The organism is Aquirufa ecclesiirivi, from assembly GCF_011250515.1.
In the GTDB taxonomy this organism is placed as follows: Bacteria; Bacteroidota; Bacteroidia; order Cytophagales; family Spirosomataceae; genus Aquirufa; species Aquirufa ecclesiirivi.
In genome coordinates this window covers 173,015-288,357 of the sequence record NZ_JAANOP010000003.1, presented here as the reverse complement: position 1 = coordinate 288,357, position 115,343 = coordinate 173,015, and the positions used below count along the sequence as shown (strand labels likewise).

Below are 115,343 nucleotides of genomic sequence, written 5' to 3'. Positions count from 1 at the left end.
ATTGGCATGATAGCAATCTAACACCCGTTTCTCTAATCGGCCCATAGGAGCACTCGCTGGAATTCCTTCCAATAAAAACGACTGATGATCAGAGTGTAAGCCAGCACTGTTGCTTATTTCATTTCCAAAAGCAGGATCAATCGATTTGATTTTATTGCCAATTTCTTTTAACAAAGCGACTAACTCGTCTCTTCCTCCTGCATTGAAACCAAAAACATTGTTTGTCATGTCTAAATTAATCATGTACACGATTTCATCAATTTCACCCGTTTTTTTGGCTCTTTCGATGTAGGCTTTAGAACCAAGCAATCCTTCTTCTTCACCCATGAAAGCGACAAATTCAATCGTTCTTTTGTTTTTTAGGCCCAATGCCTTGAATGTTCTGGCGATATCAATGACCGAAAACGAACCAATGCCATTGTCGATGGCACCCGTGGATAAATCCCAAGAATCTAAGTGACCACCAATGATGATTTTCTCCTTGCGGTATTTTTTATTGTCGCCTTTCAAGGTAGCCACTACATTGCGTGCTTTAATTGGTTTGCTCACATTGTGCATTTCGATTAAACTCAATAGTCCGGGTTGCTCTAGCATCCATTTGCGGATTTCAACACCACTTTCCCAACTGATACATACGGCAGGGATGGATATTAAATTTCCAGTAACCGAGGCGGTACCAGTTAATAAAATTTGTCCTTTGACTGTATTCACAAAAATCACCCCAATGGCTCCGTATTGAATGGCTAAAGCGGTCTTCTCCGATCGGTGAAGGTTCTTTTGTCCTGGTTTGGGATCTACCAAACCTATGTTCATCACTGCTACCTTACCCTTGATTTGTTCTTTTTTTGATTCAAAATCGACATCAAGGCCATTTCCCATATCCACCATGGCTCCTGTAATATTCGCTTCTACAGGTGTCATCGCTAAAGAAACTACCGGTACTTCTCTGAAATCATCGGATTTAGGAGGGGCTATGGAAAGTGTTACAGTATCTCTTGCCCAAGCTTCCACTTGGAAACCTTGAAATTTAGTATCCCGAAAACCGTATTTTTTGAAGAGATTAAACGCAAATTCTTCCGCTTTTTTCCCTTTCTCGCTGCCAGTCAAGCGATGACCTAAAGTTTGGCAGGCAGTACCTAATGAAGTATAAGCCAATGAATTTTGATCAACCTCCTCTTTAATGCGCTTAAACACCGACTCTAAACTTTCCTCACCTCCAATAGAAGGAGTGAAACCAAAAGAAGCGATGATGAAAACAAAGATAAAGATGGATAATATACTTTTCTTCATGGATTAGTTTAAATAGGATGAAGGCTTACGATTCAGAAATTTACTTTTTTTTGAGCAAAATACCAATTCGTTTCCAGAGGATTTTATATAAATGGATATTTAAGGAAGTAAGCACTCCATACTACCCGACTTTTTCAAAAGTTTACACCAAAACTCCTTTTCTTTTTCTGGAATCGCCTTTCCACCGTAGTAATTTTTGACCCTTGCCACTGCTTGATCGACTAACTTTTTATCTAAATCAATTAATACCTCCAGGTAGATAAATCGAGCAGCAATTTGTTGAGGTTTTAGTCCAATCGCTTGTAAACCATTTTTTAAACTTTGTAGTCGCTCTGGACTATAGCTTCTCGCACGGCCACTATACAAACTTGTCATGATGGTATTTTCGGCGGTTTGCTTAACTTCGACACTATCAAATTTACTTTGGTAGTTTTTGATATGAGTAATAAAATGATGGAACAGGGCATTGTCATCATCCATCATGACTTTCTGAATCAGTAAAAAGCTAGTTTCGCCCTCGAATTCCTCTGGTTTAATCAATTTTACTAAGTCATTGACGAGAGTTATATTTTTTGCTGTATCCAAACTTAAACGTGTAAAATAGGCTGCAGAAATCATGTTTTCTTTATTTCTTTCACCTATTGTATAACGTTCTACTAGTTGGGCATGGTTTTGCAATGGGTTTTTAGCGGCATCCAACAATTTGATAATGCCATTCACCGAATTTGTCGATTCACCCACGGGCTCAATATTCCAAACTTTACCTTGAGGAGAAAAGACGATAAAAGAAGGGGTTGATGGAATGAAAATTTTGCGGGAACGTAAAAAAGCATTGTTTTCAGGTTTACTCAAATCCAACTGATAAGCATGGAAATTTTTGTCCAAATACGCCTTGATAGCAGGTGAACTTAAGGTTTTGTCGTAAGCGATACAATGCGAACATGAGGGCAAAAAGGCTTCAAAAAATACCGGTTTATTTTCTTTTGCTGCTTTTTTAAATATTTCTTCAATGGGAATAAATGGTCTAAAAGATTTATTTTGGTCAATTTTTTGTGCCGTTAAGGGTTGAATCAGGCACATAAATAGAAATAGCATCAAAGAAGATAGGCGCATAAAAAGGTATTTTTTTCAAAAATACATCATCCTGCCCAATTTTCTCTATCTAAATTTCGATAGGTAATAGCTTCTGCTATGTGTTCGGAGAATATATTCTCCGACTTTGCCAAATCGGCAATCGTACGAGCTACTTTACGAATTTTGTCATAAGCTCGGGCAGATAGTTGAAGTTTGTCCATCGCTACGGATAATAATTGTTGGGATGGCTCATCCAGATGGCAAAATTCATTAACCTGCTGGCTGGCCATCATGGCATTGGAGTGGATTTTGGGAAATGGGATGAATCGATTTTGTTGGATAATTCTGGCATCAATCACCCTTTTTCGTACGTGTTCACTTGATTCGGCAGCTCTTTCCTGACTCATTTCTTCAAAATGCACAGGCACAATTTCTATGTGCATATCAATTCGATCCAGTAAAGGTCCTGAAATACGATTTAAATAACGTTGAACTTGACCTGGGCCACAAACGCAGTCCTTATTGGGGTGGTTATAGTACCCGCATGGACAAGGATTCATGCTTGCGACCAACATAAAATTAGCAGGAAACTCCAGGGACCATTTGGCTCTCGAAATAAACACTTTGCGATCCTCTAACGGTTGCCGCATGACTTCTAACGCATTTCTATTGAATTCCGGAAGTTCGTCAAGAAATAAGACACCATGATGAGCTAATGATATTTCTCCCGGCTGAGGAAATGACCCGCCTCCCACCAAAGCCGCATTCGAAATCGTATGGTGCGGACATCTGAAAGGACGATGTGTCAACAAGGAATGCTTACCCATTAATTTACCCGCTACCGAATGAATTTTAGTTACTTCCAAAGCTTCAGTTAAAGAAAATGGAGGAAGAATGGTCGGTAATCTTTTCGCCAACATCGTTTTTCCTGCTCCTGGAGGTCCAATCATAATCAAATTATGCCCTCCAGCAGCAGCAATTTCAAAGGCCCTTTTGACGCTTTCTTGCCCCTGAACTTGGGAAAAGTCTACATCAAATTGGTCGTGAGTTTGGTTGAATAAAGCATGAACATTGACTTGAGTAGGCTCTAGGGTTATTTTCCCCCGAATAAATTGTATCGTTTCCCTCAGGTGGCTGAGTCCAAATACCTCAATGCCCTCAACCATAGCAGCTTCAATGGCATTTTCTTCTGGTAAGATAAGCTTAGAAATACCTCGACTTTTTGCCTCTAATGCGATGGGTAAGGCGCCTTTTATTGGTCGAATGGTACCATCTAGGGCCAGTTCGCCCATAATCACATAGTCCTCCAATCCTTTTAACTCGACCTGCTCAGATGCTTCTAAAATAGATAAAGCTATGGGTAAATCATAAGCAGATCCTTCTTTTCGAATGTCTGCTGGTGCTAGATTTATGATGACTTTTCTTCTCGGGAAAAAGAAGCCATTATTTTTTAAAGCGGATTCTACTCGTTGGATGGATTCTTTGATAGTGGAATCTGGAAGTCCTACTAAATAACATTTACTTCCTTGTCCTACATGCGTTTCAATGGTGATGAGGTTGGCAGATACTCCGAACACGGCGCATCCATAGGTTTTGGCTAACATGGCTTTTTGTTAGGCAAATTAGGCAGAAAGCAGATATGACTTAATCAGTTAATTGGACATTGTCTGCATTTACCAAGAGCTTGATTTTTTTTCCGAAAACCAAAGGAAAATTTTGCGCAATATGCCCCGATGGAAATTCAAAGGCAATGGGATATTGGCTACCAGCAGTATGTTCTAATATTATTTGATTCACATTTTTACCCACACTCAAGCCTGCTTCTTTGCAGTCACTAAAACCACCAACAATCAGGCCCGCTAAATGATCCAATAATCCAGCTCTTTTTAGTTGTAAGACCATGCGGTCAATGTGGTATAAATTTTCACCCACATCTTCCAACAATAATATCTTTCCTTTGAAATCTGGAAGACTTTGACTGCCTATCAGGTGTACAATCAAGGATAAATTTCCTCCTACAATTTCCGCCTCGGCATGACCTATTCTATTCTCTGGTTCGGAAGGAATATCAATCTGTATTTTTCCTTCAAAAAGGAGATTTCGGAGACTTTCCAAAGCCTCATCTCCGCCTACTTGGCAGAAATTATGCGGCATAGGGCCATGTATGCTAGCTATTTCCAGTTGAGCTACGTGATTCAGAATGGCTGTTATATCGGAGAAACCGATGATCCACTTAGGATTTAGTAGGAACTTTTCAAAATTCAAACGGTCCAAAATTCGGCTGGAACCATATCCTCCTCGAATGGGGAAAATAGCTTTAATCTTAGGGTCATCCAGCGCTAATTGAAAATCACTTAATCGCTCTTCATCACTTCCTCCAAATCCAAAATAGTGTGATAAGGCATTGGGAGCGAGTCGAACTTTCAAACCCCAAGATTCCAATACTTCCACGCCTTGCTTCCATTGATCGCTCTTTGGATGGGAGGCTGGAGATACCAAAATCACTTCGTCGCCTGGATGTAATAGAGGAGGAGTTTTCATAATTGATAGAATGGTAGACAAATATGAATTATTTTTCCCTTTAACCCAAGGCTTAATTTTCGTATTATTGCAAAAAATATCCCTGTTTGACTACTCCAAAGACAAATAAAAGCCTAGACTTGGTTCATCCATGTTACAACCCACATCAGGGCTGGTCGGAGGATTTAATTCGTCATTATACCTTATTTATGTCGCGTATTCCCTCTGATGTGGAAGTACATGTCTATGTGGTAGATGATGGAAGTAAACAAGGGGTGCATTCGGTGGATATTGAAACATTAGAACAAGCAATCCCTCATTTCACCTTCATTCCTTTAAGTCAAAACTTAGGAAAAGGAGGGGCATTGAGGCATGCTATTCGTCAATGTCATGGGGATATGGTGATCTATACCGATGCGGATTATCCTTACAGGATGGAAAATGCCTGGGAAATGTACCGAAGGTTAGACCAAGGACAAGCCGATGTGGTAGTCGGGGTTCGTGATGAACAATATTATGACCAATTACCCTTTCGAAGGAAGATTTTTTCACTTTCTCTCAAAGTGATGAATTATTTGTTTTTCCCTAGCCTAAAAGTGAAAGATACGCAGTCAGGCTTGAAGGGATTTAATGCCAAAGGAAAAGAAATTTTTCTAAAAACGACCATTGCCGCATTTCTGTTTGACATGGAATTTTTGGTTTTAGTATCTAAGCAAAAGGATATTCAGATGGATTGGATTTATGTACAGGTACGTGAAGGAATACATTTTTCTACCATGAGGCCTAAAACCATTTTAACTGAATTGTTCAATTTTATTTCCATTTTAATTCGAGGTGTATTTTTTAAATGAAACAAGCTCCTGCCATTTTATTGACCATTGATGTAGAAGAATGTGATATTCCTTTGGAGTATGGTTATACAATGGATTTGGACGAACAATTAGAACAATCAAGAAAGGGTTTGGAGGAATTCATGTCCGTTATTTCTCAGACCCAAGTTCCTTGCACGGTATTTTGTACGGGAGTTTATGCGAAACACAATCCTGAATGGATCAAGGGATTAGATCCCCAGCATGAGTTGGCTTCTCACGGATTTTATCACAGTAAGTTTGATCCGAAAACGGACCTGCTGTCTTCCCGAGTACTTTTGGAGGAACTTAGTGGAAGAAAGGTTATAGGTTTTAGAATGGCTAGAATGCAGCATGTTGAAGAGTCAGATATACTTCAATCTGGTTACAAGTACCATTCTTCCTTGAATCCAACTTGGATTCCGGGTAGATATAATCACTTAAAGGCTTCCAAGTTACCTTTTTTTGAAAAGGGACTTTGGAACATCCCCGCATCAGTTACTCCGAATTTCAGGATTCCATTATTTTGGTTAGCATTTAAAAATTTTCCATTGTTTGCTTATCAGCAAATGTGCAAAGAAACCTTAAAAAAGCATGGTTTTTTGAATCTTTATTTTCATCCTTGGGAATTCGCAGATTTATCGAAATACCCATTGCCGGCACATGTGAGTCGTGGTTCAAAAGGAGCGTTGGTTTCCAAATTGAAATCCTTGATTTTGTATTTGCAAAAAGAAGGCTTAGGGGAGTTTATGACCATGGAAAATTTTGTAAAGCAATTAGAAAATGGAAAATAAACCTGCATTTTATGCTCGTTACGATGTCTTATTAGGCCTTTGGTTCATCGCTGGACTTTTTACAGGGATTAAACAATATAATTTAGGAGAGCTTAATTCGCATATCAACAATTTCATCATATTTAAGTCGAGCTACGGTCACTTCATCCAAAGAATGCCTTTGTACCTTGAATATCCGAAGGAATATTTCGATCTATACTTATACGGTCCCATTTTTGCTATTTTGATGGCGCCATTTGCTTTCTTGCCTACAGCCATTAGTGTGACGGTTTGGAATGTGATAAATGCTTTAGTCCTTTTTTTAGCGGTTTGGAATTTGCCATTGGATCAAAAAAAGCGGGTAGCCATATCTTGGATCATCTTGAATTCCACGGTAACGGCTTTATTGAATACCCAATTTCATCCATTGTGTATCGCGCTTATTTTGTGGTCTTATATCTGCATTCATAGGGGACAAGATGCTTGGGCGGCCCTTTGGATTGTATTAGGTATTTGTATCAAATTATATGGAATAGTTGGGCTGGCCTTTTTCTTTTTTTCTAAAAAACCACTTCGATTGGCGGGATATCTAATTTTTTGGATGTGGTTGATCTTATTACTTCCTATGTTTTTAGGAGGTTGGGACTATGGGATGTCTACCTACATGGGCTGGAAAGAGGTTTTGTCGCACAAAAATGAGTTAAATGTAGACATTCGAAACTTACGTACAGATGTTTGCGTGATGGGAATGTTTCGTCGATGGACTGGAGATGGTGCTCTGTCCAATTTATGGTTTTTGATTCCTTCGATGGTATTAAATTTGTATGTCTTTTTCCAAATTAAAAAATGGAAGGATGTATCATTTCATTTGAGAATTGTGGCTTTTGTGAGCATTTATTTGATGTTGGCCAGCACAGGAACGGAGTCACCTACTTTAATTATGGCTTTTCCAGGAGTTGGCATCTGGTTTGTTTTGGGAGAGAAAACAAAATCTCGATGGGCTTTGTTGCTGCTTACTTTATTGATTTCTAGTTTTTCGCCGACGGATTTATTTCCTCAATGGCTTCGAAATGAATGGGTCAATCCATTGGGGTTGATGATTTTGCCCTTGTTTTTGGTTTGGTTGGCAATAGCCTGGGATTTAGTCAAACTAGGGCCTAAAGAAACACCACGTCTTTAATTAAATCAGATTTAGCGTGTTTATTGATGAGTTCTATCATCTTCTGTTTAGCCATCATGAGTTCTTTTTTGAGTGGGGCCGAATTGATTTGTAAAAAGAGCTTTTGTTGGTGTACATAGACCTTCTGAGTACGTGCAGCGATGGGTTTCCCCATGATTTCTTCCCAGTGAGCACTGACAAAGGTTTCCTCGTATTTACCTTGTATCTGGTAGACTTTCAGCATGGACTCGATCACCTCCTTCAAAGAATGGCTAGATTCTTTGCGAGTTGAGGGTTTAAGTCGTTTTGGATAAAAGGGAGAATCCATGTGATAAAAGGTTGTTTTAGAGTTTAAAGTTAGAATTTTTAAAGAGGACTTTCGTCGATTTAACGGTTTAAATTAAATTTTTTTCATTTTTTTTTAATTTTTTAATTCTCGAAAAAGTACCTAATAAAGCGACGTATTTAGTTTAAAATATCAGGATAGTACAATAGGTACCCTAGTGATATGAAAAAAATGAGAACTTTTTAGATAAACCCGTGTAAAAATTATTTAAGAATTGCATTACTTTTGCCTTTACTGAAAAAAACAGCGGACGCTTAGAAATCTATGAAAACTGCTACGTTGTAATTTCGCGAGTTTTATTTTTAAATAATTCTTTAACCCCAAATTACCAAACTAATGAGTACACAACAACCAAAGCCAGCTGCTAAGCCAGCTGCACCCCAAAAAAAATCTGGAGGTATTCCTGCAGGAGTTATTCTTATTATTCTTTTTGTCATTGCCCTAGGTATTTACAATTTTGTAATGGGGGATGGTTCACACTTTGAAGGCGGAACCAACGAAGGACACCCACTACCTGGCGATTACTTTGGTATCGTGTATAAAGGAGGTGTGATTGTACCCGTGTTAATGACTTGTTTCTTGACCTCATTAACTTTCTCTATTGAGCGTTTAATGACAATCGGTAAAGCAAAGGGAACAGGTGATGTTAATGCATTCGTTCGTTCAATTCAATCTTCTTTAGACAAAGATGATGTTGAAGCTGCTTTGAAAGCTTGTGAGAAGCAAAAAGGTTCAGTAGGTAACGTGACTCTTTCTGCCGTTAAAAAGTATAAGCAATTAATCACTGATGGTTCTTTGGATAAAGAGCAAAAATTAGCAGCCTTGAGTAAGGAGGTTGAAGAAGCTACTTCATTGGAATTACCCATGTTGGAGAAAAACTTAACAATCATCGCAACATTAGCATCAGTTGCTACTTTGATCGGTTTGTTAGGAACTGTAATTGGTATGATTAAAGCGTTCTCAGCCTTAGGTAATTCAGGTGGATCAACTGACTCTACTGCATTAGCAAACGGTATTTCTGAGGCTCTTGTAAATACAGCATTAGGTATTGGTACATCAGCTATCTGTATCATTGCATATAACTTCTTCACATCTAAAATTGATGAGTTGACATATAGCATTGATGAGATTGGCTTGAGCGTAAACCAAAATTATGCAACGCATCACAATTAATATTTGAACCCATGCGAAATGAGTTAATCATTTCGATTTATTATTTTTTTCACTGTTCAAAATAAAAATTGTTATGCCAAAAGTTAAAGCCAAACGACAAAGTGTTTCACTCGATATGACAGCGATGTGTGACGTGGCTTTTCTTCTGCTGACGTTCTTCATGTTAACCGCGAAGTTTCGTCCAGAAGAGGCAGTTACGATTACACCACCATCTTCAATTTCAGAGAAGCCTTTGAATGCGAAGGATGGAATGTTAACCATTAGTGTTTCCAATGAGGGAGGAGTTTATTTGGCAACCGACGATCAAATGGCAAGGGAATTTATGTTAGAGCGCATGGCAAATCGCTATGGAGTTGCTTTAACAGGCGAAATGAAGAAGAACTACATGAGTTCTGAAATCGTCGGATATCCAGCTGGTGCGATGCGTCAGGTGTTGAGTATAAAAGCTTCTGAAGCAAAAGACAAGGGTTTTCTAAAGGGAATTCCAGTTGATTCTGCTAATAATGAGTTGTCCTATTGGGTTGGATATGCTAAGTTGTCAAATCCTGAGTTGAAGGTTGCGATCAAAGGAGATCAAAATTCGAGCTATAAAGTGTTTGCTGATATCATTGGTACCTTGCAAGCTCAGAATATTAATATCTTCCAGTTGGTAACTTCTCCTGAGAATAAACCAAAATAAATTTTCATTTTAATTAGAAAAAGAAATGGCAGAAATAGATAGCTCCGGTGGGGGTAAGAAAGGCGGAGGAAAGAAGCGAAGTAAAAAAATGTCAACCAAAATTGACATGACACCGATGGTGGACTTAGGCTTTCTTCTTATCACTTTCTTTATGTTGACGACTACGTTGGCAAAGCCCGTTACCATGCAATTAAACATGCCTGATAAAACGGATACTAAGGAAACATCCCCTGTTAAATTGTCGGAAACACTTACCGTGAGTCCAGATGAGAATAAGGTGTATTACTACCAAGGTATCCCAACTGAAGCAGGCACCAAGTTAGAGGTGACCGATTATTCTGACACGGGAATACGCAAAGTTATCGCGGATTTGAAGGCTAAAGTTGGTAGCAACTTTACTCTGGTAATTAAGCCAACTAAAAAAGCTAAATACCGTAATATGGTAGATATGTTGGATGAATGTGCAATTACTAATAACAAGCGTTATGCGCTATTAGAAATTGATCCAGATACTGAAGCCTTAATCAAACGTTCAGGAAAGTAATTTGGTCAAAAGCCTTTTAAATTAATTTTTAAATAACATAAACTATGTCACAAGTAATAAGCCAAGATGCTACATTAGATGACATTATCTTTAAAGATAAGAACCGTGAGTATGGTGCTTTTCTTTTAAGGACGACGTATCCTAAGGTCATCAAGCGGTCTGTATTACTAGGCTCAGCACTTTTTGTTGGTGCATTGTTATTGGCAGCATTCTGGAAACAGTTGACTGCTGCTAGCGCTGACAAAACAGAGGTGACAGCCGAAGTAATGAAATTGGACACTCCGCCACCTGCGAAGAAGGTAGAGTTGCCACCGCCACCACCGCCGCCACCACCGAAAGAAATTCCAAAGGTGACGACTACTAAATTCTTACCTCCAGAAATCAAGCATGATGAAGAGGTTACTAAGCCTGAGCCACCGCCAGAAGAGGTACGTGGTAACACAGCTAGTGAAACGGTAAAAGGAGAAACAGAGAATTACGAACCTCCTGTAGATCCAGATGCCAAAGGAAAAGAAGAGCCAGTTGAGCCACCAAAACCTGCAGAAGAGGAAATCTTTACAGCGGTAGAACAACAAGCAGAATTCCCTGGTGGACCTGCGGCTTTCGGACGTTTCTTACAGAAAAATTTAAAGTATCCATCTGCTGCTCAGCGTGCCAACGTAGGCGGTAAAGTATATGTTCAATTCGTCGTAAATACGGATGGAACTATCCAAGATGTTACTGTTTTGAAATCTGTAGGATTTGGTTGTGACGAAGAAGCGATGCGTGTAATTAAGTCTGTACCAAAATGGACCCCTGGTAAACAGTCAGGTCGTGCGGTACGTTCTCGATTTACTCAACCGATTACCTTCGTACTTTCCGAATAATCGAAATTTCATTTATTTTTCAGACCTGCTAAATTCATTATTTGGCAGGTCTGATTGTTTAACAATTTTTCTAATTTGACTATGGCACGCCCAGCAGCAGTTTGGATTAACGTATTTTTTCGTTTTTTTGCCGCTTTAGCTTATTTTTTTCTAGGATATTATATTGGATTTTGGTCCGATTTTCAACTAGGTACGTTGATGGAGATGCCTACTACTTTTTGGCTAGGAATTTTGTTTATGCTGTACGGATTATTTCGTATTTGGCGTGCTTTTTTATATGTTAGTGAAACAAAAGATCCAGACTATGGCAATTATGAAGATTAAATCAGTAGTGCTTAGCTTGTTAGTTGCGGCCAGTGTATTTTCTTGTGATAAATCCACAGAAAGTAAATTTTCTGATGGCCCTGCTAAAGGAGAGATTTCTATAGCTGTTGATGAATCATTTCAGCCTTTATTGATAGCAGAAAAAACCGCCTTCGAAAATAATTATCATTTTGCTAAAATTAATTTTGATTTTCATGCAGAAAACGAGGCTATTGCCGACTTGTTGAATGAAAAGGTTCGTGCAGTAGTAGTTACTCGCGATTTGACAGAAAAAGAGAAGGAAATTTTCACAAGAGAGAAGGTCGCCTATAGAAGTTTCAATTTTGCAGCCGATGGACTAGCTCTTTTAGTACATCCCCAAAATGTAGACACCTTAATGTCGCTTCCTACCTTAAAATCCTTGCTGTCGGGTGAAAAAAATACTTGGGAGTCAATAGGCGCTAAAAGTACCCAAGGGGAAGTGGCTTTAGTTGTAGACAAAGCAAATTCAAGTAATATTAAATTTTTGGTTGATAAATTTGGCCTCGACATCCATAAACCACTTCCGATTTTTGCTGCAGGCTCCAATAAAGCTGTCATTGAATATGTGAAGTCTCATAAAAATGCCTTGGGTTTAATTGGTTCCAATTGGATAAGTGATGGAGATAATCCAACATCTTTAGGTTTTATTCGTTCTGTACATGTAATGTCCGTTAGCGATAAGCTTAGTCAATCGCCATCGGATTTTTATCAACCATTTGGTTATAATTTGGCTCTAAAAAAATATCCACTTCGAAGAGATGTCAAGATTATTTTGAAAGAGTCACACCTAGGTTTAGGTACTGGCTTTGTGAATTATGTATGTGGAGACATGGGGCAATTGATCGTTTTGAAAGCTGGATTAATACCGCTGACCCGACCTATCACGATTAGACAGTATCAAATTAGCCAATAGACCATATTTAATTGACATTGTCTAATAAAATATTGAAGAATTATAATTAATTTTGTAGTTCGTAAAAAACTAAACTTTTACGATATTTAATTGAATTATTTCAATTTAAAGCCTGAGAATTATTAAGAATCGCAATTAATTTAAATGAACAATGAAGAAAATGAAATCGTGGATACTGGGTTTGGGATTATTGGTATCCAATGTGGCCTTCGGGCAAACAATCCAAGATGGTTTGCATTTTTTAGATCGTCATCAGCCAAGTAGAGCAAAACAAGTATTTGAATCTTTAGTAGCTTCGGCTCCTACGGGTGAAAATTATTATTTTCTTGGCTATTACCACTTGAATCTTCGTGATTGGGATAATGCAAAAGCGGCCTTTGAAAAAGGTAAAGCAGCGGATCCTAAAAACTATTTGAATCAAGTAGGTTTAGCATCAATTTTGGTAGGTCAAAATAATGTGTCTGCTGCTAAAGTAGAATTTGATCGCATTATTAAAGAAACAAAGGAGAAAAATCCTGATGTTTTGCACCGTATTGCTGAGGCTTATGAGATGTTTTATGTATTAGGAAAGGAAGATAGCTTCAATGCGAACAACAATGATCCAGGTGAAGCGATTCGTTTAATTGATTTGATTCAAGAAAAAACTAAGAAAGTTCCTAATGCAGCTCAGTACATTGTAAAAGGAGATGCGTTTTTGATTAAAAACGATGGTGGTAATGCCGTTACTGCTTACGAGCAAGCCTTGTTGCAAGATCCTAGAAATGTAAAAGCGAAAGTGAAAATTGGTATTGTATACTTACGTGGTAAAAACTATAAAGAAACACAAGCCCGTTATAAAGAAGCTATCGATTTAGATTCCAACTATGCTCCGGCACATCGTCGTTATGGTGAGTATCTAATTGTGGGTAATCAATATAAAAATGCGGCTCGTTATTTCAGAAAGTATTTAGAGAAAGCGGAAGCTACTCCCGAGGTGACATTAGAAACAGCTAAATTATTATTCTTGTCAAAGGATTATGAGGGAGCAATGAAGTTTACTGATGAAGCAGATAAGAAAGGGGTAAAAGATAATGACATCTATCGTATGCGTGGATATGCCAATGTGGAAATGGGTAATTTTCAACAAGGTATTGAAAACTTAGATGGTATGGTGAAAAAAGGAGTAAAGCCATATTTCATGGATGATTTATATTTCGGTAAAGGGTATCAAGGTCTAGGTAAAGATTCAATTGCATTACTTTATCTTGAAAGAGCTGCTCCATTGGATACCAATAACAACGTGTATTCTCTTATTCATGATGTGCGTTACAAGCAAAAGAGATATGCTGATGCGGCTAAGGCAGGTTTAGGAAGTATCGATTGGAAAAAGAAGAAAAATCAAACAGTAGGATCAGGTGACTTTTTCAAAGTAGCGATGGACTATTATTTAACTTCTGCTTACATGGATCGTGCAGATACCTTGGGTCGTCCAGCGATGGCCATGAAAGCGGATTCTATGTTTGCTAAAGCTATCGAGATCAATGACAAATGGCCTCCATTCTATATTAATCGTGCTCGTGCAAATAACTTCATTGATTACACAGGTACTAAATGGTTAGGAGCACCCTATTATGAGAAATTCTTAGCCGCTGTAGAGCAACAAAAAGCTGAAAAAAGTACACAGTACAAAGAAGATAAAAACCAGTTGTTTGAGGCACTTAAATTCTTAGGTGGTTATCATTTATCGGTTACTAAAGATGAAGCCAAAGTGAAAGAATTATTTACAAAGGCTCAGGAAATTAAGCCAGACGATCCAGATATCAAAGCTTACTTCAACCCTGCACCTGCAGTACCAGCTGCGGCTCCCAAAAAATAAATCGTATAAAAAGCTGCTTGATGCAGCTTTTTATTTTTAACTCGATTCATCATCAATTCAGATACATCATGTCATACGCTATCGTTACCGGTGCTAGTAAGGGAATAGGAAAAGAAATAGCTTTGGAATTAGCTGCCAGGGGATATAATTTGTTTCTAGTAGCCCGCAATGCCCAAGAATTACATCAAGTAAGCGATGAAATCAAGTCGCACTTTTCATTGGATGTGGATTATTTACCTTTAGATCTGTCCAAGCCCGGCTCCGTTGCCCAGCTTTATGAATGGGTAGTGGAGAAGCAGGTAGATGTGAGAATTTTGGTGAATAATGCTGGATATGGACTAGTGGGTGCCTTTGAATCATATTCTTGGGAGGAAAACCAACAAATGATGCACGTTAATATGAATGCATTAACAGAAGCCTGCTATCGATTCTTTCCTTTATTGCAAGGTAAGGGACAAGCTTATGTGTTAAATATCGCAAGTTCTACTGCCTATCAGGCCATTCCCTTGATGAGTTTATATGCAGCCAGCAAAGTGTTTGTTTTGAATTTTTCTCGTGGTTTGTATCATGAGTGGAAATCAAAGGGAATTCAAGTTACGGTAGTTAGCCCTGGTGCCACCTCTACAAATTTCAATGATCGGGCTAATTTACAAGATAAGGCTAGGAGAGCAGCTGAAAAAGTAGTCATGACCCCCAAAGAGGTAGCTCGTTTGGCTGTGGAAGGGCTGTTTGCTCATAAACCGGAAGTCATTACGGGATTCATTAATAAGTTAGGTGCTACGCTTGCCTGGTTAATGCCTAAATCTCTAAGTGAAAAAGTTGCTAAAGGGATATATGAGTAATATTTAAGCAGGATTAAGTTTTTTGATTGACATGTTCAAATTCAGTAGATCATTTCAAGCAAATCTTTAATAAGCCTTTGAATAAATGAAAGAGAGGTTGTCCTTTACAGGCAACCTCTTTTTATTAAAAATAGACGTGGGATTATTTACTATATTTTGTTAGAGTCAGTTTCATCCTTAGTTATCGACTAAGGATAATCATTTTCTCTTTGCTGTAATTTGGAGCAATGATTTTTAAAATATAGGTTCCAGCAGGGAGGTCGGGTAGCTGTAGGCTGATGGGCTTGGAACTTGGCGGTAAGTTGTAGCTTACGATTTCATTACCTAAGAAGTCAAATACCTTGGCTTCTGCCCCTTGAATATCTTCTAAAAGTTCTAGATGTAAAATTCCATTCTTAGAGGGATTCGGATAAATGGATATTCCTTGCAGATCTTCTGGGATCGTCATGCTTATTTTTTGAAATGGGGAATAACATGTAAGACTTTCCGATTGAAAAAGGTCATACTGTTTTTTTGCCCTGACCTCAAATACTCCAATTTCTTTAGCTTTGATCAAAGCCTGGTATTCACTTAACTTTTGATTATTTTTTTTCCATTCATATTCATCTGGTAGATCCAAACTGATAGCTTCAAGAAAATAATTTCCCGATTTTTTAACGGCGGGTATTAAGGGGTTTTCTCGCCGATAAATACTGATTTCTTCACTTCTTTTGGACCAACACCCAAATTTATTTTGAGTCTTAAGCCAATAATTTCCAGAATCAGTAATTTGAATGCTTGGATCCGTGGAATCATTTTTCCATAGGTAAGCATGAGAACGACTTGCTAGTAATTGAATGCTTTCGCCTGAGCAGAACTGCCTTGAAGGAATTGCCTCAACAATAGGAGTGGGCTCCTCGGGATTATGATAGACTTGAATGGAGTCACTCGGGTTAGACCAGCACCCATATTGGTTTTGTACTTTCAGCCAATACCATCCTATTTTTTTTATAGTGCTTGTTTGTGTTGTCACCCCGTTATTCCACTGATAACCTAGAAAATTCTTCGGGGCATTTAATTGGATGGAATCTCCTTGACAAAAACCAAGTGCAGGCCAAGCCGTTATATTGGGTTGAATGGGATTTTCATGTACTTGAATAATATGAGGTTCAGACCAATCTGACCAACATTGATTATCTTGGCTTACCTGAGCCTGGAATTCAAATTGGCCAGATTTTATTGCCTTAAATTGGATGAAACTATTCTTTTCACCCGTTTTCCATCGGATATAAGGGTATGGATTTTCCATTTTCAATATGGAACTATCTTGTAAGCAAAGTGACGATTTTGAGGCAATAACGGTTGATGCTGGTGGTGCAAATCGAACCTCAAGATTTAAAATGTCACTACGGTAAAAACATGTGTTTTGCTGAATGATCGCTTGGTATTGTCCTGATTCTAAAGTTTGATGTAAAATGAAAGCCTCTGAAAAAAAATGCCCGTCTTTTTCCCATCCGATGAATTGATTTTTATAAGTATGATCTATTTCAATTTGAGCAATTTGATCATGACAAACATAACGTTCAAAATTTTTGATGATGGGAATGTTGGGTTTTTTCAATACGGGTATAGTCATATTGATGGTATTGCTATTTGACTCGGAGCAACGTATTTGTATATATAGTTCATACCTAGCATCTACAATCCATTCGGAGCCTTGTGCTCTCATATACTCTGGTCCATATTGATTGAAGTACATGACATTTCCTGGACAACCTTGAACTTGTATTCTATAGGCATCTTGTTGGCATAATGGTTCCATCGTATAAGAAATTTCATACCAAGGTGGACTACTAGATTGCTCTGTTCCTTCATCATTATTATTTTCTACTTCTTCCTCTTCTGTGTCATCTTCATCATCTGGGATTTGAGCACCATCGTCTTCGCCAATATCTGGTGTTTCTACTTCTGTGGTATCTTGAGGTATTTCTGGAAGGCTGGTACTATCTTGTGGAATTTGTATTTCTTGATCTTCCCACTGAATATAAACGGAGTCTTTAGCGATACAATTTAATTGATCTTTGACTTGGACCTTGATGAAACCAGATGAACGAAATGGGCCTATGTTAGGATTGCTTTCTTGAGATGATGTGATTGGTGTATTGTTAGTTGTAGACCAATAATGCTGATAAGGGGGATTACCTCTAAGAGCGGTTATTAAAGAATTAGTCTGGTATAATTCATTTCCTTTTAGTTGTTTATTTTCGCCTGCATCTGCCAATAAGGAAGGAGAAACATTCACTTTTATGGCTGTTTTTGGACTTTCGCATTCATTGATTTTTTGTGATACCCATCGGGTGATTTCCAACATATCTTGCCCAACATTCATGGTTTGACTTACATTTATGGATGTAGCGGTGCTAATGGTATTTTTATCCGTTGAATTAAGGTACCATAAATTATTACTTCCTCCAGAAGCTTTAAAGCTAATGACTGATCCACTGCACACTTGAGACGGCGTTCCACTATTAATGGGCGCAGGAGGGATAGGAAAAGCTTGTGCATAGGTACCCAGGGAAGAAAGGCTTTCACATCCATTCTTATAACAAGTGGATTTAAATAGATGGGCAGATAAGTCCGTAAGATTGACAGAAATGCGAGCTCCTTCGCCTATTTTTTGTCCTTGAGCATCATACCAATAAGTACTGTAAGGAGAGCAGCCCGTGGAATTTATCGAAATGGGGCTATCCATACATCCTTTGTAGAGATTAGAGGCATGGCTAGGAATGGGAGCATTTTTCATTTGAATGCTAACTTCAGAAGATGTTCTTGGGCAAGTGCTCGATTGGTTTTCATTCGTCAAAGAACCTTCATTATCGTTATTAGGACTAATAGAAAAATGAATACGCACTTTGATTTTTTGACTGTTTATTGTTAAAGGCGCATTGGAGATGATAAGTTCTTTACTCTTGGTTCCGCTAAAAATAGCATCATCCACTAAATCCTCAAATGGGCCACCATTCACCGACCTCGTCCATTGATATTGTTGAACTTGTGCCAATGATGTATTGGGAATTTGAGGAATCAAAGTACCAGAGCCACGCTCACAAATGCTTGGATTTACAATGGATGTGATACTGTGTAAGGTGATACTGGCCTCTTGTGAATATACCTGACATGTATTTTTTTTAATCGTTACTCGATATAATGTACCAGAGGGATGGAGTGTACCTCCACTGGGATATATTTGGTATTGAGCATTGGTAGCCCCTGAGATTGAGCTAAATTGACTATCACTTGGTCGTTTCTTTTCCCATTGGAATTGATCTCCATCACTTTTGACAATCATTCGAATACTATTCCCATCACAATCAGTTTGTGAGGTTGGCTGAGATTGAATGATAGGACATTGCCCTTGTATTTCCCAGCTAATGAATAGGAGTAGTAAGTAGAAATAATATTTTTTCATCTTGAACTCTTGTTATGTGAGTTCAAATCAAAAAATTAATTCAGAAGCTAAAAAGCCTTAAAAAAGGAAGAAATCAAATAATGAGCTTGTTGATAAAAAAAATACGCAAGCTGCTGGATTTCAACAACTTGCGTAAATATCAATAGCTTGGCAATTAGATGTCGCAGATCTTAACGGCTTGCTCTAATGAGGCCATTTTATCGGCACGTGCTGGAATAAATTCTTGACCAATAAATCCTTTATAACCGGTATCATAAATAGCTTTGATGATCGCTGCATAATTTAATTCTTGGCTTTCATCAATTTCATTTCTGCCTGGTACACCACCAGTATGGTAATGAGAAATATATTGATGATGTTTTTTAATGGTAGCAATTACGTCTCCTTCCATGATTTGCATGTGGTAGATATCGTATAGTAATTTAAATTTATCGGAACCTACCATTTCGCATAAAACAGCACCCCATTCGGTGTGATCAGCTTGATAATCTTTATGATTTACTTTGGAGTTGAGTAATTCCATGGAAATCGTCACATCATGGCGCTCTGCCGTTTTCATGATACGTTGTAGGCCTTTTTTACAATTCAACAAGCCTTGTTCATCACTCATTCCATCACGGTTACCGGAAAAAGTAATTAAATTTTTAACGCCCACTTTAGCAGCCCTAGGGATTAAATCCTCATAAAAAGCGACCAATTGATCATGGTTTTTTAACTTGTTGAAGAAATTGGGAAGTCCCATTCCTTCGGGATATTTACCCCAACCAATGGCAGCAGTCATATCGTGCTTTTTCAAAATATCCCACTCATCGGGTCCAGTAAGTTCAATGGACTGTAAGCCAATCTTTTTGGCATTCATGACTAATTCTTCAAAAGGAATCGTTTGATAGCACCAGCGACAAGCCGAGTGGTTAACTTTTCCTTTTAAATCCATTCCAGCTTGTTTGTCCGCCTCAGTAAAACGTTGTTCCATGGAATTACCCAAGAAACCTAGACCTGCCAATCCCGCGGAATTTTTAATGACATCTCTTCTTGTGAATGTTGTTTTCATCGTAATGGTTTTCTTAATTAATTAGTTTTAACCCTGCCAGTTTCCAATCAAACTACTGGTTTCTTCCAATACTTTCATATTATATTTTAGGGCAATTTTTTTGTATTTGATTAAATCCACAATGGTACCAATCAGCAATAAACCTCCTGTAAAAAAATATAGAAGACCTAGGCCGATTCGGTTGGTAACAAAGCGGTGTATTCCTGCGAAACCCACAAAACCCATGAGGGTACATAAGAGTATCAATAAAGTATCTCTTCTTCTAGCCAAGTAAATGCCTAAAAACTGTTCTTGTTGACTGTCACTGAGGCCATTCAATTTTTGTTTGACGGCAATCATTTCTTCAATTTCTAATTGAGAAATTAAAGGCAAAAATCTAGGGTTCATAGGCTTGTTAGTAAGGTAGGGTTGTCAAGAAATTGGAAACAAAGTATTTGGACCAATCCAAGATTAATTGTGGTAATATACCGAAAAGGATGCTTAATATACCAAGACTAAACAAACTAAATATTTCTAAGCGATTTAAATCGGGTAATTTCCATGCAGTATTAAAGAGATTTGTTTTACCTAAATAGACTTTTTGGAAGGTCCATAAGAAATAACCTGCACTCAATAAAATACCAAATGCCCCTAATACAGCCCATGCAGGATGAATATAGGGGCTCGTAAATGCTCCTAGTAAACTGAAAAATTCACCTATAAATCCAGAAAATCCAGGGAGTCCCAAAGAGGCAAAAATGGCAATACCTGAAATCAACGTGAATCGAGGCATTAAACTTGCTATGCCAGCGTAATGATCTATTTGACGATCATGTGTTCTTTCATACAAGACCCCAACGACTAAAAATAGTAAAGAAGATAAAATACCATGAGATACTAATTGGTAAATAGCGCCTTGCCAACCTTCCGCCTGAAAGGAAGCAATTCCTAAGAGCACAAAACCCATATGTGAAACGGAAGAATAAGCGACTAATTTCTTTAAATCACTCATAGCTAGCGCATTATATGCTCCATAAATGATGGAAATGGCACCAAGTGCAGCCATGATATTGGCAGATTCCAAAGCCTCTTTAGGGAAAAAAGGAATAGCTGTTCTTAACCATCCATAAGCTCCAATTTTAAGCAATACACCCGCTAATATGACAGATATTGGAGTTGGAGCCTCCACGTGGGCGTCGGGAAGCCAAGTATGTAAAGGGACCATCGGTAGCTTGATAGCAAAACCAATGAATAATAGCCAAAATCCCCACATTCTGGCACTTAGGCCATTGAGTAACCAACCTGAATTTGGATGTAAAATACTAGTAGTTTGACAATTATTGACATCACTTAATGCTTGCATATCAAAGCTATGGACCAAATCAAAGTTGGCTATTTCTTTATTAGCTATGGCGGTTTGAATATTTTTCAGCGCTTCCAAATCAAAGTTTTGACCTTCTTGAATTAAGCCCAAATGTTTTGCTGTCTCATATGGATCAATGTAGGCTAAACTGATGCCTAACATGACAATTAGGATAAAAAGTGAGCCTATCAATGTATATAAGAAGAATTTAATAGATGCATAGTTTTTCCTTGGTCCTCCCCAAATACCAATGAGGAAATACATGGGCAAGAGCATAAATTCAAAGAATACATAAAAAAGGAATAAGTCGCGGGATAAAAAACAACCCATTAAGGCGGCATTTAGTAATAATAGCAATGAAAAATAGGCGCCTTTTTTCTCCTGAATGCTATGCGAGTTGATGATCGCCAAAAAGGAAATAAAACCCGTTAAAGCAATCAATAAGAAACTTAAACCGTCAAGGCCTAAGGAATATTTAATGACAAATTCTCCAAGGGACCCTAGAGGTAATTGAATCCAATTTAATTCTTCATTCCACTGAAATGAGGTAGCAGAATGATCAAATTTTGTACCTGCATAAATTAATGTTAGCAATTGAATGGCTGAAATTCCAGTTGCCCAATATTTAATCCCATTTTCCCATTTCACTACGGCAGCCACTAGGGATCCGATTAATGGCAAAAGAATAATACATGATAGTAGCGGTAAACCCATTATTTCATTTTAATAGGACTTTTACATCCAAACGTACAGTAAAAATAGACCAAATGTTAAAAATACCAATATCCAATATTGCTGAACTTTCCCCGATTGCCACTTACTTAAGAATTGTCCTGAAACTTGACTCATTTTTGTGCTGAAACCGACCAGTAAACCATCAACCAAAGATTGATCCATCCAAGCAATGATGTGTCCAGTTACTACTTGAAGCTGAGCTAGCCATACTAAAAATTTATCCAATATGAGGATATCGATGCGATGTGTCCATCTTGCTTTCCAAGGAATAAATTGAAAAATAGAAGGCCAAAATGCTGTCAAAAACTGGTAGTTTTTTGTTGGAATCCAATGTCGACTAAACCAGGTTAAACTTAGACCAAGTACCCAACTAATGGCTGTTATGATAAGCCAAAAGGATGGAACTTCGATTGTTTTTATTTGAAACCAATTCAGAATACTTGATTCCTGCGTATGAATTGGATTCCAGCTTGTCCAGAAAAACAAACTAAGCAAGGCTAAGATTTTCACGGGAATATGTTGAGATAAATCCCACTTTGAGGATTTTTCCAAAGCTAATTTTGCTCGATTTTCTCCCATGAATATGAGGTAGAATTGACGGCTGATATACCAATTACTTAACAGCATCCCGATAGCTAGGCAAGCTAATAAAGTCCAATAAATGGGGTAAAAAGGACTATTTTGCGCGTTTTCCCAAAGAAATCCAGCTAGGTTTTCTTTACTAAAAAATCCATTGGTGAAAGGCAATCCCATTAAGCTAGCAGCAAAAACACCATAGCCGAGTGCTGTCCAAGGGAGCTGTTTTCTAAGTCCACCCATTTGGTTCAAACTTTGGGCGTCCAAATGATGACTTGATTTTTGATGATGTAAATAATGTATAACTGATCCAGCAGCTAAGAATAAACCTGCTTTGAAAATACCGTGTACCACTAAATGCAATAGCGAAGCATCAGATCCCATACCCATCCACATCAGACCCAATTGTGAAATGGTAGAATACGCCAGCGCTTTTTTTATGTCATGTTGGAATAGGGCAAAAATGGCACCACTCACTAGAGAAATGGCTCCAACGACAGCCATGAAAAGATGAGTATCTTCACCCGTAAAAGGGTAGATTTTAATGCCTAAATAGACACCTGCTGCCACCATAGTAGCGGCATGAATTAAGGCAGAAGCAGGTGTTGGTCCTTCCATGGCATCGGGGAGCCAGGACATCAAAGGAAACTGAGCCGATTTTCCTATGGCACCTGCTAATAAAGCTAGGCCAATTGCAATAGGCGCAGGGCCTACTGAACCAATTTGCATGCTAGAAAATTCCATGGTGTCGAAATGGATCGACAATCCGATTAATCCAATAAGCAGTCCGATATCACCAAAACGGTTTAATAAAAAGGCTTTTTTAGCGGCTTTGATGGCCACTTCTTTTTGATACCAAAAACTGATTAATAAGTATGAACACGCACCCACCATTTCCCATGAAGCGTAAAATATCCAAATTTGATCCGCAAATAGTAAAGCATACATTGCCGCGGCAAATAAGTGTAAATACAAGTAATATCGGGCTAAATGAGGCTCATCCTTCAGGTAAGAACTAGAGAAAAGTTGTACAAAAAAGGCTACAGTAGCAACCAAAATAGCTACTATTTGAGAGGATGAACTAGCCTCAAAACTAGCTCTAAAAACCGAATCTCCTAAACTAAACCAGGGTAAGTGAATGGCATGAGGATTCCCTTGCAATTGGTAAATAAAATATATCAATCCAATGAATTGGATAAAAGATAATAGGATTGAAAAGGAAGAAAGTAAACGTGTAAGAATTTTGGAAAAAGCTGCGATGAGCATGGCCGAAATCCAAGGGAAAAGGAGGAGGCCAATAAATAAGGGGGTTAAGCCCATCGGGTTACACGAGTTTAATGTGCAAATATACAGTTCTTTGTTGTTTAACCGCCACTAACTGGTGGAATTAAGGCAATTTCCATGCCTTCATTCAAGATAAAATGGGCTTCTGGAAAATGATGTTCCGCAGCAATTCGTAAAGAAGGAAGCTTGGCTAAAGAAGGATAATTGGATTTTAATTTGTCTAAAAGCTGTGAGGCGGTTAATGTTTTCTCAGAACTCACCACAATTTCCTTATTTTGAAGTAAATCTCTTGTTAATCCAAAAAGTAGAATTCGATAGTTTGGCATTCGTTTGAGGTCGATTTTGTACCTTTGTATATAACACAAATATATTGGATATTTCTCAAAGCTTACCTTCTCCACGCACTATTCTCTATGATAATCATGGTAGAGAAATGACATATTTGCGATTGGCCGTCACAGACCGATGTAATTTGCGCTGTTTTTATTGTATGCCAGAAGAAGGAATCCATTATTTGCCCGAAAAACAATTATTGACCTGGGAAGAAATGTTGAGGATTGTACAGCAATTGTACCTATTAGGTTTAAGAAAAGTTAGAATTACTGGAGGGGAACCTTTGATACGTCAGGGAATCATGGAATTCCTAGAAGAGCTTAGTCGATTAGAAGGATTAGAAGTTTGTTTGACTAGTAATGGGGTTTTATTAGAAAAGCATATTCCTCAGCTGGTTAAATTAGGGGTTCGTTCGATCAATTTAAGTCTAGATTCAGTAGATAGGAAACGTTTTCATAAAATTACACGTAGGGATGATTTTGATGTGGTTTATTCGGCTATGTTGCGTTTGGTTGAGGCTGATTTTAAGGTGAAAATCAATGCGGTAGTGATGGATGGAAAGAATGAGCAGGATATACTTGCTTTGGCTCAATTAACGGAGCAATATCCTATTTCTGTTCGATTCATCGAAGAAATGCCTTTTAATGGATCGGGGAAAGGGCCTGCGATCATAAAATGGGATTTTATAAAAATTGTTGATCACTTGAAATCCCATTTTGGAAATATGCTGCCGATGGACCTAAGTTATGGGGAAACAGCTATGCGTTATCAAATACCTGGATTCAAAGGGGATGTTGGTGTAATTGCAGCTTTTAGTCGTACTTTTTGTGGAACCTGCAATCGTATTCGATTGACAGCTTTGGGGGAGGTGAAAACCTGTTTATATGACGATGGGGTTTTTGATTTAAAAGCATTTCTTCGTCAGGGAGTTAGTGATGAAGAAATTAGACAGACATTCATTACCTTATTTGGGAATAGACCCAAGGATGGTTTTGAAGCAGAAAAAAATAGAAAAGGAATTATAAACGAGTCTATGACTAGTATTGGCGGATAGTTATGAAAACAGTGAATGAAATTTTCCAGGGTTTTGATCGATTACAGGTTTTGGTCATTGGAGACTTAATGATTGACGCTTACACTTGGGGTAAGGTGAGTCGAATTTCTCCAGAAGCACCTGTTCCTGTGGTTCAAGTAATAAAAAAAGAAGCTAGACTGGGTGGAGCGGGAAATGTGGTTATGAATATCGCCAGCTTAGGTGCAAAACCTTGGGTAGTTTCTGTGGTTGGAGATGATGAAGCTGGAGCACAATTAAAATACTTATTGGAGAAAGAAGGAATTTCTTTAAGTGGAATTGTGGAGGAAAAAGGAAGAACTACATCCATCAAAGAAAGGATAATAGCTGGTTCTCAGCAATTGTTGCGGGTTGATTCAGAAACTGACAAATCCGTGCAACAGGCAAGCTCACAAGCACTTTTGGAGAAGGTAAAAGCTTGTATCAAGGAAATAGATGTAATTATTTTTGAGGATTACGACAAAGGTGTTTTGAACGAGCAATTCATTCAAGAAGTAATAACTTTGGCCAGAAAACAGGGTATTCCTACCGTGGTAGATCCTAAGAAACGCAACTTTTTTAATTACCGAGGAGCTACTTTATTTAAGCCTAATTTACATGAATTGCGTGATGGCTTGGGTCTTTTTCCTGAAGATTTGGAGGGGCAAAAATTATTGGAAACAGTTCATCAATTTAAAGAAAGTCAAGGTTTTGATGGGGTGTTTGTAACGCTATCAGAAAGAGGAGTATTGATGGACTTAGGGCAAGATCAAGTACGTATACCGGCGCATATTCGACAAATAGCCGATGTTTCAGGGGCTGGTGATACAGTGATTTCTATTGCCGCTTGTGCGCTAGCATTGGGATTACCAGCAAGGCATATTGCTTCCTTAGCTAATTTGGGCGGAGGGCTAGTTTGTGAATCTTTAGGTGTAGTTCCTATTGATAAAGAATTGTTGAAAAAAGAGGCCCAAAGCCACTTGATGTAATGGCATTTTTTACAACGCTGGCAAGGTTTCAAACCTTGACAGCGTTTGTCTAACGGACCATTTTTTGAATTATTGTATCAGGAAACTGATAAGCTATTCATTAACCCAAGCCGTGAATTCTATTTCTACCTTATACTGCGGCGCGATTAAAGCCGAAATTTCATATATACCTGTCGTTGGCTTAATTGCTCCAAAGAAATGAACGTGAGCCTTGGCAATATCTGCGTTTTTTGACATGTCTGTCGTGAAAATGCGTGTTCTAACCACATCATTGATGGATGAGCCGGCTTCTTCCAACACGACAGCGATTCGCTCAATGATGTTATATGTTTGAGCATACAAGTCATCTTCTTTTACTTTTTCGCCATCTACTAAGGCCACAGTGCCCGAGATCTCCACTAAATTTCCTGTTTTTACTGCACGGCAGTAACCAAATACGTCTTCAAATGGGGAACCACTTGAAATGGATATTCTATTGCTCATTTTTATTAATTAGGTGTGATACTTTTTCCCAGATATCTTTCTTAGCATAGCGAACTACTTCACCTATGATAATGACTGCTGGGTTGCGAAGGTCTTCATTTTTAGCCAAATTTTCAAGTTCTCCCGCAATTCCAAGACCTACTTTTTGTTGGGACATGGTACCATTTTGAACAATAGCAGCCGATATATTGGCTTTTCCAGCCTCTTGACAAATTTTTGAAATTTCGGCTAGTCGATGCATACCCATCAAAATAACGATGGTAGCCGTAGATTGTAAACCCAACTGTAAATCATTACTTAATGAGCCATCGGATTTTGTACCCGTCATAACCCAAAAGCTTTCATTTACACCTCTAATAGTCAAAGGGATATCCGCTGCTCCAGCTGCGGCATAAGATGAGCTAATGCCGGGGATATAAGCTGTTATTAAGCCAAATTGTTTGGCATATTCTATTTCTTCTTGACCTCTTCCAAAAACAAATGGGTCACCTCCTTTTAATCGAACAACATGGCCTAATTCATAAGCTTTTTTTATGATGAGGGTATTGATAGCATCTTGCGAATGACTTTCACCCGCTTTTTTTCCCACAAATATTTTTTCGCAGCCTTCTGAACAGTGATCCAATAGACAAGTATCTACTAAAGCATCAAATAAAACTACTTGAGCACTTTGTAAGGCTTTGATGGCTTTTAAGGTAATCAATTCAGGATCACCAGGTCCTGCCCCTACCACGCTCAGTTTGGGTTGAGGTTCCAATGATTTAAACCGACTTAATTGTTGGATCATCTTAATTACTGGCGATTGATTGGCGGAATAAACTAGCAGTTTCTAAAAAGCTCAATGCTTGCTGTGCATAAGCTTTCGCAAATACTTCGCTAGGTTCATGTTGGTTGATTTGAAGCACTATAGCCGAAAAACTATCTGCTTGTAATTCAAAATCTCCTGTTTGAACATACTGTTCATCAAATTTCGTAATAACGGCATGTTGTGTAGAAACTTGTACACTTTTATCTAACAACAAGGCCTTGGCAGCAGAAACAAATACACTGTAAGCGTGATAAATAGCATCTGCCCAGCGCTTATCTTCTAAGGCATTTTTGCACCAATCGTATTTTTCTTCGGATTCAAATAGTAATGTTGCTACTAAATCGATGATCACACTGGCGCATTCTCCCACCCCAATTTCCGTATGAAAGGCCTCAGCTGCTCCCCAGTCAATGAAATCATCATCTACTAGTGTTTGTAAATCGGCAATGGGTTTAAGCAAAGTATAGAAATATTTCTCACCTTGACGATCGTAGTATTGATGGAAATATTCACCTTCTAAGGCATTTTCTTCATAGTTGTTTAAGACAACGCGTAAAACTTCAGGGCCCCTTTTGGAAGGAACTTTGATCACTTTATCGGCTATTTTACCATCTCCATTTCCTAAAGTGGCTCCGCCCAAAAGAACTTGTAAAGCAGGAAGAACCCGTTTGTCTGGCGCTTTTAACGATGAGCCATGAAATCCAATGCTGGCCATGCTGTGTTGTCCACAAGCATTCATACAACCCGAAATTTTAATTTTCATCTGGCTATCATGTATTAACTCTGGAAAATCTTGAGAGATTACTTCCTCTAATTTTGACGTAATATTGGTAGAATCAGAAATAGCCAAATTACAAGTATCAGTACCAGGACAAGCCGTGATATTAGCTACCGAATTTGCTCCAGGAGATGCTAAAACATGGTCTTTAAGTACTTGGTAAACATAAGCCAAGTTTTGTTTTGGAACAAATTTGAATAACAAACCTTGATTGATGGTAATACGGACGTCATCACCAATATATCCTTCCAGAGCTTGCATGATGCTTCTAGAAGTATCACTGGAAATATTACCATTTAAAATACGAACATAAACACCAAAATAGCCCGCTTGCTTTTGCTCGAAGGTATTGGAACTTAACCACGTTTGATACTCAGCAGAACCATCTTCCGCCAGGTCGGCTAATTTTGTTGGAATAGAAACTTCCCAAATACCATCGCTAGGAATATCTACTACCTGATTTTTTAAAGCTTTAGTTTCGACATTGACCAAATCCATGAACGCCTCAAATCCAATTTTTTGAATTAGAAACTTCATGCGCGCTTTATGGCGAGAGTTTCTTTCTCCATGACGGTCAAACACACGTAATACCGCTTCCATGAATGGAATGATTTTGTTCTCAGCTAAAAACTCATAGGCCGTATAAGCTAACATCGGTTGAGCACCTAAGCCTCCACCAACTACCACTTTAAACCCTTTCACTCCTTGTTGAATTTTAGGAATAAATCCCATATCATGCAAATACGCCAGGGAAGTATCCTCGTCTGTATTGGAAAAAGAGATTTTTACTTTTCTTCCCATTTCTTGGCAAATCGGGTTTCTCAATAAATATCGAAAAGCCGTGTCAGCGTGGGCACTCACATCAAATAATTCTAAAGGATCTATACCCGAGGTAGGAGAGGCGGTAATATTTCTAACGGTATTTCCACAAGCTTCACGTAGGGTAATATCGTCTTGTTCTAATTTAGCCCATAATTCAGGTGTACGGTCCAAAGAAACAAAGTGAATTTGAATATCTTGACGCGTTGTTAAATGTAAATTTCCAGTCGAATATTCATCTGAAATAGCCGCAATGCGTCTCCACTGGTTGAACTTAATTTTTCCATATGGAAGTTTAATTCGAACCATTTGTACACCTTGTTGTCTCTGGCCATAAACACCTCGAGCCAATCGAAGGCTACGGAATTTCTCCTCATGTATCTCACCAGCTCGGAATTGAGCAATTTTATTAGCAAGATCAATGATGTCTTTTTCTACTATAGGATTTTCTATTTCTGAGCGGAAGCTTTGCATAATGGCGTATTTTAATCTTATATAAATCTTATATACTCTATATAATATATAGATTTTAAGCAAAATTACAAATTCAAGGCTATTCGACCAAGGATTTTTCATTAGAATGTGAAAAAATTCCATTGAAATCTTTAAAAGGAATCGTTAATTTTTGGCCAAATTTGTCGATAATGTCATTGTTAGCCATTACTCATATTCAATGAGGGCTTTTTTGAAGAAATCTAGGCAACGTGTTTCTTAAAAATTAGTTGAAATTCTACTAAAAAGGAAAGGATATGAATTGAGACTTCCATTCTTCAAAAGAATTGATTAGTTTTGCCCTCCCAAACAGAGGGGTGTCCGAGTGGTTGAAGGAGCACGCCTGGAAAGTGTGTATAGGTCTCAAGCTTATCGAGGGTTCGAATCCCTTCCCCTCTGCCAACAAGACAAATCTAGATCAGATTTGTCTTTTTTTATTTTAAGAAAGACTAAAACAGTTGAAATCAATACATTTGTTCACATTAATCCGTTGAACTATGTATATTCCTGCCATCAATCAAGTGACAGATTTAGGTGAAATCATCAACTTTATTCAAAAATTTAGTTTTGGAACGATTATCTCTATGATACACGGTCGACCGGTAGCAACTCAACTACCTTTTGTTTCACATCTGAGCGATAATAAGATTATTTTGCGCGCACATTTTGCCAAGGCGAATGAACAGTGGAAGCACTTAGTAGCACAAGAAAATTTACTAATATTTCAAGAACCTCATGCCTATATTTCTCCTAAACACTATGAGAAGGAGCAAAATGTACCCACTTGGAATTACATGACAGTACATCTGTATGCTAAAGCTAGAGTGGTGGATTCCTTGGAAGAAACGAAAGCTATTTTGGAAGAAAGCATCAATTTTTTCGAGAAGGATTATCAAGCACAATGGGCAAGTTTATCCGAATCCTATAAATCGAATATGATCCAGGGAATAGTCGCTTTCGAAATGGAAGTTTCTGAAATTCAAGCTAAAAAGAAAATAAGTCAGAATAGATCTGAAAAGGAGCAAGCACAAATCGCCCAAGCATTGTCGCAAAGTACCTTAAGCCACGAACGGCAAATTGCTGATTATATGAAAAAGAAATAGTTCGCTAGGCTGGAGACTTATTAATATAATTTTTTCATAAAAAAATTTGATTTTATTTACCTTGAAAGCAGACAGATAAGGTTTTTTATTTGGTGAAATTCGTTTACATTTATGCCAATTAATTAACCTATTTGAAAATGAAAAATAAAAATAACGATGGCTTAAATCGGAGGGATTTTCTTTCAAAAGCCAGTTTGGCCTTTGGTTCAATCATGATTGTTCCCAGGCATGTGCTAGGAGGTAAGCGTCCTGATGGAAGTTCATATCTCGCTCCTAGTGATGTACTTAATTTAGGATTTATCGGAACTGGAAAGCAAGGACGGGGATTGTCGAACTCTTTTTTGTCGACAGGCCAAGTAAGAATCAGCGCTATCAGCGAAGTTTACCAAGCCAAGGCTAATTTATTCTTGGACCGTGTCAAAGAAAATTATGCTAAAAATCCTTCTTGGGGAGCCTATGCTGCGATTCCCGTTTATCAAGATTATCGCGAATTATTAGCATCTAAAAATGTGGATGCCGTTGTTATTGCAACGCCTGACCATTGGCATGCAGCCATGGCCGTTCGAGCTGCGGAAGCGGGAAAGGATATTTACTGTGAAAAACCACTTTCATTGACAGTGAAAGAAGGCCGAGCCATGGTGAATGCTGCTCGTAAGCATAAGCGTGTATTTCAAACCGGAAGTATGCAGCGTTCCTGGCCGGAGTTTCGTCAAGCAGTAGAATTAATCCGTAATGGATATATTGGTGAAGTAAAATCCATCAAAGTTAATGTTGGACCTCCACCAGAGGCTTATCAATTACCAGCTCAATCCATTCCGGAGGGATTAGATTTTGAAAAATGGTTAGGACCTAATGAAGCTGTTGCTTTTAATACGGAATTAGCTCCACCTATTACGCAAGACGTTTTTCCCAATTGGAGAAAATACAAAGAGTTTGGCGGAGGCGGTATGACGGATTGGGGAGCGCATATGTTTGATATAGTGCAATGGGCATTGGATATGGATCAGTCTGGACCTGTGAAAGTAAGTGCTCCACAAGGCAAAGATCAGCCTTATTTAACCTATACATATGCCAATGGTATTACGATGACGCATCAACCATGGGAATGGAATAGTGGTGTGGAATTTGTTGGTACAGAAGGCACTTTACGAAGCGCCAGAAAAAAACTGGAGACTTCTAAGCCAGAGTTGAAAGATCGCGTTATAGGGCCAAATGAAAAGCATGTGTATAAAAGTGAAAACCATTATGTAGACTTTATTCAGGCGATACGCAATAGAACGATGCCTATTTGTGATGTAGAAGTAGGACACCGAACAGCTTCCGTTTGTAACATTGGAAACATTGCTTATGCTGTGAATAAATCTTTGGAATGGAATCCAAAATCGGAGAAATTTAACGATGCTGACGCGAATGCCTTATTAGGAAGAAAATTGAACAAAACTTGGGGAATTAAAATTTAAACAATGAATATGAAAAAGATTGTATTGACAATGATGTTAGGCCTTTTGGCTTGTAACGTAGGTTTCTCTCAAAAAGGGAAATGGGTTGAATTATTTGATGGTAAAACCTTAGATGGATGGAAGGCAAGTGAAAGACCAGAATCCTTTCGGGTAGAAGATGGTAATTTAGTGGTGGAAGGAATGCGCGCGCATTTGTACTATGATGGGGCATTTAATAACCATAATTTCAAAGATTTTGAAGTTCAAGCTCGTATTATGACTTTTCCAGGAGCAAACTCTGGATTATATGTACATACGGACTTTTTGCCTAGCGAATGGCCTAAACAAGGTTATGAGATTCAGGTAAACAATTCTCACACAGATTGGAGAAGATCGGCTAGTTTATATAATGTGGTGGATTGTGCCGAGGTGTACGTGAAGGATAATGAATGGTATGACATGGTAGTCACGGTCAAAGGAAATCGGATTGTGACTAAACTTAACGGAATCACTGTTGTGGATTATACCCAACCAGCTAGTCCATTAAGAAATAAAGGCCAGGAATTACGACTAATAAAAAATGGGACCATCGCTATTCAAGCACATGATCCCAAATCTAAAGTAATGTATAAGTCGATTAAAGTTCGACTTCTATAAATCTACGGCTTCACCATAGGCCGCTTCTGTTGCACCTTTAAATGCTTCAGAAATGGTCGGGTGAGGGTGTACTGACTTCATGATTTCATAAGCAGTACTTTCTAATTTACGAACGACAACCGCTTCTGCAATTAGTTCTGTTACGTTATAACCGATCATGTGAGCACCAAGTAGTTCGCCGTATTTAGCATCATAGATAACTTTCACAAAGCCATCGCGAGCACCAGCTGCGGTGGCTTTTCCTGATGCAACAAATGGGAATTTACCTACTTTAATATCGTAACCTGCTTCCTTAGCTTTCTTTTCCGTCATACCTACAGATGCAATCTCTGGAGTACAGTAAGTACATCCTGGGATATTAGTATAATCTAAAGCTTCAGTTTTATGTCCTGCAATTTTTTCTACACAAATAATCCCTTCTGCAGAAGCAACGTGCGCTAAAGCTGGACCAGGGGTAACATCACCAATGGCAAAATAGCCTGGCATGTTGGTTTCGTACCATGCGTTAACAGGGATTTTACCTTTGTCAACGATGATGCCAACTTCTTCTAAACCTATGTTTTCTAAGTTAGCTATTACACCAGCTGCCGATAATACGATATCACATTCGATTTCTTGATTACCAGTTGGAGTTTTAATAGAAACTTTGCATCCTTTTCCTTTGGTATCTACTTTCTCAACACTTGAATTCGTCAAGATATCGATACCCATTTTTTTGTATTGTTTAGCCAATTCTTTGGATACATCCTCATCTTCCACAGGAACCACGTTAGGAAGAAATTCCACAATGGTTATTTTGGTTCCCATGGCGGCATATACATAGGCAAACTCAACTCCAATAGCTCCAGAACCAATAATTACCATCGAATCTGGTCTTTTACTAAGGCTCATTGCTTTGCGGTATTCGATTACTTTTTCTCCATCAATTGGGATGTTTGGTAAAGCTCTAGCACGTGCACCGGTTGCAATCATCACGTTTTTTGCTTCGTAGATGGTTGATTTGCCGTCAGCATCCGTTACCTCTACTTTTTTCCCAGGCTTGATTTTTCCAAAACCCATGATCACATCGATTTTGTTTTTTTTCATCAAAAACTGAACGCCTTTACTCATGCTATCCGCAACTCCGCGTGAGCGTTGAATTACTGCGTTAAAATCGGCTTCTGCTCCTTTTACGGTTATACCATAATCAGCAGCATGTTTGATGTATTCAAAAACCTGAGCAGATTTTAAAAGTGCTTTTGTGGGGATACAACCCCAGTTTAGGCAGATTCCGCCTAGAGATTCTTTTTCCACGACTGCACATTTTAAGCCTAATTGAGAAGCTCGTATCGCGGCTACATACCCTCCCGGGCCTGATCCTACCACGATTAAATCGTATTGTTGCGCCATTGTATTGCTTGAATTAAATGAATTTGTCCGCAATTTAGCACAAAAGCGGGTATATTTGTAGCTTAATTACACATTTAGGTATGACAAAAGACAGGTTCAATGACCTGAAAGCCAGAATAGAGGCTTTAAGGAGGTATCTTTGACTACGATCACAAAAAATATTTGATTTCCGAATTGGAAACAGTGACCTTGGATCCCGAGTTTTGGAATAATCCAGACAAAGCGGAAAGTACCATGCGAGAAATGCGGGGCTTAAAATTTTGGACGGAGGGTTTCGACAAACTTAAATCTTCCATGGATGATTTAGAAACCATTTGGGAGTTCTATGAGTCAGGCGATGCGACTGAAATAGAGGTAGATCAAGAGGGAGCCAAATTAGAAGAAAAGCTAGAGGCTTTGGAGTTCCGTAAAATGATGTCAGAAGAAGGCGATCAAATGAGCGCCGTCATAGAGATCAATGCGGGAGCAGGTGGAACAGAGTCACAAGATTGGGCAAGCATGTTACTGCGCATGTATTCCATGTGGGCAGAAAAGAATGGTTTCAAAGTTCGTTTGGTGGATTCCAATGATGGAGATGTTGCGGGTTTAAAATCCGTGACCATCGAAATTGAAGGGGAATTTGCCTACGGAAATTTAAGGTCCGAAAATGGGGTTCATCGTTTAGTCCGAATTTCACCTTTTGATTCCAATGCTCGTCGACATACCTCTTTTGCCTCTGTGTATGTCTATCCACTTGCTGATGATTCCATTGAAATTGATGTGAATCCAGCAGATATTGATTGGGATACTTTTCGTTCCGGAGGTGCTGGAGGACAGAATGTCAATAAGGTGGAAACGGCAGTACGTTTAACTCACAGGCCTTCGGGTATTATTATTGCTTGTCAGCAAGAAAGATCACAATTACAAAATAAGGAAGTGGCTTTACGTTTATTGAAATCAAAATTATACCAAATTGAGATTGATAAGCGAAATGCGGCAAGAGCTGAAGTGGAAGCAGGTAAGAAAAAAATTGAGTGGGGTTCTCAGATCCGAAGTTATGTATTGGATGATAGACGAGTGAAAGATCACCGAACAAACCATCAAACTTCCAATACAGACGCTGTATTGGATGGCGAGATTAATGAGTTCATAAAGGCGTTTTTGATGGGTAATTAAATACCAGATTGTAATAGTTTGATCTTATATCAATCGGATTCGGGAAGATTCAAGAGGATTTGGGTAGATTCGGAGTGGTTCAGGTAGATACGTGGTGGTTCAGGTAGATACGTGGTGGTTCAGGTAGATTTGACAACTTTTCAAAAGTTGTCAAATCTAAATGTCAAGTCAAAATTACCGAACGCCCTTATTTTTTATTTGTAACTTCTTGATTATTTTCTTCCAACTGCTGAAGAAATTCAACAAGTTTATCTTTTGCTAAGGAAAGCGCTAAAGCGATGGCATATGATTTAATGGCCCCACCTAGGAATGAACTGCCTTCTTTGGTGTCTAATTTTGATTTTTTCTCAGAGCCTGATAGTAAAGAATATAGTAAGTAGGAACCCAACAACACTCCACCTATAAGTAGGGCCTGGCTTCCTTTTTCTTTGATTTGTTGTTTTATTTCACCCACTTCTTCTGAAAGTTCTTTTTCATAGATCTCTGCTTGGGCGATTAAATCTTCTTTCTTGCTTTTTGCTCGGCTCATGATTCGATCTCTTCTTCTGTTTCTTGGGGAATGATTTCCTCTATTTCTTCTTCTTTTTTACCTTGTTTTTTGAGATTACTCAGTAAAATTAAACTGACAATCGTGCTGAATCCAGCCACTATTAAATATCCCCAATAAGCACTTTTTAACCATTCATTTAAAAAGTTGGCTAAGCCCATTAAGGCAAAAAACAGGGTAATTAATACCGCAAAAGCAGTTAGTAAAAAGGTGAAAATTCGAGTCAATAGTTCTTCGATTCGTTCTTGGATGTCTAACTTCACCAATTCGAATTGAGTCTTGAGGTAATTACTCAAGAGATCGATTAACCTATTGTTATCGAAAAATCCCATTTATTTTTGTTTAAGTTTAGCCTCAATCGAATGTTGTGTGTGAGGAACCAAACGCAATCTCTCTTTGGAAATTAATTTGCCACTTTCCACGCAAATTCCGTAGGTGCCATTTTTAATTCGCATAAGTGCTTTTTCTAAGTTGCCAGCAAACTTCTGTTGGCGAACGGCCAATTGGTTCATGTTTTCTTTTTCGGCCGTATCTGCACCATCTTCCATTACTTTGGAATTTCCTGCAGTATCGTCTGTACCTGGATCATTTTTCTTACTTAACGTTTCTCTCAAATACGTTAACTCTGCTTTAGTTTCTTCTAGTTTTTTAAGAATAATATCTTCAAATTCCTTTAATTCTTCCGCTGAATACCTTTGCTTTTCTTCGTTTCCCATGTTCTAAATAATGCTTAATCTGAATGTTGAATAAATATTTTGCCTATGCAAGTATTTGTTAATCAGTGATTTAGTTTCGTTTCTTATAATGGTAGCACAAATATAAATTTATCTATTTGAAATAGATAATTATTATATAAAATTGAATTTAAATTTTTAGGATTTAAAATTCTTTTTCCATTGATTTAGTCCTCTGATAGCCAGCAAGATAAATAGCACATAAAGTAAGCTGGTTCCCCAAAGTGCTTTCTGTATATACATCAATACATAGATTGCATCAATGATGATCCAAAGTGTCCAATTTTCTATTTTTTTGTTAATTGCTAACCAGGTTCCGAAAATGCTAAGTCCTGTTAAAGTAGCATCTAGGTAGGCAAATGAAACCAAATTAGTTAGACGGCTATGAAGAAACCCGACTACCAAACCATAAATGATGGCTAATGTGATTCCTAGGATGAGTAGTTGGTTACTACTTTTTTCAGCCTTCCAATTTGGCTCTTCTTTCCTCCATTGATAAAAGCCATATATTCCCATGGCAATAAAAAAAACTTGTAATTCCATATCGGAGTACAAGCCATGCTGATAAAATAATATACCAAATAAAATAGATCCGAGGATATTCCAAATCCAGGCTGCTAACTGCTGTTTGATAGAAAAATAGACTCCCAATAGGGAGCAAATAATCCCACTAAACTCCCAGATATTCTCTTGAATCCATTGAATGATCATGCTTTGGGCTTATTTTTTTCAAAGTAGGCACAAAAATGACTGATCTGGCAAGTAGAGCACATGGGTTTTCTAGCCAAACAAATGTATCGGCCATGTAATATTAACCAATGATGCGCCCGGGCAATCACTTCATCAGGAAGGTTTTTAACCAAGATTTGCTCCACTTTTAATGGAGTAGTGGCAGTCTGTGGGACTAATCCTAATCTTCTTGATACTCGATAGACATGCGTATCCACCGCCATGGCAGGTTGGTTGTAGATCACCGATGCAATGACATTGGCTGTTTTTCGGCCAACGCCCGGAAGTGTTTGCAAATCTTCCAAGGATTCTGGAACTTCTCCTTGAAATGAATCTATTAGTTTTTGACCCAAACCCAATAAATGCTTGGCTTTATTGTTTGGATAAGAAACAGACCGAATGTAATTGAATATTTCATCGACACTGGATTCGGCTAATTCTTTAGGACTAGGGAATCGTTGGAAAAGAGCAGGAGTTACTTGATTAATACGTTTGTCCGTACATTGTGCAGACAGGACCACAGCCACTAATAATTCGTAAGGATTACTGTAGTGTAATTCGGTTTCTGCCTCTGGAAAAGAGCTGGAAAAATGATCTACAAATGCTTGAAATCGTTCTTTTCTTTGCATGAAAATGACTTTCTACAAAGGTAAGAAAAATTTCAAGGCTGGATGCCCATCCATTAGGATTGAATGGGCATCTGATGCTTTGAATAGGCTAAAATAGCTTCTATGGTTCTACTAGGAGGTTCTAGTAGGGCATTGTCTAGTGACAATTTGACCTTTTGGAGGGAAGCCAATTCCGATTGATCTTCCAAGCTTAAAACTATTGAAAACCCTGACTGGGGTTCATAAAGGGTTTTGACTAGGTCATTTGTGGTAAATTTTTGCGTCATAGGCATTCTCTTGTTTTTCTAGCATTTTTCTTAGGTTGATCAATGCATATCGCATTCTTCCTAAGGCCGTATTGATGCTAACTTGAGTTTGTGCCGCTATTTCTTGGAAACTTAATTCTTCGTAATGACGCATCACAAGGACCTCTCGTTGTTCATCAGGCAGTTTTTTAATTAATTCTCTGATATTAACGATTTGATCCTCTTTTAATTGTATCTCCTCTGCAGAATCTTCTGCAAATTCAAAACTGTTGAAAACTTTAGATCCATCTTCCAAGACGATGGTCGGATACCTTTTGTCTTTCCTGAAATAATCAATGGCTAAATTATGGGCTATTCGAACAACCCAAGGCAGAAATTTGCCTTCTTCATTGTAGCGGCCCGACTTTAATACATCGATTGCTTTGATATAAGTTTCCTGCAAAAGATCTTCTGCGATGTAGCGATCTTTAACGATTAAGTAGAGGGTCGTGTAAACTTTTGATTTACTTCTTTTAACCAACGTTTCAAACGCTTGGTCGTTGCCTTGGATGTACGCTGATACCAACGCTGCATCGTTAACTTGATTTTTGATCATAAAAATTCAAAATTGTTAACGTAGAGTTTTATCTCATGCAGGGTCTCCTATTGTTTGGTTGGCGAATTGATTTCGGTTCAAAAGTAAATAAAACTTTTATAAATCAAAATGCTTCACCGTAATTGATATAAAATTTTAAATATTTTTTTTTGTCATTTCAAGCTTACATGAGTTATGCAAGCATCATTTTTTATTAGATTTGTCAAACAAACCAAAATTAACACCCAATGAAAAAAATGAAAAATATTGCCATTGGACTATCGTTGGCATTTTTTGCTTTTACGGCTGATGCACAGACAGCTGTAACAGATTATGCTGGTAATTATAAATTACAAGATAATCCTTATGTTAAGTCAGTAAAATTGACTCCCAAAGATGGAAAATTAGTGATGTCTGCCGAAGGTTTCCCAGATTCAGAATTAGCTGTAGGTAAAAAAGCGGATGAATTTGTATTGGAAAGTATGGGTGCTACCATCACATTTGAGCGCGTAAATGGCCAAGTGAGTGTGATTAAAATTGATGCTCAAGGACAAGTTTTAGCAGGTCAAAAGGAAATGACAAAATCAGCAGGAGATGAATATGCTGGGTCATTTAAAATGGCAGAAAATGAATATGTGAAGAAAATTTTAATTGCCGCCAAAGAAGGGAAGCTTTTCTTATCCTCTGATGCAGGTGGTGCTGAGCCAGCAGAATTAAAACCTTCTAAAGATGCTGATGTGTATACAGCGACCATTCAAGGTTATGATGCGGATATTATTTTCTCCAGAACAGACGGAAAAGTAGCTGCCATCAAATTGTCAGTGGCAGGTGGCGCTGTAGTTTTGACAGGCCAAAGAGATTAATCGTCAGTTACTAGTTAGTGAAAAGGGGCAATCGATAGATTGCCCCTTTTTTATCATATACTCGATAAACTATAACAAATATTTTTTTAATTTAACTCGTTGATTTTGTGCGGTTTATAAAAAAATTACTTTAAAAAATTGATGGGGAGCAATATTATTTATTGATATAACGCAAGTTGATTTCTTTTAAATATCTTCAATTTTGCACTACAAGGAACAGGAAATCAGCAAAGGCTGATTAGCTGATGATTAGCTAGGTGTTCTTTCGAATGCCTAACCGCTTTTAATCTAGAATGATGAATTTTTTAGATTCAATCATTTTTAATGGATGTTTTTGTTGTTTAAAGGACGCTTTAAATAACAGAAATGTCCTAACTCAACTGTCTTTTATAAAGCTGTATCGTATTTTCTAAGCCATAATATAGCGCATCGCAAATCAAGGCATGCCCAATGGATACTTCATCCAATGGTTGAACATTCGCTTTAAAAAATGCCAAATTTTCCAAACTTAAATCATGGCCAGCATTTACTCCCAAGCCCAATTGATGAGCCCTAAAGGCTGCTTTTCTGTAAGCAGTAACAGCCTGCGTGGGGTGATTTGGAAAATCCTCAGCAAAAGGTTCTGTATATAGTTCAATGCGATCAGCTCCGGTGGTTTTGGCGGCCTCAACCATTTCTAAAATCGGATCCACAAAAATGGATGTACGAATACCCGCCGCCTTGAAAGGTGCGATGAGTCGAATCAGTAAATCTTGATGTTTTACCGTATCCCAGCCATGATTGGAAGTGATTTGACCAAGAGCATCGGGCACTAAGGTTACTTGTTCAGGTCTAACGGACAGCACCAACTCAACAAATTTTTCTTCTAAAGGATTTCCTTCAATATTGAATTCGGTTTGTATGACTTTTTTTAAAGCATGGACATCAGCATATCGAATATGTCTTTCATCAGGTCTAGGATGTACCGTGATCCCTTCTGCTCCAAATCGTTCACAATCTAAAGCCACCTGAATTAAATCTGGATTGTTCCCTCCACGCGAATTTCGGAGAGTAGCAATTTTATTAATGTTTACGCTGAGTCTAGTCATATCATAAAAAAGGCCGGATAAACCGGCCATTCTATTAAATTAATTGATGCTTGGCCAAATATTCCGCAATTTGCACGGCATTGGTTGCGGCTCCTTTTCTTAAATTATCTGCCACAATCCACAGATTTAAGGTGTTTGGCTGAGTTTCATCGCGACGAATTCTTCCCACGAATACCTCATCTTTTCCATGAGCTGTGATGGGCATTGGATACAAGAAATTCTTAGGATCATCTTGTACAATCACCCCTTCTTCTTGTGCCAGTAAACTTCTTACCTCATCTAAATCAAAATCATTTTCAAATTCAATATTGACAGATTCGGAATGACCACCTATGGTTGGAATACGTACCGTAGTAGCTGTTACCTGAATGGAATCATCCATCATGATTTTTTTGGTCTCATTGACCATTTTCATCTCCTCTTTGGTATAGCCATTATCTAAAAATACGTCGATATGCGGCAATACGTTCAAGTCTATCTTATGAGGGTAAACTTTGTCATATTCTGTTTTACCAGCACGCTCATTGAACAATTGATCTACAGCAGCTTTCCCTGTACCAGTAACAGATTGGTACGTAGAAACCACGACACGCTTGATTTTATATTTTTTATGCAAAGGGTTCATCACTACCACCATTTGAATGGTCGAGCAATTAGGGTTTGCAATGATTTTGTCTTCAGGAGTCAAAGTAGATGCATTGATTTCCGGAACCACCAATTTTTTGGTTGGGTCCATTCTCCATGCGGATGAATTATCGACTACAGTAATGCCAGCTTCTGCAAATTTAGGAGCAATAGCTAGGGATGTTCCTCCACCTGCCGAGAAAATAGCCACATTAGGTTTCATGGCAATCGCTGTGTCAAAACCAACAACCTCGTACTCTTTGCCTTTAAAACTAACTTTTTTGCCGATTGAGCGCTCCGATGCCACCGGAATTAATTCGCTAACCGGGAAATTTCTTTCCGCTAATACTTTTAAGATTTCACCGCCAACTAAGCCTGTGGCGCCCACTACTGCAACTTTCATTGTATAATCGTTAAAATTGATAATTCCATGCTAATCCCAAAGAAGCCCCAGAGCTTCCATGAGAATTGATTTGCAAACTGATTTTACTATCTGTTTGCGATAACTCATTATAGCGTTTCAATGCTTTCTTGAAATGCTTGATGCTCACTGTGCCTAGGTATAAATTAAGTACTGCAGCACTACCCACCACTGTCCAATATAAGCCTTCAGATACCTGTCCTTTACTCAAAAATGTATAGACAGAAAATCCTGTGGTGAAAGCAGAAATAATTTCTACACTTCTTTTTTGACGTTTGTAGGTCAAAAATTCATAACTCACTTCAGGGTCTCTTGCCTCCAATAAAGGTATTTGCAAGGCCAACGGGCTTTCTATAATTTGTCTTTTATAGGTATATTTTTTGTTCCAACCACCTTCAGTCTGTTCAATAGGATATAACTTCGGTTTTACTTCTTCTTGCCCCATTAAAGTAAGGGTCATGAAACAAACGTAAAACATCATTAATAGCCTGATTTTCACAGAAAAATGTTTATTGGAACGCAAAATTAGGGCTTAAATCTCGAACAAGAAAGGAATTTTTGGACTAATTCAATGAATGGTATAAAGTCTTTCAGAGCTGATGATTACATCTAAGGCAATATCAAATGCATGAAGATCATCAATTTGCTGAACTGGCCCCTCCAAGCTTAAGCCAATTTTTAAACAGTTTGGTTGACATTGTGACAAAAAGCGATCATAAAACCCTTTACCAAACCCTACTCGATGACCTTGTAAATCAAACCCAATAAGTGGGACTAAAACAACTTGTATTTCATTGGGTTCTATTTTTTTTGCCGATATGGGGTCTGGTTCTAATATCCCCCAAGCCGATCTAATCCAAGAAGTTTTTTCATGTACCAAATAGGCCGACATTTTTCCTTCACCTTCTACTCGGGGGAAAGCCAATTGAAATTCATAAGGAGAATGGGCAATGGTTTCATGAATAAGCTGTGTATCAACTTCCCTCTTTCCTTCTATGGATTGAAAGCTAAAAACTATTGTCCCTTTTGGAAGGGATTTGAGATAACTTAATACCTGTTGATGTAATTGTTCATGACGCATCTGCCATTCTTCCTGAGTCCAGGATTTTCTAAGGGCAAGGTGTTTATTTCTTATTTCAAGCTTTTTCATACATCGACTGAAAACAAATTAGGTTAATAATGGCATAAAATCAAAGGAAAAGGCCCATCTAAATAAAACAGATTAATTGGATAGGGAAGGCAATGACATTACGATTTCAGCCCAAATTTTACTATTTTTGCCTCAATTTTGCCTAGCATATACTATTAAATCCCCTTTACACGTGAAATTCAAGGAATACAAAAATTTAGATTACGCGCAAGTTGCCGATGAGATTTTAAATTTCTGGAATCAAGAGCAGATTTTTGAGAAATCGATTTCCACACGTGCTGGTCATCCAAGCTTTACTTTTTATGAAGGGCCACCTTCCGCTAATGGTACTCCTGGGATTCACCACGTCATGGCGCGCGCCATCAAAGATATTTTTTGTCGATACCAAACACTTAAAGGGAAACAAGTAAAACGCAAAGGAGGCTGGGATACGCATGGTTTGCCTGTGGAATTGCAAGTGGAAAAAGAATTGGGTATCACCAAAGAAGACATTGGTAAGAAAATAAGTGTTGAAGAATACAATCAAAAGTGCCGTGAAACGGTCATGAAATTTACAGGGCAATGGAATGATTTGACAGAAAAGATGGGTTATTGGGTAGATCTTGAAAATCCCTATGTGACATATCAAACCCCCTATATTGAAAGTGTTTGGAATTTGTTAAAGCGCCTGTACGACAAAGGATTGTTGTATAAAGGTTATACCATTCAACCTTATTCACCTGCTGCGGGTACGGGTCTTTCCTCTCATGAATTAAATCAACCGGGCTGTTACCGTGATGTGAAAGATACTTCCCTAACGGCTCAATTTAAAGCAATTCAAAGTCAAAAATCTCAATTTTTGTTTGAATTAAGTCAAGGAAATCCAGTCTATTTATTGGCTTGGACTACCACCCCTTGGACTTTACCATCCAACTCTGCCTTAACAGCTGGGAAAGGTATAACCTATGTATTAGTTAGGACATTTAACCCCTATACTTTTCTTCCTGTTCATGTGGTTTTAGCTAAGGATTTAGTCAAAAACTATTTCCATTCGGCGGCAGAAAATGGAGACTTTGCAGCTTATGAAGCAGCTGAGAAAAAACCTCAAGCCATTCCCTATCAAATCATGGGAGAATGTAAGGGTGCGGATTTAGAAGGAATTGAATACGAGCAATTGATGCCTTATGTGCAACCTGCTACACCGGCATTTCGGGTGATTTTAGGGGATTTTGTGACGACCGAAGATGGAACAGGTATGGTTCATACGGCTCCAACTTTTGGTGCAGATGACTTCCGTGTAGCTCAGCAAAATGGCATTCCAGCGATCATGGTCCTAGATATCAATGGTAAAGAAGTGCCCTTGGTGAATCGTCAAGGACAATTTGTAGAGGAAGTAAGTGATTATGCATTGGAGCCAGTTAAAGAAGCTTACCTGACCGAAGAAGAGAAAGAACAAGCAAGAATCAAGCAAGGTAGAGATAAGTATTTGTCGGTGGATGAGCGCATAGCCATTCAGTTAAAAACGGAAAATAAAGCCTTCAACGTACAGAAATTTGATCACCCTTATCCACATTGTTGGAGGACGGATAAACCTGTTTTATACTATCCTTTAGACTCCTGGTTTATCAAAACCACGGCAGTCAAAGATAAGTTGATCGCTTTGAACCAAACCATTCAATGGAAACCTGAATCTACGGGAACAGGTCGCTTTGGTAACTGGTTAGAAAATTTAGTGGATTGGAATCTTTCACGCTCCCGTTATTGGGGTACACCTTTGCCTATTTGGAGAACAGAAGATGGGTCAGAGGAAATCTGTATTGGTTCTTTGGAACAGTTGACTTCTGAATTGGAAAAGGCTTTAACTTCAGGTAAATTAAATGCTGAGCAAGTTAAAGGGAATCAAGATTTTATAGCTGCGATACAAGCAGGAACAGCTGATCTTCACCGTCCTTTTGTGGATCAAGTATATTTAGTGAGTGAATCAGGAGCTGTCTTGTCTCGTGAATTGGATTTGATTGATGTATGGTTTGATTCAGGAGCGATGCCTTTTGCCCAATGGCATTATCCATTTGAGAATCAAGAGGTATTTAAAGAATCATATCCAGCTGATTTTATTTCGGAAGGCGTCGATCAAACCCGTGGCTGGTTCTTTACATTACATGCTATTTCGAGCATGGTGGAAGATTCCGTAGCCTTTAAAAATGTAGTTTCAACTGGTTTAGTCTTGGATAAAAATGGAAATAAAATGTCCAAGCGATTGGGCAATGCCATAGATCCATTTGAAACCTTGAAAAAATATGGAGCTGATCCAACACGTTGGTATATGATTACCAATGCCCAACCTTGGGATAACCTAAAATTTGATTTGGCGGGTATTACAGAGGTGAGAAATAAGTTTTTTGGCACCTTAACCAATACCTATAATTTCTTTGCTTTATATGCTAATTTGGATGGTTTTGATCCTAAATCGAATCCATTGGAGGAAGCAAATTTAACGGAATTAGATCGATGGGTATTATCCAAATTGATGCATTTGATTCAAGAAGTAGACGAAGCTTATGCCTCATATGAGCCTACCAAAGCGGGTCGTGCCATTCAAGATTTTGTGTGTGATCATTTGTCGAACTGGTACGTAAGACTTTCAAGAAGAAGATTCTGGAATCCAGAGTCTACCGAAAAAGGAATCAACCCAGACAAGCAAGCAGCTTACCAAACTTTATATACTTGTTTAGAAACAGTAGCTCAATTGATGTCACCCATTGCACCTTTTTACGGGGATTGGTTATTCAAGAATTTAAGTAACAAAGAATCTGTTCACTTGACGGATTTTGTTCAGGTAAATCCTGCTTGGGAGAATCCAGCATTGGAGGCATCCATGGATTTGGCTCAGCGCATTTGTTCCTTGGTACATTCCATTCGTAAAGTACATAAATTAAAAGTACGTCAGCCATTGGCTCAAGTGTTGGTACCTGTTTTACAAGAACAGGTTCGTGACCAAATTCGTCGGGTGGAAGATTTGATTAAATCGGAAGTAAATGTCAAGCAAGTCAATTATTTGGACGATGCTGCTGGTGTATTGAGCAAAAAAGTAAAGCCTAATTTTAAAGCTTTAGGACCTAAGTTTGGTAAAGATATGAAGTCCGTAGCGGAGGCAATTAGCTCCATGACGGCAGAAAACTTACAAGTGCTGGAGGCTCAAGGCACTATTTTGTTGAGTAATTTTTCCATTGAATTATCGGATGTGGAAATTTTAACGGAGGATATGCCAGGCTACCTAACAGCCAGTGATTCTGGGTTAACGATTGCTTTGGACAGTCAATTGAGTCCATCTTTGGTCCGCGAGGGTATGGCACGTGAATTTGTTAACCGTATTCAAAATCTTAGAAAGGATTCAGGATTTGATGTGGTGGATAAAATCAACATCGACGTGTTGAAAGGGGACGTGGCTTGGGAAGAAAGTATTCAAGAATTTGCGGCCTATATCTGTCAGGAGGTTCAAGCATTGAGCATCAATTGGAAAGATAGTTTAGATCAAGCATCTGAAATTTCTATGGATGATACAACATTATCCGTTAAGGTGAAGGTTCATAAATAAGAAGCTATGGTATTCAATTCCTTGCAGTTTTTAGTCTTCTTTGGAATTATTACCAGTGCTTATTTTTTAATACAACCTAAGTTTCGTTGGTTCCTGCTTTTAGCGGCCTCTTGCTACTTTTACATGGCTTTTGTTCCCATGTATTTAGGGATATTGGGGTTCACTATAGTTATCGATTATTTTGCTGGAATCTATTTAGAACGCTTCCAAGGGCTACAAAAAAAGCTATTCTTGGCAGTAAGTTTGGCTGCCAATGTAGGTGTTTTAGCTATTTTCAAATACTATCATTTCATAGACCAAAATATCGTTTGGCTATCGGAGCAATTGGGGACACATGTGCAGCTTCCTGTGTTGGAAATGATTTTACCCATCGGCTTGTCTTTTCATACCTTTCAAGCCATGAGCTATACCATTGAAGTATATCGTGGACATCAAAAAGCAGAAAGAAATTTTGGGATTTATAGTTTGTACGTGATGTTTTACCCACAGTTGGTAGCAGGTCCTATTGAACGTCCTCAAAATTTATTGCATCAATTTTATGAGGTACACAGCTGGGATTGGAACCGAGTAAAATCCGGACTATTGCAAATGGCCAGTGGTATTTTTAAGAAGGTAGTCATCGCTGATCGCTTGGCTCTTTTGGTGGATTCAACTTATACCAATATACCCAATCAATCAAGTGCAGCTTTGGCGCTAGCCGCAGTCTTTTATTCCTTTCAGATTTATTGTGACTTTTCTGGATATTCCGACGTGGCCATCGGTGCAGCGCGAGTCATGGGATTTAAACTGATGGATAATTTTAATGCCCCCTATTTTGCTAAATCGTTGCCTGAGTTTTGGCGTCGCTGGCATATTTCTTTGTCTACTTGGTTCAAAGATTACGTGTATTTTTCCTTAGGAGGAAACCGTGTTTCAATTCCAAAATGGTATTTGAACATCATGGTGGTGTTTGTATTATCAGGAATCTGGCATGGCGCAAGTTGGAATTTTGTCATTTGGGGAGCATTGCATGGGCTATTTCAAGTTATTGGATTAAGTTTGAATCGAGTATTTCCTAGTTTAGCCGCGGAGGCACAAAAGCAGGTTTGGGTACAATGGGCATACCGTCTATTGACTTTTGTTTTGGTGACTTTGGCCTGGGTGTTTTTTAGATTAAAGCATTTTAGTGAAGTGAAGCAGTTCTTCCAAACACTATTTATGGGCAAAACAGTAGGTTTACCTCTTGCCTTAAACTTCAATGAAATTGTGTTGTCTATCTGCTTAATTATTTCCTTATGCTGGTGGGAGTATCGTCAAAGAATAGTAGGCAAAACTCAAACATGGCCATTTTTATTTCAGTTTAGTTTATTGGCCTTAGCTATTTATTTTTTAGGCGTATTTAGTTTAAAACAATTTATCTACTTCCAGTTCTAATATGCGTCGACTAATTGCCCTTTTTATATTGATTTTCTGTTCCGCTGTACTTATGATCAGTAGTTCGGAAATAGGTATGCATTGGATTACGCAAGGACGATATGCTCGAAATGATGCTTGGGGGGCAGATAAATACCGTTTCGGAGATTTATATGGGATTTCCTATTTGTCGGATTTTCGCATAGCAAAGGACACCCATTTATTGCCTTTACCCCAAAAAACCGATACTATTCTAAGGGATTATGACTTAACAATTCTAGGTGACAGTTATTTATACAGCTCCTTTCAAGTGCATCCTGCTTATTTCAATCGGGTGAATTCTGTACAGATGTATCGATGGTCAGATAGCCTGAGGCACCTGATTCCTGCGAAATCCACACGGAAAAAAGTATTGTTAATCGAATGTGTAGAACGAAACATGTGGGACCGAATGAATCTGGCTGATGCTAGGTTACGTCTCGATGTCCAACAAGAAAAATCGTTGCCTGTTGATAAATCAACCAAGCAAATCCTCATCAATCAATTGGATCGATTTGATGCAGGAGTTAAGCGTGCCCTATATCATCCAACATTGGAATCTAATTTGGATTTTGTCTTGTTCAATGTGGGTTTATTAGGATGGATCAAAGAGCTTAAAGCGGATTTCACGTGGAAGGCTTTAGGTAGAACAAATCCAGATGTGCAAGTTTCTCATGATGGTCAATTTCTTTATTTGGAAGAAACACTTAATCCTCAAAAAAGAGGATCGTCATTCAGGCTTATTAAGCAGGAAGAAATTAATAGGAAGGTAAGTCAGATTCAAGCAATAGAATCCTATTATCTCTTGCATGGATACGACCAAGTGATTTTTTCTCTGATCCCCAATCCAGTAGCCGTCCTAGAAACGGAAACTAAAGCCCCAAATTTTGCCATTCAAAGAATCATGCAGCATCCTCAAAGGCAGGTCAACATCATGGATCCCAGTTTTTCATTGAAACAACAAGCTTCTATGAATTTTTACCGATCTGATTCACATTGGAACTTGCGTGGTGCTCAAATTTGGTTGAACGAATTCAATCAAGTACTCAGCAAGCTGCCTTAATTATTTTGGAAACTGACTTTTGTCTAGTTTAGGAAGTAAGTGCAAAGCATTTTTATAATACACTTTTTTCAATACCTCATCGGGTAATCCTAGGCCATAAATACGCCAAAATGCATGTCTTTTGCGGTAATAAGGGAAATATTCGTCTTCCGTTTCCAATAATCTGAAATAGGTATAATATTCGGATGTATTCCAAATATCTTTTCCAAATAACACCCGATCTTGGTATTGAATCATGAATTTTCGGGCATTTTTCGGTTGTCTTCCTAATTCATGAATAACCGCTCCTATTTCTGTATACATGTTGGGATAAGTATCCAATAATTGTCCTAATTCTGCTAGATCATTACCTCTCCAAGCGAGGTGGGCCGCAATGAATTTCGTTTTTGGGTGCTTGCGGATGATGTCGGTCAGTTCATCCATCACAACCTGCCAGGAAGGGTATTTAGAGGAAGGTCTTGCTCTGCCTGGAAATTGTTTTAATTCTAACCAACGCTCATTGGTTTTATCATGAACATCAAAGAATGAAATAGGCTCACCGGTATGAATTAAAACGGGGATATTCAATTCCCCACATTTTGCCCAAACGGGATCCAATCTAGGATCATTGGTGGATAGTCTATTTCCTTTGGAATCTTTCACTTCTAAACCGAGATCCTTATAAATTTTCAAACCCATAGCACCTGCTTTCACTTCTGCCTCTAGGGCAGCTACGGTTTTGGCAGTCCATTCAGGGCTATCAATATTGGCAAAACTTAAATTGGTAAAAACCACGACACGGTTATTGGTTTTTTCTAAGCCTGCTCGAGCAGATTGAGCTAGATAGGCTGTTCCTGCAGCTATATCCGCACCTCGTTGTGAACCTTTTCCACTTAGATTTACCATGACCTTCATATTCAGGCTATCCATTTGTTTTAATAGATAAGCCAAATCTTGATTAGGCATGTTGAATTGGTGATTGTGAATATCAATGAAGGGATATTTAGCTTGTTTGATGTGATGCTCTGGAACTTTTAATGTAGAAACAGGGTCATATTCTTCAAAACTCATGGTTTTTTCTTGAGCCAACAAAGAGCTACTAAATAGGAATGTGCAGAACAATAGGTATTTCATTTGATTCATTATTTTAACGAATCTATTCAATTCTGCTCAATTACAGCGCATTTCATGCAAAATTTTGAAAAGGATTCGGGGTATTTCGGTATATTCGAACTTTTATGAAATACCTCTATTCAATACTTTTAGTTGGCTTACTATCCTTTTCACTGTTTGCACAGGAAAATGGGAAAAAAGCCAAGAAGGAAAGCACCGCTTTTTCTCCTGCTCGAGCAGAGGAGTGGATGGCGGAAGGTATGCGCCATTATTTAAAAGAGGATTATGATGAGGCCATTTTAGTATGGGAACAACTTTTGGCAGAAATGCCACAAGAAGCGTCTATTTCATTTTATTTGGCCAAATGTTATCTAGCACAAGGTAAATCCATCAATGCTTTAAAGTTTGCGCAAAAGGCCAATGAGCTTTCTCCCTACTCCTTGGATTATGGATTGATGTATGGCGATTTATTATTGCAAGAGAGAAAGTCCAAAGAAGCCATTGCCTGCTTTTTAAAATTGATACAGTATGACTCCATGCAACCTGATGTGAACCTTCGACTGGCTCAGGCTTACCTATGGAATAACCAAGGTGACGAGGCCTTGAAGGCATTGAAATCTGCCGAGCCATGGATTGGGGATTTTCCAGAAATCATACGAACTAAGCAATACATTTATTTGAAGAATGAGCAGTGGGAAGAAGCAATTCAGGAAGGGGTTAACTTTGTAGCCAATAACCCTGAAGAGCCCTTATTTGCTTGGGAGCAAATGGAATATTGGTGGCATTTAAGTACATGGAAAGGTGCCAAAATTGCATTGGAACAGTTGTCGGTGGATTTTCCCAATGATGGACAAGTAGCTTTATTGAATGCCAATGTACAGGTTCATGAAAAGAATTTTGCAGCATCGCTTTCCTATTTAGAGCGCTGTTTAGCTGATTCTGATATGCACATTGAACTGTTCAGTCAAGTAACCTTACAAACCTTTGAATTAATGTCTGGTCAAGGAGACTGGGACAAAGCTTATGCTTTTCTACAAAGGGCTGTAGCTGCTTTTCCCAAAGAGCCTCGATTTGTGGCCATGCAAGGAGATTTATGGATGAGTATTTCCAAGTTTCAAGAAGGTCAAAAAGCTTATATCAAAGCGGCAAGAAATGGGGGAGGAAAGTTTGAGGTTTGGACTAGAATTATTCAATTGGACTTTGAGATGAATGCTCTAGATAGTGTCTTAGTCCATTCAAAAGAAGCTTTAGAAGCTTATCCCAATCAAGGTTTTTTGTGGTTTCAAATGGGCTTTGCCCAATATATGCAGGGAAAGAGCAAAGAAGCACTAGCTTCTTTTGAGTCTGCTATTCCTTATGTACAGGAGAAAGATACTTGGTATATACAATTATTTGCCTTGATGGGAGATGCCTATCATGCCTTGGGAAATTATCGGGATTCTGATATGAGTTTCGAAAAGGTGTTGGCTAAAAATTCAGAGGAAGAACATGTACTAAATAATTACAGCTATTATTTATCATTAAGAAAGGAAAAGCTAGACAAAGCTGCAAAAATGGCTAAAGTATTAACAGATAAATTTCCCAAAAACGGAACTTATTTGGATACATATGCTTGGGTTTTGTATCAGCAAAAGGAGTATACGAAAGCTTTGCAATACCTGGAATTAGCACTGAAGGATGAGAAGCAAAATAGCTCAACGGTTTGGGAACATTATGGAGATATCTTGTTTCGCTTAGGTAAGTTGGAGGAAGCGATGAAGGCTTGGGAAAAGGCAAAAAGTTTAGATGGAGCTAGTCCAAATTTATTTAAAAAGATAGAGAAGAGGCAAATTATCGAAAATTGAGATAATTTTGTGTTGTAAAAAAAATCACATGCCGCATTTAAGCCACGGGAAAAATATTTTACTTGTTGTTTTATTCATTCTTTTTCAATCCTGTGGGAAAAAGATTGGGACTCCATCGGTGGAAACGGTAGCGGTAATTGATACCATCATAGCCAAGGATACAACCACATTAATCGAAATTAAGCCAGCAGTGGAAGAAGTTCAACCGATAGTGGAGGAACCCAAAGTTCATACTGAAGATTTGAACTTCAATTACATAAAGGCAAAGTCAAAGGTTCTCTGGAAGACAAATTCCAATTCAGATACCTATACGGTGGATATTCGGATGAAAAAAGACAGTCTAATTTGGATGAACATTTCGGTATCCATGATCACTGGAGCCACAGGAATTTTTTCTAAAGATCGAGTTCAGTTTTTTCATAAAATCAATAATGAGTATTTTAACTTGACTTACGATAGTTTAAGTACCAAAATGGGTTTTAAAATAAACTATGAAATCTTACAATCTTTAATTGTGGGAAATCAACCATTCAAGAAGAATAATTCCAGGGTAATTCGGGAAAATGAAAATTATATTTTGAAGCAAGATGAAGGTCGCATTCAAATTGATAATTATGTGGGACCCAATAGAAAGCTAAAAAAATTGCTGGTCAATGATGGCCCTACAGAAAATAAATTGACGTTGGATTATGAAGATTTTGCGACGATAAACCAGTTTTTATTTCCTTTTTCTAGTCAAATTACGCTAGATGTGAAGGACAAGGACAATAAAGTGGTGAAAACACTCATTAGTATCAAGTATTCTAAAGTTGAATTGTTAGATAGTCCTTTAGAATTTCCTTTTAAAGTTCCTGCTAAATACCTCAACAAATAAATTCTAAAACCTTGAAATACATCGCTTTTCTATTCTGTTTAATGCTGGCTTTTTCCATGGTTGCCCAAGTGGATAAAAGAGAGCAATTGGAGCGTCAAAAGAAGGAGAATTTAGCTAAAATTAAAGAACTAAACAGCATCATTTCACGTACTTCAAAGAAGAAAATAGCATCCCTAGGGAAGTTGAATGTCTTAAAAGAGCAGATTGGTGTTCAGAAAAAGCAAATTGGCATTTTGAGCGAAAATCAAAAGCTATTGGCACTAGAAGCTAACAAGCTCCGTCAAGAAAGTGACATCCTTGCTGCCAAATTGAAGAAGTTAAAGCGGATGTATGCCCAAATGTTATTTGAGGCGCAAAAGACATCTACGGTATATAATAAGCTTAGTTTTTTATTGCTGTCCTCAAACCTGGGTGAATTTACACGTCGCTTTGATTATTTGCGTCAATTTACAAGCAACCGAAAAGCCCAGGCGCACAAGATATTTCAAACTCGTCAGGATTTAATGTCCAAAGAGCAGCAAGTCATTTTTAAGAAAACAGAAGAGAAAAAGGTGTTGGTAGAGAAGGAAAAGGAGAAGAAGACCTTGGAAGTCCTGAAAACCAAAGAGGATAAAGTCGTTACTGTCCTAACGCAGCAAGAAAAGAAGTTGCGCATTGAATTGGAGCGAAAGAAGCTGGCTATTCGTAAATTGGATAATTTGATTGCGGGTATAGTCGCGAGAGAAATTCAAAAAAGTCAGGAAAGAGAGCGGCGCTTGCGTTTAGCTCAGCAAGCTAGAAAGTTGGAAGTTAATAAACCATCTTTACCTACGTTGAAGGGAGATGGTACTTTGCCGAAACTTAGTGAAAAGTCAGGTAAAGAGGATACTAAATCAGATACAAGAATTGAATCTGCGGAAGATAAAAAGGAAGTCGCTAAGGCAAAAGTACCTGAGAAAGTAGAAGTAGCTAAATCAGAGCCCTTAGAGAAGAATATTTATTATATGAATGCCGAGGAGGCCAAATTGGCGAGTTCATTTGGGGCTTTACGCGGTAAAATGCCATTTCCTGTTCCTTCAGGCTTTATTTCAGATCATTTTGGAGTACATAAGCATCCGATATTGAAGGGGGTAATGATCAATAATAATGGAATTGATATTCAAACAGCTCCTGGTTCTCCTGTACATTCTGTCTATGAGGGAATTGTCCAGTCAGTTGTCAATATACCTGGAATCAATATGGTGGTGGCCATTCAACATGGCGATTACTTCACCGTATACAGTAAGTTGGACAATGTTTCGGTTTCCACGGGGCAACGTGTTCGTACGGGCCAGCGAATAGGAAGTGTGGCATCTGATGATGACGGTACCGCAGAAATAAATTTTCAAGTTTGGAAAAATACCATTCGCCAGAATCCAGAGCAATGGTTAAGAAGGTAATTAACTGAATTTGTAAGCCACTCGTAATTGGATGTTCCTTCCTTGGTCATCTGTATAATAGCGAAATCTATTTAAATAATCTCGGTACGACTCATTGAGGGCATTCGTAATGCGTATTCCTACATCCAGTTTGTTAAATTGGTAGCCCCAATTAAGTTGTATTAATTGATAAGCAGCTGGAGGTACGGTATAGTCAGAACCAGGTTCTACGCGACTTTGCTTGGACACTTGAGTAAGCCCAGCGCTGATATATTGTTTGTTATTATTGAATTGATATCGGATCAAATATTCAAATCGGTCTGCTGGAATATTGACCATGTATTCTTGATTTTTAATATTGAAAGCTCTGACCAAGCTTGTTTTTTGTTGCAAGGAAAAATTGGGAGTTATATGATACGAAATTTGACCATCTAATCCGTTGAATCGAGCATTGATTTGTTCATAGGTAAACCCTGGGAATATGCCACGTAGTGTCACAATATAGACAGCTTGCCCATCATTCACCATGGGTCGTAAATAAATGAAATCTTGGATATGGTTACTGTACATACCTAATTCGATGTTCCACTTTTCTAATGTATATTCTGTGCTAAGGCTTAGGTTGGTGGCAGTTTCACCTTTTAAATTGGGTTGACCAATTTCATAAGCTGCTGCCCCATGGTGAACACCATTGGAGAATAATTCATTGGCTCCTGGAGCTCTAAAAGCTCTAGCTAAAATGAAGTGGCTTTCTAAATTGTCTGACCAGTGGTATTTGATACCTGCGCTTCCAGATAGGCCCGTAAAGTTTTGTGTATCACGGTCTACGATAAACGAATAATTTTTGATAGGTCGATGTGTGACAATTTGTTTTTGGTCCAATCGAAGTCCTAATTCCAATTCCCATTTTTCTTTGACCATTCTTTCAATAGCAAATATGCCTAGGTTATTTTGTTCGTAATTAGGTAGCAAACTAGTCGTTAAGGTAGGCGAGTTTACTCGATTTCCTGAGGTAATATTATCTTGAAGCGAGAAGGTTAAACCAAATTGGCCTTTCCATAATTGACTGGAATTTGTTCCGTCCAATAGAAGTTCTCCATTCCAAGTGCTTAACTGAAAACTTAAGGTATTGATGTTTTTTCCAGCCCGTAATACATCCAACTCCAAACGTTCATCTGTTTGATGAGCCAAGGTGAAACGCAAAGCATAATTGGAGGAAACTTGGTAAAAACTTTTAAACTTCAACAAATCATGGATAACATCTTGGTTTGGTCGATCGATGTTTCGAATAAATTCAGTTGGGGTAAATTGTTCCAGAGGTCTGGCCATTTCGATGGACCTTTCTAAATCTCTTACGTTGCCGATATGGGAACCTAGAAAGATGCCTAGTACGGTATGGAACCGACTATAGAATAAGTCTGCGCCCAATTTCCGCGTTTTATAGCCAATCTGACCAGAAAAATTTTGTTCTTGTACACCAGTATTGGCCAAATAATAGTTGGCTGAATGAATATTTCCTCCGTTTTTGAGAGTTCCTTGAACGCGCCAACCCCAACCTTTTGCTCCTGCAATGCCTCCTTCTAGGCTACCTGAGCCTACCCATTGACGGCCATTGGTGAAGTATATACTTTGTATTTCACCTTTTAGGCCACTGGTATCTGGGAGTGCATTAGGTTCTAGCATAACTATACCACCAATGGCATCTCCACCATAGCGCAAACCAGCGGGACCTTTAATGACTTGAATGTTTTTGCTGACAAATGGGTCTACCTCAGGAGCATGTTCACTTCCCCAGTTTTGACCTTCTTGTCGAACCCCTTGATTAAGTATAATTACTCGACTGGAGTGCATTCCATGTATGACGGGTTTGGAAATAGTACTTCCAGTTTGTAAGCTTTGAACGCCTGAAATGCCTTTTAGCATTTCACCCAAATTTAAACCATCTCTTTCTTTTCTTTCTTCTGAACTTAATGAGCCACGCATTTGGGCGCTAGTTTCATTTCTTTTGGCACTTACTACTACTTCTTGTAGGTGTTCGTCATGTATATGAAGTGCAATGTTTTCTTCGTGTTGATTACTGAGATTGACCTTGATTTCAACCGGGTCATAGCTACTCATTTCACAAACTAAAGTATAAGTACCAGGGCAGATTTTTTTGATGGAAAAATAACCTAGAGAATCTGTTTGAACAGCAAAATTAGTACCTTTTAAATGGACATAGGCCCCTTTGATTTTTTCGCGATTTTCAATGGAAGAGACTTTTCCTTGGAGGGTACAAAAACAGCTTTTCTGCGAATATGATTCGTGGAAAAGTAGAAACAGAAAGAAAAATAATACTCGAGATTTTAAATTCATGCGAAGGCCATCTTTTTCAGATGGGGGTTTAAATATACACTCATTTTATTTTTTAGCCCAATTTAGGGGGTAGATAACCGATGATTGAGCTTTTTGGGACGACAAGTTCGAGAGATACAGCGATAATTTTTTTAAATAAAAATTTGTTTTGTTTAATCTTTTTATAAATTTGTTAAACAAAACAAACACAACGTTTGTGACAGCTCTTGAATTTACGTATCAGGTTGGAAGCTTTTCTAAGTTTTTGAAACCCTTTGCACTACGTTTAACAAAAGACTTGGATGATGCTAACGACTTGGTGCAGGACACCTTGGTGAAGGCATATTCAAACCGTGAAAAGTATGCAGAAGGGACCAATCTAAAAGCTTGGTTGTTTACCATCATGAAAAACACGTTCATCACACAGTACCAACGAATGGTTCGAAGAAATACTTTTATCGACACCACTGAGAATTTACACTTCATCAACTCACAAGAATCTTTACAAACAAACGAAGCATTATCTGAGTTTGTCCGTGAAGATTTAGAAAAAGCTTTAAATCAAACAGACGAGATGTATCGATTACCGTTTTTAATGTATTTCAGAGGGTTTAAATACCATGAAATTTCCGAGGAATTGGATTTGCCCATTGGAACGGTTAAAAATCGAATTCATATTGCACGTAAGGAGTTAAAGAAAAAATTGCACATGTACGCATAGAATTTCACAATTGATTAGTTTTTTGGTTAACAGAAGAAATAAGTAAAAAGTCAGATTTTGTCTGGCTTTTTCTTTTACGCAGCATAGCTGTTTTCAAAAGATGTTTATATTTGTTTAGGTTCAATTATTTGAATAGAATGAAAAAGAAAAAGATAATAGTGATCGGCGCAGGCTTTTCTGGTATATCAGCAGCTACAGCTTTAGCTGACCGAGGATACGAGGTACAGGTATTAGAAAAAAACGCAGAACCGGGTGGAAGAGCTCGCGTATTTAGGGAGGGAGGATTTGTATTTGATATGGGACCAAGCTGGTATTGGATGCCAGATATTTTTGAAACCTATTTTGGAAAATTTGGAAAAAAACCTTCAGATTATTATGAGTTGAAGCGACTTGATCCTTCCTATTCTGTCATATTATCTGATTCAGAAGTCATTGATGTTCCGGCCGAATTGGAGGGAATTAAAGCGCTTTTTGAATCGTATGAGGTAGGGGCTTCCGAGCAATTGGACAAGTTTTTGCACCAAGCAGCCTATAAGTACCGAGTGGGTATTCAGGATTTTGTATGGCGTCCATCGGTGAAAATCACTGAATTTTTAAGTGTAAAACTGCTGGTAGATGCCATCCGTATGGATGTTTTTTCTTCCTTCTACAAACATATCCGTAAGTTTTTTAAATCGGGAACCATTTTGAAATTGATGGAATTCCCTATTTTATTTTTAGGTGCTATATCTCAAAATACGCCTGCTATGTATAGCTTGATGAATTTTGCTGAGATTACTATGGGTACTTGGTATCCCATGGGAGGAATGCACCAAATCGTGAACGGCATGGTGGCTTTAGCCGAGGAAAAGCAAGTAAAGTTCACTTACAATTCGGAAGTGACAGGTTTTGAGATTGTTAATAAACATGTTAGAGCAGTTAAAACAGCTAAGGGTTTAATTGAAGCTGATATGGTGGTAGCCAGTGCGGATTACCATTGGGTGGAACAATTATTAGGAGATGATTTCAGGAACTATACTGAAGAGTATTGGGATAAGCGAGTGATGGCTCCTTCGTCTTTGTTGTTTTACTTAGGCATTTCCAAGCGATTACCGAAACTAAAACATCATAATTTATTTTTTGATCGAGACTTTTCAGTCCATTCACACGAAATTTATACCGATCCAGCTTGGCCTTCTGATCCTTTGTTTTATGCCAGTGCCCCTTCGGTGACGGATCCATCTGTGGCACCGGAAGGATGTGAAAATCTCTTTTTGTTAATTCCTGTTGCCCCTAATTTAGAAGATACCGAAGCGCACAGAGAAAAGTATTTCCTTCAATTAATGGACCGTTTGGAAGCTTATTGCGGAGAAAATATTCGAGATTTTATTGTGTATAAGCGTTCTTATGCCCACCAAGATTTTATGTCGGACTACCATGCATTTAAGGGAAATGCCTATGGATTAGCCAATACCTTATTCCAAACGGCTATATTAAAACCTAGCTTGAAAAATAAAAAGCTAGATAATTTATATTATACGGGCCAGTTGACTGTTCCAGGCCCCGGTGTTCCTCCTTCCTTAATTTCTGGATTGGTGGTTGCCAATGAAGTAGATAAATCCCTAAGAAAATAGCATGACCCAAATAGACTTATATCAGCGTGTTTCTTTGGCTTGTTCTAAATTGTTGACCAATGCCTATTCTACTTCCTTTTCATCTGGAATCAAGACCTTGTCTAGTCGGTTTCATGATCCGATTTATGCGATTTATGGATTTGTTCGTTTGGCCGATGAAATTGTAGATACTTTTCATGACCATGATAAAAAAGTTTTGTTTGAGCGATTCAAAAAAGATACCTATTGGGCATTAGAAGAAAAAATAAGTTTGAATCCTATCTTAGAGTCATTTCAGCGTGTTTATCATGAATTTGGAATGGAGCAGGAATTAGTGGATGCATTTTTATATTCTATGGAGCTTGATTTGTTTGAAACTCAGTATGATGAAATGGGATATAAACGATACATATATGGTTCAGCGGAGGTAGTAGGATTAATGTGCTTGCATGTTTTTTGTCAAGGAGATAAATCGAAATACACTGCCTTGAGATCGGACGCTTGTGCCTTGGGTTCCACTTTTCAGAAAATCAATTTTTTGCGAGATATTAAATCGGATTTTGATGAGAGAGGGAGGGTATATTTCCCGGGAATTGATTATTTGACGATGACAGAAAAAGATAAAAAGGACATAGAGGCTGATATTCAACTGGACTTTGATGCAGGATTGCGTGGAATCAATCGTTTACCCCAAGAAGCCAAAAATGGCGTTCTATTGGCATATTTATATTATACGCGCTTATTTGAAAGAATTAAGCAAGCTCCACTTCAACAAATAAAGGAAGAACGTGTCCGAGTTCCTGATGGAGAGAAACTATGGATATTTATTAAAATGAAATGTGGATTAGTGTAATTTGAATCAATTGAATTAGTTATTCATAAAAAATATCAACCCCGTGAGGTTGACATTTTTTATGAATCCAAAGAAGTAAATTAGTTTTTAGAACCTGTAACCGCTCCAGCCGCTTTTTTAGCATTTTGTGCCTCTTGCATTGGGTTAGCTTGGCCAGCTCCATAACTTCGTGGTTGTGCTTTAAATAGCTGAACACGTGTAGGTTGTGCGGGTTCGCGAGGGAATGAATTGTCGTCTGTATCAATATCCGCGATTTCATAATATGGATCTAGAGTCCATTTCGCTACTTTTTTACTAGTAGGAATGATTTTCTTTGCCTGTACATCATTCAAGCGCCAGATTTCTGCTGGAAAACGAAGCACTTCCTCTGTTCCATCTTCAAAGCTTAATTTAACAATAACGGGCATCGGTAATCCACCTTTATTTTTAAAATTAACCACATAGAAATTCTTTCCTTCAGCGACCAATTTGCGCTCATCATCCGATAAAGAAGCTAGGTAATCTTGGTATTTTTTCTTTTCTGCATCCGAGGTAGCAAAACGGTCATAGCTATTGTAAAAGTCCTTCATGTCAGGGTCTTTTTCTACCACCGTTTCTTTGATATCCGTTTTATTACGGATATTCGAAATGGTTTCTCTTTTAGCCGTAAAATCAGCTTTGTCTTTTGCTTTTTTGGCGATGGGGTCTTGGTTATCTATGCCATACCATTCCACGGTTTCAATGGATTGATTAACAGGCTCTGTACCATAGAACCAGCCTCTCCAAAACCAATCTAAATCTACTCCAGATGCATCTTCTAAGGTACGGAAGAAATCAGCAGGATACGGTTGTTTGAATGCCCAGCGTCTTGCGTATTCTTTGAATGCATAATCAAATAACTCGCGACCCATTACAGTTTCACGAAGGATGTTTAAAGCCGCAGCAGGTTTAGCGTAAGCATTATTTCCAAAATCCATGATGTTTTCAGAATTGGCCATCACTGGAACTTGATTTTTTGAATCTAAACGCATGTAAGGAACAATGCTCTGTGCTTCGCCACGTCTAGCTGGGAAATTACGATCCCATTCTTGCTCTGCCAAGTATTGACAAAAGGTATTCAAACCTTCATCCATCCAGGACCATTGTCTTTCATCAGAATTGATGATCATTGGAAAGAAGTTGTGCCCAACTTCATGAATAATAACCCCAATCATGCCATTTTTAACATTTTCTGAATAGGTGCCATCGGTTTCTGGCCGACCGCCATTGAAGGAGATCATCGGGTATTCCATTCCACCACCTAGGGTAGCATGACAAGATATAGCTACTGGATAAGGATAAGCAACCGTTCTTTTGGAATAGGAACGTAAGGTATGTGCTACCACCATCGTGGAATATTTCCCCCAAAGTGGATTTCCTTCTTTGGAATAATAAGACATCGCCCAAACTTTTTTACCTTCTACATCCACTTGCATGGCATCCCAAATGAATTTACGGGAAGCCGTAAATGCAAAATCACGTACATTGTCTGCCTTATAAATCCAGGTTTTTTTACCCGTTGGCTTTCCTTTTTCGGCTTGCTCTGCTTCTTCTTGATTGATAATTTCCACAGGGCGAGTGGCTGTTTTAGCCTTCTCCCAACGTTTTAATTGAGTCGCCGTCATTACTTGGTTTGGATTCAATAACTCTCCTCCAGCACCAACCACGATGTCATTGGGTGCCGTGATCGCCACTTTATAGTTTCCAAAGTTCAAGGTAAATTCTCCTTGGCCTAAAAACTGCTTGTGTTGCCAGCCATATACATCATTGTACACCGCCATTCTTGGGAACCAATGAGCAATGAAATAATTGGCATTACCGTCTTTGGCAAAAAACTCATATCCAGAACGACCGTAATATTCGGTGATTAAATAATTCCAATCAATAGCAAAACTAACACTAGCACCCGATTTTACAGGAGTAGGTAGGTCGATGCGCATCATCGTTTGATTGATGGTATAGCGTAATGCATTACCTTTTATGTCTTTTACCGCCGTAATTTTGTATCCATAGCTTTTTGGATCTGTTAGTTCTTTAAAAGCAGATGCAGAAATACCGTTTTTGATGTCGCCCGTTTTCGTTGTGCTACCAGCCGATCCTTTTTCAAATAAATTTTGGTCTAATTGCAGCCATAAATAGGGTAACTCATCCGGCGAATTATTGAAATAAGTAATAGTTTCTGAACCAATAATCTTTCTATTGATATCATCTAACTCCACTTTGATGTCATAATCCGCACGTTGCTGCCAGTAATCTTTACCAGGGGAACCGCTGGCAGTACGATAGCTATTAGGTGTAGGCAGGATGGATTCTAATTGTTCGAACCGATTGTTTGCGTTGTAAGTACCTGCAGGTGATTGTCCAAATATAGGATTAGCAAAAAGTCCTAGCAGAAGGAAGAAGAATAGTTTTTTTGTCATTGATGAGCTCTTTTTTTTCAAAAATAGAAAAAAGATTTTACTCTTTGTTCATCTATTCTGTTCTCTCCGTTTATTCTTAGGCAGGATAGACTAAAAAAAAAGACACTTAGCTATTTTAGTCTTGGGTAGATTTTGTAGTTTTGAAGCTTATAGATAAAAATTAAACTGTTCAACCATGAGTGTTATTATAGGCCAAAAAGAATATTTCAAGGGCATTGAAAAAATTAAATTTGAAGGAGTAGATTCCGACAATCCTTTAGCATTTCGTTACTATGATGAAAATAGAATAGTAGCGGGTAAAACCATGAAGGAGCACCTTCGATTTGCTATCGCCTATTGGCACTCATTCTGTGGAGACGGTTCAGATCCGTTTGGCCCAGGAACACATCATTATCCTTGGGATGTAGCATCTGACCCACGTCAGCGTGCTGCCGATAAAGCAGATGCCGCATTTGAATTTATTACTAAAATGGGTGCACCATTTTATTGTTTTCACGACGTAGATGCGATTGATCAATCTCAAGATCCGAAAGAATTTTCAAGCCGTGTGCAATATATCTCGGACATTTTTGCCAAAAAACAGGCAGAAAGTGGTGTGCAATTATTATGGGGGACAGCCAACTTGTTCTCGAACGAGCGTTATATGAATGGCGCTTCGACTAACCCCAATTTTGAAGTGGTAGCACATGCAGGAGCTCAGTTAAAATCGGCCATTGACGCAACCATCAAATTAGGTGGACGCGGCTATGTATTCTGGGGAGGTAGAGAAGGATATATGACTTTATTGAATACCGACATGAAGCGTGAGCGCGAGCATTTTGCTCGAATGTTACATACTTGTGTAGAATATGCTCGTAGAAATGGATTTACAGGGAAGTTCTTTATTGAACCAAAACCTTGTGAGCCAACTAAACACCAATATGATTATGATTCGGCAACAGTAATTGGATTCTTGAGAGAGTTTGATTTATTGTCCGAATTTGGACTAAATCTAGAGGTTAACCACGCTACATTAGCGGGTCATACATTTGCTCATGAGTGCCAAGTGGCCTCTGATAATGGCATGTTAGCTTCTTTGGATGCCAACCGTGGCGATTACCAAAATGGCTGGGATACCGATCAGTTCCCTACAGATATTTATGAGTGGGCGGAAGCCATGGCTATTGTTTTACGCCAGGGTGGATTAGCTGGTGGTGGTATCAACTTTGATGCGAAGCGTCGTAGAAATTCAACTGATGCGGCTGATTTATTCTATGCTCACGTTGGAGGAATGGATACCATTGCGCGTGCTTTGTTAATTGCTGATAAGATTTTGACTCACGGAGAAATGGATAAATTGAAAGCGGCTCGTTATGCTAGCTTTGATTCAGGTAAAGGTGCTGAATTCGAACAAGGTAAATTGAAATTAGAAGACTTGTATCAAATTGCTACCGAAATTGGGGAGCCAGCCTTGATTTCTGGTAAACAAGAATATTTAGAAAATTTATTGGGCAGATTTGTCTAACATAATGAAGAAAATACTCTTTCTATTGCTGTTGACTTACAGCAATATTAAAGCAGCAGGGCCGAAAGACCCTGCTCTTTTTTCAAGTGCCAAACCCTGGGCTTATTGGTGGTGGCCAGGGAATGCTGTTTCTGAGAAAGGAATCACACATAATTTAGAGGCCTTCGCCAAAGCGGGCTTTGGAGGATTGCACATCATTCCCATTTATGGGGCAAAAGGCTATGAAAATCAATTCTTGAATTACCTAAGCCCAGCTTGGAATTCGAAATTGGCCTATGTCCTAAAGGAATCTAAAAGATTACATCTTGGGATTGATTTAACCTTAGGAACTGGATGGCCCTATGGAGGCCCTCAAATTGGCATCACCGAAGCCGCCAAAGCCTATAAGATTCAAACTTTGAATTTGTCTGAAGGAGAAACAATTGCAACTATTTCCTCCAGCTTAGATAAATTCCCGAATTCCCAATTAGTATCTATCACATCGTACCAAGGAAACAATTTTCAAGAAGATTTATGGCCCTTGTATCAACAAGGTAAAATCTCAAATTGGAGGGCAAAAACAGCGAATACGGTCATTTATCTATTTTATCAAACCCTAACCCAACAAAAAGTCAAACGTGCGGCTCCTGGTGGAGAAGGCTTGGTGATGGATCATTTTTCACAAGAAGCATGGGATGTGTATAAACAAGCCTTTGTCACCGTCTTAAAAAAATCACATGCGCCTCTTAGGGCCATTTATACGGATTCTTATGAAGTGTATGGTGCTAATTTCAGCCCTCGCGTATTTGATGAATTTAAGAGATTGAATGGCTATGACCTACGTCATTATTTACCTGTATTAGCAAAGTCCAAGGCAGAGGACGAATTTCAAAATCAAGTTTGGGCAGATTATCACCGTACTTTGGCTGATATGTTGCTCAATCAATTTACTAAACCATGGTCTAAATGGATTAAAAACCAAGGTTTCTTAAGTCGGGATCAGGCACATGGTTCTCCTGGAAATTTGATTGATTTATATGCTTCTGTGGATATTCCAGAAACAGAATTTTTTGGAAGTAAGCCTTATACCATTCCGGGATATCGCATTGACCCAGATTATGATAGCGTACGATTTGGTATACCAGATTTGAGAAATATCAAACTAGCTTCGTCTGCAGCTGATATTATGGGGAAAAAGCTGGTTTCTTGCGAAACGGCTACTTGGTTAGGGAATCATTTTAAAGTGTCATTAGCTCAAGTAAAACCCATCATTGATGAAGTATTTGTGGGTGGCGTGAACCACGTTTTTTATCATGGAGCTACCTATTCTCCGCCCGAAGTGGCTTGGCCAGGCTGGTTATTTTATGCTAGTACCAATTTTAATCCTCAAAGTCATTTTTGGGGTGCTTTACCCGAACTGAATAAATACATTGAAACATGTCAAAGCATGTTGCAGAAATACCCAACGGATTCTGACTTATTGCTGTATTTTCCCATGGAAGATATTTGGCATCAAAGAAATACCACAGGGAAAACCCACGCCCTTGATTTACATGCCAATAGTCGGGATTGGATGATTCAGACTCCCTTTGGAAAATGGTCCAATGCCTTACAAAATCGAGGTTTTCAAGTGGATTATGTGTCAGATTATTTGCTAAGTACCTTGCAAGTAATAGCTCCTAAAAAGTGGAAGGCCCCCTCAGGTAATATCTATAAAATGTTGTTGATTCCACCCAGCACACACTTGTCTTTAGAAACCATGGAGCTATTGGCCAAATGGGTAAAACAGGGGATGCCCGTTTATTTTTTAGAACATATTCCTTCAGTAACGAGTACTTGGAATTATTCGGATGAACAAAAGGAGCGTTGGTATAAGGCAAGAGAAAGTTTTCTCTTGAGGGTTTTATCTGATCCAGCAGATGTACTGACTCGTCATGCCGTAAGTAAAGAGACAATGGCTGAGCAAGGGCTTTCCTTTATTCGAAAAAGAACTGAAAATGGTTTTGCTTATTTTGTGACCAATTTATCCCATCAGTTTAGAGAGGGAAATGTAACATTGGCAAAATCTAGTGCTGGCATAGAAATACTAAATCCTTTGACACAGGAATTAAAGAAAGTTAAATTACCGAAATCTAAGTTGCTTCCACTCGTGTTGGCACCTGGCGAAAGTCGGATTATCCGCGTATCGAGTACTTTCAAGGGTGGAGTAGTATCTGAATTGACGGAGAAAAGCGAGGTTCAAATTAAGCCAACAAGTAAAATTCAAGTAGATTTTGTTCAAGGTGCACCTAACTTGCCTCATTCCCAACAAATGGATGAGTTGAATTATTGGACAAAGGAATCCTCCACGCATCAATTTAGTGGATCAGCGAAATACTCCTTTGATTTTTCATTAACCGCAGAAGAACTGAAATCAGCTAGAGTCCTTCATTTTGATCAAGTCCGTGACTGGGTCAAGGTGAAATTGAATGGAAAGGATTTGGGGATAGTTTGGTCCATTCCTTTTCAATTAAACATTCCTATGGGAATATTAAAGGAAGAAAACCACATTGAATTGGAAGTGACGAATGTTTCTGCCAATCGGATTCGGCAATTGGATAAAGAGGGAGGCAAGTGGAAGAATTTCTATGAAATTAATTTTGTGGACATTCGATATAATCCTTTCGATGCTTCCAATTGGCCCATTACCGATAGCGGACTCCAAGGAAAACTATATTTTAGTAATCGATGATAAGTCCAGTTGCACATTTGATTCAAAAAATGCACGTGCATCGTCATGAAGAAAATGCGCTTTGGATGAAGAAATACATGCGGGAACAATTTCCTTTTTTAGGTATAAAGAAACCTGTCAGGCATCAATTGTTAAAAGAATGGTATGCTCAAGAGGGGAAAGGATTAGACTGGTTTCAAGTGGCTAATGAGTTATTTCGTCTGAAAGAAAGGGAATTTCAATACATCGCCTTGGATTATCTTCTATTAGAGAAAAAAAACTGGGATGAACGAATTCCTCAATTGGTTGAAGATTGGATTGGAGATCAATCTTGGTGGGATGTCGTGGATGTTTTAGGGCCACATGTGATGGGAATATATGTGTTGAATCATCCAGAACAACGCGATTATTGGATACAGCGATGGCTGGATTCTGGGAATTTTTGGTTACAGCGAGTTTGTTTGTTATTTCAGCTGTCCTATAAGCAAAAAACCGATGTTTCATTGCTGGCTCAAATCATTGAGGATTTGGCGAAAGAGAAAGAGTTTTTTATTCAGAAAGCCATAGGGTGGTCACTTAGGCAACATGCACGAGTGGATGCTATTTGGGTCAAGGACTTTGTTTTATCTCATGATTTAGCCCCTTTGAGTAGGAGAGAAGCGCTCAAACATCTATAAAAAAGCCTTGTTGAGCTGTAGAAGTCCAACAAGGCTTTTTAAAGTAAATCCGTCCTAAGGTTTAAGCCTTATTCCTTTTTTTCATCAAGGCTAGTTCGTGAGCGGTATCGTAATAACTTCGCAAATTAGACCAATCAAAAGTGTCTGAAATACTCTCAACACGGTTTCTTTGGGTAATTCTTTCTCTTTGAGACTGCTGCGTAAATTTGAATAAATTATTAGCTAATTGCTCCACAGATTCTTGGTAAGTCTGAGATTTACGATTGACAACGCTCACACCCCATTGCTCATAATCACGCATAATTTGCATGATATAATCCCCAAAACCAGATAAATCAGATGTTACCGTAGGTACCCCTCTAGCCATGCATTCCAATGGTGTATATCCCCATGGTTCATAATAGCTTGGAAATACCCCTAGGTGGCATCCGCGGACGAATTGACTGTAATCTAATCCAAACAAAGGGTTGGTTGAAACGATAAAATCAGGGTGATAAACGATTTTGACTTTATCATCTGGGTTATTCAATAAATTAGTTCGGTGCAAATTGCGAATAATATCATCTTCTTGTTTTAACAAGTGAGTTACTACTTTAGGTCTAGAAGTAGACTTCCAAGTTTGAACCGTTCTTCTTAAACGAAGTCGCCAGTATTCATCGACAAAATTGTTTAAATCAGGTAGTTGTAAATTATTGGAGGAGGCGGCAGCTAAAAATAGTTTTTCACCTACTTCTTTTTCTATAGCAGAGCAGTTTTCTCGGATTTCATTCAAGACAGCTCTAGAATGTAAAACTTCAGGATCAATGGAATGATAGGGTTGTTTGGTTACAAAAAACATCACGACTGTTTTCTTGGAGCCAATTTCCTTCATTTTTTGATTTAACAAGGCAAGAGCATCAAGTGTTAAATCATAGCCTTTATTGCTATATTCAAATCTACCTGAGGTAAATAAGTATAAGGTTTGATCTAAGTCAAAAGCTTGACTTTGGAAAAAATGCCCCATGACAAATTCAGATAAATTCTGTTTGTATTTGGAGTGTAAATTTTGATGTTCGTGTAATGCCGCAAATCGTTGGATGTTCAACCCATTCGGTAAGATGAGTTCAGGAATTCTACCCAGAAAATATTGACATTCTTTGGCTGTAATATCACTGACAGTGGTTAATACGTCCGCTTTTTGAGCAGCTTGTCTTTCAAAACTGGCTTGTGCTTCAATGCCATAAGTAACAGCTTCTTTGTACCAGTCAAAGGTATCAATCACATCATAGAAATTGGGTACATTTCCTGCCAAATACCGCCCAAGCATGGTAGCATGCGTGGTAAATACCGTCGAAATCTTTACCTTTTCTTTCTTTAAATCAGGCAAACAAGTAGAGGCCATCCATTCATGAAAATGAACAATCAGGTCTTTTTTGTTTTGATTTTCCTGTGCCCATTTACTGATGAAAAGTCGGATTAATTCACCTAAAGCAATGGTCTGATTCACCAATTCCTCAACACCCAAAGTAGAAATTTTGTGGTTTTCCCAAATTCGACCCTTGATGGCATTGATTTGATCGTAAATAGAGGCGATATCAAAAAGAATGATTTTAGGCTTTCCCGTAATTAACCAATTTCCATAATGAACTTGGTAACCTTGTTCCCTCATCCACAATATAGCTCGTTCCATGGGAGTATCTTCCCCTACAGGTAAAGCTTCAAATTCTGCGGCAGCCGTTTGCGGGAAATAGGGTCCAAGTAAAGCATAATCTTCACCCCATTTCTCCACCATGGAGGGTACTTTGGTACGAATTACCGTATAAATACCACCTACTTGATTACATGTTTCCCAAGCTACTTCAACTAAGAATTTCTTTTTAACTACGGGCTTTCTTGTTTTAACTTCGTTCGTCATAGTGAAAATGATTTAAGACATGTAAGAGGCACTTTCTATTACTTGGGTTTTACCATTTTTGGTAATAGTGAAATTAAAGCCTTTTTGGATAGAATAAGCGCCATATTCCCCTTTTTTATTCATAGCTAAATAGCCAACCTGAAATTCTTGGTATTTGTAACGTTTCACAATCCGCATAATCGCCTCTTCACAAGCTTGTTGCGGACTTTTACCTTGACGCATGAATTCCACAATGAGAAATGAACCTAAGGTTTTCATGACAAATTCACCTAATCCAGTAGCGCATGCACCTCCTACTTCATCATCGCAAAAAACAGCTCCTCCAATGATGGGTGAATCTCCCACACGACCATGCATTTTAAAGGCCATCCCACTAGTGGAACAAGCCCCAGCTATTTCGCCAGCTTTCCCTAAAGCTAATAATCCGATGGTATCATGGCGTTCAATGTTCACTTTAGGCTCGTATTTGGCTTGTTTTTTCCATTCGAGCCAGGCTTTTTTTGATTTCTCCGTCAATAGGTCTTGCTTCTTGAATCCTTGAGATAAAGCGAATTCTAAAGCACCAGCACCAGAGAGCATCACATGTGGCGTTTTTTCCATCACGGCTCTAGCTACGGATATAGGGTGCATGATGTGTTCCAAAAAAGTAACTGATCCAGCGTTGCCTAAGTGATCCATGATGCAAGCATCTAACGTCACATGGCCATCACGATCTGGAAACCCTCCGTAACCCACCGTAGTCTCGTTGGGGTCAGCTTCAGGTACCCAGGCACCTGCTTCTACTCCATCCAAGGCTTTACCTGTTTCCATGATTTTTTGGTAACCAGCTTGGGTACCTTTTTCATTTTTCCAAGTAGCAATAATGATGGGTTCAGTTAGCGTAGTTTGTTGTGCTATTAATGCAGGACTCGTGAGTCCCAATACTCCTGTTGTTTGTAAAAATGATCTTCTTTTCATTCAAATTTTATGGCCTCGCCCTCTTAAGAATTAATTTTGTTTGTTGATTGAATAACAAATGTGTAAAATTGTCTTTCCAAAGTAAAAAAAAATCTTTGAATTTTCATCTTCAAATTCGTGCCCAACGCTTCAATGAGACAATTTAAATCCTTTTTCCCTTTAATCGTAACCTTGATTTGGACTTATGCGTTACATACTAACTGGGGAACCTTACCTCCGATGGGTAAATTACTAAGTCCTTTCCATGGATTTTGGGTCAATGCCGAAAAAGCAGATGCTTCTGAACAGACCGAGGAGACATTACAAATACCTGGGCTAATTGAGCCTGTTCAAGTCTTGTACGATGAAATGGCCATTCCCCATGTTTTTGCTAAAAACGACCATGATTTATATTTGGCGCAAGGTTATTTAACAGCCAAAGATCGTTTGTGGCAAATGGAATTTCAAACCCACTTTGCTGGGGGTAGAATATCCGAAATAGTAGGTTCCAAAGGAATGGTTTCAGATCAGTTCCAACGTAGAATGGGGGCTGTTTATGGAGCTGAACAGTCCTTGAGAGGAATGGTCGAAGATCCTGTGGCAAAAGCCTCTTTGGTGGCTTATTCAGATGGAGTCAATGCTTATATTGAAAGTCTTACCGATCGAACTTTACCCTTGGAGTATAAACTATTGAATTATCTTCCTGAAAAATGGGAGCCCTTAAAAAGTGCTCTGTTTTTGAAGAATATGTCTTTCGTATTGGCTTCTGGAACAGATGATTTAAAAATGACCAATATTTTGAGAAAATACGGTCGAGAGGTAGCTGAACACTTATTTCCCAATTATCCCTTTGAAGAGAGTCCTATCATTCCAGAAGGTACCCCCTTGGATTTCAAACCGCTGCCTATACCCACTGCTCCGGCAGATTTTATTGGATTGGGAAGTACCATGAAAACACCAGAGAAAGACCCTAATACGGGCTCTAATAACTGGGCAGTAGCTGGAAATAAAACGATTTCGGGCATGCCTATTTTGGCCAATGACCCGCACCTGACTTTATCATTACCATCCATTTGGTATCAAATGCAATTAGTAGCTCCGGGGATAAATGTATATGGTTCCACCATGCCAGGCTCCCCTAATGTGATTGCCGGTTTTAATAAAAACATTGCTTGGGGGGTGACCAATGTAGGATCTGATGTTATGGATTGGTATCAAATCAAATTCAAGGACGCTTCCAAAAAGGAATACTGGCATGATGGGAAATGGAAGAAAACATCCATGAGGATAGAAAGATTTAAAGTGAGGGGAGAGGATGATTTTGTAGACACTGTATTTTTCACTCACCATGGCCCTGTGGTTTATTTAAGTCATGAGAAACCATTCCGTTCGAATATTCCAGTAGGACATGCGTTGAAATGGATTGCCTTAGAAAAATCAAGTGAGGTATCAGCCTTTTATCAGTTGAATCGTGCAGCTAATTATGATGAATATAAAGCCGCCATAACGCATTTTTCTGCACCTGCCCAAAACTTTGTATTTGCTAGTAATCAAGGAGATATAGCACTTTGGGTCAATGGTAAATTTCCATTAAAAGCTAATTTACAAGGTAAATATTTACTGGATGGTACGGATCCTGAGGCAGATTGGAAAGGCTATATTCCTCATGATCATGATCCACATGTGAAAAATCCACCTAGAGGTTTTGTGAGCTCGGCCAATCAGTTTTCTGTTGATAAAAGCTATCCTTACTATCTGGGTTGGCAATTTGCTCCATCGGATCGCGGTCGAAGAATCAATGAACGGTTGTCTGTCATGAATAAAGCAACGGTGGATTCATTGCGAGGATTACAAAATGACAATTTTAATATTCGCGCTCGTCGATTATTACCTTTATTAATACCACATGTGAGCAATCCGAATCCTCAAATGGCAGCGGCATTAGACGTGCTTAAAAAATGGGATTTACAAAATTCTAAAGAGTCGATTGGGGCCACCATCTTTGAAAATTGGGTGATTTTATTGCAGTCTTCTCTTTGGGATGATGAATTCAATGCAGATGAAAAGGCGCCAATGAATATCCCAACAGTAGATCGTACGTTGAAATTAATGATAGAAGAGCCAGGGGCAATTTGGTGGGATAATGTGACAACAAAAAACAAGAAAGAAAGTATGAGCGATATTATTCGTACTTCATTTCAAGCGAATATAGATAGTTTAACCAAACAGCATGGCCCAATGGGAGCAGATTGGGTTTGGTATAAACATAAGCAAACAGGCGTGAGACACTTAATTCCTGGTATGGATGCTTTGAGCCGACTAAATATTCCTATTGGCGGAGGTGGAAGTATCGTGAATGCTTCGACTACCAAAACAGGTCCATCATGGAGGTTAGTGGTGGAACTCTCCAAATCAGGCAATCCGAATGCCTATGGCGTATATCCAGGAGGCCAGTCTGGAAATCCCGGAAGTACACATTATGATGATTTAATCGATACATGGGCTAAAGGAGAATTGAGGCCACTTTTATTCATGAATCAGGCGGATCAAAAGACCAATCGAATTCGTAAAAAAATGATATTAACAAAGTAATTATGGCACAACGTAAAATGAATACATCTTTTGGCCTCACTGTGGTGTTCATCATGGTTATTGTGGGAGCTATTGTTCAAACCTATTTACCCTGGTATTCCATGGGAATAGCCTTTGGTATTATTTCCTTCTTTATAGCTTTACCTAGTAGAACAGCTTTTTTAATTGGCTTGGTTTCAGGCTTTGTTTTATGGGCTTTAGCCGCAGTTTGGATGGATAGTCAATTCCCGAGTACCTTGCCATTTCGCATGGCACAAATTTTACCTTTAGGAGGAAGTGTGGTAGCATTATACTTGGTAACAGGTGTTTTTGGAGGTTTGACAGGGGCTTTATGGTCTTGGGCAGGCTCAAAATTGCGAGGAACTCATTGAAAATTGTAATTTTTTAGGACAACTGAATAAGACCTTGTATCTTTACGTTCTAGTCATTATTAAACATTATACCCCGTGAAAAATCTTCATTATGCTTGGTTAGTCGTATTAACTTTTGCTATTGCTTATTTGTATTTTAAACCAACAGGATCTTCTGCAGGAATTGGTGTTGCCACTACAGACGGAAAGAGAATTGTATTTGTTAATTCAGATTCCCTGTTGAATAACTATCAATTTTACAAAGACGCTCAAAAGGAGTTTGAAAATAAAGGATACCGTTTACAAGTTGATTTAGGTCAAAAAGAACGGGCTCTTCAAGGAGAATTACAAGCGATTCAACAACGTGCCTCTGCGATGACTCAAGCAGAATTGCAAGCAGCTGATATGACTTTGAAAAAGAAAGGAGCTGAATTGCAACAATATAGCCAGCAAAAGCAAGCTGAGTTGGGTCAAGAACAAGCAAAGAAAAACGAAGAGTTATACAATAACATTCGTGAGTATATCACTAAAGTGAACAAAGAGAACAAATACGAATTCGTTTTAGGTTATTCTAAATTAGGTGGAGGTATTTTATTTGCCGATGCTTCTGTTGATGTTACTCAAAAAATGATTGAAGGTTTGAACAAAGAATACGCTGCCAAAAAAACAGGTAAGTAATCTTTTAAACTCGAAAAAGCCACGCAGTGAATCTGTGTGGCTTTTTTAATTGTATTATTATGGTAAGAGAGAAAATTCAAAAGAAAGTTGAAATCCAGAATAGAAGGGCTTCTTTTGAATATGCATTTTTAGAGACTTGGACTGCAGGATTGGTTTTAACTGGTACGGAGATAAAATCCATCCGTCAAGGTAAAGCGAACCTGACGGATGCTTATTGCCTTTTTATGCAAGATGAATTATATGTGAGAAATATGCATATTTCTACCTACGAGGAAGGGACACATTTCAATCACACACCGCTTCGAGATCGAAAATTATTATTATCAAAAAGAGAGTTGAAAAAACTTCAAAAAGAGTTGAAGAATGTGGGTCTGACAATCATTCCTACTCGCTTATTTATTTCTGACAAAGGTTATGCCAAATTAAACATAGCCTTAGCAAAAGGTAAAAAGAGTTTCGATAAACGAGAAGATATCAAGGAGAAGGATGTCAAACGAGAAATGGCTAGACAATTGTCCTAAGCTTTATTTCGAAAGCGTTTAGCCATCTTTACTGCTGCCATAATGAGTATCCCGAAAAGGGTGAATCCCACCAAACCATAAAGCCAATCCAGGCTATTTTTACCCACAACCAAAAAGACGACCGATACCAATAAAATGGTAGCAATTTCATTGAATAGACGTAGCTGAGGTCCTGAGAAAATGAAATTCTGTTGACGAAATGCTAAGATGATATAGCGGCAATAAAAATGATAAATCGTTATTCCAACCACAAAGGCGAGCTTTAGGTGCAACCAAGTATGCTGTCCAAAGCCATCCCACCATTGAAGATAAATCAAGCTTAGGCCTGTCAACCAGGTTAAAAACATAGCCGGTATCATGATGGCATTGAACAATACCTTTTCCATTTTTTCAAATTGAGTAGAAAGGATGTTACGCTCTGGCTCCGCTTTATCTTGCGATTCTGCGTGATAGACCAATAGACGAGGCAAATAGAATAATCCAGCAAACCAACTTACCACAAAAATGATGTGCAGTGATTTTAAAATTGGATAAATCATGGTCTTTGGTAACGTTTGAAAAAACTATTGACTTTTAGTTGAATGACGCCAAAGATAGCTTCTTTAAAAATATTAGCAGACATTTTACTTTCACCTTTTGTTCGATCGGTGAAAATTATAGGGACTTCCACAATTTTAAAGCCATATTTCCAAGTAGTAAATTTCATCTCAACTTGAAAAGCATAGCCAATGAATTTGATTTCAGCCAGAGGAATGGTTTCTAAGACTTGTCTTCGATAACAAACAAATCCCGCTGTGGCATCTTGGATAGGCATTCCAGTAATGAAACGGACATAAAAACCAGCAAAATACGACATCAAAACTCGACCGATTGGCCAATTGACTACATTGACTCCATTGATATAACGAGAACCAATAGACATGTCGGCACCATGCTCACAGGCTTGGTATAGTCTAATTAGATCATCTGGATTATGTGAGAAATCAGCATCCATTTCAAAGATGAAATCGTATTTTTTTTGAATGCAATAATTGAATCCAGCAATATAAGCGGTACCTAATCCTAGTTTACCTTGGCGTTCAATCAGGTGGATTCTATCAGGAAAGTTTGATTGAACTTGTTTGACCACTTGGGCTGTACCATCCGGTGAGCCGTCATCTACAATTAATAAATCGAATAAGGGATCTAAGCTCATTACCTTTTCGATAATCGCTTGGATGTTTTCAATTTCATTGTAAGTCGGGATGATGACAATCCTCGAATTCATAAATTTAATTTTTTGGGTAGCAAAAACATTCAGTAATGTGGTCATTAACCAGGCCTGCAGCTTGCATAAATGAATAGCAAATGGTAGGGCCAACGAATTTAAAACCGTGTTTCTTCAGGGATTTGCTCATGGCTAATGAGATTTCCGTACTGCTAGGCAATTCTTGATGACTGAAGAAGTGGTTTTGTATGGGGGTGAACCTCACAAAATCCCAAATGTAGCGGTCAAAGCTACCAAATTTTTCCTGAATTTTGATAAATGCTTTCGCATTCGTTTTAACTGCATTGATTTTTAAACGATTTCGAATAATTTTTGGGTTTAAGAGGCATTCTTGTAGCTTTTCATCTGTCCAGTTAGCTATTTGATGGTAATCAAATTGGTCAAAAGTCTCCCTGAAATCTTCTCTTTTTCGTAAAATAGTAATCCAACTTAAGCCCGATTGAAAACCTTCTAATATCAAAAGTTCAAATAATTTTTGCTCATCATGAAGTGGTTGCCCCCACTCGGTATCATGATAATTTAAATATATTGGGTCGGAAGAAACCCATCCACATCGAGTTAGATTCGTCATATAGCAGAATTAGCCTGCAAGCAAGTGAATTTATAGCGATTTGCCTTGTTAAAAACTGATAATTTCACAAAAGTTGAATTCATTACTTTTTTGGTCCTTAATCTTAATAAATATTTTATACCTTTGAAATTAGATAAGGGTGTGTAATTTTTTCTTAAAGATTGTCACTTAATAGGGAATTTGGTAAAAGCCAAAACTGTCCCCGCAACTGTAAGTTTTTGTAAAACATTTATCCATACTAAAGCCACTGGATTTTCTGGGAAGGCAGATAAATGATGAAAACGAGTCAGGAGACCTGCCTTTTTCAATTCTTGATGTCGCATTACGGAGGATGAGACGAGATCGAGCGTTCGAGTATTTTTTCAATTTTATAGCCGAGAGGCTAAACATCATGTTTCATTTTAAATCGCAATGCTTGGCATTGGGGGCAATCTTATTCCCTAGCGCCGTGGTTTTTGCTCAGCAATCTGCTGAATCACAATTATTGTCAGAGGTACAAGTATCTGCACCAAAGTATCCTCAAAAATTAAATCAAACTGGGAAAGTGATTAGTTTGATTAGTCGGGCTCAACTTGACCAAATGGCAGGTAAAAGTTTGGCGGAAGTCTTGCAAAGTCAGGTAGGAATTTCAGTAAATGGGGCTAGAAGCGCACCCGGATCCAATCAAGAAATATATGTTCGTGGAGCCAACACGGGACATGTATTGTTATTGATTGATGGTTTTCCAGTGAATGATCCATCCCATATTTCACAAGTGATGGATTGGAATTTATTGGATATCAGCTCATTGGAGCGGATTGAGATTTTGAAAGGTGGTCAATCCACCTTATACGGTTCTGATGCGATGGCGGGGGTTATCAATCTAGTGACACAAAAATCAAGTGCAAAGCAAGTACAAGGTCATGTGCAAATTCAAGCAGGAAGTATAGGGGAGTTAAACACCACGGCACAAGTACGTGGTTCTCTTGCTAAGAATCAATGGAATGTACACGTTCGTGATTTTGTTAGTCAAGGATATTCTGCGGCGAAAGACACAGTTGGGAACTACGAGAAAGATGGATTCCGTCAGCAACAAGTTCATTTAGGCTGGTCGCGACCCATTGGTGAAAAATCTTGGTTGGATGTTTATTATCAATGGAATACCAACCGAAGTAATTTAGATGCAGGGCCCTTTGCCGATGAAAAAGATTATACAGCAAAGGCTAATTCAAGTTCTTTACGTTTGCAATATCAATTCAAAGGCTTAAATACAACCTGGTATTTACGTGCATTTCATGAAATCATACATCGTGAATTCAAGAATGATTCAACGTTTATAGCAGCGAATGCATGGTCAAATTTCTCATTTTCTTCATATCATGGAAAAAGCCAGGGGCTTGAATGGTATGGTAAATGGTCACTGGGCAAGGAATTTGTATTATTAGCAGGTACGGAATATCGGTATCAAAATACCTTGCAATCCGATTATTCCGTGAGTGCTTTTGGCCGATATGATTCACCATCTTTGGCTCCAGAAAAAGCTAATCAATCGATTTTGGCAACTTATGCCACGCTTCAGAAAAACTGGAAAATGGGTGGAATAGAAGTAGGAACTCGATGGAACAAATCATTCAATTTTGGGGATTTTACCACATTTAATATCAATCCTTATGTGTTTTTGTCCAAACAATGGAAGCTATTTGCCAATGGATATACAGGATTTAAAGTTCCTTCTCTATATCAATTATATTCTCCTTATGGGAATAATGAATTGAAACCTGAACTAGGTTCAACTTTGGAAGTTGGTTTGTCATATTTGGATGCCGGTTGGTCAGTAAGGTTGCTTGGATTTCAGAATCTGGTAAAAGACGGTATCGTTTTTCAATCCAAGAATGTAGATCCTTATGGTCAATATGTGAATGTTTCAAAGCAAAGTACACAAGGAATCGAATTAGAAGGAGCTTACCGCCAGGGTCGTATTAGTGCCACATTGAATTATACCTTTTTAGATGGTACCATGACGAACAAATTTGCTGGGAAAGATAGTACCTATTCCTCTTTGATAAGACGGCCGGCTCATGCAGTCGTGTTAAATTGGGGAATTCGACTAAGTAGTCAGTGGCAAGTGTCCTTGTTGCACCATTGGCAAGCAAAAAGAACAGATTTTGTATATGATGAAGCGTTGTTTTCTGTCGTATCTAAGGAATTGAAACCCTATGTTTGGGCTGAATTACAAAGTAGTTATGAGGTGAATAAGCACATACATATCAATCTGTTGATTAAGAATGTATATAATCAATTATTTGTGGAATCTTATGGATACGCAACACAGCCTTTGAATGCAGTATTGGCGCTTAAATACAGATGGTAGTGATCAACAACGCTGTCAAGGTTTTAAACCTTGACAGCGTTAGGCAAATGTATCTATTTTGCTCATTCCCAAAGGGCTAAAAATTGATAAATTTTTCAAAATACCAATGAATTGATATGTTGAAATTAATCCAATAAGTTGGAGTATTTTTTGAAAAAAATCATGGAAATTTACCAACGCTGTCAAGGTTTTAAACCTTGACAGCGTTAATGATTTTAAGGCTTAAATCGCTCATAGACTTCTTTCCCAGAAACAGGATCTTTGCCAAATAACTCAATATAATTTACGGAAGGCATGAATTTGCTTTCATCCACATTGACATAGACGCGCTTTAATATTTGCAACTTACCATTGATGGGGAACAGAGCAATGGGAACTCCTTTCGGGTCTAGTTTTACCACAAATTTTCTCTTACGATAAGCTAGGAAATAACCTTCATAGGAAGGCTCTAATTCAGTATTGATTTTATTGGTATACAGTCCATATGCCAAGGTCTTCTGTATGGAAGATAATTCTTCTTGTTGGCCTTTTTCGGTATAGCGAATCCAGTAAGTATGCACGGGGTTTTTAGCATTCAGTGCCTTATTAGATGTTAAATTGGCATCATAAACGACGACATTTGAATTTGAACTACGTTGAATGTAAAACAAACGTATGGCGCTTTCCGGTGGAGTAGGAAAGGGTTCTACTTTGGCAATCGTCGGTAAAGTACCTATTGCTAGCCAAAGGAAAATACTAATAAAAGCAGACGGATTATTCAATATAAAGCCTCGATGAAATAAGAAAATGATTATTGTTTTTCCATTTTTTCAACGATTTCCTCAGAAATACCTACGCAAGAAAATCCTCCATCGTGGAACAAGTTTTGCATCGTTACTTTGCGAGTTAAATCTGAAAATAAAGTGATGACATAATCAGCACATTCATCAGCCGTAGCGTTTCCAAGAGGTGACATTTGATTCGCATATTCGTAGAAGGCATTGAAACCACTAATTCCCGTTCCTGCAGTCGTCTTAGTTGGAGATTGGGAAACAGTATTGACACGAACTCCTTTGGCTTTGCCGTAGTGGTAACCATAAGAGCGAGCAATGGATTCTAGCATAGCTTTAGCTTGAGCCATATCCGTGTAATCAGGGAATGAACGCTGAGCCGCAATGTAGGAAAGTGCTACGACTGAGCCTCCTTGAGCAATTGCATCTTTTTTCTGAGCTACTTGAAGCATTTTATGAAAAGAAAGAGCAGATACATCCAATGATTTTAAAAACCATTCGTAGTTTAGATCTCCGTATTCACGTCCTTTACGAATATTGGTACTCATTCCAATGGAATGTAATACAAAATCGATTGGTCCACCTAAATATTCCATGGACTCGTCATATAATTTTTCTAAGTCTTCAATCGACGTGGCATCGGCACCGATTACTTTAGCGCCACATTTTTCGGCTAAATGATTGATTTCGCCCATACGCATTGCGAGTGGAGCATTAGTTAAGGTGAAAGTGGCTCCTTCTTCATGAGCTCTTTCTGCAATTTTCCAGGCGATGGAATCTTCGTTTAACGCGCCAGAGATAATACCTCTTTTTCCTTTGAGTAATTGATATGCCATAAGAAGCGATCTAGATCGATTGAAATTTTGTGATTTTGCTTCCAAAGTAACGAATTTTTTCTCAGAATAGAATGGATTTATTCATCTCAAATACCATTCTATTTGCTGAATGGGTTGTTATTTAGAAAATTATGCGTAAATTGCAGAGGAAATTTAAGAAATGAAGAGGGGTTTTTTAATCCCTCTTTTTGTTTTCAATTGAAAAAGCATGGGTGATTTATCAGAAAAAATTAGGGAGTGGTTGTTGGCTTATGTGGGAGAGGGTCCTATTTTTTTAGTTGATTTACAGGTTTCGCAAGGTAGCAAACGTAGTCTTGTAACAATCCTAGTGGATACATTAGAAGGTGTATCCATTGACGAATGTGCTTTGTTGAGTCGTAAATTGGCTCATCACATAGAAGAGAACGCTTGGATAGAGGAGGCCTATAATTTAGAAGTCTCTTCTCCTGGTTTAGATTTCCCATTAACACAGGGATGGCAATTTCAAAAGAACTTGGGACGCAAGGTTAAAGTTTGGATGAAAAAAGAAGGGCAAGTGGAAGGAGCACTATTGGCTTACAAAGAGGATTCGATTGAAATATTAACAGAGAAAACGCTGAAACACCGCGTGATTGTGGCGAAGGAATCTACTTGGTTTTCTTTGGCAGATATAGATAAAATTAAAGTACAAGTGTCATTTCAATAAAAAAAGAGAGATAGCAATGAACAGTGTTGAATTAATTTCGTCATTTGCAGAGTTTGCTCGGGAAAAGAACATTGATAAGCCGTCGATGATTGCGGTTTTAGAGGATGTGTTTCGTACCATGATTCGTAAGAAATTTGGTTCCGATGAAAACTTCAATGTGATTATCAATCCCGAGAGTGGCGATTTAGAGATGTGGCGTACACGTGAAATCGTGGACGATAATTCAGAGGATATTTGGGATTTTGATAAAATTCCATTGTCAGAAGCGAAATTAATCGAGCCCGATTTTGAGATTGGAGAAGAAGTAGCTGAATTAATTAAACTAGAGGATTTTGGTCGTCGTGTAGTTCAAACTGCTCGTCAAACTTTGATTCAAAAGATTAAGGATATAGAAAAGGAGAGTCTTTATGATAAGTATAAAGATTTAGTAGGAGAATTAGTAAGCTCGGAAGTATACCAAATATTAGGTCGTGAGTTAATCTTGTTGGATAGTGAAGACAATGAATTGATTTTACCAAAAACGGAAATGATTCCTAAGGATCGTTTCAAGAAGGGAGAAACAATCAAAGCCATTATTCACAAGGTGGAAATGGCGAATGGTACACCACGAATCATTCTATCACGTATCTCACCTGTATTTTTGGAGCGTTTGTTTGAACAAGAAATTCCAGAAATTTATGATGGTACCATAACGATTCGTAAGATTGTTCGTGAGCCAGGCGAACGTGCTAAAGTAGCAGTAGAGTCTTATGATGACCGCATTGATCCAGTTGGTGCATGTGTGGGTATGAAAGGATCACGTATTCATGGCATAGTTCGTGAATTACAGAATGAAAATATTGACGTGATTAATTTCACTGATAATTTAGAGTTATTGGTAGCCAGAACCTTGAGTCCAGCTAAATTGAACTCGATGACTATTGATAAAGAGCGTAAGCGTATTTCGGTATTCTTAAACTCGGATCAAGTTTCCATGGCGATTGGTCGTGGAGGTCAAAACATTAAACTAGCAGGTAAGTTAGTGGGATATGAAATTGATGTCTTCCGCGATGTTCCTAAGGATGAATTGGACGAGGAGGATGTAGAATTGAATGAATTCTCTGACGACATTGACGCTTGGATTTTGGATGAGCTACATAAAATAGGTTTGGATACAGCCAAGCAGGTTTTAGCTTTATCTAAAGAAGAGTTAGAGCGTAGAACGGAGTTGGAAGAGGAGACGATCGAAGATATCTTAACGATTCTTCGTGCTGAATTTGAGTAAGTTGTAACACATTGAATGAATTATAGTATTTTGTAATTTTTATGGCAGAAGAAAAGACAATGCGATTGAGCCTTGTAGCAAAACAAATAAACGTGGGGACGTCTACGATCCTTCAGTTTCTTTCTGCTAAGGGTCACAAAATTGATAATAACCCAAATGCCAAATTAAATTTTGAGCAGCTTAGCTTATTGGCTAGAGAGTATGATGCGAATCATATTTTGGAAGCTTCTGAAGCACCTAAAAAAGTTGTTGAAGAAGTAGTTGTGCCAGAACCCGTTGTGGTCGTGGAGAAAAAGCCAGAACCTGCCCCCGTGGTAGAAGTTGTGGTACCTACTCCAGAACCAGTTCCAGTTGTTGAAGTTCCCGTGGTGGAGGTTGCTAAACCTGAGCCAAAGCAAGAAGAGGAGCCAAGACCAATGGGTTTAAAAGTATTGGGTAGAATCGATTTAGACAAAAAAGGCCATCCTATTACGCCAAAGCCCGTTGAGAAACAAGCTGAGGCCCCAAAAGTAGTAGAAGAAAAAGTGGTAGAGCCTGTTGCTCCAGTAGTACCTGAGGCAAAGGTGGAGCCTATTCAAGAAGCGCTTGAACCCGTTAAGGAAGAAGTTAAGCCAGTTGTAGTACCTGTTGCACCTGTTGTACCTCCGGTAGTGGAGTCAACTTCACCACCTGATATTGAGTTAATTGAAGCAAAAGGTGAGACATTGAAAGGTCTGACTGTTTTAGGTAAAATTGAATTACCCATACCAAGTGATCGCTCTGGTGATAAAAAACACAAGAGAAAGCGTATAATTAAAGAAGAAAAGAGACCTGTTTCTAATGATACAGCGAATCGTCCCGCACCAGCTGGAGGAGGAGGCGACTTCAAGAAAAAGGATTTTGGGAAGAAGCCAGCTACTCCAGGTGCTAAGCCGGGTGGTCCAAAAGAAGAGCTTTCTGATAAAGATATTCAAGAGCAGATTAAGGCTACCATGGCTCGCTTGCAAGGTGCAACCAACAAGCAGAGTTTTGGAGCAGATAAGCGACGAGTTAAGCGTAGAGAGCGTGCAGAGGCGGATGAAGCTCGTCAATTAGCTGAAGATGAAGAATCAAAAATCTTAAAGGTTACTGAGTTTATTTCTGCGAGTGATTTAGCCTCCTTGATGGATGTTTCCGTGAATGAAGTTATTTCGACTTGTATGAGTTTGGGTATGTTTGTTTCGATTAACCAACGTTTGGATGCCGAAGCGATTACCATCATAGCTGATGAGTTTGGGTTTGAAGTCAGTTTTATTTCAGCAGAAGAAGAAATTGATGCTGTTGAAATAGAAGTGGAAGATGATCCAGCAGATTTAGTTCCAAGAGCACCTATTGTGACGATCATGGGTCACGTTGACCACGGTAAAACGTCCTTATTGGATTATATTCGTCGGGCTAAAGTAGCTGCTGGTGAAGCTGGTGGTATTACTCAGCATATTGGAGCATATTCGGTACAAACCGAATCGGGTAAGAAAGTAACCTTCTTAGATACTCCTGGTCACGAAGCCTTTACCGCGATGCGTGCTAGGGGAGCTAAAATTACAGACGTTGTTATTATAGTTATTGCAGCGGATGATTCAGTGATGCCGCAAACAAAGGAAGCTATCAACCACGCGATGGTGGCAGGAGTACCTATCGTATTTGCTTTTTCTAAAGTAGATAAAGATGGGGCAAATCCAGATAAAGTTCGTGAGGAGTTAGCAGCCATGAATATGTTGGTGGAAGATTGGGGTGGTAAATACCAATGTCAAGAAATTTCTTCTAAATCAGGATTGGGTATTGACGACTTATTAGAAAAGGTATTGTTGGAAGCTGAATTATTAGATTTGAAAGCAAATCCTAATAAAAAGGCAATTGGTTCTGTCATTGAGGCGGAATTAGATAAAGGCCGTGGATATGTGACTACCTTATTAATTCAATCAGGTACCTTAAACATCGGTGATATGATGTTGGCCGGAGATAATTATGGTCGTGTAAAGGCCATGTTTGATCACCACGGTAATAAAATCAAAAAAGCGGGCCCATCAACACCTGTTCAAGTATTAGGTTTGAATGGTGCTCCTCAAGCTGGAGATAAATTACTTTGTTTAGAAAATGAGCGTGAAGCTCGTGAAATAGCGAATAAGCGTGAGCAAATCTTACGTGAGCAATCATTACGTACTAGAAAACATATTACCCTGGAAGAAATTGGTCGTCGTAAGGCTATTGGTACTTTCCGGGAGTTGAATGTAATTGTTAAAGGTGACGTAGATGGTTCCGTAGAGGCTTTGTCTGACTCTTTATTAAAGCTTTCTACTGAAGAGGTTCAAGTAAGAATTATTCATAAAGGAGTAGGTCAGGTTTCAGAATCGGATGTAGCCTTAGCGTCTACTTCAGATGCCGTTATTATTGCTTTCCAAGTTCGTCCATCCGTGAATGCCCGTAAATTGGCAGAAGCTGAGCAGATTGAAATTAGAAACTACTCGATTATCTACCAAGCGATTGATGAAATCAAAGCCGCGATGGAAGGTATGTTGGCCCCTACCTTTGAAGAGGTGATTACGTCGAATATTGAAGTACGTGATGTATTCAAGATTTCAAAAATTGGTACGGTAGCAGGTTGCTATGTATTGGATGGAACGGTTAAGCGTGCCAATAAAATCCGAGTGATACGTGACTTTGTGGTAGTACATGAAGGAGAGATTTCTGCTTTGAAACGTTTTAAAGACGATGTAGCAGAAGTTAAATTTGGATACGAATGTGGATTGTCCGTAAAGAACTTTAATGACTTAGAAGTAGGAGATACTATCGAATGTTATGAAATGAAAGAAGTAAAACGTACACTGAAATAAATTTTCAGCACATGATAACATAAAAAGGCCGATTCGAAAGAATCGGCCTTTTTTAATGTGAAAGCTTTTAATTTATTTACTGTGAAAGCAATTTCTTTAGATTTACACTTCTAAAAAATACAATGATTAATGATAGAAAAAGCCCAAAAAAGAGAAAGCTAAGCGTAATTATAGTACGCTGGGGATCAGATTTTTGTAAGGGTACTTGGGCTGGTTCTAATACTTTAAATACGGGTGTTTCTCGCTGAACTTTGACTTTGGAATCTGTTACTTGCGTATTTAAGCCAGCATATAAATTAAAGGCAATGTCTACCTCATATTGAAGTTTTTTTTCTTGGTCCTTAGCAACTTGTAAGAATGTATTTCTATGTTGATCTCGGTAAGTAGATAGTCTACTTAAGGCATTGTCATAAGATTTTCGAGCATCTAAAAGTCGATCTTGTAAAAATTTCAGTTCTTTAAGGACCTTTTCCATTCTATAACTAATGACATATTTCGTTAAATAGGATTGTGTAAAGCTTGTTAAGTTGGCTGCTGCAACTGGATCAGTCATTTTGACTGAAATCATGATGACCCCTGTTTTTTTGTCAAATTCGGCCTTTATTCTCCTTCTTAAATTATTAACTGCGTAATATTGGCTTTTATTAAGTTGGATTAAATCGGAAGATATAGCAGATTTAGGCGATTGGATACTCGTTGTTTTCTTTGGAGCTTGTACAGACTTATTAGAACCAAAAATTTGTAATGGTGGAGTTTCAGGATAAGCTATTAGATAATCATAAACTTGTAACCATTTTTTATGTTTTTGAACATAAATTTTGCTTTGAAGTGCCTCTAATAAAAAGGGTGTGCTTTGGACTATGTTTGGATAAATGTCTGGTTTTACTAAGTCAGATCCCAAACCACTACCTAAATCGACACCAGCCAATCCAGCTATCGATTTTAATCCGCCTAAATTAGATCCACTACTTCTATTATCCATTTCAGGCAGTAGTTTGACGGAGGCAACAAATTCATTAGGTATGGTTAAAGAATATATAGCTCCAATACCAGCAAATATGATGGCTGTAATACCAATAAATAAATAATATGATTTTAAAACTCTAAGGATTTCACCAAAATTAATGGTGATTTCCCCACTATTTATATTTGGATGAATACTAGTATTTTCTTTTGACATTACCACTTATTTAGATAATTGATTAATTAATGTGATAATTGTAATCGAGAATGAGGCTAAACTCGTACTAAGTCCAATGATTTCAGCCGTACTTAAACCTTTTTTAGTACCTGGAGGTATTCCATTAACGACGATTTCAGACCCAGGTAAGACGCGAGGGTAATTTTTGAAAAATAGAAATTTTTTCGTTTGGGTCGAAAGTCCATTAGGGCTTTTAACAAATATTTGACTTTTTATAGCATTGGGGGCAAATCCACCCGCTTCGGCAATATAATCCGTTAGGGAATAGCCCTCTCTGTAAGATACAGAAATAGGGTTTTGTAAAGCTCCTGAAAGTTTTACTGTTTGAAGTGCTCTTGGTATAAATAGAGAGTCATTCGACATTAAAAGCATATTTTCCTTAGAATTAGGGTTATTTAAGATTTCTTTTAAATTTACCCCTACTATGATGGATCGACGGTATAACTGAGCGCCTTCTAAATATGCACCATCTTTTAAGCCACCAGACATATCAATGATATCGGAAAGTTTTTGTTTATTATTTTTCAAGGCGTAAACACCTGGATAATTAATCATACCCTCTATAGTAACTGATCTTTGTTCCTCATAATCAGGAGAACGACGTACTGAAAGTATATCAAATGGAGTCAATACATACTGACTTCCTTCATTGGAAACCTGTAAATTTCCATCTATACTAAACGTTTTTATATCAATTTTTTCATCTGTGATTGTACCTTGGCCGTGCGTAATGATTCGTCGGGCTAATTCTAATTTAGAGTAACTTGCTCCTTCTTTAAATCCTTTGGCCAAAAGGATTAAATCACCCACTTTCATACCATCTTTATATTCAAAGTCTCCTTCTAAATTAACTTCACCAAAAATACTGACGGTTCTTTTTTCTTTTAAACTAGAAACAGTAAATACTTTAATGATATCTTCTCTTTGAAGGGGTACATCGGCGATTTCACCCCGTAAAATTCTTCCTAAATCAATTGAAATAATTTGGGGCTCAAAATTTTCTTGGCGACGTGTTATGGTTGCCCTACTTAAAAATGCATCTTCTCTGGTACCTTCAGCCCTTTTGATTATTTCTTTTACCGTATTAGCACCAGATTCCAAAGCATACATACCAGGTCTAAATACAGCTCCTTCGATTTCTACTCTGTTTTCAAATCTTTCGATGATAGCGCCAATCACATATTTGTCACCATTTTGTGGTAAAAAATTAGAAACTTCATCTTGAGTGATATTCATTAATTTCAATTCCCTTGAGGTATTTCGTGTTACAGGAATGGAATAGGTATACGCTTTACTTGTAAATCCTCCTGCAAAACGTAAGACGTCTTTTAACGTTTCTCCTTTTAATGTTTCAAAAATCATGGGGCGTTTAACCTCTCCAATTAATTCTACGCGTGTTTCATAATCAGAGATACGAATGATATCTTGATCTTGTAAATGAATGTTATCTTTTTGATCTGCTTTTAATAAGAAGTCATATAAATCTAAGGTCCTAATTGTTTTATTACCTCGGATTAATCGGATGTTTCTATATGAACCATTGGCACTTGGCCCACCCGCTAAATAAAGTGCATTAAATATGGTAGCAAGAGAAGATACGGTATAACTACCTGGGAACTTCACCTCGCCTGTTAAGGTGACTTTAATGCTTCGAACGTTCCCTAGCGTTACTTGAGCAGAGGAGCCGCTCCCTGGTTTATTTAATCCTTGATATAACTGACGTAATCGACCAATGATTCTATTGGATGCGGCCTCTATGCTTAATCCATTAACATAGATCGGACTTAAGTTTAAGATTTTTACTGTCCCTTCTGCACTAACTGTAACTTTAAAATTATCTAGTACATCGCCAAAAATATCAATATTTAGTTCATCTTCAGGCCCTAACGTGTAATTACTAGGTGTAGCAATTTTTAGATCAGGTTCAAAATTTAATGTTTCCGTATCAAATAAATCAGCTCCAAATATTACTTTCTCTAATGCTTTTGATTTTCTTGTTTGTAATTCTTTGTACACTTTAACTAAACTATCGTTATATACGTTCAGGGGTTGCGATAGAAATATTCTTTCTTCTGGTGTAAAGAGTTGTTCATCCAATGATTTTTTAATCTTAGGCACGAATTCACCATTTAAATTGGAGTCAAAGATATTTTCATTGTCTTCGTACGAATTAGGATCCCTTTTTTTAACACTTAACTTCCCTGTCGTTTTTCTCTTAGACATGGTTTCTTTCATCCCAGGAGTTGAATTGGAATTCGATGTCTGATTATTAATATTGACAGAATTATTCGTGTTGTTTCCTGTTTGCAATCCATTAAGCCGATCTCTCATTTTGGCAATGTCTACTGCTGTATATCCTTGGGCTATGGCTGCTTGTTCTATTTGTAATTCAGTCATACCGCTAGCTTGCGCCTTTTGAAAGAAAAGCGCTATTTGATCATCCGTTAAGTCTTCAATATTTTTTTTCCCTTGTTGTGTTACCTGACCAAATGAAATATGGACAAATAGCAAAAAAATAAGTGTAAAAAAGGAGGAAGAGTGGATTTTAGAGAACAACCTCATGGTAAGTAGTATAGATGAACAACATATTTACAAATCTAAGACTTTTTTTGCAGAGCACCTTAAGCCTCTTTAGGGTAATATGGATATGCATGAGATTGTTTTTCTTTAAAATTTCGGACATGCCAAAGTCCGTTTTATTTTTAAATAGGGTTTTTTCAATGATATATCCCAATCAAATAAGTAGGCAACCGAAATTTCATGGGCACCTCCAGAAGGTAAGCCTAGTTTTGAAATAGTTAAATCATAAGAATATCCTACCGAGAAATTATCTTGACGGTAACCAACCAAAGCCACGATGGATTCTCGACTATTCATGATTCCATCACTACTTTTTTTGATCGGTACTCCACGGTACCAAGCCCCTAAAACAATGGGAGAAAGGGTTAAATAAGCTCCTACATCCAATTGGTCAAATGTCCCTTGATGTTTGTAATTCAAGACAGGGCTAATACTTTTTTCTGTATTTCGCGCTCGGTAGGAGTTTTGTTCAAAATAACTATCTTCCAACATGATCTTTGTGCCAACTTGAATACTAAATTTCATGGCCACAGGAGAGTTTATGGTGGAAGTTCTACTGGATAAGGACTGATTGGGAGTGTTTAAATGATGAACAGACAAACCCACCCACGAGTTTCTAAGATTGAGCATGGCACCTGTAGAAAAGTCCATGTAGTTTGTGGAAGCACCATTCTTTTCCCAATTTTTTAAAATGGGGTCATCACTGTTTTGACTGATACTTCCATTGACAAATTGATCTCCAAAAATCAAATTGGAATAGTCTAAACCACGGTTGACATAGGAACTTTGTATACCAACTGAAATGGAACTTTCCTCAGCCAAATTGATGTGATAAGCATACTGTAAACCAATCGACGTCGTTTGTAGATTTGAAAATTGTTTATCTGTTGTCATAACCAATCCTACGCCACTATTGATACTCGAAAAATTAATATCAGCGGTCAACGAGGAAAACTGGTAACTTGAACTAAGATTAGGCCATTGGTTACGGTGATTGAAATTCACTTTGGACGTATTATTGATTCCTGCAAAAGCCGGAGAAATTAAAAGTGGAGCAGAATAGAATTGGGAAAGCTGAGGGTCTTGCGCAAGTAATTTCATTGAGCCCATCAAGAATGCGCCTATGAGGAAAAAAACAATACGGTATGATCCGAGTTTACGTCGCATAGCCTAGCAATTTAGTACTTAGCTTTTCAAAAACCAATATTTTACGTTATTTTGTGCTTAATCCATGTACTTGCCTAGCTCTTAAATGATTAAAAAGTATCTGTTCCTTTTTCTGGTTTGGCTTGTTTCTTTCCGGGCATTTTCGGATCCTAAAATTGTTTTTCGAAATAATTGCATTACCCAGTGCGCTAGTTGTGAAAAAGGAGTCAATCCCGATATGGCGACTGTCTTCGAATTGACAGAACATTTTCCAACAGGTACTACTTTTTCATGGGATTTTGGTGAACCAACAGCCCCGGGGGATAAAAAAAATACAGCAACAGGTGTACATCAATATTGTACTCCAGGCACTTATTCGGTGAAGGTAACTATACAAAGTCCAGTAGTGAATACTCCGCCACTGGTTTTAACAGAACGGGTGATTATAGGTCAATTGCCCTATATTTATTTGGGAAAAGATACATCCGAAGTTAAAAAAACGATTTGCTTAGGTCAAGAACTCGTACTGAATGCATTTCAAAAAGTAGGAAGGCCTTCCTATCCCATTGAGGTAATGTGGTACCCCAAAGGACAAACCACCGATACCATCAAAGTAAAAGAATCTGGCTGTTATTCCGTGAAAATTACCGAGCCACTGTCGGGATGTTCTGCTGAAGCCAAAATGCAAGTGGATATTTGTGGGGAAACAGACCCCAATCAAGTACTATTAAAAGCTCCTCCCGCTTGGTATTTTGGTAGTAGTGCTGGAGTCAAATTCGAAAATCCAGATAATCCAACGCCTACAACGGGCCGAATCAATGTGCCTAATGGAGTGGCTGTTATGACGGATCAAACCAATAGTATCATTTATTACACGGATGGACAAAAAGTTTTTGATCGGGATAATAATCCGATTACCTATACCAAAGATCCAGCAACCTTAATTAATGGGGATATAAGTAATTCACAAGGAGTAACTACCATGCCCAAAACATCTTGTAAAGGATGTCAATCGGAGTATTATATTTTTACCTTGAAGAAAAATGCTGCGAACGAAAATCAGATTTATTACAGCATTGTAGATATGAAGCTAAACAAAGGGAAAGGGGGTCTTTCTGTAATTAATCAATTATTGAGCCCAGTTCCTAGTACCGAACGTTTGGTTGCTTCTCAAGGAGGTTCTGGTTTCTATTGGTTGATTTCTCAAGATGCCAACAGCAATACCATCCGTACTTTTAAAGTATCTGATGCAGGTATTTCCGCTCCAACCATCACGAGCCCATCTGGATCTACCAGCTTGACCAGTTCAGCAGGTTATACCAAAATCTCTACGGATTGGAGTAAAATGGCGGTGGTTGTTCCAGGGCCACCTACCAACAAATTGGATTTATTTGATTATGATGCTTCAGGAGACGGGAAACCAACTTACCTAACGACCTTAGATTTGGGTACTTCACCACCAACCATTTATGGGGTAGAATATTCTCAAGATAAAAAAGTGTTATATGTCTCTATGCAAGGCGATGGTCAATCCATTCGTTCTCAAATATTGCAATTTAATATAGCTACCAATAATGCAGATACAATTTTGGCTTCTAAGCGAGTATTATTAGATACTTTAGCAAAAATTGGGGCTTTACAAATTGATCCAGTTTATAATACCATTATTTTTGTTGCCATTGAGGGCAGTTCTACTTTGGGTAAGATCACTCAAACCAATGGATTACTTTCCAGTTCGGACACTTTACAAAGGGCCCAATATGAACCTAATGCAGTTACATTTCCTACCAATGTGACCAGCCAGTTAGGACTTCCTCCATCCATTCCTTCTCCTCCCAATCCGAGTAGCCCCCCAAGTATCAATCAGACTTGCGAAGGAACAACTTTTAGTTATAAGGTCGATAAAAAATTGTGCGACCCTATGAATAATGATAAGATAGTTTGGAAAATATATAAATCAACATTGGATCCATTTCCTACTAGCACGGGTTTAACTGTGCCTTTGAACCCCGCTGGAACACTTTATTATTCGTACGAAGGGGATGTCATGAAACATAAATTTAAGGATGCAGGTAAATATGTCATAACAGCCGCTATCTCCAATGTTTGTGTAAAAGATTTCCTTTTAGATGCTCAGGAATTTGATATTCAAATCATGGAACCTTTGAGTTTGAAAGAAGAGTACAATAGTATTTGTAAAGATAATGCCAAAGTGATGTTGGATAAGTTGCCTCCCCAAAAGACCTTGACTTTCGAATGGAGCTCCAAAGATAAGACTTCTGCTATTGTTGTTCCCAAGCCAGGTGGAACTTATGAGGTAGTGGTGACAGATACAGCAACGGGTTGTTCGGAAACAAAAAAAACACAGGTCAATTTCTTGACCAATGAGTATTTCTTTCCTAAAAAGGATTATTTCATTTGCATGGATGAGGTGAATCCTCAAGCCATTTTACAAATCGCGGGAAACAGCCGAGACTTTACCTTTGCCTGGTCTCCCAATTCGGCCATAGTCAGTCCGTTGAACGTAAATTATGCCAAGATTAATCGAAATGGCAATTACCAAGTAGAAATTAAAGATGCTGACGGTTGTATTACCTCCAGTACCTATACGGTACCTGATAAATGTGAACCTCTGATTTTTGCGCCCTCCATTTTTACTCCGAATGGGGATGGGAAAAATGATACGTTCAACCCAATTCCAAAGAATCCAGCAAGAACCCAGATTGTTAACGTGCAAATATTTAATCGCTGGGGAGAAATGCTTTTTTCTAAGCAAAGTTCTACTTCAGCTGAATTATCATGGGATGGTAAGTTCAACGGGCAATTAGTCCCCCCTGATACTTATGCTTGGGTAATTCAATACCAATCTACTCCTGAAAATTTTCCTGAAAAAGGCATTATTACCTTACGAGGAGCCGTGGTAGTTGCGTATTAAATCAATTAATTGATAAAGATTTTTAGGATACAATATGAATGAAATCTCATTCGTTCTATTTCAAAATGCCTGAAAAAAACAACGCTGTCAAGGTTTTAAACCTTGACAGCGTTAAAGATTTGCAACAATTTTTTAATAAGCTCTTACCTCAATTCCTTTCATGAAATTGACAAATGCTTTATTAACTACTTGATTTCCTCCAGGTGTTGGGAAATTACCTGTAAAATACCAATCACCTAAATGATTCGGGCAAGCGACATTTAAATTGCCTACTGTTTGGTAAATGACCGAAACCTCTGCTTTGATGTTTTTGGGACGAACAATATCCGCAATTTTATTGGAGATTTCCTGATCAGTAAATGGTGCATAAATGGCTTTAACGAAGTTCTCCGTATGCGCTGTACCATTTTCTAAAGCAAGCAAACATTTTAAATTTACCTCATCTAATATACTTTCTAAACCTCTTTCTTTTAAAAGGGCAAGTGCCGCTCTAAATGCGACAAATTCCTTCATTTTCGACATGTCAATACCATAACAATCGGGATATCGGATCTGTGGAGCAGAAGAAACAATGACTATTTTTTTAGGAGATAATTTGTCCAATAAACTCAAAATACTCTTTTCCAAAGTCGTTCCTCGAACGATGGAATCATCAATCAAGACAACCGAATCAACTCCTTTATTGATGACTTCATACGTAGTGTCATATACGTGAGAAACCATGTCATCTCGCTGCTCATCACTCGTGATAAACGTACGGACCTTCACATCTTTTGATATTAACTTCTCAACCCTTGGGCGGAAGGTTAACATTTCTTCCAATTCTTTTTCAAAAAGAATCCCACCCATGATGGCCTGCTTTCTCTCTTTAGCTAAATGGTCTTCTAATCCATCTATCATGCCTAAAAATGCTGTTTCTGCGGTGTTAGGAATGTAAGAGAATACGGTATTCTTAAGGTCATTATTTACCTCATCAAGGATTTGAGGAATTAATAATCGACCTAGTTTTTTGCGTTCTGTATAAATATCTGGATCTGAACCTCTGGAAAAATAGATGCGCTCAAAGGAACAAGATTTTTGTTCCAGACGATCAATGAATGGCGCTTCTTTTACAGATCCGTCCATATCAATTACCAAGGCAGAACCAGGTGTAATCTCCTGAATCTGGTCATAAGCACAATTGAAGCTTGTTTTAATAGCCTGTTTTTCAGATGCCACCACCACTACTTCTTCATCCATGTAATAATAGGCTGGTCGAATACCTGCAGGGTCACGTGCCACAAAGGAAGCCCCGTATCCCGTTAAACCCACCATGGCATAACCACCATCAAAATCTTTACATGAACGCTCCAATACGCGAACTAAATCAATTTGTTCAGCTAGAATATCGGATAATTCAGGATTTTCATATTTGTCGCGGTATTTCAAAAATTGTCTTTGGTTTTCTTCATCCAAAAAGTGACCAATTTTCTCCATGACAGTGACCGTATCTACTTTTTCTTTTGGATGCTGCCCCAAGGAAACTAGTTTGTCAAATAAATCATCCACATTGGTCATGTTGAAATTACCTGCCATCACTAAATTGCGACTTCTCCAGTTACTTTGACGTAACATCGGGTGACAGTTCTCTATTTCATTTTGGCCATGTGTACCATAACGTAAGTGGCCTAACAATACTTCTCCAGTAAAGGCTACATTTTCTTGCCACCAAGCTGCATCATGACTCGGATCGATGCCCGTTTCACGCTTCACATCTTTGGCTAATTTTTGTGCTTTCCTGAATTTTTTATTGATTTTCCCGAAAATATCGGCTACTGCTTGTGGCTCTACTGAGCGATACCGACTGATGTATCGGTTTCCTGGATTCACATTGATTTTGATATTGGCGACTCCTGCTCCATCTTGACCACGATTGACTTGTTTTTCCATCATCAAGTACAATTTGCTTAGGCCATAGGTCGGCGTTTTATACTTGTCCAGATAATACTGAAAAGGCTTGCGCAATCGAATAAGGGCAATTCCACATTCGTGCTTTATTGAATCAGACATTTGGTATGCGTTTCAGAAGAGGTTTTTACTCAAAATCGAATACAAAACTAAGTAATTAAAATGATGGCTCAACGGAAATGTACATTATTTATTTCCTTATTTTAAGAAATTCCAAATCGCCGTTGGGGCCAAGAAGCTTCCTAAAATAAATACCACCAATACCGCATAAACCCACATATTTCCATTTTCGTTCCAAATATTCATGCGATCATCTGCTGCATTTTTCTTGAAATATAGTTGGTACGGAATCTTTAAATAATAGAAAATTCCTAAAGCTGTGGTTAATATTGCCGTTACTAATAAAATCAAGGTTAATATTTGAGAGCTATTTTGATATTTTTCCCATAAAAAGGAAAAATAAGTAACCTTAGCTATGAAGCTTCCTGCAGGTGGTAAACCGGCCATTGCCACCATCCCTATCAATAAGAATAAGGAAGCGAGTGGTCTACTTTTGGCCAATCCGCCCCATTTTTCTAAATCATTCGATTGATAAGAAACTGAAGAAGCTTCATCAATTAAATAAAAGACCAAAATAGTGCTCATTCCATATACCAAGGAATAAAATAAGAGCACTTCGGTGGCTTGTTGAATCGGAAATAGCCAAGCCATAGCCATAAATCCTCCATGGGCAATACTTGAATATGCAAGAAGTCGTTTACTATTTCGCTGACCTAAAGCTCCCAAATTCCCAACTAATAAGGTTAGAATGGCCAAAAAAGCAATAGGTACCTCCAACGATAGGGGAATAAAATGCAATAATCGAATACCCAAAAATGTAACGGCTATTTTAGGGGCTGTGGATATCCAAGTCATCCAAGAGGCAGGCAAACTTTCAATAACATCCGGGCTCCAAGGGTGAAAAGGGGCCCATGCTAATTTAAATAATAAGGAACAGGCCACTAAGGTTAGAGCCAATCCAACTAAATAAGGATCTGCTGTAGCTAGTCCTCGACTGAAATCAGGACTATTGATGTGCATGGTTCCCGTTATACCATATACGAAGGAAATTCCATACAATAAAAGTGCGGTGCTAGCCAAACCAAATAATACGTAAGGTAATATGGCTCTTGAACCTTCTGGGTCTTTTCGAATTCCCACTAATAAATAAGTACCTAATGACATCCATTCAATACTCAAAAATATACTAAGCCAATGGCTACTGATGGAAACTAAAAGTGCCCCTCCCAAGATGGATAAAAAACCCATTTTTTCTTCAAATTGGAAGCTTTTTTGCTGGGCTTGATTGACCAAAATTAAAACAATGGCTAAAAATAAAAGTAAGGCATTGATGGAATTACTACCCGAATTAATCCAAAATAAGGAAAAAGACGCATATCCCGACATGTCGGTAGACATACGTTGAATGGCCAAAACAAAGGCTAGTAATAAACCAATTTGTGTAATGAAATACCGCCAAGAAGTAGAGAATTTCGTGGATTTCCCGTGAAGAAATAACTCAGCAAAAATCCCCACTAAAATCCAAATACAGAGAAGTAGCTCAGGTATCATCAAGGAAAGTCCTTGGCTGATTCCATCAAGTTTCTGTGGTAGTGATTGCAGTATTTCTGGGGAAAACATAGCGTAAACTTACGGTTTTTTGCCTATTATTTTTTGACTTAAATAATACGCTGTGGGATTATTTTCCAATTTGACCATTTCTTCAGGACTACCTTCAAAACAAATTTGTCCACCAGCTTCTCCACCATCTGGACCTAAATCAATGATATGGTCAGCGCATTTAATCACTTCCATATTATGTTCTATGATGATGACACTATCTCCTTGCTCAACCAAATCATTCAAGGCTTTCAATAGCTTTTTGATATCATGGAAATGTAAACCGGTAGTTGGTTCGTCGAAAATAAACAAGGTTTTTCCCTTGTTGGGATTTCCTTTTCCTAAAAAACTAGCCAATTTTACTCGTTGTGCTTCTCCTCCGGATAGAGAATTCGAAGATTGACCTAATTTGATATAGCCTAATCCAACCTGAAAAAGGGGATCAATCTTTTCTGCAATTTTCGGAGTTTTGCTTTTGAAAAATTCCACACCTTCCTCCACGGTCATGTCCAAGATTTCAGCAATATGCTTGTCTTGGAATTTGACATCCAATATTTCTTGCTTAAATCTACTCCCTTGACATGACTCACAGACTAATTTAATGTCGGCCATGAATTGCATTTCAATGGTGATTTCACCTTCTCCTTGGCAAGTTTCACAACGACCGCCTTCTACATTGAAAGAGAAGTGGGAGGGTTTGTAACCCCTGGTTTTGGCTAGAGGTAATTCAGCGTATAATGCACGAATGGCATCATAGGCTTTAATGTAGGTGACTGGGTTAGATCGGGAAGATTTACCTATAGGCTGCTGATCTACCATTTCTACGCTGGCTATCTGGGAAACACTGCCCTTTAATTCTTTGAATTTACCTGTTTCTTCGGTTCCCAATTGCAGCTGACGTAATAGGGCAGGATATAAAATCTTGCGTATCAATGTCGATTTTCCTGATCCACTGACTCCCGTAACAACCGTCAATATCCCCAAAGGAATCTTCACGGAAACATTTCTTAAATTATTTTCGCTGGCACCAATGATTTCAATATGCGCCAAACTCTTTCTTCGGAATGCAGGAATTTCAATCCGATCTTTTCCTTGCAAAAATTGCATCGTATGGCTTGTCAGATCATGTCGAGTCAAAGCTTCTTCTAGATTTCCTTGAAACATGAGTTCTCCGCCATGTCGACCTGCCTCAGGACCAATATCAATGATCTGATCTGCAGCTCGCATGATATCTTCCTCATGTTCTACCACAATAACGGTATTTCCCATCTGCTTGAGCATCAGCAAGACCGAAATAAGTCGTTCTGTATCTCTTGGGTGCAAACCTATACTGGGTTCATCTAAAATATACATGGAACCCACCAAAGCACTTCCTAAGGAGGTCGCCAATTTAATACGTTGAAATTCACCTCCAGAGAGGGTTGAACTTAATCGGTTCAGGGTTAAATAACCCAAACCCACCCGATTCATATAGTCCAATCGATTTTTAATCTCGATTAATATCCTGCGTGCAACTTGTTGGTCTGTTGAATTAAATTGAACTTCATCAAAAAAGCTCTTGACTTTGGATATTGGCCAAAGTACCATATCGATGATGGAATGCCCATGGATTTTGACATAGGCTGCATCTTTTCTTAATCTAGAGCCCAAACATTCAGGGCAATTGGTTTTGCCACGGTAACGAGAAAGCAAAACACGGTATTGGATTTTATAAGTTTCTTTTTCCAGATGATCAAAGAATTGAGTCAATCCAGCAAAGTATTTATTTCCTGTCCAGAGTAATTGCTTTTCCTTATCGCTAAGGTCTTTGTAGGGCCGATGAATCGGAAAATCAAAGCTTACGCCATTACGGATTAAAGGATAGAGCCATTCGCTCATACGTTCACTTCTCCATGGGGCAATAGCTCCTTCGTAAATGGAAAGTTCTGTATCAGGGAATACCAAATCCGGGTCTAATCCCAATACCTTGCCATAGCCTTCACAGTTTTTACATGCTCCAAAAGGATTGTTGAAAGAGAATAGATTTAAGCTTGGTTCTTCAAAGGAGATACCATCCAACTCAAATTTATCGGAGAAAACTTTTCTTTTTTGACCTTCTAGTTCCACCCAACAAATTCCATCTCCTTCAAAATAAGCTGTTTGAACCGAGTCGCCCAAACGAAATTGGGTTTCCTCATCATCCGCTTTACTAATTAAGCGATCAACCAATATGGCTAAATCGGCCGAATTTTTATCTATTTTTTTTAATAAAGTATCATCCTCCACTAACTCCTCCAAATTCAAAATATCATCGCCTAATTTTAGCCGCGTGTATCCTTTTTGAATTAAAAGTTGACATTCATTCTTCAGACCTCGACCTTCATGACGAAGCAATGGAGCTAAGATGATGACTTTCTTTTGAGGGAACTGCATGATCCAGTCCACGATGACTGAAACGGAATCTTTTTTTACTTCTAGTCCTGAAAGGGGAGAATAGGTTTTTCCAATTCGGGCAAAGAGTAATTTGAGGTAATCGTATATTTCAGTCGTGGTACCAACCGTTGACCGAGGGTTTTTGGTATTAACTTTTTGCTCTATGGCGATGGCTGGTGAAACACCACGAATGTAATCTACGGCGGGTTTTTCCATACGGCCTAAAAACTGGCGCGCATAGCTATTGAGGCTTTCCACGTACATGCGTTGCCCTTCGGCAAAAAGCGTGTCAAAAGCCAATGAGGATTTTCCAGAGCCAGATAATCCTGTAATAACCACTAATTGATTGCGAGGAATGGCGACATCCAAATTTTTTAAATTATGGACACGGGCACCTTTGATGATGATGTGTGTTCTTGGGTCTAAATTTTCTATTCCCTGCTTAGTTGCCAAACTCGAATTCGGATGATTCATATAACAAAATTATCCTTTAATTTTGTTAATCGTATTTTCAATATCATAATCCACCGTTTTTTTCGTTTTTACTCAAAAAAATATTCATGAAACATATATTCTTACTTTGTTTTTTAATTAGTGTCGGTGTGGTTTTTGAATCACGAGCTCAAGATCCTGTGGTCATAAAGGAGGATGGAGCCAAAGGTGATTTGGATGTAGAGCCCGATGTAAGTGAACTAACGTTTCGTCAGAGGTTACATTTTGGTGGAGGATTATCAGGTTTGAGCTTTGGAAACCCGACCAGTATAGGCGTTTCTCCTATGGTAGGTTATCAATTGGCCAATAATACGATAGCGGGCGTAGGTTTAACTTATCAGTATTATTCGGTTAATTATGGGGGAAATATTGGAAAGTTAACCAGTAATCTCTTGGGTGAGCGAATATTTATTCGTCAATACATTCCTACTTTGACGGCCTTGTTAGGACAAAGTTATTTAGTGGGTCAAGTAGAAAACTATTCTAATTTGTCAGACAGTAATGCCAGCAATTATTATGGATATTCCAACCCTGTACTCGTTGGAATTGGGATAGGTTCTAAGTTAGGAATTAACTTAGCGGTGATGTATGATTTAAATTATGGGTCATCCACAGGAAAGGTATCTCCTTATGGTTCGGCTTTAGTGGTTCAAGTCGGCGGATTTTTCTTTTAATTTTCAAAACATTTTTTAGATTTTACGGTATACTATCTTGAAATGGGTTACGCAGAAAGAATCTGAGAATTTTCATTTTTTTAATGATCATTCTCCGTTTTTTTCACGCATAAATGCTTAATTTCGAATTCATGTTTTACCCTAATCATCCAACCTTACAATGACTGAACCTCTCTTGGTGGAAGACCCCAACCGATTCGTACTTTTCCCAATTAAACACAACGATATTTGGAAGTTTTATAAGCAAGCGGAAGCTTCTTTTTGGACTGCAGAGGAAATAGATTTACAGCAAGATTTAGCGGATTGGAAGAAAATGAATGACGGGGAACGTCATTTTATTTCCCATGTGTTGGCATTCTTCGCTGCTTCTGATGGAATTGTGAATGAGAATCTAGCCAACAACTTTTTGAAAGAGGTTCAATATGCAGAGGCTAAATGTTTTTATGGTTTTCAGATCATGATGGAAAACATTCACTCGGAAACGTATTCCTTGTTGATTGATACCTACATTCAAGAACCAAAAGAGAAAGATCGTTTGTTGAGAGCCATCGAAACCATCGATTGTGTTAAGAAAAAAGCGGAGTGGGCATTGAAGTGGATTGAGAGTGATAGCTTTGTGGAGCGTTTGATTTCATTTGCTGCCGTAGAAGGTATCTTTTTCTCAGGGTCATTCTGTTCTATTTTCTGGTTAAAGAAACGTGGTTTAATGCCCGGTTTATCTTTCTCCAATGAGTTGATTTCACGTGACGAAGGTTTGCATTGTGATTTTGCCTGTTTGTTATATACAGATCACATTAAAGGTAAAGTATCTCAAGAACGTGTTTATGAAATTATCACCAATGCGGTAGAGATTGAAAAAGAATTTGTGACAGTGGCTTTACCCGTTTCCTTAATTGGTATGAATGCCGATTTGATGTGCCAGTACATTGAATTTGTTGCCGACCGTTTGTTGGTTTCCTTAGGATGCAAGAAGTTTTACAATGCCACAAATCCATTTGATTTCATGGAAATGATTTCATTGCAGGGTAAAACTAATTTCTTTGAAAAACGCGTGGCTGAATACCAAAAATCTGGAGTAATGTCAGATAAGGATACAATGTCTTTCAGTTTAGATGAAGATTTTTAGTCGATAGATTATTTATTATCCAATGAAATGCCTCTCTTATGAGAGGCATTTTTTTTACCATCTTTCCAAAATCATGGGAATAACTAAGCCTATCACAATTCCTGAAACAACTAGCACCCATGAAGACATATTGATTTTGGTCAATCGAATGAGCAAGCTGGAAAAGAGTAAAATGCTGATAACTACCACGATTTGACCTAATTCTAATCCAATATTGAAGGCAAATAAAGGGCCGATGATCGAGTTTTCTTTACCCAATAAGCTTTGTAGGTAATTGGAAAATCCTAATCCATGAATTAATCCAAAAATGCCAACCAATACATATTTCAAAGCCGAGTTCTCTTGTTTCTTAAGTCCTGAATCTTTGAAACTAAAATTTCCTATGGCTGAAAGTAGAATGGTACATGGGATCAAAAATTCAATCCAATGCATGGATACTTGAATCCATCCTAAAGTAGCTAGCGCAAGCGTCAAGGAATGTCCTAAGGTAAAAGCCGTAATGAGAAAGAAGAGATTTTTACTATCTGAAAATCGATAAATACAAGTAAGAGATAAGATAAAAAGAAGATGATCTAAAGCTTGAATATTTAAAATATGCTGAAGGCCAAGCGTTAAATAGGTATTAAAATAGGTCATTATTACGTGGTGTTTTGCGTAAAATTATTGAAATTCAGGAAAATAACGCAAATCGATCTATTTAAATATGTCTAGTTTTGACTACATCATTGTGGGTGCAGGAACAGCGGGCTGTGTCTTAGCCAACCGACTATCTGCCAACCCTCATATTTCTGTATTGCTCGTGGAGGCAGGAATAAATAACCGTGATCCTCGGGTAGACATGCCTTCTGCTTATTCTTTATTACAAAAGAGTCATTTGGACTGGAACTTTTATACCGAACCGCAAGCAATGCTACAGGGTAGAAAAATTTACCAGCCGAGGGGGAAGACCGTGGGAGGAAGTAGTGCTATTAATTGCATGGCCTATATTCGAGGAAATGCGGCAGATTTTGATGATTGGGCGGCAGGTGGATGCGCAGGATGGTCCTACCAAGATTTGTTACCTTATTTTAAAAAATCAGAAAGAAACACCTTTTTTACAAATGACTACCATGGGCAAGAAGGGCCAGTTACGGTAAGTAATGCAGTACATATTAGTCCTTTTGGTAAGGCTTTTGTAGAGGCCTGTCAAGAAGTGGGTATACCTGAAAACATCGATTTTAATGGGGAAAGGCAGGTTGGGGCTGGCTATTTTCAATTTAATATTCAAGATGGTGTACGCAGTTCAGCTGCCAAAGGCTTCATAGAGCCGGTTTTGAAAAGAGCTAATTTGAAAATCGTTAGCCAATTTCATGTAGCATCTTTGCTTATGGAGGGGGAAAAGGTCTTAGGAGTACAAGGATTTTATCGAGGATCAAAGAATCTGACGGAATATCGGGCAAACAAAGATGTTATTTTATCGGCAGGTTCTTTTCAAAGTCCTCAAATTATGCTTTTGTCTGGAATCGGAGATAAATCCTACTTGAAATCTTTTGGAATTGATTGTCGACATGATTTACCTAAAGTAGGCCAAAATCTGTCGGATCACGTATTTATCAACATGAACACCCGTGCCAATACCCAGGGGGAATCCTATAATATGGCATTGAATTTGAAGAATTTTGCTACCTATTTGATGAGTCATCAAGGACCATTATCTTCCAGTCCCTTGGAAGCATGTGCTTTTTTTGATTCCATGAATCAATCTGAGCGACCTGATTTGCAATTTCATTTTTCCTCAGCTTGGGCCTATGATTTGTATGATAAGGATAATCTGCCTTTATCGGATGGTTTTACGGTCTTACCCACCTTATTGAAACCTAAAAGTAGGGGATATGTAGGTTTACGCTCTTCCAATCCTTGGGATGCTCCATTGATTGATCCTCAATTTTTAACGGATGCAGGAGGAGAAGATTTGGCGACATTGGTGAGAGGAGTCAAGTTGTCCAAAGAAATTATGTTATCCTCGGCTTTTAAACCCTTACGTTTGAATGATCAGGTCAATTACCCAGCTGGTTCTGATTGGTCGGAGGACTTTATATTACAACATATACAAGAAGCCTTGGAATGTGTGTACCATCCAGTAGGAACGTGTAAAATGGGAATAGATCCCGATGCGGTGGTCGATTCATTGAATATGCGCGTGCGTGGTTTGAAGGGACTTCGTGTGGCGGATGCCTCTGTGATGCCTGATTTAGTGGCGGGAAATACGAATGCGGCGGTAATGGCCATCGCTGAAAAAGCCGCTGATTTGATTTTAGATGTTGATTTTGAGTAAGAAATTGATGAATATTGTTTTTATGTTTAAAAAACGAATTATGAAAAACCTATTTTTAACAATGGCGTGCATTTGCACGACCTTTTACCTTATGGCACAGAAAGCAGATGCGAACTCTTTGAGAGAGGCGGAATTGAACCGATTTAAAATCATGGTAGCCCAAGATGGTGCTGGATTGGACAAAGTATTGCATAAAGACTTAGTGTATATTCACTCTTCGGGTACCCAAGACACCAAGGCTTCTTATATTGAATCCATCGTTTCACAAAAATCCATCTATGCGATCATTGAACCAGAGGAATTCACACAACGGGTTTATGGTAATATTGGTATCAATTCTGGTATTGTGAATGTGACAAATAAAAAAGATGGAGCCTTATTGCCAGTCAATCGTTTAAAATTTACTGACGTTTTTATCTTTGAAAATGGACGTTGGCAAATGGTTTCTTGGCAATCTTTAAAGATTAATAAGTAAGTCGCAGTTCTTCTGCAAATGCTTCCAAAGCTTGATAAATGAGCATTAATTCCTCATTTTTGATGCAATAAGGAGCCAAAATATATATTGTATTTCCAAGGGGTCTTAATAAGATCCCTTTTTTTATGAAATATTGGTAGGCGATATCTCGAAGTGGGTGCATGTATCCGGTCGCTTCTCCTACCTTCAAATCCAAAGCTAAGATGGTTCCTTGCTGACGAATGTTCTGTAAAATAGGGTGATTTTGTTGGGAATCAGCCCATTGTTGATGCGAGAGCATGATTCGTTCAATATGGCTCCACGTTTCTTCCTTTTCCATTAAGTCCAAACTGGCATTGGCGGCCGCACACGCCAGAGGATTGGCTGTGAATGAATGGGAGTGAAACAAGGTCTTTTTGCGGTCATTGGATAAAAAACTATCGAATAGTTCATTGGAACAGCAAGTTACTCCCATGGCCATCATACCACCGGTCAGGCCTTTTGACAGACATACGATATCTGGTTTTTCTTGCAAATAATCCATAGCAAACCATTTGCCTGTTCGACCAAATCCTGTCATGATTTCATCGGCAATACATAATAAACCATGTTCGTGCGCCAATTGAATTAAAGCATCCAATGTACTTGCTTCATACATCAGCATACCTCCAGCACCTTGAACCAATGGTTCAAAAATGAAAGCAGCATATTCATCAGGGGCCGATTCTAAATGGGATTTCATGTCTTGAATACAGGCCTCGGGATTACTAGGTTGGGAGATGAATTCTACCTCAAACAGCATGTCTTGAAACGGAGCATTGAAAGAGCTGGGAGCCCCTAGACTCATAGCACCGAAAGTATCTCCATGATAGGCATCTTGTAGAGCGATGATTTTTCTCTTTTTGGTTTTTCCCTGATTATGGAAAAATTGCAAGGCCATTTTGACACCCACTTCCACAGCAGTACTGCCATTATCAGAGAAAAAGACTTTTTGGAAATGCTTTGGTAAATGGGCTAGGAGTCTTTCCGACAAAGTGATGGCTGGTTCATGCGTAAAACCAGCAAAAATAACTTGTTCAATCTTAAGTGCTTGTTCGTAGATCTTTTGAGCCATATAGGGATGCCCGTGTCCATGGATGTTGACCCACCAGGAACTGATGGCATCTAAGTACTTTTCTTCATTTTCTCCGTATAACCAGCAACCTTCACCCCTAGTAATGGGGATAGAAAATGGTTCAATCTGGTGTTGAGTAAAAGGATGCCAAATGACGGTAGCATCCCGATGAACGTATGAATTATAATTTGATTTGTTGGGCATAATGATCAATTACAGTGTCATTTATGGTAGGTTCTTCATTGACACGCAAAAGTAAAGGCAATTGGGTGTAATTAAGAATAAATTTTTCTCCAGATGGATTTTCTGGGCCATTAAAAACAATACCTAGGACAGGGATGCCTCTTTGTTGTAGCATTTCAAAACTCAATAAGGTATGATTGATACTTCCCAGGTAATTTTTACTCACTAAAATAACAGGAGCGTTTAAGGATTGTATTAAGTCGATGTTCGTTTGCTGTCCGTTAATGGGAACCATCAATCCTCCTGCTAGTTCAATTACTAAAGAATTAGAACTTGCGGGTTTTTGAAATTGATTTAATTCAATGGTAATTCCATCCAATTCTGCCGCTGTATGGGGAGATAATGGTTGGCTAAGTCGATAGGTGGAAGGCCAAATGGTTAGATTAGGATGTTTTACCCATTGCTGTATCCAATAGGCATCGCCTTGGTCCAAATCTCCTGATTGTATGGGTTTCCAATAGTCGGCCTTTAGGGCATTCGTTAAGATAGCGGAAACGACAGTTTTTCCGATTTCTGTTCCAATTCCAGCTACGATGATCGTCTGACTCATATATTTGATTCTAACAATTGAATTAAATCAAGCATGTCTTGTTCTTGGGTTAAAGCACTTAAGGTAATTCGAATGCGTTCTTCTCCTTTGGGAACAGTTGGATAAACGATTGGTTTTAAGCCGTAGCCTTTCTCTTGGGCTATGTGGGCGATGTGTCTGACTTCTTGATTACCAGGAACTAAGAATGTTTGTATGGCACTTTGGCTTTTACCCCAATGTGGGTGAGTAATATGTTCTTGAAAAAAAGTGATGTTATTTTTTAATTTTTCTCGTAGTTCATTCTGTTGCTGTATAAAATGCAAGGTTGTGATTAAAGCGGAAATATGCGCAGGGGTCGGAGCGGTGGAGTAAATAAATGAGCGGGCAAAATTGATGAGGTATTGCCTCAACGCGTGAGAGCCCAATACCACGGCACCGGCATTACCCCAGGCTTTTCCAAAAGTAATAACACGAGCAAAAACCTGATCAATCAACCCTAATTCTTGGACTAATCCTGCTCCAAGATGGCCATAGACACCACCTGAATGGGCTTCATCGATAATTAATTCGAAGTCGTATAGCTGTTTTAGTTCAATCAATTTTTGGAGTGGAGCTCGATCTCCATCCATGGAATAAATGGATTCTACCACGACCCATTTAGTTTGATTTGGATATTGGGCCAATTCCAAGGCCAAAGTCTCCCAGTCGTTATGTTTAAATATGATTTTTTTTCCTTTTCCTAAACGAATTCCATCTATGATGCTCGCATGAAGTAGTTGATCACAAAAAACAATATGATCTTCTTGACTAATGGAAGAAAGTAAACCTAGGTTTGCTTCAAATCCAGAGCCAAAGAGTAAAGCAGATTCTGCTTGGTGCATGTGAGCACAGGCATGTTCAAAATTTTCGATTAAGGAATTGTTGCCCGAGATAAGTCGAGAACCTGTAGACCCGTTGATGGGTAATTGTCCTTTGTTTTGTTCTAACCAATTTTCAAAATCTTTGATAATCAGTTGATTTAGCTCATCATTTTTGGCCAAACCTAAGTAGTCGTTGGAGCAAAAATCAATGAAATGATCGACGTGTTGCAGGCTACGTAATAGGCCGTTTTTACGACGGATTTCTAACTGATCGACTAAATATTGTTGGATGTTGCTCATGATATTCAGGCAATAAAAGTACAAAAATAATGAGCCATCACGGGTAAATACTATAGATATACCCCAATTTTGTCCAAAATATTGATTAAACGTGTAAAAAACTTAGAAAAGGCTTGACAAATTCAATGATGTGACGTAGTATTGCACTGCGCTTCAATATCGTAAGTGCTCTATTCAATATTCCAGATTCCATTCCATCCATTGTTTGTTTCACCATTTTGTAGATAATCTGCTTTTGAGCGTATCACAAAATCCTTGTGAAAAGGAATAGGGACTGTCATTCATTTAAGATTCATCATTTCCCATTTTATGGAAGAGAAACCGATCAGGAGAGTAAAAAAAGTACAAGAAGATTTACCTGCTACTGAGCGCCCGAAAAGGCAAAGAATTAAAAAAACTGGAGAAGATCAAGATGCTTTAACACCTAGTTTCCAACTAGATGAAGCTGCACCGATTGTTAATGTCCAGCAAGAAGAATCAAGTTCAACTCCTGCAGCCATCACTCAAGTTGAAGAACCCATTGAATACGATGCCATTATTCCTGCGGAGGAGTTTTTGGTTGATACATCTTTCGTAACCGGGGATGAAAATGGGGCAGAGGCTCGTTCAGCGCAAGGGAGTCCAGAGGATTTAAAGAAATTGCCGAAAGAAGAGACACCAGTCACTCCTCAACCGCATTTCAAACGCTCTAATTACAATCAAGTTATCAAGGAATTGGATGGTTTGATTGAAAATGAAGGTGTTTTGGAAATCATGCAAGAAGGAGGATACGGGTTTATGCGTTCTTCCGATTATAATTATTTAGCCTCACCAGATGATATTTATGTATCACCTTCTCAAATCAAAATGTTTGGTTTGAAAACTGGAGATACGATTAAAGGAACGATTCGTCCTCCGAAAGAAGGAGAGAAGTACTTTGCTTTATTGAAGATTGAAACGGTGAATGGTAAAACTACGGATGAGATTCGTGATCGTATCAATTTTGAATATTTGACACCATTATTCCCAGAAGAAAAGTTGAATTTGTCTACTTCAGCAGACAATTATTCCACACGTATTTTGGATTTGTTTGCTCCAATTGGAAAAGGACAGCGTGGAATGATTGTGGCGCAACCAAAAACGGGTAAGACGGTCTTATTGAAGGATATAGCTAATGCTATTTCTCGTAACCATCCTGAGGTGTATTTGATTATTTTATTGATTGATGAACGACCGGAGGAGGTGACGGATATGCAGCGTTCTGTTCGTGCGGAGGTTATTTCTTCGACCTTTGATGAACAAGCAGAGCGCCATGTGAAAGTAGCTAGTATCGTTTTGGAAAAGGCAAAACGTATGGTTGAATGTGGGCATGATGTGGTTATTTTATTAGATTCCATCACGCGTTTGGCTCGTGCTTACAATACTGTGGTTCCATCTTCTGGTAAGATTTTATCAGGTGGAGTGGATGCCAATGCTTTGCATAAACCGAAGCGTTTCTTTGGCGCGGCTCGTAATGTGGAGAATGGAGGTTCTTTGACCATCATTGCTACGGCATTAATTGAGACTGGATCAAAAATGGATGAGGTGATTTTTGAAGAATTCAAAGGAACAGGTAATATGGAATTACAGTTAGACCGTAAATTGTCTAACCGTCGTATTTATCCGTCTATCGATGTAACAGCATCAGGGACTCGTCGTGAAGATTTATTGATGGATCCAGCAGTATTACAGCGAGTTTGGATTTTGCGCAAGCATATGTCCGATATGAATTCGGTAGAAGCTATGGAGTTCTTACAACAGCAAATGAAAGGTACAAGAACCAATGAAGAGTTCTTGGTATCTATGAATCGATAAGATGACCATACTGCCTAAAGAATTATTTTCTTTGGAGAAAACCAATCACCTACAGCCAGTATGGTTTGTAGGTCATGGTAGTCCGATGAATGCTTTGGCAGATAATCCTTTTACGCAACATTTAAATCAATTAGGTAAGACCGTTTTGGAGCACAACAGCCCCAAGGCGGTCTTAATTGTTTCTGCCCATTGGTTAACCCGTGGAACATTCGTTCAAGCTAGTTCGAAGCCCAAGATTATCTATGATTTTGGCGGATTTCCCCCAGCATTGCACCATTTCCACTATCCAGCTGTAGGTGATGCGGAGGAAGCTAACTTGTTGGCTTCTCAAAGTGCAAAGATTCAGGCAACGACAGAATGGGGATTGGATCATGGGGCTTGGACTGTATTATGCCATTTGTTTCCAAAAGCTGAGCTACCTTGTTTTGAGGTTTCTATAGATTATGGAAAACCTTTGGAATATCATGTCAGCTTAGCACAAGAATTACAGTTTTTGAGAGAAAGAGGGGTCTTGATTTTAGGAAGTGGGAATATTGTTCACAACTTACGTGCTAGTATGGCCAATTTGGGAAATGGACGTGAGGCCTTTGGTTATGATTGGGCACAGGAATTTGATGTTTGGTCAAGTCAAAAAATTCAAGATAAGGATTTGAGTGCTTTGATTAACTACGAAGGCGCTCTGGGTGGTAAGGAATCTGTTCCTACCCCAGACCACTATATTCCTATGTTGTATTCTTTGGCCTTAGCTAGAAAAGGAGAGGAGGTTCATTATACTTATGATGAATTGGTTTATGGCGGTATTTCAATGCGGTGCTTTGAGATAAAATAAGTTTTATGATTTCCAGTTTTCGAAAGTCTGCTCAATGATTTGGCAGGCTTTTTTTATGTCAAATTCGGAAATACAAAGAGGAGGCGCCAGGCGAATTTTATTACCATGAGTGGGTTTGGCTAGTAAACCAGCTTGCATCATGGATAAGCAGATTTCCCAAGCTATTGGACTATCTTCACTTGTATTAATTTCAATGGCGCAAAGGAGACCTTTACCTCTTACCTCTCTAATGAGGGGGCATTTGTTGGCCAAATCTTGTAAAAAGCTCATTAATTGATTCCCTCTTATTTGAGTATTTTCTATCAGCTTTTCTTCTTCTAAAATATCGATGGCCTCGGAAGCAATGGCGCATGCAAGGGGATTTCCTCCATAGGTGGAGCCATGTTCACCAGGTTGTAGGGTTAGCATGATTTCATCTCGACAAAGTACGGCTGACACCGGCATGAAGCCACCAGAGAGTGCTTTTCCAAGTAGTAAAATGTCTGGTTTAACATTTTCATGATCACAAGCTAGCCATGCCCCAGTTCTGCCCAATCCAGTTTGTATTTCATCTGCAATAAAGAGGACTTGAGCTTCTCGACAGTGTTCTTTGGCCGTTTTTAAATAGCCAGAATCAGGTAAAATAACACCCGCCTCACCTTGAATGGGTTCCACCATAAAACCGGCTACATGTGGATTCTCCAAAGCGGATTTCAATGCTTGAAGATCATTGTAAGGGATTTTGATGAATCCAGGTAAAAATGGTCCGAAGTTGGTATAGCTTTGTGGATCATTGGATGCTGAGATTGCTGCTAGGGTTCTACCCCAAAAATTGCCTTCTGCTACAATGATTTGGGCTTGATTGCTTGGAATCCCTTTCACTTCATAGCCCCATTTACGGGTCAATTTGATGGCAGATTCCCCAGCTTCTACGCCGGTATTCATGAATAGGACTTTGTCATAGCCAAATTTTTCGGCTAGCTTTTTTTCGGCTAAACCCAATTGGTTATTATGAAATGCCCTAGAACTTAATGTTAATTTTTGCGCTTGTTTCCCCATGGCAGCTAGTAATCTAGGATGGCAATGTCCTTGATTCACAGCACTATAGGCAGATAAGAAATCGAGGTATTCTTTACCTTCCACATCCCAAACGATGGAACCTTTACCTTTTTCTAAAACAACGGGAAGCGGATGGTAATTGTGAGCGCCGTATTTTTCTTCTAGGTCAATGAATTGTTGGCTGTTCATGAGTAATTGTGCTTATCGTTGATTGAGTCTGGATTTGGTTGTCCTTGAATGGATTGAATTTGGATGGTACTAGCTTGGATTTGACAACTTTTTGGATGGCTTGAATTTGGATGGTACTTGCTTAGATTTGACAACTTTTTAAAAGTTGTCAAATCTCAACGTCAAATCTCAACGTCAAATCTCAACGTCAAATCTCAACGTCAAATCTCAACGTCAAATTCCATTTGCCAAATCTCAATTTAAAAACAAAGGTTCCATTTTATTAGCTAAAATGGAACCTAAATCTTGATAATTTTAATCAATTAAATGGATTTATAGCAATTCATAAATACCTGCGACACCCTGTCCACCACCTACACAGGCAGTGACCATCCCGTATTTTTGATTTCTACGACGCATTTCATTGAATAATTGAATGGATAATTTGGCTCCAGAACATCCAAGTGGATGACCTAAAGCAATGGCTCCACCATTGACATTCACTCGACTTGGATCTATTCCTAATGTTTTGATAACAGCTAAAGATTGCGCCGCAAAGGCTTCATTAAGTTCGATTTGATCAATATTTTCCAAAACCAATCCTGCTTTTTTTAAGGCAATTGGAATCGCTTCTACCGGACCAATTCCCATCAAGCTAGGTTCTACGCCTGCCGTGGCATAACTCACCATTCTAGCAATAGGCTGTACATTCAGTTCTTTTAGAAATTTCTCAGAAACCACCATCACAAAAGCCGCTCCATCGGATGTTTGAGAGGCATTACCAGCTGTTACTGTTCCACCCATGGCAAATACCGGTTTCAATTTTGCTAATGCTTCTAATGTAGTATCAGCTCTCGGTCCTTCATCTTGACTCACGATGGAAGTACGTGTTTTCTTTTTACCCTCCTTGGCATCAAAATAATTCTCAGTCACACTGATGGGAACAATTTCCGAAGCAAATTTGCCATCTTTAATTGCCGCAAGAGCTTTAAGATGAGATTGATAAGCGAAGTTATCTTGTTCCTCCCTAGTTACTTCATATTTTTTACTTACGGCTTCAGCTGTTAATCCCATACCGATATAATAGTCGGGATGCTCCGAAGCCAAGTCATAATTCAAGACTGTTTTGTGGCCTAGCATAGGTAACATGGTCATGGATTCTGTTCCACCAGCAATCACACAATCCGCCATGCCTGAACTTACTTTGGCAGATGCTAGAGCAATTGCCTCTAAGCCAGAACCACAATAGCGATTGATAATAAAACCTGGAACATTTTTAGGCAAGGACAAAAGAGAAATGTATCTAGCCATTTGCATCCCTTGCTCAGCTTCTGGTATAGCATTTCCAACAATTAGATCATCAACCCGACTCGGGTCTAAGTTAGGAACTTGAGCCACCAAATGTTTGATAACTTCAGCTGCTAAGGTATCAGGGCGAACTGTACGAAAACCTCCTCTATTGGCTTTGGCTACAGCTGTTCTGTAACCAGCAATGATATATGCGTTCATAATCAATTGATTTTGAATGGATTAATTTCTTGGTGGTTTTCCACCGTTTAATAGACTACTGATACGTTCTAATGTTTTCTTTTCTCCTGAAAGTGACAAGAAAGCCTCCCTTTCTAGATCCAACAAATACTGCTCTGTCACCATTTGTGGGCTATCTAAATCACCACCGCAAATAGCGTAAGCTAATTTGTTGGCAATTAATGAATCATGCTCAGAAATATAATTACCCATCTTCATACTAAAGATTCCTGCTTTAAATAGAGCTAATCCTTGTTTTCCTTCCACCCAAACATCTGAACGCTGTTGTTTTTGTACATAACCTGCATCTGCTAATGCTAAGGCTTCTCTTTTAGCTTCTGCAATGAGTTGGCTACGGTTCAACACGATACGATCAAATGGACGAAGGTAATTCATCTCTTTGGCCTCATATGCCGATGTACTTACTTTTGCTGTTGCAATGTTCATAAAGGCCTGTTGAAGTCGATTAAGTTCAACATCACCAGCCTGACGAGCATCACCCATGCGCATGGCCATTTCTTTTGTTCCACCACCAGCAGGTATCAAACCAACACCTACTTCCACTAAGCCCATATAAGTTTCAGCGTGCGCTACTAGTTTATCAGCATGCAAGCTTATTTCGCAACCACCACCTAAAGCCAAGGTATGTGGCGCTACTACCACCGGAATGGAAGAATATCGGACACGCATCATCGTATTTTGGAATACCGCAATCATATTATTGACTTCATCAAATTCTTGATTGGCCGCAAACATGAATAGCATTCCCAAATTAGCTCCTGCAGAGAAAGCTTCAACGCCTTCATTTCCAATCACTAAACCTCGGTAATTTTTCTCTGCTAGGTCAATGGCCTTTTGGATTCCTTCCAAAACGCCTTGCCCCATAGTATTCATTTTTGAATGAAATTCTAAACAAATGATTTCATCCCCTAAATCAACGATGGTCGCATCATCGTTTTGGTAAACGATTTTATCTGGTTTCAAGCTGCTAAGGAAAATTTGATTTTCAATTCCCTCAATGGCTCGGTAATTTTTTGAAGTTAAATCATAGTAAAGACGTTTTCCACTTTCATTTTTATAAAAAGTGGTGAATCCTTTTTGGACCATTTCTACTACCCAAGCGGCTGCTTCCATGCCATTTTCCTGCATCAAATCAAGCCCTTTTTGTACGCCTAAGGCATCCCAAGTTTCGAAAATGCCCATTTCCCAACCAAATCCAGCACAAATGGCTTGGTCAATTTTAACTAAATCATCGGCAATTTCTGGTATGCGATGAGAGGCATATCGGAATCCATCTAATATGGTTCTACGATAAAATTCGCCGGCTAAATCTTTACCAGAAAGTAATATTTCAAATCGCTTCGGTAAAGCGTCTATGGCTTTAGAGCGGTCTAAGGTTTCGAAGGAAACTTTTTGTGCAGGTCTATATTCAAATGTTTGTAAATCAAGACTTAGAATCTCGGTTTTACCTTGAGCATTTTTAGTTTTTTTGTAAAATCCTTGTCCCGTTTTATCCCCTAACCACTTATTCTCCATGAGTTTCTGGAGCATTTTAGGTAAGATGAAAATATCTTTACTTTCATCATTCGATACGGATTTATATAAATTGTTTGCTACATGAACCGTCGTGTCCAATCCTACTACATCCGACAAACGGAAGGTTCCAGATTTTGGCCTACCTACTACTTTAGAAGTAAGTTTGTCCACTTGCTCCACCGTTAGACCTAATTCTTCCACGACTTTCATTGTTTGCATCATGGAATAAACGCCAATGCGGTTGGCAATAAAAGCAGGAGTATCTTTGCAAAGTACAGTGGCCTTGCCAAGATTAGTTTGACCAAAATTCAATAAAAATTGAATGACATCTGGGGATGTTGCTGGTGTAGGGATAATCTCCAATAAACGTAAATATCGTGGAGGATTAAAAAAGTGCGTGCCGCAGAAATGTTTTTGGAAGTCTTCACTTCTTCCTTCAGCCATCAAATGGATGGGAATTCCTGACGTATTAGAGCTAATCAATGTCCCTTTAGTTCGAATTGCATCTACTTTTTCGAACAAGGATTTTTTGATATCCAAATTCTCTACAATGACCTCCATAATCCAATCAGCCGAAGCTATATCAGGTAAGTTATCATCAAAGTTTCCTAGTTTGATGCGTTTGGCGAAATTTCCAACGTACAAGGAAGCGGGCTTTGATTTTAACGTTTGTTGAAACGCAAGATTTACAATGCGATTTTTAACGAGAGGATGCGTCAAACTCAGGCCTTTGGCTGTTTCTTCAGCGGTTAGTTCTTTAGGCGCAATGTCCAGAAGCAACACATCTACACCAATATTGGCAAAGTGACATGCAATTCGGGAACCCATGATGCCAGAACCTAAAATGGCAACTTTTTTGATCGAACGATTCATTAGAATTATGTTTTTAATTAAAAAACGTAAGCGCGTAAAGTTAATTAAATTTTGAAATGTTATGCAAGCATACTAATTTTTTTTGATAAAAAAATCCACCCTTCTGCTAAACCTCGACAGCGTTTAAAACGCTGTCGAGGTTAACGAAAAATAAAAAAATTATTGTTCCATATAACTGGTAATAGGCTCGCAAGCACAGATCAAGTTGCGATCTCCATAGGCCGAATCGATGCGGGAAACGCTTGGCCAGAATTTATTTGCTTTCACATAAGTTAATGGGAAAACAGCCTTTTCTCTACTGTAAGGACGATCCCATTCGCCAATCAATACCACACTTTGCGTATGTGGGGCATTTTTCAACACATTATTGCTCTTATCTGCTAGTCCATCTTCAATTTCTTGGATTTCTGCACGAATACTCAACAAGGCATCGCAGAAACGATCTAACTCTTCTTTGTTTTCAGATTCGGTTGGTTCAATCATCAAGGTTCCTGCCACGGGGAAAGAAAGGGTAGGAGCATGGAAACCATAATCCATTAAACGCTTCGCAATATCTTCGGCTTCTATACCAACGCTAGCTTTGAAAGGTCGACAATCCACAATCATTTCGTGGGCGCAACGACCATGTGAGCCAGTGTAAAGAATAGGGAATTTAGTCTCTAAGCGTGCTTTAATGTAATTCGCATTCAGGATCGCAGTTTCTGTAGCCCGTGTTAAACCTTCTCCGCCCATCATAGCAATGTAGGCATAGGAAATGGCTAAAATACTAGCTGATCCCACTGGAGCTGCCGAAACTGCTCCGTGGCTTTCTGCCTCTACGGAGTCTGTTATCACATGGCCAGGCAAAAACGGTACTAATTGTTTAGCCACACCAATAGGGCCCATACCAGGGCCACCACCTCCGTGAGGGATGCAGAATGTTTTATGCAAGTTCAAGTGACAAACATCCGCTCCAATAGTCGCAGGAGAAGTTAATCCCACTTGAGCATTCATGTTGGCACCATCCATATAAACTTGTCCCCCATTTTCATGGATGATTTGACAAATTTCAATGATGGACTCTTCAAAAACACCGTGTGTACTTGGATAAGTTACCATTAAGCAAGCCAAATCGTCTTTGTGTTCGATGGCTTTAGCGCGTAAT

Annotated in this window: 94 protein-coding genes, 1 tRNA gene and 1 riboswitch (2 of these 96 running past the window's edge); of the genes, 46 read left to right on the top strand and 49 right to left on the bottom strand. The window is 38.5% G+C overall.

What is annotated here, in order from left to right:
* From G9H65_RS06510 to G9H65_RS06495, 4 genes are all read right to left on the bottom strand, one after another.
* Nucleotides 1-1,290, bottom strand: partial view of a M20/M25/M40 family metallo-hydrolase gene (locus G9H65_RS06510; protein WP_166374539.1) — the 5' portion only. Its footprint begins 201 nt before the window's first position; 1,290 of the gene's 1,491 nt are visible here — the first part of the coding sequence; its start codon is at nucleotides 1,288-1,290; its stop codon lies beyond the left edge, outside the window.
* A 99-nt stretch (nucleotides 1,291-1,389) separates the two neighbouring features.
* Nucleotides 1,390-2,403 carry a thioredoxin domain-containing protein gene (locus G9H65_RS06505; RefSeq protein ID WP_166374538.1) on the bottom strand — a complete coding sequence of 338 codons (1,014 nt, stop codon included), beginning with the start codon at nucleotides 2,401-2,403 and terminating at the stop codon, nucleotides 1,390-1,392.
* Between the two features lie 26 nt (nucleotides 2,404-2,429).
* On the bottom strand, nucleotides 2,430-3,968 hold the full coding sequence (locus G9H65_RS06500; protein WP_166374537.1) for a YifB family Mg chelatase-like AAA ATPase: 1,539 nt from the start codon (nucleotides 3,966-3,968) through the stop codon (nucleotides 2,430-2,432).
* A gap of 40 nt (nucleotides 3,969-4,008) precedes the next feature.
* Nucleotides 4,009-4,905, bottom strand: coding sequence for a S66 peptidase family protein (locus tag G9H65_RS06495; protein WP_166374536.1), 897 nt, complete (start codon nucleotides 4,903-4,905; stop codon nucleotides 4,009-4,011).
* Nucleotides 4,906-5,024: 119 nt separating this feature from the next.
* On the opposite strand from G9H65_RS06495, the gene G9H65_RS06490 reads away from it, so the two are divergent.
* The 3 genes from G9H65_RS06490 to G9H65_RS06480 are packed head-to-tail and all read left to right on the top strand — an operon-like array spanning nucleotide 5,025 to nucleotide 7,685.
* A complete protein-coding gene (locus G9H65_RS06490; protein WP_166374535.1) occupies nucleotides 5,025-5,735 on the top strand; it encodes a glycosyltransferase family 2 protein in 711 nt (236 codons plus the stop codon).
* Nucleotides 5,732-6,526, top strand: coding sequence for a polysaccharide deacetylase family protein (locus G9H65_RS06485; RefSeq protein WP_166374534.1), 795 nt, complete (start codon nucleotides 5,732-5,734; stop codon nucleotides 6,524-6,526). The genes G9H65_RS06490 and G9H65_RS06485 overlap by 4 nt, the downstream gene beginning before the upstream one ends.
* A complete protein-coding gene (locus G9H65_RS06480; RefSeq protein ID WP_166374533.1) occupies nucleotides 6,516-7,685 on the top strand; it encodes a glycosyltransferase family 87 protein in 1,170 nt (389 codons plus the stop codon). Before G9H65_RS06485 ends, G9H65_RS06480 begins: the two co-directional genes overlap by 11 nt.
* Here G9H65_RS06480 and G9H65_RS06475 read toward each other — a convergent pair.
* Nucleotides 7,663-7,992 (bottom strand): DUF721 domain-containing protein, encoded by a 330-nt coding sequence (locus G9H65_RS06475; RefSeq protein WP_166374532.1) that lies wholly within the window; start codon nucleotides 7,990-7,992, stop codon nucleotides 7,663-7,665. The two genes, G9H65_RS06480 and G9H65_RS06475, sit on opposite strands and share 23 nt — an antisense overlap.
* A gap of 354 nt (nucleotides 7,993-8,346) precedes the next feature.
* Between G9H65_RS06475 and G9H65_RS06470 the strand changes: the two genes are divergently transcribed.
* From G9H65_RS06470 to G9H65_RS06435, 8 genes are all read left to right on the top strand, one after another.
* A complete protein-coding gene (locus tag G9H65_RS06470; protein ID WP_166374531.1) occupies nucleotides 8,347-9,183 on the top strand; it encodes a MotA/TolQ/ExbB proton channel family protein in 837 nt (278 codons plus the stop codon).
* A gap of 73 nt (nucleotides 9,184-9,256) precedes the next feature.
* A complete protein-coding gene (locus G9H65_RS06465) occupies nucleotides 9,257-9,862 on the top strand; it encodes an ExbD/TolR family protein (RefSeq protein ID WP_262887526.1) in 606 nt (201 codons plus the stop codon).
* Between the two features lie 25 nt (nucleotides 9,863-9,887).
* A complete protein-coding gene (locus G9H65_RS06460; RefSeq protein ID WP_166374529.1) occupies nucleotides 9,888-10,406 on the top strand; it encodes an ExbD/TolR family protein in 519 nt (172 codons plus the stop codon).
* Nucleotides 10,407-10,450: 44 nt separating this feature from the next.
* Complete coding sequence (locus G9H65_RS06455) at nucleotides 10,451-11,272, top strand: energy transducer TonB (RefSeq protein WP_166374528.1); 822 nt, start codon at nucleotides 10,451-10,453, stop codon at nucleotides 11,270-11,272.
* 81 nt (nucleotides 11,273-11,353) lie between these two features.
* Nucleotides 11,354-11,596: a hypothetical protein gene (locus G9H65_RS06450; protein WP_166374527.1), complete on the top strand. Its 243-nt coding sequence runs from the start codon at nucleotides 11,354-11,356 to the stop codon at nucleotides 11,594-11,596.
* On the top strand, nucleotides 11,577-12,530 hold the full coding sequence (locus G9H65_RS06445) for a PstS family phosphate ABC transporter substrate-binding protein (RefSeq protein ID WP_166374526.1): 954 nt from the start codon (nucleotides 11,577-11,579) through the stop codon (nucleotides 12,528-12,530). The genes G9H65_RS06450 and G9H65_RS06445 overlap by 20 nt, the downstream gene beginning before the upstream one ends.
* A 151-nt stretch (nucleotides 12,531-12,681) precedes the next feature.
* Nucleotides 12,682-14,385, top strand: coding sequence for a tetratricopeptide repeat protein (locus tag G9H65_RS06440; RefSeq protein ID WP_166374525.1), 1,704 nt, complete (start codon nucleotides 12,682-12,684; stop codon nucleotides 14,383-14,385).
* 68 nt (nucleotides 14,386-14,453) lie between these two features.
* Nucleotides 14,454-15,227 carry an SDR family NAD(P)-dependent oxidoreductase gene (locus G9H65_RS06435; protein ID WP_166374524.1) on the top strand — a complete coding sequence of 258 codons (774 nt, stop codon included), beginning with the start codon at nucleotides 14,454-14,456 and terminating at the stop codon, nucleotides 15,225-15,227.
* Between the two features lie 181 nt (nucleotides 15,228-15,408).
* Here G9H65_RS06435 and G9H65_RS06430 read toward each other — a convergent pair whose 3' ends face one another.
* From G9H65_RS06430 to G9H65_RS06405, 6 genes are all read right to left on the bottom strand, one after another.
* The gene (locus G9H65_RS06430) at nucleotides 15,409-18,675 is read right to left on the bottom strand and encodes a T9SS type A sorting domain-containing protein (RefSeq protein WP_166374523.1); all 3,267 of its coding nucleotides are present in this window, start codon (nucleotides 18,673-18,675) and stop codon (nucleotides 15,409-15,411) included.
* Nucleotides 18,676-18,829: 154 nt separating this feature from the next.
* Nucleotides 18,830-19,726, bottom strand: a complete 897-nt coding sequence (locus tag G9H65_RS06425) for a hydroxypyruvate isomerase family protein (protein WP_166374522.1) — start codon at nucleotides 19,724-19,726, stop codon at nucleotides 18,830-18,832.
* 27 nt (nucleotides 19,727-19,753) lie between these two features.
* Nucleotides 19,754-20,113: a TM2 domain-containing protein gene (locus G9H65_RS06420; protein WP_166374521.1), complete on the bottom strand. Its 360-nt coding sequence runs from the start codon at nucleotides 20,111-20,113 to the stop codon at nucleotides 19,754-19,756.
* 7 nt (nucleotides 20,114-20,120) lie between these two features.
* Nucleotides 20,121-21,782 (bottom strand): complex I subunit 4 family protein, encoded by a 1,662-nt coding sequence (locus G9H65_RS06415; RefSeq protein ID WP_166374520.1) that lies wholly within the window; start codon nucleotides 21,780-21,782, stop codon nucleotides 20,121-20,123.
* A gap of 21 nt (nucleotides 21,783-21,803) precedes the next feature.
* Nucleotides 21,804-23,699, bottom strand: coding sequence for an NADH-quinone oxidoreductase subunit 5 family protein (locus G9H65_RS06410; protein WP_166374519.1), 1,896 nt, complete (start codon nucleotides 23,697-23,699; stop codon nucleotides 21,804-21,806).
* A 44-nt stretch (nucleotides 23,700-23,743) separates the two neighbouring features.
* Nucleotides 23,744-23,989: a MoaD/ThiS family protein gene (locus G9H65_RS06405; RefSeq protein WP_166374518.1), complete on the bottom strand. Its 246-nt coding sequence runs from the start codon at nucleotides 23,987-23,989 to the stop codon at nucleotides 23,744-23,746.
* 80 nt (nucleotides 23,990-24,069) lie between these two features.
* Between G9H65_RS06405 and moaA the strand changes: the two genes are divergently transcribed.
* Nucleotides 24,070-25,050 (top strand): GTP 3',8-cyclase MoaA, encoded by a 981-nt coding sequence (gene moaA, locus G9H65_RS06400; protein WP_166374585.1) that lies wholly within the window; start codon nucleotides 24,070-24,072, stop codon nucleotides 25,048-25,050.
* Nucleotides 25,051-25,052: 2 nt separating this feature from the next.
* Nucleotides 25,053-26,036: a bifunctional heptose 7-phosphate kinase/heptose 1-phosphate adenyltransferase gene (locus G9H65_RS06395; RefSeq protein ID WP_166374517.1), complete on the top strand. Its 984-nt coding sequence runs from the start codon at nucleotides 25,053-25,055 to the stop codon at nucleotides 26,034-26,036.
* Between the two features lie 93 nt (nucleotides 26,037-26,129).
* Here G9H65_RS06395 and G9H65_RS06390 read toward each other — a convergent pair whose 3' ends face one another.
* From G9H65_RS06390 to G9H65_RS06380, 3 genes are read right to left on the bottom strand one after another with little or no spacing between them, the layout of a single operon-like run.
* Complete coding sequence (locus G9H65_RS06390; RefSeq protein ID WP_166374516.1) at nucleotides 26,130-26,519, bottom strand: RidA family protein; 390 nt, start codon at nucleotides 26,517-26,519, stop codon at nucleotides 26,130-26,132.
* Nucleotides 26,509-27,306, bottom strand: coding sequence for a uroporphyrinogen-III C-methyltransferase (gene cobA / locus G9H65_RS06385; RefSeq protein WP_166374515.1), 798 nt, complete (start codon nucleotides 27,304-27,306; stop codon nucleotides 26,509-26,511). Before cobA ends, G9H65_RS06390 begins: the two co-directional genes overlap by 11 nt.
* Before the next feature lies 1 nt (nucleotide 27,307).
* Nucleotides 27,308-29,398 (bottom strand): HEPN domain-containing protein, encoded by a 2,091-nt coding sequence (locus G9H65_RS06380; RefSeq protein ID WP_166374514.1) that lies wholly within the window; start codon nucleotides 29,396-29,398, stop codon nucleotides 27,308-27,310.
* A 329-nt stretch (nucleotides 29,399-29,727) separates the two neighbouring features.
* On the opposite strand from G9H65_RS06380, the gene G9H65_RS06375 reads away from it, so the two are divergent.
* The 4 genes from G9H65_RS06375 to G9H65_RS06360 all read left to right on the top strand — a co-directional run bounded on the left by G9H65_RS06375 (nucleotide 29,728) and on the right by G9H65_RS06360 (nucleotide 32,615).
* Nucleotides 29,728-29,818 (top strand) — tRNA-Ser (locus G9H65_RS06375).
* 95 nt (nucleotides 29,819-29,913) lie between these two features.
* Nucleotides 29,914-30,519: an FMN-binding negative transcriptional regulator gene (locus tag G9H65_RS06370; RefSeq protein ID WP_166374513.1), complete on the top strand. Its 606-nt coding sequence runs from the start codon at nucleotides 29,914-29,916 to the stop codon at nucleotides 30,517-30,519.
* A gap of 137 nt (nucleotides 30,520-30,656) precedes the next feature.
* Nucleotides 30,657-31,979, top strand: coding sequence for a Gfo/Idh/MocA family protein (locus tag G9H65_RS06365; RefSeq protein ID WP_166374512.1), 1,323 nt, complete (start codon nucleotides 30,657-30,659; stop codon nucleotides 31,977-31,979).
* A gap of 9 nt (nucleotides 31,980-31,988) precedes the next feature.
* A complete protein-coding gene (locus G9H65_RS06360) occupies nucleotides 31,989-32,615 on the top strand; it encodes a 3-keto-disaccharide hydrolase (protein ID WP_166374511.1) in 627 nt (208 codons plus the stop codon).
* Here G9H65_RS06360 and lpdA read toward each other — a convergent pair.
* The gene (lpdA, locus tag G9H65_RS06355) at nucleotides 32,610-34,004 is read right to left on the bottom strand and encodes a dihydrolipoyl dehydrogenase (protein WP_166374510.1); all 1,395 of its coding nucleotides are present in this window, start codon (nucleotides 34,002-34,004) and stop codon (nucleotides 32,610-32,612) included. The genes G9H65_RS06360 and lpdA overlap by 6 nt on opposite strands.
* Before the next feature lie 80 nt (nucleotides 34,005-34,084).
* On the opposite strand from lpdA, the gene prfB reads away from it, so the two are divergent.
* Nucleotides 34,085-35,159 (top strand): peptide chain release factor 2 gene (prfB, locus tag G9H65_RS06350; RefSeq protein ID WP_166374509.1). Its coding sequence is split into 2 segments (ribosomal slippage): nucleotides 34,085-34,144 and nucleotides 34,146-35,159, totalling 1,074 coding nucleotides; the frame shifts between segments, so codons are not numbered across the junction.
* A gap of 187 nt (nucleotides 35,160-35,346) precedes the next feature.
* Here the strand turns inward: prfB and G9H65_RS06345 are convergent.
* The 6 genes from G9H65_RS06345 to G9H65_RS06320 all read right to left on the bottom strand — a co-directional run bounded on the left by G9H65_RS06345 (nucleotide 35,347) and on the right by G9H65_RS06320 (nucleotide 38,638).
* Nucleotides 35,347-35,688 (bottom strand): hypothetical protein, encoded by a 342-nt coding sequence (locus G9H65_RS06345; protein ID WP_166374508.1) that lies wholly within the window; start codon nucleotides 35,686-35,688, stop codon nucleotides 35,347-35,349.
* The gene (locus G9H65_RS06340; RefSeq protein ID WP_262887525.1) at nucleotides 35,685-36,038 is read right to left on the bottom strand and encodes a phage holin family protein; all 354 of its coding nucleotides are present in this window, start codon (nucleotides 36,036-36,038) and stop codon (nucleotides 35,685-35,687) included. The genes G9H65_RS06345 and G9H65_RS06340 overlap by 4 nt, the downstream gene beginning before the upstream one ends.
* Nucleotides 36,039-36,422 (bottom strand): TraR/DksA family transcriptional regulator, encoded by a 384-nt coding sequence (locus G9H65_RS06335; RefSeq protein WP_166374506.1) that lies wholly within the window; start codon nucleotides 36,420-36,422, stop codon nucleotides 36,039-36,041.
* Nucleotides 36,423-36,578: 156 nt separating this feature from the next.
* On the bottom strand, nucleotides 36,579-37,151 hold the full coding sequence (gene pnuC, locus G9H65_RS06330) for a nicotinamide riboside transporter PnuC (protein ID WP_166374505.1): 573 nt from the start codon (nucleotides 37,149-37,151) through the stop codon (nucleotides 36,579-36,581).
* The gene (nth, locus tag G9H65_RS06325) at nucleotides 37,148-37,798 is read right to left on the bottom strand and encodes an endonuclease III (RefSeq protein ID WP_166374504.1); all 651 of its coding nucleotides are present in this window, start codon (nucleotides 37,796-37,798) and stop codon (nucleotides 37,148-37,150) included. Before nth ends, pnuC begins: the two co-directional genes overlap by 4 nt.
* Before the next feature lie 240 nt (nucleotides 37,799-38,038).
* Nucleotides 38,039-38,638, bottom strand: a complete 600-nt coding sequence (locus tag G9H65_RS06320; RefSeq protein WP_166374503.1) for an RNA polymerase sigma factor — start codon at nucleotides 38,636-38,638, stop codon at nucleotides 38,039-38,041.
* A gap of 227 nt (nucleotides 38,639-38,865) precedes the next feature.
* On the opposite strand from G9H65_RS06320, the gene G9H65_RS06315 reads away from it, so the two are divergent.
* Nucleotides 38,866-39,480 carry a class I SAM-dependent methyltransferase gene (locus G9H65_RS06315; protein WP_166374502.1) on the top strand — a complete coding sequence of 205 codons (615 nt, stop codon included), beginning with the start codon at nucleotides 38,866-38,868 and terminating at the stop codon, nucleotides 39,478-39,480.
* A gap of 371 nt (nucleotides 39,481-39,851) precedes the next feature.
* On the opposite strand, the gene G9H65_RS06310 is transcribed toward G9H65_RS06315, so the two are convergent.
* The 4 genes from G9H65_RS06310 to G9H65_RS06295 all read right to left on the bottom strand — a co-directional run bounded on the left by G9H65_RS06310 (nucleotide 39,852) and on the right by G9H65_RS06295 (nucleotide 42,763).
* The gene (locus G9H65_RS06310; RefSeq protein ID WP_166374501.1) at nucleotides 39,852-40,568 is read right to left on the bottom strand and encodes a pyridoxine 5'-phosphate synthase; all 717 of its coding nucleotides are present in this window, start codon (nucleotides 40,566-40,568) and stop codon (nucleotides 39,852-39,854) included.
* A gap of 34 nt (nucleotides 40,569-40,602) precedes the next feature.
* Nucleotides 40,603-41,595, bottom strand: coding sequence for an aspartate-semialdehyde dehydrogenase (locus tag G9H65_RS06305; protein ID WP_166374500.1), 993 nt, complete (start codon nucleotides 41,593-41,595; stop codon nucleotides 40,603-40,605).
* A gap of 10 nt (nucleotides 41,596-41,605) precedes the next feature.
* Nucleotides 41,606-42,073: a hypothetical protein gene (locus G9H65_RS06300; RefSeq protein ID WP_166374499.1), complete on the bottom strand. Its 468-nt coding sequence runs from the start codon at nucleotides 42,071-42,073 to the stop codon at nucleotides 41,606-41,608.
* A 108-nt stretch (nucleotides 42,074-42,181) separates the two neighbouring features.
* Entirely contained in the window at nucleotides 42,182-42,763 is a 582-nt protein-coding gene (locus tag G9H65_RS06295) for a 5-formyltetrahydrofolate cyclo-ligase (protein ID WP_166374498.1), read from the bottom strand.
* A gap of 172 nt (nucleotides 42,764-42,935) precedes the next feature.
* Here G9H65_RS06295 and ileS point away from each other — a divergent pair, with 172 nt between their 5' ends.
* Genes ileS through G9H65_RS06280 form a run of 3 tightly spaced genes read left to right on the top strand, consistent with a single transcriptional unit; the run spans nucleotide 42,936 to nucleotide 48,831 of the window.
* Entirely contained in the window at nucleotides 42,936-46,337 is a 3,402-nt protein-coding gene (gene ileS / locus G9H65_RS06290) for an isoleucine--tRNA ligase (protein WP_166374497.1), read from the top strand.
* Between the two features lie 6 nt (nucleotides 46,338-46,343).
* Nucleotides 46,344-47,750: an MBOAT family O-acyltransferase gene (locus G9H65_RS06285; RefSeq protein WP_166374496.1), complete on the top strand. Its 1,407-nt coding sequence runs from the start codon at nucleotides 46,344-46,346 to the stop codon at nucleotides 47,748-47,750.
* Nucleotide 47,751: 1 nt separating this feature from the next.
* The gene (locus G9H65_RS06280) at nucleotides 47,752-48,831 is read left to right on the top strand and encodes a hypothetical protein (RefSeq protein ID WP_166374495.1); all 1,080 of its coding nucleotides are present in this window, start codon (nucleotides 47,752-47,754) and stop codon (nucleotides 48,829-48,831) included.
* On the opposite strand, the gene G9H65_RS06275 is transcribed toward G9H65_RS06280, so the two are convergent.
* On the bottom strand, nucleotides 48,832-49,944 hold the full coding sequence (locus tag G9H65_RS06275; protein ID WP_394367189.1) for an amidohydrolase family protein: 1,113 nt from the start codon (nucleotides 49,942-49,944) through the stop codon (nucleotides 48,832-48,834).
* Between the two features lie 104 nt (nucleotides 49,945-50,048).
* Here G9H65_RS06275 and G9H65_RS06270 point away from each other — a divergent pair, with 104 nt between their 5' ends.
* The 3 genes from G9H65_RS06270 to G9H65_RS06260 are packed head-to-tail and all read left to right on the top strand — an operon-like array spanning nucleotide 50,049 to nucleotide 54,059.
* Nucleotides 50,049-51,767, top strand: a complete 1,719-nt coding sequence (locus G9H65_RS06270; RefSeq protein ID WP_166374493.1) for a tetratricopeptide repeat protein — start codon at nucleotides 50,049-50,051, stop codon at nucleotides 51,765-51,767.
* 28 nt (nucleotides 51,768-51,795) lie between these two features.
* Entirely contained in the window at nucleotides 51,796-52,641 is an 846-nt protein-coding gene (locus G9H65_RS06265) for a DUF4292 domain-containing protein (RefSeq protein ID WP_166374492.1), read from the top strand.
* 11 nt (nucleotides 52,642-52,652) lie between these two features.
* Complete coding sequence (locus G9H65_RS06260; protein WP_166374491.1) at nucleotides 52,653-54,059, top strand: murein hydrolase activator EnvC family protein; 1,407 nt, start codon at nucleotides 52,653-52,655, stop codon at nucleotides 54,057-54,059.
* On the opposite strand, the gene G9H65_RS06255 is transcribed toward G9H65_RS06260, so the two are convergent.
* Complete coding sequence (locus tag G9H65_RS06255; RefSeq protein ID WP_166374490.1) at nucleotides 54,060-56,393, bottom strand: TonB-dependent receptor; 2,334 nt, start codon at nucleotides 56,391-56,393, stop codon at nucleotides 54,060-54,062.
* Nucleotides 56,394-56,589: 196 nt separating this feature from the next.
* Here G9H65_RS06255 and G9H65_RS06250 point away from each other — a divergent pair, with 196 nt between their 5' ends.
* The 3 genes from G9H65_RS06250 (at nucleotide 56,590) to G9H65_RS06240 (ending at nucleotide 59,538) form a co-directional block, all read left to right on the top strand.
* Complete coding sequence (locus G9H65_RS06250) at nucleotides 56,590-57,093, top strand: RNA polymerase sigma factor (protein WP_166374489.1); 504 nt, start codon at nucleotides 56,590-56,592, stop codon at nucleotides 57,091-57,093.
* Between the two features lie 137 nt (nucleotides 57,094-57,230).
* Complete coding sequence (locus G9H65_RS06245; RefSeq protein ID WP_166374488.1) at nucleotides 57,231-58,706, top strand: phytoene desaturase family protein; 1,476 nt, start codon at nucleotides 57,231-57,233, stop codon at nucleotides 58,704-58,706.
* Nucleotide 58,707: 1 nt separating this feature from the next.
* Nucleotides 58,708-59,538, top strand: coding sequence for a phytoene/squalene synthase family protein (locus G9H65_RS06240; RefSeq protein WP_166374487.1), 831 nt, complete (start codon nucleotides 58,708-58,710; stop codon nucleotides 59,536-59,538).
* Nucleotides 59,539-59,618: 80 nt separating this feature from the next.
* Here the strand turns inward: G9H65_RS06240 and G9H65_RS06235 are convergent, their stop codons facing one another.
* Nucleotides 59,619-61,976: a M1 family metallopeptidase gene (locus G9H65_RS06235; protein WP_166374486.1), complete on the bottom strand. Its 2,358-nt coding sequence runs from the start codon at nucleotides 61,974-61,976 to the stop codon at nucleotides 59,619-59,621.
* A 175-nt stretch (nucleotides 61,977-62,151) separates the two neighbouring features.
* Between G9H65_RS06235 and xylA the strand changes: the two genes are divergently transcribed.
* The 3 genes from xylA to G9H65_RS06220 are packed head-to-tail and all read left to right on the top strand — an operon-like array spanning nucleotide 62,152 to nucleotide 66,846.
* Nucleotides 62,152-63,480 carry a xylose isomerase gene (gene xylA / locus G9H65_RS06230; RefSeq protein ID WP_166374485.1) on the top strand — a complete coding sequence of 443 codons (1,329 nt, stop codon included), beginning with the start codon at nucleotides 62,152-62,154 and terminating at the stop codon, nucleotides 63,478-63,480.
* A 4-nt stretch (nucleotides 63,481-63,484) separates the two neighbouring features.
* Nucleotides 63,485-66,190, top strand: coding sequence for a glycosyl hydrolase (locus G9H65_RS06225; RefSeq protein WP_166374484.1), 2,706 nt, complete (start codon nucleotides 63,485-63,487; stop codon nucleotides 66,188-66,190).
* The gene (locus tag G9H65_RS06220) at nucleotides 66,187-66,846 is read left to right on the top strand and encodes a DNA alkylation repair protein (RefSeq protein ID WP_166374483.1); all 660 of its coding nucleotides are present in this window, start codon (nucleotides 66,187-66,189) and stop codon (nucleotides 66,844-66,846) included. The genes G9H65_RS06225 and G9H65_RS06220 overlap by 4 nt, the downstream gene beginning before the upstream one ends.
* 61 nt (nucleotides 66,847-66,907) lie before the next feature.
* On the opposite strand, the gene G9H65_RS06215 is transcribed toward G9H65_RS06220, so the two are convergent.
* On the bottom strand, nucleotides 66,908-68,740 hold the full coding sequence (locus G9H65_RS06215; protein WP_166374482.1) for a glycosyltransferase: 1,833 nt from the start codon (nucleotides 68,738-68,740) through the stop codon (nucleotides 66,908-66,910).
* Nucleotides 68,741-68,752: 12 nt separating this feature from the next.
* Nucleotides 68,753-69,697 (bottom strand): isoaspartyl peptidase/L-asparaginase family protein, encoded by a 945-nt coding sequence (locus G9H65_RS06210; RefSeq protein WP_166374481.1) that lies wholly within the window; start codon nucleotides 69,695-69,697, stop codon nucleotides 68,753-68,755.
* A gap of 132 nt (nucleotides 69,698-69,829) precedes the next feature.
* Here G9H65_RS06210 and G9H65_RS06205 point away from each other — a divergent pair, with 132 nt between their 5' ends.
* From G9H65_RS06205 to smpB, 4 genes are all read left to right on the top strand, one after another.
* The gene (locus tag G9H65_RS06205) at nucleotides 69,830-72,268 is read left to right on the top strand and encodes a penicillin acylase family protein (protein ID WP_166374480.1); all 2,439 of its coding nucleotides are present in this window, start codon (nucleotides 69,830-69,832) and stop codon (nucleotides 72,266-72,268) included.
* 2 nt (nucleotides 72,269-72,270) lie between these two features.
* Nucleotides 72,271-72,639, top strand: a complete 369-nt coding sequence (locus G9H65_RS06200; protein ID WP_166374479.1) for a hypothetical protein — start codon at nucleotides 72,271-72,273, stop codon at nucleotides 72,637-72,639.
* Between the two features lie 75 nt (nucleotides 72,640-72,714).
* Complete coding sequence (locus G9H65_RS06195; RefSeq protein WP_166374478.1) at nucleotides 72,715-73,296, top strand: OmpH family outer membrane protein; 582 nt, start codon at nucleotides 72,715-72,717, stop codon at nucleotides 73,294-73,296.
* Between the two features lie 59 nt (nucleotides 73,297-73,355).
* Nucleotides 73,356-73,817, top strand: coding sequence for an SsrA-binding protein SmpB (gene smpB, locus G9H65_RS06190; RefSeq protein WP_166374477.1), 462 nt, complete (start codon nucleotides 73,356-73,358; stop codon nucleotides 73,815-73,817).
* On the opposite strand, the gene G9H65_RS06185 is transcribed toward smpB, so the two are convergent.
* From G9H65_RS06185 to G9H65_RS06175, 3 genes are read right to left on the bottom strand one after another with little or no spacing between them, the layout of a single operon-like run.
* Nucleotides 73,814-74,356 carry a CopD family protein gene (locus tag G9H65_RS06185; protein ID WP_166374476.1) on the bottom strand — a complete coding sequence of 181 codons (543 nt, stop codon included), beginning with the start codon at nucleotides 74,354-74,356 and terminating at the stop codon, nucleotides 73,814-73,816. The two genes, smpB and G9H65_RS06185, sit on opposite strands and share 4 nt — an antisense overlap.
* On the bottom strand, nucleotides 74,353-75,084 hold the full coding sequence (locus tag G9H65_RS06180; RefSeq protein ID WP_166374475.1) for a polyprenol monophosphomannose synthase: 732 nt from the start codon (nucleotides 75,082-75,084) through the stop codon (nucleotides 74,353-74,355). The genes G9H65_RS06185 and G9H65_RS06180 overlap by 4 nt, the downstream gene beginning before the upstream one ends.
* Nucleotides 75,085-75,088: 4 nt before the next feature.
* Complete coding sequence (locus tag G9H65_RS06175) at nucleotides 75,089-75,655, bottom strand: DNA-3-methyladenine glycosylase I (protein WP_166374474.1); 567 nt, start codon at nucleotides 75,653-75,655, stop codon at nucleotides 75,089-75,091.
* Nucleotides 75,656-75,775: 120 nt separating this feature from the next.
* Nucleotides 75,776-75,972, top strand: a riboswitch (cobalamin riboswitch).
* Nucleotides 75,973-76,046: 74 nt separating this feature from the next.
* Between G9H65_RS06175 and G9H65_RS06170 the strand changes: the two genes are divergently transcribed.
* Nucleotides 76,047-78,005, top strand: a complete 1,959-nt coding sequence (locus tag G9H65_RS06170) for a TonB-dependent receptor plug domain-containing protein (RefSeq protein WP_166374473.1) — start codon at nucleotides 76,047-76,049, stop codon at nucleotides 78,003-78,005.
* A 215-nt stretch (nucleotides 78,006-78,220) separates the two neighbouring features.
* Here the strand turns inward: G9H65_RS06170 and G9H65_RS06165 are convergent, their stop codons facing one another.
* Both G9H65_RS06165 and G9H65_RS06160 read right to left on the bottom strand, forming a co-directional pair.
* On the bottom strand, nucleotides 78,221-78,766 hold the full coding sequence (locus tag G9H65_RS06165; protein WP_166374472.1) for a DUF4833 domain-containing protein: 546 nt from the start codon (nucleotides 78,764-78,766) through the stop codon (nucleotides 78,221-78,223).
* 29 nt (nucleotides 78,767-78,795) lie between these two features.
* Nucleotides 78,796-79,611 (bottom strand): enoyl-ACP reductase FabI, encoded by an 816-nt coding sequence (locus tag G9H65_RS06160; protein ID WP_166374471.1) that lies wholly within the window; start codon nucleotides 79,609-79,611, stop codon nucleotides 78,796-78,798.
* A gap of 208 nt (nucleotides 79,612-79,819) precedes the next feature.
* Between G9H65_RS06160 and G9H65_RS06155 the strand changes: the two genes are divergently transcribed.
* Genes G9H65_RS06155 through infB form a run of 3 tightly spaced genes read left to right on the top strand, consistent with a single transcriptional unit; the run spans nucleotide 79,820 to nucleotide 84,409 of the window.
* The gene (locus G9H65_RS06155; RefSeq protein ID WP_166374470.1) at nucleotides 79,820-80,296 is read left to right on the top strand and encodes a ribosome maturation factor RimP; all 477 of its coding nucleotides are present in this window, start codon (nucleotides 79,820-79,822) and stop codon (nucleotides 80,294-80,296) included.
* 16 nt (nucleotides 80,297-80,312) lie between these two features.
* Complete coding sequence (nusA, locus tag G9H65_RS06150) at nucleotides 80,313-81,560, top strand: transcription termination factor NusA (protein WP_166374469.1); 1,248 nt, start codon at nucleotides 80,313-80,315, stop codon at nucleotides 81,558-81,560.
* Nucleotides 81,561-81,601: 41 nt separating this feature from the next.
* Complete coding sequence (gene infB, locus G9H65_RS06145) at nucleotides 81,602-84,409, top strand: translation initiation factor IF-2 (RefSeq protein WP_166374468.1); 2,808 nt, start codon at nucleotides 81,602-81,604, stop codon at nucleotides 84,407-84,409.
* A gap of 76 nt (nucleotides 84,410-84,485) precedes the next feature.
* Here infB and G9H65_RS06140 read toward each other — a convergent pair whose 3' ends face one another.
* The 3 genes from G9H65_RS06140 to G9H65_RS06130 all read right to left on the bottom strand — a co-directional run bounded on the left by G9H65_RS06140 (nucleotide 84,486) and on the right by G9H65_RS06130 (nucleotide 89,357).
* Nucleotides 84,486-85,589 carry a Wzz/FepE/Etk N-terminal domain-containing protein gene (locus G9H65_RS06140; RefSeq protein ID WP_166374467.1) on the bottom strand — a complete coding sequence of 368 codons (1,104 nt, stop codon included), beginning with the start codon at nucleotides 85,587-85,589 and terminating at the stop codon, nucleotides 84,486-84,488.
* Nucleotides 85,590-85,595: 6 nt separating this feature from the next.
* Complete coding sequence (locus tag G9H65_RS06135; protein ID WP_166374466.1) at nucleotides 85,596-88,121, bottom strand: SLBB domain-containing protein; 2,526 nt, start codon at nucleotides 88,119-88,121, stop codon at nucleotides 85,596-85,598.
* Nucleotides 88,122-88,277: 156 nt separating this feature from the next.
* Nucleotides 88,278-89,357 carry a PorP/SprF family type IX secretion system membrane protein gene (locus G9H65_RS06130; RefSeq protein WP_262887524.1) on the bottom strand — a complete coding sequence of 360 codons (1,080 nt, stop codon included), beginning with the start codon at nucleotides 89,355-89,357 and terminating at the stop codon, nucleotides 88,278-88,280.
* Between the two features lie 217 nt (nucleotides 89,358-89,574).
* Between G9H65_RS06130 and G9H65_RS06125 the strand changes: the two genes are divergently transcribed.
* Nucleotides 89,575-92,271, top strand: a complete 2,697-nt coding sequence (locus tag G9H65_RS06125; RefSeq protein WP_166374464.1) for a T9SS type B sorting domain-containing protein — start codon at nucleotides 89,575-89,577, stop codon at nucleotides 92,269-92,271.
* A gap of 132 nt (nucleotides 92,272-92,403) precedes the next feature.
* On the opposite strand, the gene G9H65_RS06120 is transcribed toward G9H65_RS06125, so the two are convergent.
* The 3 genes from G9H65_RS06120 to uvrA all read right to left on the bottom strand — a co-directional run bounded on the left by G9H65_RS06120 (nucleotide 92,404) and on the right by uvrA (nucleotide 98,763).
* Entirely contained in the window at nucleotides 92,404-94,320 is a 1,917-nt protein-coding gene (locus G9H65_RS06120) for an amidophosphoribosyltransferase (RefSeq protein ID WP_166374463.1), read from the bottom strand.
* A gap of 96 nt (nucleotides 94,321-94,416) precedes the next feature.
* Entirely contained in the window at nucleotides 94,417-95,898 is a 1,482-nt protein-coding gene (locus G9H65_RS06115; RefSeq protein WP_166374462.1) for an NADH-quinone oxidoreductase subunit N, read from the bottom strand.
* Nucleotides 95,899-95,907: 9 nt separating this feature from the next.
* Nucleotides 95,908-98,763, bottom strand: a complete 2,856-nt coding sequence (gene uvrA, locus G9H65_RS06110; protein WP_166374461.1) for an excinuclease ABC subunit UvrA — start codon at nucleotides 98,761-98,763, stop codon at nucleotides 95,908-95,910.
* Nucleotides 98,764-98,849: 86 nt separating this feature from the next.
* Between uvrA and G9H65_RS06105 the strand changes: the two genes are divergently transcribed.
* Both G9H65_RS06105 and G9H65_RS06100 read left to right on the top strand, forming a co-directional pair.
* Nucleotides 98,850-99,455 (top strand): hypothetical protein, encoded by a 606-nt coding sequence (locus tag G9H65_RS06105; RefSeq protein WP_166374460.1) that lies wholly within the window; start codon nucleotides 98,850-98,852, stop codon nucleotides 99,453-99,455.
* 160 nt (nucleotides 99,456-99,615) lie between these two features.
* Nucleotides 99,616-100,581, top strand: coding sequence for a ribonucleoside-diphosphate reductase small subunit (locus G9H65_RS06100; protein WP_166374459.1), 966 nt, complete (start codon nucleotides 99,616-99,618; stop codon nucleotides 100,579-100,581).
* 54 nt (nucleotides 100,582-100,635) lie between these two features.
* Here the strand turns inward: G9H65_RS06100 and G9H65_RS06095 are convergent, their stop codons facing one another.
* Complete coding sequence (locus G9H65_RS06095; protein WP_166374458.1) at nucleotides 100,636-101,217, bottom strand: HupE/UreJ family protein; 582 nt, start codon at nucleotides 101,215-101,217, stop codon at nucleotides 100,636-100,638.
* Between the two features lie 67 nt (nucleotides 101,218-101,284).
* On the opposite strand from G9H65_RS06095, the gene G9H65_RS06090 reads away from it, so the two are divergent.
* Nucleotides 101,285-102,895: a GMC family oxidoreductase gene (locus tag G9H65_RS06090; RefSeq protein WP_166374457.1), complete on the top strand. Its 1,611-nt coding sequence runs from the start codon at nucleotides 101,285-101,287 to the stop codon at nucleotides 102,893-102,895.
* Between the two features lie 91 nt (nucleotides 102,896-102,986).
* Complete coding sequence (locus G9H65_RS06085) at nucleotides 102,987-103,370, top strand: nuclear transport factor 2 family protein (protein ID WP_166374456.1); 384 nt, start codon at nucleotides 102,987-102,989, stop codon at nucleotides 103,368-103,370.
* Here the strand turns inward: G9H65_RS06085 and bioA are convergent.
* From bioA to G9H65_RS06070, 3 genes are read right to left on the bottom strand one after another with little or no spacing between them, the layout of a single operon-like run.
* Nucleotides 103,360-104,667: an adenosylmethionine--8-amino-7-oxononanoate transaminase gene (gene bioA, locus G9H65_RS06080; RefSeq protein WP_166374455.1), complete on the bottom strand. Its 1,308-nt coding sequence runs from the start codon at nucleotides 104,665-104,667 to the stop codon at nucleotides 103,360-103,362. The genes G9H65_RS06085 and bioA overlap by 11 nt on opposite strands.
* Nucleotides 104,645-105,256, bottom strand: a complete 612-nt coding sequence (gene bioD / locus G9H65_RS06075; RefSeq protein WP_166374454.1) for a dethiobiotin synthase — start codon at nucleotides 105,254-105,256, stop codon at nucleotides 104,645-104,647. Before bioD ends, bioA begins: the two co-directional genes overlap by 23 nt.
* Nucleotides 105,253-106,395, bottom strand: coding sequence for an aminotransferase class I/II-fold pyridoxal phosphate-dependent enzyme (locus tag G9H65_RS06070; RefSeq protein ID WP_166374453.1), 1,143 nt, complete (start codon nucleotides 106,393-106,395; stop codon nucleotides 105,253-105,255). The genes bioD and G9H65_RS06070 overlap by 4 nt, the downstream gene beginning before the upstream one ends.
* A 309-nt stretch (nucleotides 106,396-106,704) precedes the next feature.
* On the opposite strand from G9H65_RS06070, the gene rho reads away from it, so the two are divergent.
* Both rho and ygiD read left to right on the top strand, forming a co-directional pair.
* Nucleotides 106,705-108,228, top strand: coding sequence for a transcription termination factor Rho (gene rho, locus G9H65_RS06065; RefSeq protein ID WP_166374452.1), 1,524 nt, complete (start codon nucleotides 106,705-106,707; stop codon nucleotides 108,226-108,228).
* A 1-nt stretch (nucleotide 108,229) separates the two neighbouring features.
* Nucleotides 108,230-109,057, top strand: a complete 828-nt coding sequence (ygiD, locus tag G9H65_RS06060; protein WP_166374451.1) for a 4,5-DOPA-extradiol-dioxygenase — start codon at nucleotides 108,230-108,232, stop codon at nucleotides 109,055-109,057.
* A gap of 3 nt (nucleotides 109,058-109,060) precedes the next feature.
* Here ygiD and rocD read toward each other — a convergent pair whose 3' ends face one another.
* From rocD to gcvP, 4 genes are all read right to left on the bottom strand, one after another.
* Complete coding sequence (gene rocD / locus G9H65_RS06055; protein ID WP_166374450.1) at nucleotides 109,061-110,284, bottom strand: ornithine--oxo-acid transaminase; 1,224 nt, start codon at nucleotides 110,282-110,284, stop codon at nucleotides 109,061-109,063.
* A gap of 312 nt (nucleotides 110,285-110,596) precedes the next feature.
* Nucleotides 110,597-111,772 (bottom strand): acetyl-CoA C-acyltransferase, encoded by a 1,176-nt coding sequence (locus G9H65_RS06050; protein ID WP_166374449.1) that lies wholly within the window; start codon nucleotides 111,770-111,772, stop codon nucleotides 110,597-110,599.
* Nucleotides 111,773-111,793: 21 nt separating this feature from the next.
* Nucleotides 111,794-114,199 carry a 3-hydroxyacyl-CoA dehydrogenase/enoyl-CoA hydratase family protein gene (locus G9H65_RS06045; protein ID WP_166374448.1) on the bottom strand — a complete coding sequence of 802 codons (2,406 nt, stop codon included), beginning with the start codon at nucleotides 114,197-114,199 and terminating at the stop codon, nucleotides 111,794-111,796.
* Between the two features lie 159 nt (nucleotides 114,200-114,358).
* A protein-coding gene (gene gcvP, locus G9H65_RS06040) for an aminomethyl-transferring glycine dehydrogenase (RefSeq protein ID WP_166374447.1) crosses the window boundary here: on the bottom strand, nucleotides 114,359-115,343 show its end. It continues 1,898 nt past the right edge of the window; only the last 985 of its 2,883 coding nucleotides appear in the window; the start codon falls outside the window, past its right edge; the stop codon is at nucleotides 114,359-114,361.

Coding starts and splice junctions, on each gene's coding strand:
- G9H65_RS06475 (WP_166374532.1), bottom strand. CDS start 7,992: ATGGATTCTCCCTTTTATCCAAAACGACTTAAACCCTCAACTCGCAAA.
- G9H65_RS06160 (WP_166374471.1), bottom strand. CDS start 79,611: ATGGCATATCAATTACTCAAAGGAAAAAGAGGTATTATCTCTGGCGCG.
- G9H65_RS06360 (WP_166374511.1), top strand. CDS start 31,989: ATGAAAAAGATTGTATTGACAATGATGTTAGGCCTTTTGGCTTGTAAC.
- G9H65_RS06310 (WP_166374501.1), bottom strand. CDS start 40,568: ATGACTAGACTCAGCGTAAACATTAATAAAATTGCTACTCTCCGAAAT.
- G9H65_RS06420 (WP_166374521.1), bottom strand. CDS start 20,113: ATGAACCCTAGATTTTTGCCTTTAATTTCTCAATTAGAAATTGAAGAA.
- rho (WP_166374452.1), top strand. CDS start 106,705: ATGGAAGAGAAACCGATCAGGAGAGTAAAAAAAGTACAAGAAGATTTA.
- G9H65_RS06180 (WP_166374475.1), bottom strand. CDS start 75,084: ATGAATTCGAGGATTGTCATCATCCCGACTTACAATGAAATTGAAAAC.
- uvrA (WP_166374461.1), bottom strand. CDS start 98,763: ATGAATCATCCGAATTCGAGTTTGGCAACTAAGCAGGGAATAGAAAAT.
- G9H65_RS06445 (WP_166374526.1), top strand. CDS start 11,577: ATGGCAATTATGAAGATTAAATCAGTAGTGCTTAGCTTGTTAGTTGCG.
- G9H65_RS06120 (WP_166374463.1), bottom strand. CDS start 94,320: ATGTCTGATTCAATAAAGCACGAATGTGGAATTGCCCTTATTCGATTG.
- G9H65_RS06345 (WP_166374508.1), bottom strand. CDS start 35,688: ATGAGCCGAGCAAAAAGCAAGAAAGAAGATTTAATCGCCCAAGCAGAG.
- ygiD (WP_166374451.1), top strand. CDS start 108,230: ATGACCATACTGCCTAAAGAATTATTTTCTTTGGAGAAAACCAATCAC.
- G9H65_RS06455 (WP_166374528.1), top strand. CDS start 10,451: ATGTCACAAGTAATAAGCCAAGATGCTACATTAGATGACATTATCTTT.
- G9H65_RS06280 (WP_166374495.1), top strand. CDS start 47,752: ATGCGTCGACTAATTGCCCTTTTTATATTGATTTTCTGTTCCGCTGTA.
- G9H65_RS06115 (WP_166374462.1), bottom strand. CDS start 95,898: ATGTTTTCCCCAGAAATACTGCAATCACTACCACAGAAACTTGATGGA.
- G9H65_RS06335 (WP_166374506.1), bottom strand. CDS start 36,422: ATGGGAAACGAAGAAAAGCAAAGGTATTCAGCGGAAGAATTAAAGGAA.
- G9H65_RS06270 (WP_166374493.1), top strand. CDS start 50,049: ATGAAATACCTCTATTCAATACTTTTAGTTGGCTTACTATCCTTTTCA.
- G9H65_RS06460 (WP_166374529.1), top strand. CDS start 9,888: ATGGCAGAAATAGATAGCTCCGGTGGGGGTAAGAAAGGCGGAGGAAAG.
- G9H65_RS06440 (WP_166374525.1), top strand. CDS start 12,682: ATGAAGAAAATGAAATCGTGGATACTGGGTTTGGGATTATTGGTATCC.
- infB (WP_166374468.1), top strand. CDS start 81,602: ATGGCAGAAGAAAAGACAATGCGATTGAGCCTTGTAGCAAAACAAATA.
- G9H65_RS06210 (WP_166374481.1), bottom strand. CDS start 69,697: ATGAAAAGAAGATCATTTTTACAAACAACAGGAGTATTGGGACTCACG.
- G9H65_RS06125 (WP_166374464.1), top strand. CDS start 89,575: ATGGCGACTGTCTTCGAATTGACAGAACATTTTCCAACAGGTACTACT.
- nth (WP_166374504.1), bottom strand. CDS start 37,798: ATGCAAAGAAAAGAACGATTTCAAGCATTTGTAGATCATTTTTCCAGC.
- G9H65_RS06130 (WP_262887524.1), bottom strand. CDS start 89,357: ATGCGACGTAAACTCGGATCATACCGTATTGTTTTTTTCCTCATAGGC.
- G9H65_RS06095 (WP_166374458.1), bottom strand. CDS start 101,217: ATGACCTATTTTAATACCTATTTAACGCTTGGCCTTCAGCATATTTTA.
- G9H65_RS06495 (WP_166374536.1), bottom strand. CDS start 4,905: ATGAAAACTCCTCCTCTATTACATCCAGGCGACGAAGTGATTTTGGTA.
- G9H65_RS06155 (WP_166374470.1), top strand. CDS start 79,820: ATGGGTGATTTATCAGAAAAAATTAGGGAGTGGTTGTTGGCTTATGTG.
- G9H65_RS06305 (WP_166374500.1), bottom strand. CDS start 41,595: ATGAAAGTTGCAGTAGTGGGCGCCACAGGCTTAGTTGGCGGTGAAATC.
- cobA (WP_166374515.1), bottom strand. CDS start 27,306: ATGATCCAACAATTAAGTCGGTTTAAATCATTGGAACCTCAACCCAAA.
- bioA (WP_166374455.1), bottom strand. CDS start 104,667: ATGCCCAACAAATCAAATTATAATTCATACGTTCATCGGGATGCTACC.
- G9H65_RS06285 (WP_166374496.1), top strand. CDS start 46,344: ATGGTATTCAATTCCTTGCAGTTTTTAGTCTTCTTTGGAATTATTACC.
- G9H65_RS06410 (WP_166374519.1), bottom strand. CDS start 23,699: ATGGGCTTAACCCCCTTATTTATTGGCCTCCTCCTTTTCCCTTGGATT.
- G9H65_RS06430 (WP_166374523.1), bottom strand. CDS start 18,675: ATGAAAAAATATTATTTCTACTTACTACTCCTATTCATTAGCTGGGAA.
- G9H65_RS06405 (WP_166374518.1), bottom strand. CDS start 23,989: ATGCCAAACTATCGAATTCTACTTTTTGGATTAACAAGAGATTTACTT.
- G9H65_RS06315 (WP_166374502.1), top strand. CDS start 38,866: ATGAAAAAAATGAAAAATATTGCCATTGGACTATCGTTGGCATTTTTT.
- G9H65_RS06300 (WP_166374499.1), bottom strand. CDS start 42,073: ATGACCCTTACTTTAATGGGGCAAGAAGAAGTAAAACCGAAGTTATAT.
- G9H65_RS06200 (WP_166374479.1), top strand. CDS start 72,271: ATGGCACAACGTAAAATGAATACATCTTTTGGCCTCACTGTGGTGTTC.
- G9H65_RS06085 (WP_166374456.1), top strand. CDS start 102,987: ATGGCACAGAAAGCAGATGCGAACTCTTTGAGAGAGGCGGAATTGAAC.
- nusA (WP_166374469.1), top strand. CDS start 80,313: ATGAACAGTGTTGAATTAATTTCGTCATTTGCAGAGTTTGCTCGGGAA.
- rocD (WP_166374450.1), bottom strand. CDS start 110,284: ATGAACAGCCAACAATTCATTGACCTAGAAGAAAAATACGGCGCTCAC.
- G9H65_RS06255 (WP_166374490.1), bottom strand. CDS start 56,393: ATGAATTTAAAATCTCGAGTATTATTTTTCTTTCTGTTTCTACTTTTC.
- pnuC (WP_166374505.1), bottom strand. CDS start 37,151: ATGATCATTCAATGGATTCAAGAGAATATCTGGGAGTTTAGTGGGATT.
- G9H65_RS06370 (WP_166374513.1), top strand. CDS start 29,914: ATGTATATTCCTGCCATCAATCAAGTGACAGATTTAGGTGAAATCATC.
- G9H65_RS06340 (WP_262887525.1), bottom strand. CDS start 36,038: ATGGGATTTTTCGATAACAATAGGTTAATCGATCTCTTGAGTAATTAC.
- xylA (WP_166374485.1), top strand. CDS start 62,152: ATGAGTGTTATTATAGGCCAAAAAGAATATTTCAAGGGCATTGAAAAA.
- G9H65_RS06450 (WP_166374527.1), top strand. CDS start 11,354: ATGGCACGCCCAGCAGCAGTTTGGATTAACGTATTTTTTCGTTTTTTT.
- G9H65_RS06415 (WP_166374520.1), bottom strand. CDS start 21,782: ATGGGTTTACCGCTACTATCATGTATTATTCTTTTGCCATTAATCGGA.
- G9H65_RS06390 (WP_166374516.1), bottom strand. CDS start 26,519: ATGAGCAATAGAATATCCATTTCAAGTGGTTCCCCATTTGAAGACGTA.
- G9H65_RS06265 (WP_166374492.1), top strand. CDS start 51,796: ATGCCGCATTTAAGCCACGGGAAAAATATTTTACTTGTTGTTTTATTC.
- G9H65_RS06365 (WP_166374512.1), top strand. CDS start 30,657: ATGAAAAATAAAAATAACGATGGCTTAAATCGGAGGGATTTTCTTTCA.
- bioD (WP_166374454.1), bottom strand. CDS start 105,256: ATGAGTCAGACGATCATCGTAGCTGGAATTGGAACAGAAATCGGAAAA.
- G9H65_RS06220 (WP_166374483.1), top strand. CDS start 66,187: ATGATAAGTCCAGTTGCACATTTGATTCAAAAAATGCACGTGCATCGT.
- G9H65_RS06185 (WP_166374476.1), bottom strand. CDS start 74,356: ATGATTTATCCAATTTTAAAATCACTGCACATCATTTTTGTGGTAAGT.
- G9H65_RS06205 (WP_166374480.1), top strand. CDS start 69,830: ATGAGACAATTTAAATCCTTTTTCCCTTTAATCGTAACCTTGATTTGG.
- G9H65_RS06070 (WP_166374453.1), bottom strand. CDS start 106,395: ATGAGCAACATCCAACAATATTTAGTCGATCAGTTAGAAATCCGTCGT.
- G9H65_RS06090 (WP_166374457.1), top strand. CDS start 101,285: ATGTCTAGTTTTGACTACATCATTGTGGGTGCAGGAACAGCGGGCTGT.
- G9H65_RS06470 (WP_166374531.1), top strand. CDS start 8,347: ATGAGTACACAACAACCAAAGCCAGCTGCTAAGCCAGCTGCACCCCAA.
- G9H65_RS06225 (WP_166374484.1), top strand. CDS start 63,485: ATGAAGAAAATACTCTTTCTATTGCTGTTGACTTACAGCAATATTAAA.
- G9H65_RS06245 (WP_166374488.1), top strand. CDS start 57,231: ATGAAAAAGAAAAAGATAATAGTGATCGGCGCAGGCTTTTCTGGTATA.
- G9H65_RS06465 (WP_262887526.1), top strand. CDS start 9,257: ATGCCAAAAGTTAAAGCCAAACGACAAAGTGTTTCACTCGATATGACA.
- G9H65_RS06295 (WP_166374498.1), bottom strand. CDS start 42,763: ATGAAAAAGCTTGAAATAAGAAATAAACACCTTGCCCTTAGAAAATCC.
- G9H65_RS06505 (WP_166374538.1), bottom strand. CDS start 2,403: ATGCGCCTATCTTCTTTGATGCTATTTCTATTTATGTGCCTGATTCAA.
- G9H65_RS06215 (WP_166374482.1), bottom strand. CDS start 68,740: ATGACGAACGAAGTTAAAACAAGAAAGCCCGTAGTTAAAAAGAAATTC.
- G9H65_RS06500 (WP_166374537.1), bottom strand. CDS start 3,968: ATGTTAGCCAAAACCTATGGATGCGCCGTGTTCGGAGTATCTGCCAAC.
- G9H65_RS06140 (WP_166374467.1), bottom strand. CDS start 85,589: ATGTCAAAAGAAAATACTAGTATTCATCCAAATATAAATAGTGGGGAA.
- G9H65_RS06100 (WP_166374459.1), top strand. CDS start 99,616: ATGACTGAACCTCTCTTGGTGGAAGACCCCAACCGATTCGTACTTTTC.
- G9H65_RS06380 (WP_166374514.1), bottom strand. CDS start 29,398: ATGCAAAGCTTCCGCTCAGAAATAGAAAATCCTATAGTAGAAAAAGAC.
- G9H65_RS06175 (WP_166374474.1), bottom strand. CDS start 75,655: ATGACGAATCTAACTCGATGTGGATGGGTTTCTTCCGACCCAATATAT.
- G9H65_RS06170 (WP_166374473.1), top strand. CDS start 76,047: ATGTTTCATTTTAAATCGCAATGCTTGGCATTGGGGGCAATCTTATTC.
- lpdA (WP_166374510.1), bottom strand. CDS start 34,004: ATGGCGCAACAATACGATTTAATCGTGGTAGGATCAGGCCCGGGAGGG.
- G9H65_RS06480 (WP_166374533.1), top strand. CDS start 6,516: ATGGAAAATAAACCTGCATTTTATGCTCGTTACGATGTCTTATTAGGC.
- G9H65_RS06235 (WP_166374486.1), bottom strand. CDS start 61,976: ATGACAAAAAAACTATTCTTCTTCCTTCTGCTAGGACTTTTTGCTAAT.
- G9H65_RS06425 (WP_166374522.1), bottom strand. CDS start 19,726: ATGAAAACAACATTCACAAGAAGAGATGTCATTAAAAATTCCGCGGGA.
- G9H65_RS06240 (WP_166374487.1), top strand. CDS start 58,708: ATGACCCAAATAGACTTATATCAGCGTGTTTCTTTGGCTTGTTCTAAA.
- G9H65_RS06105 (WP_166374460.1), top strand. CDS start 98,850: ATGAAACATATATTCTTACTTTGTTTTTTAATTAGTGTCGGTGTGGTT.
- G9H65_RS06435 (WP_166374524.1), top strand. CDS start 14,454: ATGTCATACGCTATCGTTACCGGTGCTAGTAAGGGAATAGGAAAAGAA.
- smpB (WP_166374477.1), top strand. CDS start 73,356: ATGGTAAGAGAGAAAATTCAAAAGAAAGTTGAAATCCAGAATAGAAGG.
- G9H65_RS06050 (WP_166374449.1), bottom strand. CDS start 111,772: ATGAACGCATATATCATTGCTGGTTACAGAACAGCTGTAGCCAAAGCC.
- G9H65_RS06320 (WP_166374503.1), bottom strand. CDS start 38,638: ATGATCAAAAATCAAGTTAACGATGCAGCGTTGGTATCAGCGTACATC.
- G9H65_RS06275 (WP_394367189.1), bottom strand. CDS start 49,944: ATGAAATACCTATTGTTCTGCACATTCCTATTTAGTAGCTCTTTGTTG.
- G9H65_RS06045 (WP_166374448.1), bottom strand. CDS start 114,199: ATGAATCGTTCGATCAAAAAAGTTGCCATTTTAGGTTCTGGCATCATG.
- G9H65_RS06395 (WP_166374517.1), top strand. CDS start 25,053: ATGAAAACAGTGAATGAAATTTTCCAGGGTTTTGATCGATTACAGGTT.
- G9H65_RS06485 (WP_166374534.1), top strand. CDS start 5,732: ATGAAACAAGCTCCTGCCATTTTATTGACCATTGATGTAGAAGAATGT.